The organism is Kineococcus xinjiangensis (assembly GCF_002934625.1).
Classification (GTDB): domain Bacteria; phylum Actinomycetota; class Actinomycetes; order Actinomycetales; family Kineococcaceae; genus Kineococcus_A; species Kineococcus_A xinjiangensis.
Window position 1 is genome coordinate 115344 of sequence record NZ_PTJD01000004.1, and the last position, 115343, is coordinate 230686.

Consider the following 115343-nt stretch of genomic DNA (forward strand, 5'->3'; position numbering starts at 1 on the left):
CCTGCTCCCCGAGGCGCGGGCGGAGCAGCACGCCGGGTTCTGGGCGCGCCGGGAGAGGCTGGTCTCGGCCTACCGCACCCTCGCCCGCGCCGCGGCGCCCGAGCGGGCCGGGGCCGCGCTGGACGACCCGGTGGCCGCCGCGGTACCGATGGCGGTGGTCGAGAGCGTCATCCAGCAGCGCTCCCTGGCCGGGGAGGGCACCCCGCTCGCCTTGGCGGACGCCTGCCTGCGCGCGGTCGGGGTCGCGCCGGAGGACGTCGCGGCCCTGGAGCCCGCCTCCGCGGCGGTCCTGGCGGCCCTGGCCCCGGGGCGGTGACCCGCGCTCGGCGAGCGCGTGTCGGAGGCCCGTCGTAGCGTCACGGCCATGACCGACGCGAACACCCGCGACGACCAGGACACCGCCGACGACCAGGACAGCACCACGACGACGGCCGACACCACGACGGCCGCCAAGGACCCCGACGACTGGGCCACCGGCGACGAGCCGATGACCGGCCCGCAGCGCAGCTACCTGGAGACGCTGGCCCGCGAGGCCGGGCGCGAGGTCCCCGAGGACCTCACCAAGGCCGACGCCTCCAAGCTGATCGACGAACTGCAGCAGCAGACCGGCCGCGGAGCCTGAGGAGCGGGCGTGCGCGGCGGGGCCTCGTCCTGCCTGCGGCAGGTGGTCGTCGACGCCGCCGACCCGCGGGGCCTGGCGGCGTGGTGGGCCTCCGCCCTGCAGTGGCGCAGCGTCGCCGCGCACGACGAGGAAGCGGAGATCGCACCCCCCGAGGGGCTTCCCGGCCTGCCACTGGTGTTCGTGCGGGTCCGCGACCCGAAGACGGGCCCCAACCGGCTCCACCTCGACCTCGACAGCGACTCCCCCGCCGCCCAGCGGGGGACGGTGGAGTTCCTGCTGCACGCGGGGGCCCGCCGCGTCGACGTCGGGCAGGGCAGCGCCCCCTGGGTGGTGCTGGCCGACCCCGAGGGCAATGAGTTCTGCGTGCTCGACGCCCGCCCCGAGTACGAGGGCACCGGTGCGGTGGCGGCGGTGGTGGTGCAGGCGCACGACCCCCGCCGCCTCGCCCGGTTCTGGTCGCTGGCCAGCGGGTGGGACGTCGTGCGCGACGACCGCCGTGCCGCCGCCCTGCGCTGCGGCCGCAGCGGCCCTTACCTGGAGTTCGTGCACTCCCCGGCGCAGCGCACGGGCAAGAACCGCTGGCACCTCGACGTCGCACCGTCCCCCGTGCCCGGCGCCCGCGAGGGCACCGGGCAGCACGCGGTGGTGACCACCCTGCTGGACGCGGGTGCGCGTCGTCGCGACGTCGGGCAGGGCCGGCGGCCGTGGGTGGTGCTGGCCGACCCCGAGGGCAACGAGTTCTGCGTGCTCGCCGAACCGCGCCCCGACCCGGCCGGCGGGGGCGCGCCGGACTGAACCACGGCGGGCGGTCTCCTTCGCGCAGGGCCGCGGCGGCGCGGTTCTCGCGGTCGCCGCCCACTACGCCGCGATCACCGCGGCCCGACTGGAGCCGCGACCCGTCCGAAGACGGCAGAGAAGCCGTGACGCTTCCGAGGCGGACGACGTGCCACGCGGAGCCGTCGAGGCAGTGGTGGACGGCGTGGGCCCGGCCGGTCCGCAGCAGGCGCAGGTGCACCGGCCGCCCTCGACGACCAGGGCGTCGGCGTCGTCGGAGATGCCTCGGGTGACCGCCGAGAAGACCATCGCCTCGCGCTGCGGGGAGTGCTCGAAGCAGAGCCCGGCCCACTGCTCCCGGCCCTGGCGCCGGGGTCACTGGTAGGAGATGAACACCGGCGAGGGATCCACCGCGACGGTCTCGCCCGGCGAGAGCGTCGGGTCGTCCTCGTCGAGGAAGTTCTTCCACCCCCACACCAGGCCGGGCGGACCGCCGGCGGTCAGGGCGCGGTAGGTGGCGTGCTTCATGGCCGGTGTCCCGTGACCGTCGGCGTGGACCACGGTGACCAGCTCGTCGCGGGCAGTGTTCACGAGGTCCCGGTCGGGCACCATGGACGTGCGGAACTGGTGGAGGAGGAAGACCTTCTGGGGCAGGTCGTTCTCGCGGACGAGCTGTGCCAGCCAGTCGCCGACGCCGTTCACCTCCGCCGCGCTCACCGCACCGATCTGCCGCAACGGTCTCTGGTCCGGCCGCAGCTTCCACTCGGGGTCCAGTGCGAGACCCACGTGCGGGCGCGCCAGCAGCGACTCGTACCGCTTCGCCTGGGCGAGGAAGTCGCTGCGGCCGGGCTGCAGGTCCAGGATGACGGCGATGCCCGCCTGCTCGGCCGCGTCCACCCAGGGCTTCAGCTCGGCCGGGTCCGCCTCGTTGGAGTAGTCGCCGTCCGCACCCGGCGAGTCCGACGCCACCGTCGTGATGATCTCCAGCGTGGGCACCGCCGGCAGCCCACCCAGACCGTCGTAGCGGCCGGCGAACTCCCGGGCGCGCGCGAGCGCGGCCTGCAGCGGCTGCTCGCCCAGCACACCCAGGCTCGGAGTTCCCGGATGCCCGTACAGGGCGATCAGCCGCCGCTGCGCCAGCGGCAGCTGGCCGCCGCCGGGTACCTGCACCCCGGTGAGCGCCACCTCGACACGCTCGGCGAAGAGCTCCGGCGCGGCGAAGGCGGATCCCAGCCCCACCACGTGCTGCGGACCGGCGGCGTGCAGGGCGTCGACGACGGCGGCGTGGGCGCGCGGGTCGCCCGTCGGCACGGTCAGCACCTGCGCTCCGACGGCTCGGGCCGTGGCCGCGGCCGCGCTCTCCCACGCCGCGCCCGTGAGGAGGACGACCGTGTCGCTCGCCCGCCTCGCCGAGGCGGGGCGAGGGTCTCCCGCCTCCCGCACCCGTGGGCCGTCGCCGTCGGGGAACGTCTCGCGCGCCCACCGTGCGGCTGCCTGACCGACGGTCAGGACCTCCTGAGCGCCCAGCCGCTGGACCTCCGCGGCCGTCGCCGGCGCCGGCAGCAGCAGCGGAGCCGCGAGGCCGGCGGCCACCGCGGCGCCGCGCTCCAGCGCCGCCGGTTCGTCGGCGGCCACGACGACGCGGTGGCTGCTGCTGAGCAGGTGTGCGCTGAGCGCGACGGCCGCCTCGGGAGCGGTGGTCACACCCAGCACCGCACTGCGTCCGTCAGGCCGGCTGTGCTGGGCCGCGGACACCGCTGCCTGCGCGGAGGACGTGGCGGGCCGCTGCCCCACGTCGGGTGCTGCAGGATCCCCGACCCCCGCAGCAGTGCACGCGGACGTGGTGAGGGACAGGCACAGCACGACGGCGATCAGCCCGTTGCTCGTTGAAAGGCGGATGACGTGCTCCCGGGGGTCGCAGGCGGATCGGGCACCGCCAGGTCGCTCCTCCCAGCCTGCCAGCTCACCAGCCTCCCCGCCGGGCACCCGGTTGTCGGACCCCGGCCGTGATCCTCCGGACGGGCGCCCGGACGCGCACGGCGCCCCGGTCGCAGAACCGCGACCGGGGCGCCGTCACGACGCGGCTCCCGGAGGAGCCGGCAGCGTCAGTGCGCGTCCGCGCCCTCCGCCAGCGAGCCGCGCACGGCGCGCGTGGCGGCGAGGAGGTTGCGCAGCGACGCCTCGGTCTCGGCGTAGCCGCGGGTCTTCAGGCCGCAGTCGGGGTTCACCCAGAGGTGGCGCGGGGAGATGGACCCGACCGCGATGTTCAGCAGCTCCTCGATCTCCTCGGCGCTCGGCACGCGCGGGGAGTGGATGTCGTACACGCCCGGGCCGATGCCGCGGGAGAAGCCTGCCTGCGCGATCTGCGGGACGACCTCCATCCGCGAGCGGGCCGCCTCGATGCTCGTCACGTCCGCGTCGAGCCCGTCGATCGCCCCGATGACCTCACCGAACTCCGAGTAGCAGAGGTGGGTGTGGATCTGGGTGGCGTCGGCGGCGCCGGCGGTGGCGAGGCGGAAGGACTCCACCGACCAGTCCAGGTACGCCTTCTGGTCGACGGCCTTCAGCGGCAGCAGCTCCCGCAGGGCGGGCTCGTCGACCTGCACGACGCCGATGCCCGCGGCCTCGAGGTCGGCGATCTCGTCGCGCAGCGCCAGCGCGACCTGGCGGGCGGTGTCGCCGAGGGGCTGGTCGTCGCGCACGAACGACCAGGCGAGGATCGTCACCGGGCCGGTGAGCATGCCCTTGACGGGCTTGGCGCTGCGGGAGGCGGCGTAGGTGGCCCACTCCACCGTCATCGGCGCCGGGCGGGTCACGTCGCCCCACAGGATCGGCGGGCGCACGCAGCGGGAGCCGTAGGACTGCACCCAGCCGTTCTGCGTGACGGCGAAGCCGTCCAGCAGCTCCGCGAAGTACTGCACCATGTCGTTGCGCTCCGGCTCGCCGTGCACGAGCACGTCGAGGCCGAGCTCCTCCTGCAGCGCGACGACGCGGTCGATCTCGGCGCGCATGGCCGCCACGTAGTCGGCGTCGGACAGCTCGCCCTTGGCCCAGGCGGCGCGGGCGCGGCGGATCTCCCCCGTCTGCGGGAACGACCCGATGGTCGTCGTCGGCAGCGGCGGCAGGGCGAGCACCGCGTCCTGCGCGGCGCGACGCACGTCGTAGTCGCTGCGGCGGGCGTCGGCCGGGGTGAGGCCGGCGAGCCGCTCGCGGACCTCCGGGCGCACGACGCCGGGGGCCTCCAGCCGCTCGCGGCGGGCCCGGGCGGACGCCTCCAGCGCGTCGGCGGCGGTGGCGGGGTCCTCCAGCGCGGCGGCGAGGGTGACGACCTCGGCGACCTTCTGGTCCGCGAACGCCAGCCAGCCCTTCAGCTGCGCGGGCAGGTTCGGCTCGTCCTCGACGTCGTGCGGGACGTGGAGGAGGGAGGTGGAGGTGCCGGCCGCGACGGACGCGGCCAGCGGGCGCAGCGCCTCGAGCTTGCCGAGCGCCTGGACCAGGTCGGTGCGCCAGATGTTGTGGCCGTCGATGACGCCGCCGAGGACGGCCTTGGTCTCCAGGCCGGCGACCGGCGCGGAGGGCACGGCGCCCTTGACGAGGTCGAGGGCGAGCGCCTCGACGTCGGTGGCGGCCAGCGTCGGCAGGAACTCGCCCAGGTCGCCGTAGGGCGCCGCGACGAGCAGGGCCGGACGGCCCTCCACGGCGGTCAGCGCGGCGTAGGTCTCCTGCACCGCGGCGTGGATCGCCTTGGCGTCGGCGGCGGTGAGGGTGTCGGACACCAGGCCCGGCTCGTCGAGCTGGACCCAGGTGGCGCCGGCCTCGGCGAGCGCGCGCAGGATCTGCGCGTAGACGGGGACGAGGTCGGCGAGGCGCTGCAGCGGGGAGAAGCCCTCGGGGCTGCCGTCGGCGGGCTTGCTCAGCAGCAGGAACGTCACCGGGCCGACGAGCACCGGGCGGGTGAGGAAGCCGTCCTCCAGCGCCTCGCGGAACTCCCGCACGGCGCGGTCGTCGGCGAAGCGGAACTGCGTGTCCGGGCCGATCTCGGGGACGAGGTAGTGGTAGTTCGTGTCGAACCACTTCGTCATCTCCAGCGGCGCGTCCTCGCCGCGGCCGCGGGCGATCGTGGAGTAGCCCACGAGGTCCACGCGCCCGTCCTGGCCGACCACGTCGGCGAAGCGCGGCGGCACGGCACCGACGGCCACGGCCGCGTCGAGGACCTGGTCGTAGTAGGAGGCGGCCGACGGGATGGAGGCGTCGTGGGCGCGCAGGCCGAGGGCGTTGAGGCGGCGGCGGGTGCGGGCGCGCAGCTCGACGGCCGCGGCCTCGGTCTCCTCCTGGGTGGCGCGGCCCGCCCACAGCGCCTCCAGGGCCTTCTTCAGCTCCCGGCGCGGGCCGATGCGGGGGTAGCCCAGGATCGTGGTGGGCAGTTGCGTCGCGTCGTGCGTCATGGTCGTCCCCTTCAGTGCTGCGCGGAGCGCAGCATGTCGTGGTGAGGAGCCGAGACCCACGGCCGGCTGGCCAGGTCGGGAGCCGTCGGGGCCCCGCCGCCGAGGTGTACGCCCTCGAGCAGGTCAAGTGCTGCGTGGTGCTTGTTGAACGTGTAGACGTGCAGGCCCGGAGCGCCGGCGTCGAGGATCCGGCGGGCGAGCTCGACGCTGGCGCGGATGCCCTCGGCGTGCACGGCCCGCTCCCCGCCGTCGGCCGCGGACTCCAGGCGGGCCAGCAGCTCCCGGGGCACCGGCACCCCGGTGAGGCCCTGCAGGCGCAGCAGCCTCCCCGGGTCGGTCAGGGGGATGATCCCCGGCAGCAGGGGGATGGTGACCCCCGCGGCGCGGGCGCGGTCGGCGAAGCGGACGTAGTCGCGGGCGTCGTAGAAGACCTGCGTGATCGCGAAGTCCGCGCCCGCACGCTGCTTCGCCAGCAGCACCTCGACGTCGTCGGGTCCCGACGGCGCCGGCGCGGCCGCGGGGAACGCGGCCACGGCGATGCTCAGCGGGCCGTCGTCGACGGGGCGGCCGGGGCGGCGCTGCGCGCGGTGGCGGCGCTCGACGACCTGCAGCAGCTCCACGAGGTCGCAGGCGCGGGCGACGCCGTCCGGGTGCGGCTGCCAGTCGGGGCGGCCGGCCGGCGGGTCGCCGCGCAGCGCGAGGAAGCTGCGCACGCCCACGTCGAGGAACTCCGTGGCCGTCTCGATGACCTGGGCCCGGGAGGCGCCCACGCACGTCAGGTGCGCGACCACGGGAACGGGGGTGGTGGACAGGACGTGGCGCACGAGGTCGCGGCTCGTCTCGCGGGTCGAGCCGGAGGCCCCGTAGGTGACGGAGAGGAAGTCCGGGCCGATGCCGCTCAGCGCCTCGACGGTCCGGTGCAGCGACTCGGTCGCGGCGGGGGTGCGGGGCGGGAAGAGCTCGAAGGAGACCGTGGGCCGCCCGCCGGCGGTCAGCAGGCGCGCGACGCTCACGGCCGGACCTCGCGCGGGCAGGCGCGGCCGGCGGCGGGGCAGGTGCAGTTCATCTCAGCTCCATCGCACCTGGCGGTAGCACCCTCACCCGATTCCTCGGGGGGTTGCTGCGGCGTCGTCGAGCCAGGACTCTCGGCCGCTCTGGATGGTGGATGCACAGTAACCGGCCGCGGGGACGCGGTTCAACTTCGCCCGTCGGCGCGGTCCCCCGTCCGGAGCAACCGCCGAAGCGGCCCGGAAAGCGGTGCTCGGTCGACGATCCTCCGGTGAGCGCGGTGACAGCCACTTCCCAGCGGGAAGTCCTCCGGCGACACGCCACCAGCCGTGGAAGTCCTGTGAAGAGGGTACAAAGGAGAGCAGTGGCTACTGTGTGGCCAGCCACTTGATCGCGGCCGCGTCCCGAGCGGCCGGCGAGCGGACGAGGAGGTCTGCGATGACCACGCACGGCACGCCTCCCCCAGCGGGGGAGCCCAACGCGCACGGGAGCACGGCAGCTGCCGGCTCCGCGGTGCGAACGCCCTACCAGCAGGTGCAGGACAGTCCCGACTTCGCGGAGCTGCGCACCCGGTTCCGCCGCTTCGTCTTCCCCATGGCCGCCCTGTTCCTGGTCTGGTACTTCACGTACGTCCTGCTGGCCGCCTACGCCTCTGACTTCATGAGCACGAAGGTGTTCGGCAACATCACCGTCGGCCTGCTCATGGGCCTCGGCCAGTTCCTGTCGACCTTCATCATCACCACGCTCTACGTGAGCTGGGCGAACAAGAAGTTCGACCCCGCCGCCACCGCGCTCCGCGAGCGCGTCGAGAGCCACGGCCCCCTCAGCGGCCACGTCGGCGAAGGAGGCCACAAGTGATCGCAGGGCTCGGCGCGGCAGCCGCCCCCGCCGCCGACATCGGCAACCCGGTCGTCAACATCGCCATCTTCGGCGCCTTCGTGGCCGTCACGATGGCCATCGTCATCAAGGCCAGCCGCAACAACACCAGCGCCGCCGACTTCTACGCGGGCGGTCGCTCCTTCACCGGCGGCCAGAACGGCACGGCCATCGCCGGCGACTACCTCTCGGCCGCGAGCTTCCTCGGCATCGCCGGGGCCATCGCGATCTACGGCTACGACGGCTTCCTGTACTCCATCGGCTTCCTCGTGGCGTGGCTCGTGGCGCTGCTGCTGGTGGCGGAGCTGCTGCGCAACACCGGCCGCTTCACCATGGCCGACGTCCTCAGCTTCCGGCTGCAGGAGCGCCCGGTGCGCATGGCCGCGGCCTGCTCCACGCTCATCGTCTGCTTCTTCTACCTGCTCGCGCAGATGGCGGGCGCCGGCGGCCTCGTCGCGCTGCTGCTCGGCGTGACGAGCACCGCCGGCCAGAACATCACGATCACCGTCGTGGGCGCCCTGATGATCATGTACGTGCTCATCGGCGGCATGAAGGGCACCACCTGGGTCCAGATCATCAAGGCGATCCTGCTCGTCGCCGGCGCCGGCCTCATGACGGTGCTGGTGCTCGCGCAGTACGGCTTCAACCTGTCCGAGCTGCTCGGCGCCGCCGTGGCCCGCGAGGGCAACGCCGGCGAGGCCATGCTCGGCCCGGGCGCGCAGTACGGCGCCTCGGCACTGACGAAGCTGAACTTCATCTCCCTCTCGCTCGCCCTCGTGCTGGGCACCGCGGGCCTGCCCCACGTGCTCATGCGCTTCTACACGGTGCCGACCTCGCGCGAGGCCCGCACCAGCGTCGTCTGGGCCATCTGGATCATCGGGTTCTTCTACCTGTTCACCCTGGTGCTGGGCTACGGCGCCGGCGCCCTCGTGGGCCGGGAGACGATCCTCGCGGCGCCGGGCAAGGCGAACTCCGCGGCGCCGCTGCTGGCCTACCAGCTCGGCGGCGAGGTCCTGCTCGGGATCATCGCGGCGGTGGCCTTCGCGACGATCCTCGCGGTCGTCGCCGGTCTCGCGATCACCGCCAGCGCGTCCTTCGCCCACGACATCTACGCCAGCGTGATCAAGCGCGGTCAGGTGAACCCCGACGCCGAGGTGCGGGTCGCCCGCATCACCGTCGTCGTCATCGGCGCCGTGGCCATCGTCGGCGGCATCTTCGCCAAGGGGCAGAACATCGCCTTCCTGGTGGCCCTGGCGTTCGCGGTGGCGGCCAGCGCCAACCTGCCGACGATCCTCTACTCGCTCTTCTGGCCCCGCTTCACCACCCGCGGGGCGCTGTGGAGCATCTACGGCGGGCTCATCTCCTGCATCACGCTGATCGCCTTCTCCCCGGTCGTCTCCGGGAAGACCGACCCGGCCACCGGGGCGAGCCTGTCGATGATCACCGACACGAACGTCGACTTCTCCTGGTTCCCCCTGGAGAACCCGGGCATCATCAGCATCCCGCTCGGCTTCTTCCTGGGCTGGCTCGGCTCGGTCACCTCCAAGGAGCGCGGCGCGGAGCTGCGCGCCGCCGAGATGGAGGTCCGCTCCCTCACCGGGGCCGGCGCCGAGAAGGCCGTCGACCACTGACACCCCCACGCTGACAGCGGGCACGCCCCGCGGTCACAGCACACGACAGCCCCCGGCGGACCACCCGCCGGGGGCTGTTCGCTGCCCGGCCCCGGGTCGCGCCGGCCCGCGGGACGGGGCCGGCGACGGGGCCTCGGTCAGCGGCGGGCCGACCCGCCCCGGGCCTTCGCCGCGGCCTCGTACAGCTCCCGCTTCACCACACCGGTCGCGTCCGCCACCGCGGCCACCGCGTCCTTCAGCCGGCTGCCGTCGGCGACCAGGGCCAGCACCTGCCCCACGAGGTCCTGCACCGGCGGCGCCTCCCCGGCCGGGGCCGGTGCCACCACCAGGCACACCTCGCCCCGCACCTCCCCCGCCGCGGCCCACGCGGCCAGCTCCCCCAGCGGCAGCCGCACGACCTCCTCGTACGTCTTGGTCAGCTCCCGGCACACCGCCGCCGGACGGTCCGCGCCGAACGCGGCGGCCATCGCCTCCAGCGTGGCGGCCGTGCGGTGCGGCGCCTCGAAGAAGACCAGCGTGCGCTGCTCCCGCGCCAGCGCCGCCAGCGCCCGGGACCGCTCCCCCGGCTTGCGGGGGCAGAAGCCCTCGAAGGCGAAGCGGTCCACCGGCAGCCCCGAGACGGCCAGCGCGGTCAGCACCGCCGAGGGCCCCGGAACGGCCGTCACCGGCAGCCCCGCGTCCACGCAGGCGCGGGTCAGCCGGTAGCCGGGATCGGACACCGACGGCATCCCCGCATCGGTCACGAGGGCCACCACGGCGCCCTCGGCGACCGCGGCGACCAGCTCGGGCGTGCGGGCCGACTCGTTGTGCTCGTGGTAGCTCAGCATCCGGCCCCTGGGCTCGACGCCGAGGTCCGCGCACAGCCGTCGCGTGCGCCGCGTGTCCTCCGCGGCCACGACGTCCGCCTCGGCGAGCAGCCGCGCCAGCCGCGGCGAGGCGTCGAGGGCGTTGCCGATGGGCGTGGCGGCCAGCACGAGCCGGCCGCCGCCCGCCGCCGCGCTCCCCGCACCCGCACCCGCACCGTCCGTCGTCGCTGCCACGGTGCGATCCTGCCACCGCCGCGGTACGGCGCCTGCGCCGGCGCCGGAGGCCCTGCCTAGCATGACGCCCATGGCCAGGGACGCAGGGTGAGAACCGACGCACCGACCCGCACGTCGCGTCCGAGCGGTGCAGCCGCCGACCGGGCCGCCCTGCGCACCCGGCTGCTGGGAGGCCCCTCGGAGATCGACGGGGAGTCCTGGCGCCGCGCCTGGCTGCCGCTGCTGCTGATCACCGCGATCGGCGGGTTCCTGCGCTTCTGGCAGCTCGGCCGCCCCCACCAGCTCGTCTTCGACGAGACGTACTACGTCAAGCAGGCGTACTCGCTGCTGCTGCGGGGCTTCGAGCTGCGCAACGATCCCGGGCTGGAGACGCCGGACGCCTCTTTCACCGCCGGCACTCCCTACGTCTTCACCGAGACCGCCGACTTCGTGGTCCACCCACCGGTGGGCAAGTGGATGATCGCCCTCGGCGAGTGGATCTTCGGGATCGACAGCGCCTTCGGCTGGCGCTTCACCGCCGCCGTCTGCGGCACGTTGTCGATCCTCCTCCTGGGGCGCGTCGCGCGACGGCTGCTGCGCTCGACCCTGCTGGGCGCCACCGCGGCCCTGCTGCTCGCCGCGGACGGGCTGCACCTGGTCATGAGCCGCACGAGCCTGCTCGACGTCTTCCTCATGTTCTGGGTGCTGTGCGCCTTCGCCTGCCTGCTCCTCGACCGCGACACCACCCGCGCCCGCCTGGCCGACCTCGCCGCAGCCGGGCCCCTCGGCCGCTTCGGACCGGGGCTGGGGCTGCGCCCCTGGCGCCTCGCGGCCGGCCTGTGCCTGGGCCTGGCGTGCGGGGTGAAGTGGTCCGGCCTGTACTTCGTGGCGGTCTTCGGGCTCATGACGGTGCTGTGGGACGCCGGGGCGCGCAGGACCGTCGGGGTGCGGCCCTGGCTGCAGGCGGCCGCGCTGCGCGACGGGCTCCCCGCCTTCGCCTCCCTCGTCCTCGTCGCGGTCGCCACCTACGTCGCCTCGTGGGTGGGCTGGTTCCGCAGCGACGACGGGTACCTGCGGCAGTGGGGGGCGCAGAACCCGGCCGAAGGGGCTGCGGGGCTCGTCCCCGACGCGCTGCGCAGCCTGTGGCGCTACCACTCCGACGCGTACGCCTTCCACATCGGGCTGAGCTCACCGCACCCCTACTCGGCGAACCCGTGGTCGTGGCTGGTGCAGGGCCGGCCGACGTCGTTCTTCTACGAGGGTCCCGTGCAGGGCGCCGACGGCTGCGCCGTGGCGCAGTGCTCCAAGGCCATCACCTCGCTCGGCAACCCGGTGCTGTGGTGGGCCGCGACCGTGGCCGTCGTCGTCGTGCTCGCCGCCTGGGCGCTGCGCCGGGACTGGCGGGCCGGGGCGGTCCTCGCCGGCTTCGCCGCGGGCTACCTGCCGTGGTTCCAGTACCAGCACCGGACGATCTTCACGTTCTACGCGGTGGTGTTCACCCCGTGGGTGGTGCTCGCCGTCGTCTACGTGATCGGGCTGCTGCTCGGGCCCGCGCTCGCGGCCGGCGCCGGCGAGCCCGGTGCGCGGCGGCGCCGGCGGATCGGCGGCGCCGTCGCCGGGGCGCTCGTCGTCGCGTGCGTGGCGACCTTCGCCTTCTTCTGGCCCGTCTGGACCGCCCAGGTCATCCCCTACGAGGCGTGGCAGGCGCGGATCTGGCTCCCGAGCTGGGTCTGACGGAGACGGGGAGGGCCCGTCACGCAGGAGGGCCCCGCCGTTGCCGGCGGGGCCCTCCTGTCGTGCTGCGGTTCCTTCCGGAACCCTCCTCGGGTGGAGCTGAGGGGACTCGAACCCCTGACCCCCTCGTTGCGAACGAGGTGCGCTACCAGCTGCGCCACAGCCCCGAAGTGCTCCAAACCCTACCAGGTCGGTCACGGCGCCCCGACCCGGTGGGTCCCGCCCTCAGCCGTTGGCGACGCGGCGTTCCTCGCGCAGGTCGAGCACCACGTCGCCGGCCGCGGCGCGCGAGCGGGCGGGGAACGCGGAGTCCTGGTCGAAGGGCCGCACGTCCACGACGACCCGGCGGCGCGCCGGCGCGGGGATGGTGACCGACGGGGCCTTCGGCTTCAGCAGGTAGGTCGGCAGGGGCACCGGAACCGGCTCCCACGTGCCGTCCTCCACGCGGCGCGCAGCCGCGGCCGGCACCGCCTCGCCCGAGCCGAGCACCTCACCCGCGACGACGGGCAGCGGCACGGCCGCGAGTGCCTCCACCCGGGCGGCCGGGGCGGGCGCCGGGCGGACGGCGGCACCGGCGTGACGCGCCAGCGCGGCCAGCACGAGCAGCAGGAGGAGCGTCGGCACCGCCGCGGCGAACCACGGCAGGACCGACAGGCCCGCGGCCGTCCAGCCCGCCGCGCTCAGCGCGACCAGCGCGCCCACGAGGCGGCGGCGACGGCGCACGACGCGCGAGGAGCGGACCCGGGCCGGGTGGGCACCGGAGCGCCGGGGGGCGGCGGGAACGCGCCCGGCCCGAGCGCCCTCGGCGGTCCGCACCGCCGCACCCGCCTCCACCGGAACCCGCGGGACGGGAACCTCCGCGGGAGCCGCCTCCAGCGCGGGCGCCGACCCCGCACCGAGTTCCTGCACGGTCGGCCCCGCCGGGAGAGCGGCCGGAACAGCCTGCGCCGCAACGTCCTCGGGGCTCCGCCGAACCAGGACGCGCATCTGGGTCGAGTCGCGGTCCGTGGTCCGGGCCGACTCCAGCCGCCGGCGGCGACGCAACTGGTCAGGCAGGAGGTACGCGGCCCAGATGGCGATGATGACCACGAAGACGAGGCTGCTGGCGTGCACGAGGGACAACGCTAGGGGTCAGGCACCCCGGCGGCGGGGATCCCGGCCGTCACGCGGTGTGTCGCCACCGTCAGGTGCGCCGACCCCCGGTCCGCAGCCGCGCCACGAGACCCTCCGGAACCTCCTCCGCCGTCACCGCGAACGTGCGGTGGTCGCGCCAGGAGCCGTCGATGTGCAGGAACCGCTCGCGCAGCCCCTCGTCGCGCATCCCGAGCTTCTCGGCGACGCGCAGGCTCGCGGTGTTCTCTGGCCGGATGTTCACCTCCAGCCGGTGCAGGCCCATCACGCGGAAGCAGTGGTCGCCGACGAGCGCGACGGCCAGCGGCATCAACCCCCGCCCGGCCAGCCGCCGGTCGATCCAGTACCCCACGTGGGCCGAGCGCAGGGACCCCCACGTCACGCCGCTGACCGTCACCTGCCCTGCGAGGGCGCCGTCGACCTCCACCACGAGCGGGAGCATGCGCCCCGCCCGCGCCTCCCGGGAGAAGGCGCGGACCATCTGCCCGAACGTCGGCGGCGGGTCGGCGCCCTCGGGGCTCGTCGCCTCCCAGGGACGCAGCCACGCCGCGTTGGCGGCCCGCACGGCGCGCCACTGCCGCGCGTCACGGCGCTGCAGCGGCCGCAGCAGCACCGGCCTCCCGCCCAACCGCACGGGCCACCCGAGGGGCGCCTGCACCACGGTCAGCGGCCGCCGGCGGTGCCCTGCGGGCCGCCTGCCCCACCCCGCGCGTGGTCTCCGCCGTGGATCTGGTCGACGGCGTGGGCCAGCAGCCCCGTCAGCACCTCCACCCCGTCGCGGGCCCCGCCCGGCGAGCCCGGCAGGTTCACCACGAAGGTCCGGCCGGCCACTCCCGCCAGCCCGCGCGAGAGCGCCGCGGTGGGCACGCCCTTGGCGATCCCCGCCGCCCGCACCGCCTCCTGCACGCCCGGCACCTCGTAGTCCAGGACCCGGCGGGTCATCTCCGGCGTGAGGTCCAGCGGCGTCAGGCCCGTGCCGCCGTTGGTCACGACGACGTCGTAGCCGGCCGCCACCGCGGTCCGCAGCGCCTCCTCCACGGCGTCGCCGTCGGGCACCACCTGCGGCCCGTCGACCGCGAAGCCCGCGGAGGTCAGGCCCGCCACCACCAGGGGCCCCGAGGTGTCCTCGTAGACCCCGGAGGAGGCGCGGTTGGACACCGTCACCACCAGGGCGGAACGGCCACCGGCCCCCGCCTCACGCCTGCCGGTCGTCGTCGGCGACCCAGTCACCGGACCTCCCCCCGCTCTTGGCCACGACGCGCACGTCCGTGATGCGGGTGTGCTTGTCCACGGCCTTGACCATGTCCACGAACGTCAGCGCCGCCGCGACCACGCACGTCAGCGCCTCCATCTCCACCCCGGTGCGGTCCGCCGTGCGCACCGCGGCGCCGATGCGCACGCCGTCGTCGGCGACCACGAGGTCCACGACGACGCCGTGCACCGCCACCGGGTGCGCCAACGGCACCAGCTCCGGGGTGCGCTTGGCGGCCTGCAGCCCCGCGATGCGCGCCACCGCCAGGGCGTCGCCCTTCGGCAGCCCGCCCGAGGTCAGGAGCGCCAGGACCTCCGGTGAGCACAGCACCCGCCCCTCGGCCCGCGCCTCGCGGACGGTGACGGGCTTGGCGGAGACGTCGACCATGCGGGCCCGGCCGGCGTCGTCCAGGTGCGTCAGCCGCGGCGGGTGCCCGGCACCGCCCGGAGCACCGGCCCCGTCCGCCCCGCCGCTCACGCCGCCGGCCCCAGGAGGACGCACTCCACCTCGTCGCCCACCTCGACGCCGTCGACGCCCACGGGCACGACCGCCAGGCAGTCGGCCCGGGCCAGCGCCGTCACCAGGTGCGAGCCCGCACCGCTGACGGGCTCCACGCGCAGGGCGCCGTCCCCGTCGCGCCACCAGCGGGCGCGCACGTACTGCTCCTTGCCCGCCGGGGAGCGCCAGGCGGCGGCGGCGAGGGCGCGCACGCGGGGCCGCTGCGGGTCCGGCGCCTCCGGGTCCTCCCCCAGCAGCCGCCGCAGCACGGGCCGCACGAACACCTCGAAGGAGACGAAGGCGCTCACGGGGTTGCCGGGCAGGGCCAGCAGCGGCGTGCGGTCCTCCCCCAGCGTCCCGGCGCCCTGCGGCATGCCCGGCTGCATCGCCACGCCGCAGAAGCCCACCGAGCCCGTGCGGTGCAGCACCTCCTTGACCACGTCGTAGGCCCCGGCGCTGACCCCGCCGCTGGTGACGATGACGTCGGCGCGCACGAGCTGGTCCTCGAGCGTGCGCCGCAGCTCCGCCGGGTCGTCCCGCACGACACCCACCCGGTAGGCCTGCGCCCCCAGGTCGAGGGCGGCGGCGGTGAGGCCGAAGCCGTTCGCGTCGTGCAGCTGCCCCGGCCCCAGGGACTGCCCCGGCTCGACGACCTCGCTCCCCGTGGAGATCACGACGACGCGCGGGCGGGGCCGCACGCGCACCCGGGCCCGGCCCACCGCCGCCAGCACGGCGACGTGCCGCGGCTGGAGCCGGGTGCCGGCCTCCACGACGACGACGCCCGCCGCGGCGTCCTCCCCGGCGCGGCGGATGTGCTGCCCCTCGGCGGGGCAGTGCCGCACCTCGACCGAGGCCACGCCCCCGTCGGTCCACTCCACGGGCACGACGGCACCCGTGTTGGGGGGCACCGGCGCCCCGGTCATGATCCGCACGGCGGAGCCGGGGGCGAGCCGCATCGACTCGGCGCTGCCCGCGGCGAGGTCGGCCACGACGGGCAGCCGGACGGGAGACGCGGGCGTCGCCTCGGCCACGTCGGCCACCCGCACCGCGTAGCCGTCCATCGCGGAGTTGTCGAAGGCGGGCAGCGGCCGGGTCGCCACGACGTCCTCGGCCAGCACGCAGCCGAGCGCGTCGAGCAGGGACGCCTCCAGCGGCGCGAGCGGCTGCACCAGGTCCAGGCACGCCCGGCGGTGCTCCGCGACGGTCACCAGCTCGGCGGGACCGTGCCGCGGGGGCGTCCCCGCGGCGGCCTCAGTCCCGCTCACCGGCACCGGCGACGAACTCGCTCAGCCACGCGCGCAGGTCGGCGCCGATGTCGTCGCGCTCGGAGGCCAGGCGCACGACGGCCTTGATGTAGTCGAGCTTGTCGCCGGTGTCGTAGCGGCGGCCGCGGAAGACGACGCCGCGCACCCCGGCCCCCGGCGCGTCCGACGCCGCCAGCGTCTGCAGCGCGTCGGTGAGCTGGATCTCCCCGCCCTTGCCCGGCGGGGTCTCGTGCAGCACCGCGAAGACGGACGGGTCGAGCAGGTAGCGGCCGATGACGGCGAGGTTGCTCGGGGCCTCCTCGCGCTTGGGCTTCTCCACCAGCCCGGAGACGAGGACGACGTCGGGGTCGTCGGTCGGCGCGGAGACCGCGCAGCCGTAGAGGTGGATCTGGTCCTCCGGGACCTCCATGAAGGCCACGACGCTGCCGCCGAACTGCTCGCGGACCTCGATCATCTTCTCCAGCAGCGGGTCGCGCTCGTCGACCATGTCGTCGCCGAGGAGGACGACGAAGGGCTCGTCGCCGACGTGCTGCTCCGCCACCAGGACGGCGTGACCGAGGCCCTTGGGGTCGCCCTGGCGCACGTAGTGGATGCTCGCGAGGTCCGTGGACTCCCGCACGCGGGCCAGCTTGGCGTCGTCGCCCTTGGCCTCCAGGCTCGCCTCGAGCTCGACGTTGCGGTCGAAGTGGTCCTCCAGCGGCCGCTTGTTGCGGCCGGTCACCATCAGGACGTCCGTGAGCCCCGCGCGCACCGCCTCCTCGACGATGTACTGGATGGCCGGGGTGTCGACCACCGGCAGCATCTCCTTGGGCACCGCCTTCGTCGCGGGCAGGAAGCGGGTGCCCTGCCCCGCCGCGGGGATGACCGCCTTGCGGACCGGCTTGCGCACGTTCGGCTCGCTCATGTCGCCGGAGGTTACCGGGCGTGCCGTGGTGCGCGCCCCAGCACCGCCCGGTCCGGAGCGGCGCGGGACCGTTCCACCGGCTGCCGCAGGCGGCCGGGACCTGCTCCGCAGGCCTCTGACCTGGCGCGATGGCCCTTCCAGGGCGCAGACTGCACGTGACGGCCCGACTGCGGACCGCACATGCGAGGGGGAGCCCGGATGACGTCAGGATCACCCGCCGCCGGTACCGGCTCGCCGGCGCCCGGCGGGCGCAGTGCGCCGGCGCGGGCGGGGCTCAGCGTGCACCAGGAGCTGCACGTCCACCACCAGGGCGAGCACCCCCGCCCCGGCACCGGGCACGCCGCCGTGCTCGACCTGGACGACGGGCCCGAGCTGGCCACCGTCCCGCACCGGCTGGAGATCGTGCTCGGCCCGCCGAGCGCCGCGCGCAGCGACGTGGAGGCCCGCAAGGCCGCCCTGCGCCGCAGCATCCGGGCCCGCCGCCGCAGCCGCGACGCCGTGGAGGCCGACGCCGTCGACCGCGACCTCGGGCGCAGCCTCACCACCTGCCCGCTGCTGCGCGCCGTGCGCACGGTGGCCTGCTACACCTCCCTGCCGGGCGAGCCGGGCACGCGCTCGGCGCTGGACGCCCTGCAGCGCGACGGCGTCGAGGTGATCCTCCCGGTCCTGCTGCCGGACGCCGACCTCGACTGGACCATGCGCTCGGACCCCGCCCCCCGCACCGTCGGGGAGCCCCCGCAGCTGCTGGGCCCGGGCGCGGTGGCCGAGGTGGACCTGCTGATCGTGCCCGCCCTCGCGGTGGACACCGACGGCCACCGCCTCGGCCAGGGCGGCGGCAGCTACGACCGGGCGCTGCGCAGGGTGCCGCCGAGGGTGCCGGTGGTGGCCCTGGTCCACGACGACGAGCTGCTGGACGCGGCGGTCTCGGCGGTGCCGACCCTGCCCCACGACCGGCGCGTGGATGCGGTGGTCACCCCGACCCGCTGGCTGTGGCTGCGGAGCTGAGCCCCGCCCTCCGGCCCGCCCGGCACCCGGACCGACCACCCCGTCGGCGACGGTGGGTAGCGGCCCGCTCGGTACGGTGACGCATGACCTTGGCGGAGCTGAGCGCCGTGCTGCTCGTGGGCACCGCCGTCCTGCTGCTCGCCGTCGTCGCCGTGCGGCTCTCGGCCCGCACCGGCCTGCCCTCCCTGCTCCTCTACCTCGGCTTCGGCCTGCTGCTCGGTGAGAGCGGCGCCGGCATCCTCTTCGACGACGCCGAGCTGGCCCAGGTCCTCGGCTACAGCGCACTCATCCTCATCCTCGCCGAGGGCGGCCTCACGACCCGCTGGTCGGCGGTGCGCCCGGTCCTCGCACCGGCGGCGGTCCTCGCCACGCTCGGCACCGCGGTGTCGATCGCGGTCACCGCCGTCGCCGTGCACTTCATCCTCGGCGTGGACTGGGCGATGGCCTTCCTCGTCGGCGCGGTCGTCTCCTCCACCGACGCGGCGGCGGTCTTCTCCGTGCTGCGCGCCGTGCCGCTGCCGCGGCGGCTGGTGGGGATGCTGGAGGCCGAGTCCGGCCTCAACGACGCTCCCGTGGTCATCGCCGTGGTCGCGCTGACCTCCGTGCTCTCCGGCGGGGAGCCGCACCCCTGGTGGTGGTTCCTCGGGGAGGCGGTGTTCGAGCTCGGCGCGGGCGCCGCCCTGGGTCTCGGGCTCGGGGCGCTGGGGGCCGCGGGCCTGCGCCGCACCGCGCTGCCCTCCCCCGGCCTCTATCCGATCGCGGTGCTCGGGCTGGCGGTGGGCGCCTACGCGCTGGCCGACATCGCCCACGCCTCCGGCTTCCTCGCCACCTACGTGTGCGCGCTGCACCTGGGCAACGCGCGCCTGCCCCACCGGGCGGCGACGCGCGGTGTCGCCGAGGCCTTCGGCTGGCTCGCCCAGATCGGCCTGTTCGTGCTGCTCGGGCTGCTCGCCAGCCCGGCCCGGCTGCCGGAGCAGATCCTGCCGGCTCTCGCGGTGGGGCTGGCGCTGACGCTGCTGGCCCGGCCGGCGTCGGTGCTCGTGAGCCTCCTGCCGTTCCGGCTGCGGGCCGCCGAGTGCGCGTTCCTGTCCTGGGCGGGGCTGCGCGGTGCGGTGCCCATCGTGCTGGCCACCGTGCCGATGGTGGCCGGGGTGCCGGGCAGCGCCCGCATCTTCGACCTCGTGGTGGTTCTCGTGACGGTGCAGACGCTGGTGCAGGGGCCGACGCTGCCGTGGGTGGCGAGGCTGCTGCGGCTCAGCTCGGGGGCCGCGACGGAGGAGCTGGACGTGGAGGTCTCCCCGCTGGGCACCCTGGCCGCCGACGTGGTCCGGGTGCGGGTGGGGCCGCGCTCCCGGCTGCACGGGGTGGAGGTCTTCGAGCTGCGCCTTCCGGCGGGGGCGAACGTGACCCTCGTCGCCCGGGAGGGCACCACCTTCGTGCCCGGTCCGCGCACCGCCCTGCAGCACGGCGACGAGGTGCTCGTGGTCACCTCGGCGGCCGAGCGGGAGGAGGTCGAGCGGCGCCTGCAGGCGATCAGCGGCACGGGCAAACTGGCGGACTGGCACTCCTGAGCGCCCCGCGGAACGGAGCCGGCGGGTTGCGCCACGCGGGTGGAGGACGCCGCGGACCCGCGGGGCGCGTCGCCGAGCGCGTATCATTGGCACTCGAGACTGCGGAGTGCCAGTCCAGGCGCCGGCACGGGCGCCGGGGACGGCGCCCGTGCAGAGCGCGAGCAGAGGAGCCACCGTGCCCACGTACGCCTACGCGTGCAGCCAGTGCCAGCACCGCCTCGAGGTGCACCAGTCCTTCACCGACGACGCGCTGACCGACTGCCCCGAGTGCGGCGGCCGGCTGCGCAAGCAGTTCGGCTCCGTCGGCGTGGTCTTCAAGGGTTCCGGCTTCTACCGCACCGACTCCCGCGACACCAAGAAGTCCACCGGCGCGGCGGCCCCCACCAAGGCGTCCGGCGACTCCGCGTCCTCCTCGGCCGGTTCCTCGGCCGGTTCCTCGGCCGGTTCCTCGGCCGGTTCCTCGGCCGGCGCGTCCACCGGCTCCACCGGCGGCTCCTCCAGCAGCTCCTCCAGCCCGGCCGCCTGAACCGGGCGGCCCGCGACCGCGACCGGGGACGCCCCCGGCCGCGGCGTCCACAGGCGGGCGCGGCGGCGCTGCCCTCCACAGGGCCCGCTGCTCGCGGCTGCGGGGCGCGGGCGCCCGCCTAGCGTCGCGGCGTGCCCGCGTCCACCGCCCCCGTCCGCTCCCCCGCCCGGCGCCGGGTGCTGCGCCGTCGCCTCCGCCGGATCGGGGCGGCCCTGCTCGCCGGTGCGGCGGCGGCGAGCCTGGCGGCTGCGGTCGCGCCCCCGCCTCCCCCGACGGAGGCGGTCGTCGTCGCGGTGCACGACCTGCCCGCCGGCGCCGTGGTCACGGCGGCCGACGTCGCCGTGGCGCCCTGGCCCCGCGGCGCCCGCCCCGACGGTGCGGCCACGGCGCCCGCCGAGGCCGTCGGCGCCGTCCTGTCCGGGGCCCTGCGCCGGGGCGAGCCGCTCACCGACGCCCGCCGCCTCGGGCCGGGCCTGCTCGCGGGCCAGCCGCCGGGCACGGTGCTCGTGGCCCTGGCGCTCAGCGACGCCGGAGCCCTGCCGAGCCTGTCACCGGGGCGGCGCATCGACGTCCTCGCGCGCGCCGGGGACCCCGTGACGGGAGCCGCCGGCCCGGCCGAGCGCGTCGCCACGGACGTCGTGGTGCTGGCGCTGCCCGCGCCGCCCGCCGCCTCCGGGTTCCTCCCGGGCTCCGGCACGGCCCCCGCGACGCTGCTCCTCGGCGTCGACGAGGAGACCGCCCGTCGCCTCGCGAGCACGGCGGGCGGCTGGACGGGTGTCGTGCTGCGGTCCTGACCCGCGTCGGCCCGGTCCCGACCCGCGGCGCGTGTCGGCCTACCCCCAGTGGGGGGGCACGTCCCGCAGGAACCGCTCGTCGTCGTGCCCGCTCCCCGCGCCGGGCTCGTCACCCCAGCCGCGGTCGCTGTCGTCGGCGCTGCGCTCGTCCTCGAGGAGGACCTCCCGCTCGTCGTCGAGGCCCCCCGAGCGCTCGCGCCCCTCCGGAGCGCTCACCGGCCCGCCTCCCAGACCCCGCCCTCGACCTGCTCCCGCCACAGCGACGCCAGTCGCCGCGCCTCGGCGTCCACGTCGGCCAGCGCGTCGGCACCCAGGCACCGCACGTAGCGCCACCCCGCCCGCTCCAGCTCCTCGGGGCGGCCGCGCTCCCGCTCGCGCAGGCTCGGCGCCGCCGCCCAGCGAGGCCCGTCCAGCTCCACCGCCAGCACTCCGCGGTGCCAGAGCGGAGCCCCCGCGGGCCCCGCCCCCTCGGCACCGGCGCCCCCGCCCGCGGGAGCGGGCTCCCCGACGAGCAGGTCCACGGGATGCCCGTGCCCGGCGCCCGTCACCACCGGCAGGCCCAGCCCGGCGCAGGCCGCGGCCAGCCTGCGGACCAGGGCACCCACCTCCGCACCCCCGGCCGGCGCCGGGTCCCCGGCGCAGCGGCCCCACTGCTCCACGGCACCGCGCAGCAGGCGCTCCCCCGGCGCGGCGGCGAGCGCCGTCGGCGGCAGCTCCTCCGCGACGACCGTGGTGCGCACCCGGCACCGGCTCAGCGCCAGCGCCACCCGCTGCCGGCCGACGGCGGTCGACGCGAGCGGGGACGCGGCCGCCGCCTCCGCACCGGCGGCACCGGCGGGCACGACGAGCACCACCGCGTCGCGGCGGGTCGCGCGCCAGCGCTCCACCTCGGCCACGTGCAGCGGGTCCATCCCCGGCAGCGGCCAGGGCGGCGGGACCTCCTGCCCCGCGGCCGTGCGGGTGGGCACCCCCAGCGCCTCCGCCAGGCCCCTGCGGACGACCTCGTCGAGCTCCCGCGCGAGGTCCGCGTCCGGCGCGACGACCCCGAGGGACTCGTGCGGCCAGCGGCGCACGTGCTCGACCACCGCCGCGACCACGGCCTCCACCAGGGTGGGCTCCGCCCGGCGGCCGGTGCCGCGCGCGGCGACCTGCACCACCCGCACCACCTCGGCGCCGGCCGCGCCGGGCAGGACCACCTGGTCCGGGCCGGCCGGGCGGTCCGCCGCCGCGAGCAGGGGGCGCAGCAGCCGCTCGTCCCGGCAGGCGTGCTGGGTGCGCAGCCGCACCGTGGGCAGGACCGCGTCGGCGACGGCGGACAGGGACGGCGCCGCCCCCTCGGCGGGCAGTGCCTCCAGGGCCGCCGGCACCCGCGGCGGCGCCAGCGCCGGCACGGCCCGGCCGCGCCCCGGGCCCCGCCCGCCCTGGACCGGCACGACATCCGGTGGGGCGGCCGCGACGGTGGAGAACGGCAGCGGGGGCAGCGACTCGCGGTCGCCGATCACCACGAGCTGCCGCGCGCGGGCCAGCCCGGGCAGCACCGCCGACAGGCCCGTGCGCTCACCGCCGAGGACCACGAGCACGTCGAAGACCTCGTCGGCGGGCACTGCCTCGGCCACGGCGAGCGGACCCATCGCCCAGCACGGCAGCAGGGCGCGGGCCCGCTCCCCGGCCGCCCGCAGCACGTCCACCACCGGCCGGGGCTGCACGGTCCGGGCGCCGCGTCCCGCGGGCTCCGGCCAGGGCCCCAGGGCGCGCAGGGCCTCCGCGGCCAGGGCGTCCACGGCCAGGCGCACCCCTGCTGCCGCGGCCGCGGCGGCGGCGCGGTCGGCGAGGGCGTAGTCGGCGCGGACCTGCCGCAGGTGCGCGGCGTCGACCGCCCCCACGTGCGGGTCCTCCAGCGAGACGGCCTCCAGGACGCCCGCCCACCACGCGGTCTCCACCTCGGCGAGCAGGTCGACGCTGCCCGGGCCGCTCCAACGTGCGCCCACGTCCTCCAGCAGCGGCTGCCAGCCGCCCTCGGCCAGCTCGGCCAGCAGCACGGTGCGGCGCGGCAGGGGGTCCAGCGCGGCGGCGTCGGCGCGCAGGGACCGCAGCAGCGCCGCGAGCTCGGGCAGCGGCAGCCGGCGCAGGCCCTCGACGCCCCCGCAGCGCTCCGGGAGCACCTCGGCGAGCGCGTCGAGCTCGGCGACGAGGGCGTCGACGGCGGACTCCGCGTCGGCCAGCTCGGCCGGCACGTGCGGGGAGCCGCCGCACCCGCTGGCGCGCTGCCACTCCAGCCGCTGCGCGCGGGCGGACTGCAGCCACTCGTGGAGCTCGTCCATGCCCGTGGGGGTCACCCCCTCCACGAGCAGGGCGCGCGCCTGCCTGCGCAGTCGCCAGCGCCGCCACCAGCCCATCCGCACGCCCTGCTCGCGGCGCTGCTGCGGCCCCGCGGTGGCGGCGGCGACGTCCGCGAGGGAGCGGCGGTAGAGGTCCGGGCCGAAGCGCTCGACGCTGCTGCGGACGCCGCGCAGGAGCCTCAGCTGCTCCAGCCACCCCGCGACGGTGTCGGCGCCGCGCAGGCCTGCCTGCTCGTCGAGCACGGCCATCCGGGCGCGCGCCGCGGGCAGCAGCTCCTCCACGATGCGCTGCAGGGAGCCGGCGACGGCGCGGGCGCCCTCGTCGGTGGTGAGCCGCGCACCCGCCCAGGGCGTGGTGGCGGGGGTGACGGTGAAGGCGCCCAGCTCGGCGGCCTCGGCGAGCTTCGCCGCCCAGACCGGCAGGTCCTCGCGGCGGCAGGACGTCAGCGACTCCCCGCGCAGGCGGCGGGTGGTCCGGGGACCCAGCGGCCGCTCGGCGAGCTCGGCCAGCGCCTCGCGGGCCTCGGCGGCGCTGACGCCCCAGGGCGCGCGCACCCGGTGCTCGGCGGTGGCGTGCTCGGCGAGGGAGCGGGCGTGCTCCTCGGCGCCGGCGGCTCCCCCGGCGAGCGGCGGGAGGACCTCCCCGTCGGCGAGGACGGCGCGTGCGGCGGCGGTGAGCTGCTCGTCCACGGCCTCCGCGCCGCCGCCCGCGTCGCGCACGTGCAGGAGGAGCCGCCCCGCACCTGCCGCGGCGATGCGCTCGTTGACCGCCCGCAGCTCCGAGGCCGCCTCGGCGAGCAGCAGGGTGCGCCGGCCCCGGCCGGCCAGGGTGGCCACGAGCGCGGCGGCGACCTGGGTCGCGCCGGTCCCGGCGGGGGCGTCGACGCTGAGGTCCTCACCGGCGAGGGCGCGCTCGACGGCCTCGCGCTGCTGCGGGTCGAGGTCCAGCAGGAGCGCGGGCCCGTCGGTGGGCGTCTCGGTGGTCTCGGGCGCCTCGGCGCTCGCCGCGGGCCCGTCGTCGGTGCGCTCCCCGGCGCCCGGCCGTGCCGCGCCGGCCAGCCGGGTGAGGACGGGGTGCTCGCGCAGCCGGGAGGAGAGTTCGGCGACGTCGCGGGCGGCGGCCGCGCCGGGGTCGGCGAAGGTGCCGAGGAGCAGGCGGCGCTCGATGCGGAAGCCGGGCACGCGCTGCAGCCGGCCACCGAGGGTGCTGTACGCCGGCACGGGGTCGAAGCCGCGCCCGCCGACCGCGGAGGCGGCGATGGCGGCGGCGTCGAGGGCGATGCCGTGCTCCGCGGCGAGGCGGCGCAGGACGGGGTTGAGGGTGATCCCCGCGGTGAGCTGGATCTCGTAGTCGTCGCGGGCGGTCCCCACCGGGCGCAGGCCGCAGCGGCGCAGCAGCACCGGGGCGCGCACGGGCAGGCCGGGTGCGGTGCCGGGCGGGGTCCAGGTCGCGAGCCCGACGGCCAGGCAGGCGCTCTCGAGGCCGTGCTGCTCGCGCAGCTCCTCCGCCCGCACGTGGACCTCGCGCGCCCGCCGGCGGGCCTCGGCGAAGGCGCCGGTCTCGCGCACGAGGCTGGACAGCCGGGCCGGGCGTCCCGCGAGGAGCTGCGCGAGGCCGGACGGGTGGGCGGTGGTCAGCTCCAGGGCCCCGGCGCCGGCGTCGGGGCAGTGCAGGAGGCCGGTGGGCCCGCCCGCGGCGGCCAGCTCATCCAGCCACCCCGGCAGCACCCCGCCCAGGTGGTCGGCTGCGGAAGCGTCGACGGCGGTCACCGGGACACCCTAGGGGCTGGCTTGAGGCTGAGGGACCACCCGCGGCCGGTCCGCCGCGGCGAATCCCTCGACGTCCAGCTGAGGCTCAGGGTCCCTCCGTCGGCGCCGCCCGGACCTCCCGCGCGCGGGGCCCGCCGTCCTGGTCCGCCCGCGGCACGGGAGCCACCGGCCGCGGGGTGGAGGCGGCGCTGCGACTGCCCTGCACCGCCCGCGCGAGCGCCACGAGCGTGACGTCGTCGCGCACCCGCCCGCCGCTGCGGCGCCTCGCCGCCTCCAGCGCGACCTCGACCACCCGGGCGGGGTCCAGGTCCGGCACCTGCGCCAACGCCTCCACGACCCCCTCGACGCCGAGCTCCTCGCCGCCGGAGCCGGGCCGCGCCTCGATGAGGCCGTCGGTGAACGCGAGGAGGGCCGCGCCGGGGGCCAGGGTCAGCGTGCGCGCCCGCCAGGCCCCGGGCTCGTCGACGTGCAGCCACGAGAGCAGGGGGCCGGTGACGTCGAGCTGGTCCACCACCCGCACGCTGCGGCCACCGCCGCCGGGCAGCAGCACCAGGGGCGGGGGGTGCCCGGCGTTGGCGTACCGCAGGACACCGGTGGCCGGCTCCAGCACGGCGACGAGGCAGGAGGCGAACCGCTCCGCCTCGTCGGCGAAGACGCGGGCCGCCAGGGCGAGCGCGGCGTCCGGGCGCGGGTCGAGGTGCAGGCTGCTCTCGAGGACGCGCTTGACCTGCATCGCGACGATGCCCGCGCGGGCACCGTGCCCGGACACGTCGGTGACGAGCACGGCGACGTCGCCGTCGGGCAGGTTCACGACGTCGTACCAGTCGCCGGCGAGCACGCCCTCCGCCGCCCGCAGGGCCGCCGCCGCCGACCAGCCGGGCACCTCCGGCAGGGCGTGCGGCTCCAGCTGCGCGCGCACCTCCATCACGAGGGGCTGGCCCTGCTCCAGCGCCTCCCGGGCGGCGACGGACGCGGCGAGCTCGTCCAGGATGCGCCGGCGCATCGCCTCGGCGGCGGAGGCGACGTCGGCCAGCTCCGGCGGCGCCTGGACCTCCACGGGCACGTTGAGGTCGCCGCCGCTGACCGCGAGGAGCCGCTCCCGGATGCGCGCCAGCGGCTGGAGGATCCAGCGGCGCACCAGCAGCAGGACGGTGGGCACGAGCAGCAGCGCGAGGATGCCCACGACGGCCTGCTGCAGCTGGAGGGCGTCGGCGGCCCTGCGGCTGGTCTCCTCCGCGGCGACGCGCTGCGCCTCCGTGAGCGCCTTGACGCTGTCCGCCGCCTCCAGCGTCCGGTCGAGGCCGGGGGCGTCGAAGCGCCGCTCCACGAGGCTGCTGGCCGCGACGGGGTCACCGCGGCGGCGCGCCTGGACCTCGGGTGCGGTGGTCGCCTCCAGCGCGAGGATCTCGGCGATGAGGTGCCCGGTGGCGCGGCGGACGTGGGGGTCCTGCGGGGGCATGGCGGCGCTGAGCTCCCGCAGCGCCTCCTCCATCTCGGCGTGGTGGCGCTCGCTGTCGCTGAGGCGGCGCTGGTTGCCGGTCAGGACGTAGTCGCGCTGCGCGTGGTACCAGCGCACGAGGGAGTCGGTGACGGCGTCCTCCTGCTGCAGGAGGGTCCGCCAGTAGTCGAGGCGCTCGGTGAGGCGCTCGTCGCGGGACTGACCGGAGATCAGCACGCCGAGCAGGAGGGCCACCATGGCGAGGACCGCGGCGGCCAGCAGGCCGACGCGCACCTGCAGCGTCATGCGCTGCGGAACCCCTCGCACCGTGCTCACCACCCTCCCGCCGTGCCTTCCGCGCCCCGCGCTGTCGCGCTCGGGTGGAGCGGGTCAGCGTGCCGCCGATCCCGCCGGGGGTCCAGTGTCCTCGACGGTCACCTCCCCGTCACGCGTGGTGGGCAGGGGCGCCGCGGCGGGGTGCACGCGACCTCCCGGTGCAGTAGGAACGGGAGGTGACCGCACCGCCTCTCGCCGATCCCGACCTCCCGCCGACGCCCCGCTCCGGGGAGCCCTCCGCGGCTGCCGGTCCGGGCTGGCCGGCGAGCCTGACCCTCCTGCGCCACGGGGAGAGCGCCGGCAACCTCGCCGACCGCGCCGCCCGGGACGCGGGGGCGGAGGCGCTCGACCTGTCCGAGCGCGACGCCGACGTGCCGCTGTCGGCGCTGGGGCGGCGGCAGGCGGTGGCCGTCGGTCGCTGGCTGGCCGCCGAGGTGGCGGCGGGGCGCCGTCCCGAGCCCGGGCTCGTCCTCAGCTCGCCGTTCGCCCGGGCCGCCGACACCGCGGCCGAGGTGGTGGCGGCGGCCGGCCTGCAGGTGCCGGTGCGCTTCGACGAGCGGCTGCGCGAGCGCGACCTCGGCTGGTGGGACGGCCTGACCGGGCACGGTGTGCGCACCCGGTACCCGGAGGAGTCGGCGCGCCGCAAGCGGCTGGGCAAGCTCTACTACCGCCCGCCCGGCGGGGAGAGCTGGTGCGACGTCGCGCTGCGGGTGCGCAGCCTCGTGCGGGACCTGCGCCTGGAGCACGCCGGCCGGCACGTCCTGCTGGTCAGCCACCAGGCCGTGATCGCCAACTTCCGGTTCGTGCTGGAGGCACTCGACGAGCGGGCCCTGATGGCCGTGGACCGGGACGAGCCGGCGCCGAACTGCTCCCTCACCCGCTACGGGCGCTCCACCGGGGGGCCCGACGGCCTGCGCCTGCTGGAGGCCGGCGACACCGCGGCGCTCGAACGGCTGCACGAGCCGGTCACCGACGACCCCGTGGACGACGAGCCGCAGAGCGCCGCCGGGGCCGTCCGGTGAGCGCGGCTGCGGAGGCGGTGCCGGTCACGTCGGCCCTGCTGCGGGACTGGCCGCTGCCGGGGCCGCACGCCAGCAGCGGCAGCGGGAAGGAGCAGCGCGGCCGGGTGCTGGTGGTGGGGGGCAGCGCCCGCACCCCGGGGGCGGTGCTGCTGGCGGCGGAGGCCTCGATCCGCTGCGGGGCGGGGAAGCTGCAGGTGGCGACGGTGCGCAGCACGAGCGCGGCGCTGGGGGTGGCGCTGCCGGAGGCGCTGGTGCTGCCGCTGGCGGAGACCCCGGACGGCGTCCTGACGGCGGAGGGGGACTGCCGCGGCGAGCTGCTGGAGCTGGCCGGCTCGGCCGACGCGGTCCTCGCCGGTCCGGGGATGCTGGACGAGGAGCGCACCCGGGAGCTGGTCGCGGCCCTCGTCCCGGCGGTCGGCGGTGCGCTGGTGCTGGACGCACTGGGGCTGGCGCTGCTGAGCCGGGACCCGGGCGCCCTGGGCGAGGCCCCGCGGGCGGTGCTCACGCCGAACCTGAAGGAGATCGCGCTGACGCTCGGGGTGGAGGAGCTGGAGGCGGAGGCGGACCTCGCGGGCGCGGCGCTCGAGCTGGCCCGCCGCACGGGTGCCGTGGTGGCCGCCGGCGGGGCGGACTCGTGGATCGCTGCGCCCGACGGGCGGCTGTGGGTGGACACCACCGGCGGTGAGGGCCTGGGGGTGTCCGGTTCCGGGGACGTCCTCGCCGGGCTGGTGGCGGGACTGTGCGCGCGGGGTGCGGAGCCGGCGCAGGCCGCGGTCTGGGGGGCGCACCTGCACGGGCGGGCCGGCGACCGGCTCGCGGCGGAGGTGGGCCGGCTGGGGTTCCTGGCGCGGGAGCTGCCGGGCCGGGTGCCGGGCGTGCTGGCCGAGCTGGAGGTCTGAGCCGTGAGCCGCAGGTCCCGGACACCCGGGACCTGCGGCTCACGGGGGCCGTCCCCTGCGGGGGGCGGCCCGGGGTTCCTCAGACGAGCAGCGAGGTGGCCACGACCGCGAGGTCGTCACCGGGGATGGTCAGCTTCCACGCCGTGTGCGAGCGCGTCGCGGCCTGGCGGGGGTCGCCGTCCTCCCCGCGCCAGCTCTGCGGCCCGGCGGTGACGCGCCAGGCGTCGGCGCCGGTCTGCGCGGCCCGGGAGGCGAGCGCGTCCTCTCCGATGGCACGGGCGGCGCCCGCCATGACGTCGAGGGCGCGGCTGAGGGAACGCGCGTCGTAGAACTCCACGACGCAGCCGCTGTCGGAAACCGTGGTGCTGATGACGATGCAGCCGGAGTCGGAGATCGCCGCGGCGATGGCCGCGCCGGCTGCGTGGTGGCGGCGGGCCGTGGTGCGGGGCGAGGGGATGATCGCGCGGGTGGTGCCCCGCGTGGCGACGGTGCTGACGGACATGACCTCGGTGCTTCCTGTGCGATGACGCCGGCGTGCACCGGCAGCGTCCTTCGATGCGCCGGCACCTGACGACGTCATCGGTGGTGGTGAACTGGCTCTTGAGTGTAGGAACCGCCATCCGGGTGGAGCGCGGGCCCCCTCCTGCCTCCCGGCGGGGCTGAACGGGGCGGTTCGTCGCACGCCGGGCCGCGCTGCCCCTACCCTTCGGCTCGGCCGCCCACCGGGGCGCGGTCGCGCCGGGGAGGGCAGAGATGACGACAGCACCCGACGGCAGGCGCGCCCGGCTGGTGGCGCTCGCGGGGTGCCTCGCGCTGGCCGGTGGCGCGTCGGCGGGGTGCTCGCTGGTCGAGCCGTACGACGCCGGGAGGCTCGAGGCGCAGCACGGCGCCGGCGCCCCGCGGCTCGCTCCCGCCCCGCAGCCGCCCGCCACGGCGCCCCCTGCCGCGGTGCCGGTGCAGGCCCCGCCGCCCCCCTCCCCCGAGGAGCTCGCCGGGCAGGGCGTCGCGCGTGTGGCGGTGGCGACGTGCACGGGTCCGCGGTCCGGCTCGGGCTTCCACGTCGCCCCGGGACTGGTGCTGACGGCGGCCCGGCTCCTGGAGGGTGCGTCGTCGGTGTCGGTGCGGGTCGGCTCCGAGGTCCGCAGCGCGGCGGTCGTGGCGGTCGACGACGGGAGCGGCCTGGCGGCGGTGCGCGTGCTGGGCGACCCGCCGGCCGCCCCGGTCCTGCCGCTGGCCGGGGCTCCCGCACCCGCCGGGGCGGAGGTGCGGCTGCCGGGCTTCCCGCAGGGCGGGGCGCTGCGCTGGGCGCGGGGGGTGTTGACGGGCGCCGACGTGGTCGCCGCCGTCGCGGGCCGCGAGCGCGGGGGCCTGCTGGCCGTGACGCCGGAGCCGGGTGCCGCGGTGGACGGCGGCGCGCCGCTGCTGACCCCGGAGGGGCAGGTCGTGGGCGCCCTGCTGGACGCCGGGCCGGGCGGGGTCCACGCGGTGCCCCTGGAGGCGGTGGGGCACGCGACGGCCGTGTGGCGGGACCAGCCCGCGCGCGAGGCGGGCCCCTGCCTGGAGCGGGGTCGCGGGGGCGGCGAGCCCGGGGTGGCCGTCGCCGTCAGCAGCACCGCCGCCGAGACGGCCGCCGCGGCGCAGGCGCTGCAGCTGTACGCCTCGGCGGTCAGCGCGGGCCGCTACGACGTGGCGTGGAACCTCATGACCCCGCCGATGCGGGCCCAGCAGGTGGACTACGAGACCTTCGCGGGCGACCTGGCGACCTCGACCTGGCACGAGCTGGACGTGGTGGACGCCGATGCGGTGGGCGCCGGTGCCGTGGAGGCGCTGGTGCAGTACCGCACGACGCAGGACGCGGAGTTCGGCCCGGACGCCCAGACGTGCTCGCTGTGGACGGTCGCCGTCACGCTGGTGCTGCAGGACGGGGAGTGGTGGATCGGCGGCTCCCGCAACCAGACGGGGTCGCCGGAGCCGTGCGGGGGTGCGGGCACCCCCCTGGCGGGCGACGTCCCCGACGGGGCGCTGGACGTCCCCGAGGCGACCCCGGAGGTGCTGGCCGCGGAGGACGCCGCCCTCGCGGAGGTGCTCCTCGCGGAGACCGCCCGCTGAGGCGGCGCCCGCCCTCCGCGGGGGTCACCAGCGGAAGGCCTGCACCCCCCGCTGCGGCGTCCACACGAGGTAGCCGTGCTCGAAGTCGATGCGGCGGTGCTCCCCGGACTGGTACTCCCCCGACTGCGGGAAGCCGAGCCAGGAGTTCTCGTGGCCCAGGCGCGCCCACTCCACGCCGATCGCCCCGCCGACGGCGTGCGCGCCCTTCTGGGGGGACCAGTAGATGGAGCCGCCCTCGAAGTGGCTGAAGGCGCCGCGGCGGGCGGGGGTGGGCTGCTCGCTCGTCACGGGCAGGCCGAGCCAGGAGCGCTCCCAGCCCATCGCGGCGTAGCGGCGGTTGATCTCCCCCAGCACGGCGTGCGCCCCGGTCCGCGGGGACCAGTAGATGTTCCCGCGCTCGAAGTTCTGGTAGTAGCCGTAGCGGGGTGCGGGCAGGCCGAACTCGCTGCCCAGCGGCAGCCCGAGCGGCCCGGCGGTGGCGTCCATGGTCCAGTACCGGTGGTTGATCGCGCCGCCGACGGCGTGCAGGCCCCGGGGGGTGCCGTACAGCTCCCCGGTGTCGCCGAACCACACCTGCCCGCCGACCACCGGGTACGACTGCGAGGCGTCGACGACGCCGATGGGCCGGTTGGAGGTGGCGTTGTAGTCGGCCGGGTCGCGCCACATGTCGCAGGTGCCGACACGGACGGGCACGTCGACGGAGCCGCCGCCCTCCGCGCGCACCCGCAGGGTCTGCTCCCCGGTCGGGAGGGCGCCGGTCTGCACCCCGGCCCGCCCGTCGCCGCTGCGGCGGACCTCACCGACCACCTGCCCGTTGCGCTCGACGACGAAGCGGGTGCCCGAGCCGGCGCCGCGGTGGTCGAACCAGACGAAGGCGCCGGGCGTGCCGACCACGCAGGTCGGGTCGGCCTTCGCCCCGGAGACCGTCGCGGCGGCGGCCGAGGCGGGGGCGGCGGTGGCGAGGGGCAGGAGCACGGCGAGGCCTGCGACGGCGGCGAGGGGTCGCTTCATGCCCGCACCGTAACCCGCCGCGGGCGCGTCGCCGACCGACCGGGTCGCCGGCCGGCCGGTCCCGCGGCCTCGCTCCCCCGCCCTCCGGCCCCCCGGCGCTCAGCCCTGCGGAGCGGGCCGGACGGGGCCGTCGCTGCCGGCCGGGTAGTCGAGGAGGGGCACCACGCCGTCGCCCCAGGCGGCGAGGACGGGCTCGACGATGCGCCACCCCTCCTCGGCCTCCGCGGCGTGCGCGGACAGTCGCGTGTCGCCGTCGAGGACGGCCAGCAGGAGCTGCCCGTAGGGGCCCGGCTCCTGCTTCGCGAGGTCGGTGTCGAGGTCCACCGGCTCCAGCTCGAACGGGTCGCCCTGGCCGTTCACGTTGACCCGCAGCGACATCCGGTCCGGGTCGAGCTGCAGCCGCAGCACGTTGCGCTGCGGCGGTGCGCCGGCGAAGACGACGTGCGGGACCTCCGCGAAGTGGATGACGACCTCGCGGCGACGCGCCCCCAGGGCCTTGCCGGTGCGCAGCCGGAACGGCACCCCCGACCACCGCCAGTTGTCGACGGACAGGACCACCTCGGCGTACGTCTCCGTCTCCCGGGCCGGGTCGATCCCGGGGGCGTCCACGTAGGAGTCGACGGTGCGGGCCCCCTCCCCGTCGGGGACCTCCCCGCGGGTGTAGCGGCCGCGGAGGCTGGTGGCGGCCAGCGCCTCCCGGGAGGGCGTGCGGACCGCCCGCAGCACGTCGGCCTTGCGGGCGGACAGGTCGGCGGGGGCGGTGGAGACCGGCGGTTCCATGGCCACGTAGGCCAGCACCTGCAGGAGGTGGTTCTGGACCATGTCCCGCAGCGCGCCGGAGCGGTCGTAGTAGCTGGCGCGCGCCTGCGCGTCGACGGTCTCGTCGAAGACGATGTCGACGCCGGTGATGTGGGCGCTGCTCCACAGGGGCTCGAAGACCCGGTTGGCGAAGCGCAGCCCGAGGATGTTGAGGACGGTCTGCTTGGCGAGGAAGTGGTCGACGCGGAAGGTCCGGTCCTCCGGCAGGACGGCGGCCAGCGCGGCGTTGAGCCGGCGGGCCCCCTCCAGGTCCTCCCCGAACGGCTTCTCCACGACGACGCGCAGCCCCTCGGGGAGCCGGCAGGCGCCGAGGGCGTGGACGACGCCCTCGAAGAGGACGTGCGGCAGGGCCAGGTAGACGACGACGGGGTCGCGGCCCGTGCCGTGGCGCCCGGCGAGGTCCAGGGCCGCCTGCAGGGTGGCGGCGTCGGTGACGTCCCCGCGCACGTACTCGGCGGAGCCGGCGAGCCGCTCGTGGACGTCCCGGCCGCCGTCGCCCGTGACCTGCCCCAGCCGCTCGTCGACCTGCCGGCGGAAGGCCCCGGTGTCCAGGTCGTCCTGCGCGACGCCGACCAGCTGCAGCCCGCCCTCGATCTGCGGGAGGACCTGGGCCAGGGCGGGCAGCAGGTAGCGGCCCGTGAGGTCGCCGGTGGCGCCGAGGATGACGAGGGATGCGCTCAACGGCCCGACTCCCGGGTGTGGTGGGAGGCCCGCGCGGGGCTCCCGGGGAGCGTGCGGGGCTCCGGGGACGGGCGGCGATCGTGGTCGGTCTCGATCCGGGCTGCCATGGGGATCATGCTCCCCCGCAGGGGAGGGGTCCGCGACCGGAGAGACGGGCCGGGAGGGGCGGCGCCCCGCCCGCTAGACTTGCCGCCGCCGGTGGCCGCGCAGGATCCGACCTGTGCTCTCACCGGCTGTGCGCCCCCGTAGCTCAGGGGATAGAGCATCGGTTTCCTAAACCGTGTGTCGCAGGTTCGAATCCTGCCGGGGGCACCCAGCATCACCGCAGGTCGAGCGCCCTGCGAGGGCCGCCGCAAGGCGTCGGGCCGGAGACCTTCTGACTCGCCAGCCCACGAGGACTTCATGAGAGCAGCCTCAGCCGCTCGGTCCGTGCGCTCGGCCACCGCATCCAACTCGCTGAACCGTCACGGCTTTGATGCCGCTTCCTGGTGAGTCAGAATGACGATCATTTCGCATGAGGTACCGCCGGAGGTCGAGGACCGTGCGGTGCGGATGGTGCTGGAGCGTGAGAAGGACTACACGTCCTTGCGGGTGGCGTGCGTGGCGATCGGTGACCAGCTCGGCACTCCCCCGCACGCGGGAGGTACCCCCAGCCCTGAGCGCCTGCGCCGCTGGGTGGAGCAGGCCCGCGTCGACGCCCAGCCCGGTGTGACCTCAGCCGAGGCTGAGGAGATGAAGAACCTGCGGGCGCAGACCAAGCGGCTGCGCGAGGCCAAGGAGATCCCGCGATCGGCCTCGTTCTTCTTCGCGCGGGAGTTCGTCCCCCGCGAGCGGGAGGTACTCCTACCGCGCCAGCACTGATCTGCCGCTTCGTCGATCAGATGCGCCAGCGAGGCTTCGCGGTCGCGTCGATCTGTCAGGTCCTGCATGAGAAGGGCCACCCGGTTGCCGCGAGGACCTATCGCGCCTGAAATGCAGGGATTGCACCGGCTGCCCAGACGGTCTCCGACGCCCGCCTGCACTCCGCGCTGGGCTACCGCCCACCCGCAGAAGCAGAAGCCGCCCACCACGCTGCGATCACCGCGGCCGAAGCGGAGTTGCGACCCGTCCGGAGACGGCAGAGAAGCCGTGACGCCTCAGCTCTTCCAGCGGGCCCTCCGTCCATGGGCGGAGCATGCATGGGAGCACTACCCCGGTCGCCCTCTCGCCGGCATCGGCTTTCCCGGCGAGGCTCAGGACGCCATCATGGATTGTCATCATGGAACTACGCAGCGCAAGCATGTCACGGTAGGCGACGACCGGGGAGCATGATGATCCAGCAGCGTGCCCCACGTCCTCTGTCGGTGGTGACGGGGATCGCCCTCGCCCTGACCCTTGCCTACGCGATCTCTCTGTTCCCCGGGGCGCGCGGAGCACCGGGCTACCGGCCGGTCGTCGACGGGTGGCTCAACTCCATCGCTGACGCCGCGATCATCGCCGTGCTGGTGGTGCGTGGATGGGTGGAGCGTCGTGAACGGGCAGCGTGGTGGTGTCTCGCGACGGGGTTGACGGCCGCGCTGGCGGGAAGCGTGGCCTACTACGCCTACTACCAACATCAGGTCCCCGTTTCTTCGCCATCGCTGGCCGACGTGGGATGGCTGGCGTTCTACCCCCTGCTCTACAGCGGCCTGCTGCTCCTTCTGCGTGAGCGCTCACGAGACCTGCCGCCCAGCCTGTGGTTGGACGGCCTGGGCGCCGGACTGACTGCCACCGCTCTTGCCAGCGCCTACCTCGACGGGGCCGCCGTACATCCTGCCGCCGGCACCGTCGTCGGGGTCGCGGTGACCACGGCCTACCCACTCGCCGATCTCATCCTGCTCGCCGTGGGCGTGGCGGGCTTGAGCATGCTGCGTGGCAGCGCGGGCAGTTCGTGGTGGCTGCTCTGCGCCGGTTTCATGACCTTCGCGGTCACCGACGCCCTCTACGCCGCGCAGGCCGCGACGGGCTCCTACGTCAGCGGAGGGCCGCTGGACCTGGGCTGGGTCCTGGCCCGCGCCTGTCTGGCCGTGGCCGCGTGGACCTCCGTACGCGACGCTCACCGCTGCGGCTCCACGAGGGTCACCGGGCTGCCCGTCCTGGCCCTTCCCACCCTGTGCGCCCTGGCGGTCCTCGGCCTGCTCTTCCACGGCACGCACGCAGCACTCCCCCCTGGCACCGCCGCGCTGGCCCTCATCGCCGGAGTCCTCCTCAGCGTGCGGATCGCCATGACCTTCCGCGAGGTTCAGCGCTCAGCGGAGCTGCAACGTCAGGCCCTCACCGACGAGCTCACCGGCTTGGCGAATCGCCGGCACTTCTACCAAGCCCTCAGCACCGCCAGTCAGGCCCTGCCACGGCACCGCTTCGCAGTGCTGCTCATCGACCTGGACCGCTTCAAAGAGGTCAACGACTCCCTCGGACACCACGCCGGGGACCAACTGCTGAGGGTGATCTCCGCCCGGCTGCGCCCGCTGGTGCGCCCCGGTGACCTCCTCGCCCGCGTCGGCGGTGATGAGTACGCCTTCCTCGTCCGCGACGTCAGCCAGGACGAGGCCCTGGTCCTGGCGTGGGCGGTACAAGCGGAGGTGCAGGCACCTGCTTCGCTCGGTGCCGCGACCGTCAGCCTCGATGCCAGCATCGGAGTGGCTCTAGCTCCGCAGCACGCCGGCGACAGCAGCGAACTGCTGCAGATGAGCGACTTGGCCATGTACGCCGCGAAAGCCCGAGGCGGCGGGGTGCTGGTCTACGACGAGGCCCGAGACGGCTCGGGTCGACACCGCCTGGAGCTGATCACCCAGCTGCGCGAAGGCCTCCACGAGCACCAACTGGTGCTGCACTACCAACCTCAGGTGGACCTGCGCACCGGGCGGGCCGGCAGCGTCGAAGCCCTCGTGCGATGGCAGCACCCCAGGCGAGGACTGCTGCCGCCGGTGGAGTTCATCCCGCTGGCAGAGTCTGCAGGCCTCATGGGCAAGCTGACCGCGCAGGTGCTGGAGGAGGCGCTGATCCAGTGCAGCCGGTGGCGAACCGAGGGGTCGCATCTGCAGGTCGCCGTCAACGTCAGCCCATCGGTCCTCATCGACCACGACTTCCCCACCCAGGTGGAGTACCTGCTCAGCACCCATCACCTCCCGCCTTCAGCCCTCGTGCTCGAGGTGACGGAGGATCTGCTCATGGCCCACCGCGACAGGGCTGTGAGCGCGCTCACCCGTCTCCGCAAGAAGGGGGTGCAGGTGTCCATCGACGACTACGGAACGGGCTACTCCAGCCTCGCCTACCTCATGGACCTCCCTGTCACCGAATTGAAGCTCGACCGTGCCTTCGTGGCGACGATGACGTCCAGCGCCCGCAGCGTCGCCATCGTGAAATCCACCACCCACCTCGCCCACGCCCTCGGACTGCATCTGGTCGCCGAGGGCGTGGAGGACGCCGAGACGCTGCACTCCCTGCGCGCCGTCGGCTGCGACCTGGTGCAGGGCTACCACCTCGCACGTCCCGTCCCGGCCCACGACGTGCCACGGGCCCTGGTGAGCGCAACGAGCGCCTTGAACACGCACCGGGGATGACGACCCGACCTCACCCACGGGAGTCGAGCCCGCCGCTCGGAGTTGGATCGCTGCCCTGGGCGCACGACCGCACCGGCAGCGCGGCGCGGGCGGGGGTGATCGCGGTGGCGCGCGCGACCCACGAGGGCCTGCCACCGCGTGGCAGGGTCGCGCTGTGGCCGCGGGTGTTCTCCGAGGCGTTCTTCGGCTACTACAACCACGAGCACCGCCACTGCGGGACGGGCTGCACACCCCAGCCTCAGTCCACCACGGCGCCGCGACCGAGGTCCGCGCCCAGCGGGCCGCGACCCTGAACGCTGCCTACGCCGCCCATCCAGAGCGGTTCGGCCACCGCCGCCCCCAGCCCCCGCACCTGCCCGAACAGGCCTGGACCAACCCACCCCTGACGGAGGCCGCCCGCAGACCAGCTGACGCGATCTTGTCTCACCCTGCTTGACACGTTCCGCAGGGGCGGGGTCCCTCCGGCAACCGGGGCTCTCACGCCCGACCGCACCGTGGCTCCCGCTCTCCCCACCCCCGGGAAGGGGTGGGGAGAGCGGGAGTGGTCGTCGGAGCCAGCAGACCTGCGCTGAGGAACATGCGAGGCGCTGCGCCACTGCGGCTTCCGCACCTCGGCGCGTCCCTGCCGGGAGGCTCGTCAGCCGACGTACGACTCGACCTTCACCGAGTCGACGAAGATGCGGACCTGGCGGGGGGTGCTCGCCTCGATCGAGTGGATCCAGTTGGTGCCCTTGACCCACGCCTCCGTCTGGATGCCGAGGCGCATGTCCTCGTCGGGGACCCGGGTGTCGGCGACGGTGGCCCACACCTTCCCGTCGATCAGGTACTTGATCTGGCCGGGGGTCCACTCGACGGCGTAGTCGTGCCACTGGGTGGAGTCGATCGCCGTCTCGGAGTGCTTGCGGGTGCGGTCCTCGAAGTGCGTGGTGACCGACATCATGTCGCGGTCGCCGCCGTTGTCCTCGGCGAAGTCGATCTCCGGCGGCCGACCGCCGGCACTCGGCCAGAGCAGCGCCACCATGGTGATCCCGCGGCCCTTCTCGGCACGGGCCCGCACCGTCCAGCGCCCGTAGGTCTGGTTCACGCGGTGACCGACACCGGCGCCGCGCCACACCCCGTCGGCGCCCTTGCGGGAGGTCAGCACCAGGTTGCCGCCACTGACGCTGACCCCGGAGGAGGCGTAGGGGGAACGGGACGCGGAGGCCACACCGCCGTAGCGCCACCACAGCTCGTCGTCGAGGGTGGTGTCGAACCCCTCGAAGGACTGCGGTTCGAACGCCGACGGCGCGGGGCTGGGAGCAGACGGCGGCGGCTGCGCACCGGCGCCGTCCCGGCAGGTCAGCCTGGCGTCCGCCCAGTCGGCGTGGTCGTGGTGCGGGTCGTCGCCGGCGTCGGTGACGACCAGCCGCAGGACCTCGCCCGCGGCGAGTTCGGCGGTGACGGCCTTCGTGCCGCGCCCGGTGATCCGGCCCGAGTTCCAGACCTCCTCCTCGCCGTTGAAGACCTGGAAGACGACGCTGCCGCGACCCTTCACCTCCCCGTCCAGCCCGACGGTGGAGGCGAAGGTGCACTCCCCCGGGCTGGTGACCCGGACCTCACTGCCGGGGTGGACGCCCAGGCCCCGTGCGTAGCTCTTCCCGCCCACCGTCAGCTGACGGCCGTCGCCGGCGCCCCGCTCCCCGTTGGAGCGGTCCCTCTCCACCGGACCCCAGCCGTTGGCGACCTCCTCGAAGTCCAGGGCGCTGACGTAGCGCACCGTGCCGGCGGGGCCCTGCGGGGAGGCCGTGGCGAGCGCGGGGGCGCCCGCCCAGCCGAGTAAGCCTGCGGTGAGGAGCGAGCACGTCGCTGTGGTCCTGCGGGTTCGGAACATGGAGAGTCCTTCTCAGTGGGGGGGGTGGCCGCGATCGGGGGGACGGCACCTGAGCCCCGCCACTATGCCCGTGCGGTGAGTAGCGGCTTCCGCGCGGGGGGGCTGGTCGTCTCGAACAGAGACGTCGGCCAGGGCTGCCCCGCCCGGGGTGAACCGGTGAACCTGGGCCACCCTCCCGTCGGTTCCTGCGGCGAGCACGAGCGGCCCCGCTTCGATTGGCTCCCGATCGGACGGCGGCCCGGGGGAAACCCCACGCAGCGTCCGCGCCAGTCGTTGCGCGGTCGCGGGCGATGTCGGGCGGCCTGCCCAGGGTCCTCTGGCCAACGCAGGAGCCGGTGGCCCGCATCATGCGGCTCCTCGCGGGAGCCCCCCTGGCCATCAGTGCCGCGCTCTTCACGTTGAGCTTCCTCTCGCCCGAACACGGACCGGGGCGGTGGCTCTTCGAGGGAGAGGACGATCCCGCCGTCCTGGGAGCGCCTGCCCTCGCCCTGTGGATCCTCGGCACCGTGACACTCGGAATCGCCTGGCTGACGGGACGGGCTGAGCGGAAGGCGTGGTGGTCTCGCCCCGGAACTCCGGAACCTCCGCATTCCTCGCCCGCCTCGTCCTCCGCTGAGACCGGGCAGGTCTGAGGGCTCAGGCATCGCCGCCGGATGCGGAACTGCACGCGGGCCTCGCGCGCGTCATCGCAGCGGCGGGCCCCGGGTGGGCGGGACGACCGCACCACCCGGGGCCCGCCCCCACCTCAGCCGGCCTTCCGCAGCCCGAGGTCTGCGACGGAGGCGGTGCCGTCGGACTTCACCGCCAGCGCGAAGGCCACCCGGGTGGTGCCGGCAGGCAGCGCCGGCAGGGACCGGGACACCGACGTCCACGACGAGGCCGCCGGCAGCGAGGACAGCGTCGTCCAGTACTTCCAGCCGCTGCCGGTGTGGGTGTAGGCGATCAGCGAGTTCTTCGCGCTGGTCGCCTTGTACGACAGGCCCACGGTGTAGGACGTGCCCGCCTGCACCGTGGCACCGCACCCGGTGGCCGGGGACGGCAGCAGCTTGGCGTCGCCGCTGCTGTAGCCGCTGACCGTGATCGCGTAGGAGCGGCCCGTCGCACCGGCGGGAACGTCGTTCGACAGCGTTCCCGAGGCGGTGAGCGTGCCCCACCTGTTGAACGTGAAGCACGTCGGCAGCGGCGAGCCCGTCGCCAGGTTCCCGTTGGCCAGCAGGTTCTCGGCCGGCGGCGGGGGCGGCGGGGCAGGCGCGCCCAGGGTGAGGCCGGCGACGCTGGTGCTGCCGTTGGCCTCCGTGGCCATGGCGAAGGCCACCCGGGTCACCCCGGTGGGGACCGGCGGCAGCGCCCGGGAGACCTGGGTCCACGACGAGGCCGCCGGGAACGAGTCCAGCTTCGTCCAGTACACCCACCGGGTGCCGTTGAACGTGTAGGCGATCAGCGAGTTGCGCGTGCTGGTCGCCTTGTAGGACAGCCCCACCGAGTACGACCCGCCCGGCTGGACCGTGGCGCCGCAGCCGCTGGACGTCGACGGCAGCAGCTTGGCGTCGCCGTTGCTGTAGCCGCTGACCTTGACGGTGTAGGAGCGCCCGGTCGCCCCGGCGGGCAGGTCGCTGGACAGCTCCCCGCTGGCGGTGTTGGTCCCCCACCTGCTCAGCGTGAAGCAGGTGGGCAGCGGCGAGCCCGTCGCCAGGTTCCCGTTCGTCAGCAGGTTCGCGGTGCCGCCCGCCGACTCGAACGTCGCGGTGAGCGTGGTCGCGGACTTCGGGCCGGTGAGGGTGTGTGTGGCGGCCCCGCCGTCGGACCAGGAGCGGAAGCGCCAGGTGCCCGTGGACGTCGACTGCTCCGCCGCGGAGACGGTGTGCTGGGACCCGACGATGACGGTGCGGGTGAACGGGGTCTTGGCGACCTCCGCGTCGAAGGCCACCTGCAGGCCGGAGGGGTTCGACGCCAGGGTCAGCGCCACCGTCTCCGGGTCGGCCCGCAGCGTGGTCGTCCCGGTGACACCGCGGGAGTCGGTGGCGGTGAGGGTCACGTCGATGTAGGCGGGCGCCGAGTGGTCGGGACCGGTGAAGGACAGCGACGAGCCGGTGCCCCCGCTCAGCGGGTGGGGGTGGCAGCCGCCGCTGCTCTCGCAGTGGAACAGCGTCGAGGACCACTTCAGGGCCGACGCCGGCAGCGTCGCGCCGGTGCTGTCCTTCGCCGTGCCGTTGAACACGAGCGGCTCCCCCGTCGCCCACGTCTGCGAGCCCGCGGCCGCGGTGATGACCGGGGTCGGGGCGGCGCCGCCGATGAGCACCGACGTGCTGGCCCGTGCGGTGGCGCCGGAGGGGTCGCGCGCCTCCACCGTGACGGTGGTGCTCCCGGCGGTGTTGTACGTCCGCGAGGCCGTCACCCCGGTGGCGTCGTCGAGGGCGCCGTCACCGTCGAGGTCCCACGCATAGGTCAGCGTGGAGCCCTCGGGGTCGCGGGAGCCGGAGGCGTCGAAGCGCACGGTGGTGCCGACCGGCCCGCTGGTCGGCGAGGCGGTCACCGCGGCGGTCGGCGGCTTGTTGCTGGAGGAGTAGCGGATGCGGTGCAGGTCACCGCTGTAGATGTCGAGGTAGTACAGGTCCCCACCGGGGCCGACCTCGAGGTCCACCGCCCACGGGGTGGTGGTGCTGAACTCGGTCAGCGTCGAGGGCTGCGGTCGCCCGTCGCTGCCGGGCTTCATCACCATCAGGCAGCCGCGGGAGAAGTCGACGAAGAAGAGGGCGCCGTCGTAGCTGTCCGGGAAGGATCCACCGGGGTAGAAGCGCAGGCCACCGATGGTCCCCGCGTCCTTGTCCGGGCAGGCGCCGGTGGAGAGGAACTTGTCGTTGTGCGGGTAGGCGTAGAGCGGCGACACGGCCGAGCCCTCGGAGTACAGCTTCTCGCAGATGTTGTTGTTCAGGGCGTCCCAGCTGCCCTGCCGGTTCGCCCCCTCGTAGCAGGGCCAGCCGAAGTTCTCCACGACGCCGTCGTCGACGTCGGCCACCCGGTCGATCTCCTCGTAGTTGTTCCAGCCGACGTCGCCGATGTAGACGTCCTGCGAGCCGGGGCGGAACGCGAACCGGAACGGGTTGCGCAGGCCGTGGGCGATGATGCGGCGGGCGTTGGGATCGGCGTGCGACAGCAGCGGGTTGCCGGTCGCGGGGGCACCGGTGTCGGGGTGGATCCGCACGATGGTCCCGTTGAGCCCGACGGGGTCACCACTGGTCCGCAGGTCCTGCGAGCGCAGGGACCCGGCCTCGGAGGTGGAGGCCTGCGGGACCGAACCGGCGGGCACGGGCGGGTCCGCGCACTTGTTCCCCTTCTGGCCGTAGTCGGCGAAGGTCCCGCCGGCGGCGTCGCCGGTGGTGACGTAGAGCATGCCGTCCGGGCCGAACTGCACCTCGTTGATGGAGTGCGAGGAGAACGGGTGGCAGGAGGCCTGGAGCAGGACGTTCTGGGCGACGACGCGGTTGCCGCTGAGCGTCAGGCGGACGACCCTCCCCTGGGTGACGCAGTGCTCGACACCGCTGACGCTGCAGTCGTCGTCGTCGGCGCCGGCCGTCCCCCAGGTCGGCGCCTTCCCTCCCGGTGGCGCGTCGTAGGCGTAGCTGACGTAGACGTAGGGGCGGGTGGGGAACTGCGGGTCCACGGCGAGTCCGTTGAGCCCGGAGTCGGAGTGGTTCCAGACGTCAGTCCGCAGGTCGGCGACGACCTCGGCGGTCGTGTCGGTGGGGCTGTCGTAGACCTTCAGCAGGCCGCGCTTCTCGGTGACGAACATCCGCCCGTCGGGCGCGAAGGCGAGGTTGGTCGGCAGCCTGAGGTCGCCGATGAGCACGGTGTCGGTGAAGCCCGCCGGCACCGCGGCGGCCGCGGGTGGCGGCAGGGCCACGGTCAGGGCGGCGCAGGTCGCCAGCAGCGCCATGGCCACGAGCGGCGCGGGCCGCCGGCGGAGCCCTTCCAGGATGATCGGTCGATGTTCGGTCACGTCGAGCCTCCCCCTCATCACGGAGCGTGCGCCTCGCAGTCTGCTCCCATGACGCGGCCCGCGAGGCGGGTTCGGGCGAACCCGCGGCGGGTCGGGGCCGGATCGCGTGCCCGCGCTACCCGGCGGGGTGCTTGACCGGCCCGGCCTCGGGCGGGCGCGGGCGGTCCTCCGGGTGCGCCCGCACGGCCAGGAGGGCGACGTCGTCCTCCGCCGCGGGGGCGAGGTCGGCGATGAGCGCGTCGCAGAGCGCCTGCAGCGGTAGCCGTTCGAGCCGGCCCGCCGCCTCCACCAGCCGTCGCAGGCCCGTGTCGAGGGCCTCGCCGCGGCGCTCCACCAGCCCGTCGGTGTAGAGCACCACCGTCGCGCCCGGGTGCAGCACCTCCGTGTGGTCGCTGCGCGGGACGTGCGGCGCCAGGCCGAGCATCACGTCCTCGGGGCGGGTCAGCAGCCGGGCGGGCTCACCGGGCTGGAGCAGCAGCGGCGGCGGGTGCCCGGCGTTGGACCAGCGCAGGGTGCGCAGGCCCGCCGCCGCCTCCGCCGGGGTCTGCTCGACGCGCGCCAGCAGCGCCGTGGCCAGCGTCGTGGAGCCCAGGTCGGCCAGGGCGGTGTCGAGGGCGGTGAGGACCCCCGCCGGGGGGCGGTCGAGGGCGTGCGCGATGCCCCGCAGCATGTTGCGCAACTGCCCCATGGCCGCGGCGGCGAAGCGGTCGTGTCCGGTGACGTCGCCGATGACGAGGTGGGTCGCCCCGTCGCGGGAGGGGAAGGCGTCGTACCAGTCGCCGCCGACGTGAGCCTCCTGCGCGGCGGGCGCGTAGCGCACCACGATGTGGAGGTGGTCAGGCTGTGGCGGGTCGGTCAGCAGGGAGCGCTGCAGGGTCTCGGCGAGGGTGCGGGTGGCACTGGCGCGCTGCCGCTCCTCCTCCAGCCTCCGCAGGCGCTCCAGCGCCTGGGCGCACTGCGCGGCAACGGCCTCCAGCAGCTCGGTCTCGTCCGTGTCGAACGCCTGAGGCTGCTCCCACCCGAAGGCGACGGCACCCAGCAGGCGACCCGACGCGCGCAGCGGCAGGGCTGCCCAGGCCCGGAGCGCGGCCTCCTCGACCACCTGCTCCGCCTCCGCGGGGACGGGCGGCGCCTGCGCGATGTCGGGCACGAGCACCCGCTCACCCCGGGCGGCCACGGCGACGGCCAGGCTGGAGTCCGCGGGCAGCAACCGGCCGTGCAGGGGTGACCTGTCCCCCAGGCTGTCGACCAGTTCCAGCCGGCCCTCCTCGCGAGCGATCCCGGCGAGGACCGCTGCGGCGCCGGTGGCCGGACGGGTGTGCCGGAAGAGGGCCCCGAGCAGCCCCTCGGTCGTCTCGGTCTCGGCCAGCTCGGAGGCCAGGGCGGCCAGCCCGGCGAGCCGTCGGGCGGTGCGGCGCTGCCGCTCCCCCGCCTCGCGCAGCCGGACGTTGGCGCTCTCCAGGTCCCGGGTCCGGGCGAAGAGGTCGGACTCGACCTGCGTCACCCGTTCCCGCAGCCGGCTGCCCCGGGCCGCCTCCAGCCGGGCCTCGTCGCGGTCGCGCACGTACTCCGTGATGTCGTCCGCCCGGTGCAGAAGCAGCACGACGCGCCCCCGCTCGTCGAGGATCGGGACGTTGCGGGGGCTCCAGTACCGCTCGACGTAGCCGCCGTCCGGCATCGCGATGTCGTACTTCGTGATGGGCATGACGTCGGGCAGGCCGCTGTCGCGGGCGCGCTCCAGGGACGCGCGCAGCGCCCGCATCCCCTCGCTGGCGGGATCGCCGGGTCGCCCGGGGAAGGCGTCGAAGAGGTTGCGCCCGACGGTGCCCTCGAGGGTGGTGGCGGTCGCCTCCAGCCGCGCCCGGTTGGCGTGGACGATGACGAAGTCGGGGGTCAGGAGCAGGAACGGGGCCGGTGCCTCGTCGAAGACCGTCGCGAAGTCCACGTCCGGCAGTTCGCCGGCCACCTCGTCGGCCACCTCGCCGCACTCCCGTCGTCGGGTTCGCGTCCTCCGGCCGCGGGTCCCGGCCAGTGTCCAGCCAACCAGCCGCGGGAACGGCGGGCGAGCCGGAGCGGGACCGGACCGGGACCGGACCGGGACCGGACCGGGACCGGACCGGGACCGGACCGGGCCGCCGTCCCGGCGACGACCACGCCGGAGCGGGTCGTGGCGCGGGGACGGCGGCCGCAGGGCGCGTCAGCTCCGCAGCTCCGCGGGGAGGCGGAAGCGGGCCACGACGGTCTGCAGCTGCGCGGCCATGCCGGCCAGCTCGGCGGTGGCCTGCTGGGACTGCCCGACGCCCTCGGTGGTGGTGCGGGCGGCGTCGGCGACACCGCCGATGCGGGAGGCGATCTGGTCCGCGCCGGTGGCGACGTCGTTGACGTTGCGGTTCATCTCACCGGTGGTGGCGGTCTGCTCCTCCACCGCCGCGGCGATGGTGACCTGGAACGAGTTGATCCGCTCGATGGTCTCGGAGATGTGCCCGATGGCGGTGGCGGCGTTGGCGGAGTCGGCCTGGATGACCCCGACGCGGCGGGTGATGTCCTCCGTGGCGCGGGCGGTCTGCTGCGCCAGCTCCTTCACCTCACCGGCCACCACCGCGAAGCCCTTGCCCATCTCCCCGGCCCGGGCCGCCTCGATGGTGGCGTTGAGCGCGAGCAGGTTGGTCTGCTCGGCGATGGCGGTGATGGCCTTGACGACGTCGCCGATCTCGGCGGAGGACTGCCCCAGGCGCGCGACGGTGGCGTTGGTGGCCTGCGCCTCGCCGACGGCTGCCGCGGCGACCTCGGCGGCCTGTCCGGCGTTGTGGGCGATCTCCGCGATGGAGGTGCCCATCTCCTCGCTGCCGGCGGCCACGGTCTGCACGTTGGCGGAGATCTGCCCGGCGGCTGCGGCGACGGCCTGGGCCTGGGTGGAGGCCACGTCGGCGGAGGCGGCGATCTGGGTGGAGGTGCTGCTGAGCTCCTCCGACGCCGCGGCCAGCGCGGTGGAGGAGTCGGCGATGGCGCGCACGGCCTCCCCGACGCCGCGCTGGGCGGCGCGCAGCGCGTCGGCCATCGCGCCGAGCTCGCAGGTGGTGTGGACGTCGATGGTGCGGGTGAGGTCGCCCTCGGCCATCCCCTCGACGGCATGCGCGACGCGCCGCAGGCCGATGACGATCATCTGGGAGACGAGGAAGCCGAGGAGGAGGGCCACGGCGAGCCCGGCCACCAGCACCACGAGCATGCTCGTGCGGGCGTCGGCGTAGGTCTCGTGCCCCTCGGCGACGACGGCGGCGGCCTCGGCCTGCTCGAACTGCTCGACGCGGTCGAGGGCGTCGGCCATCCGGGAGATGACGGGCTGGGCGGCCTCGTCGCGCACCCGCTGGTACTCGGCGAGGTCGTTGGCGCGACTGAGCGGGATCAGCTGCTCGTCGCGGACGCTGCGGAACTCGGCCAGGGCGGCGCGGAACTCCTCCCAGTCCGCGCGCTGGCCCTCGAGGCCGAGGGCCTCGTAGGCGGCGGCGGCGGTGTCGAGGTCGGCGTCGGTGGCGGCGATCTTCTCCTCGTAGTCGTCCATGCCCGCGTCGTCCTGGGAGACGGCGTGGTTGGCGATGAGCATCCGGGACTTGATCTGCTCCTGGTGCACGCGCCCGCGCTCGACGAGCCCCTGGACGTTCTCCTGGTAGAGCCGCTCGGTGCCCGCGCTCGTGCTGGCGAGGGAGCGCAGGCCCACGACACCGACGGCCACGGCCACCAGGGCGAGCACGGCCACGACGCCGAGGATCCTCGTGCCCACCTTGCGGTTGGTCAGCCACCGGATCACCGGCAGCGTCTCCATCCAGCGGACCACCGACGGCGGTGCCACTGCAGTCATCGTCTCCACGCTCCCCGAGAGTTTGGTTCGTCGGGGCGTTCATCGACACCCGAACGGCGCAACTTGACCCGTTCAGCTGGCCATGGACGGGTTCCCTCGATCACGTCCCGGCTCCTCGATCGCGCCCCGGCCCTTGAGGAGGGCCCCGCGGCGGTCGATGAGGAGGGAGGTCGGCATCGACGGCCGCAGGGCGCGGACACCGGCGCCGGGAGGAGGGGGGGCGGATGGGTCTCGCACAGCAGTGGCAGGCCCTGGCCTCCGTGCTCGCGGACGAGGTCGCCGACCACGTCTTCCCCCGGCGCACGCTCGCAGGCGTCCTCGGGATGCAGTACCTCGTCGGCGGTGTGCTGGCCGTGGCGTGGGGCGTCGTCGCGGCCATGCCGGCGCAGGCGCGGCCCGCCTACCTGGCCTGCGCCTCCGCCGCCCTCCTCGGGGCCGCGCTGATGGGGATGGTCTGGGCGAGCAGGATGTCCGGCAGGTCCCTCACCCTCGTCGCGCACGCGTGCATCGCCTCGGCACTCGTGCTCGTCACCGCGGGCCACCTGCTGGCCGGCGACCCGGGCGGGCCCGCCCTGCTGTTCGTGCTGTGGACGGCGCCGTACGCGGGGATCTTCTCCCGCCGGGCGCGCTGGCTGCACGTCGCCGCCTCGTCCGCCGTGTTCGTCGTCTCCGCGTGGTGGCTGCCGGCGCCGACGCTGGCGCAGACGCTCGTGGAGACCGCGATCCGCATCGCCACGGTGCTGTGCAGCGTGCTGCTGGTGTCCCGGATGACCGCGCGCCTGCGGCGCAGCGCCACCCAGGACCCCCTCACCGGGCTGCCCAACCGGCGCGTCCTCGCCGCCGCCACGCGCGCCGCCCTGGCGCGGCAGGCGGGGCGCGAGGGGGCGGTGTCGATGCTGCTGCTCGATCTGGACCGCTTCAAGCACGTCAACGACACCTTCGGCCACGAGGCGGGTGACGAACTGCTGCGGCAGCTCGTCCCGCGCCTGCTGGCGGCCGTCGGGCCCCGCGACGTGGTGGCGCGCCTCGGCGGGGACGAGTTCGCCGTGATGTGCGAGGACTGCGACGGTGACCGCCCGCCCGAGCGGGTGGCCGCCCGACTGGCGCAGGTGTGGGCGCAGCCGCTGACGCTCGCGGGACGCACCCTGCACGTCAGCGGCAGCGTCGGCGTGGCCGTCGCCGGGCCCGGCTCGACGCCGCGGACGCTGCTGCGCGACGCCGACGCCGCCATGTACGAGTCCAAGCGCGGCGGCCCGGGAGGCTTCCGGGTCTTCCACGACGGGCTGGCCGCCCGCTCCAACCGCGTCCTCCAGCTGGAGCAGGGCCTGCAACGGGCGATCGGGCGCGGCGAGGTGTCGGTGCACTACCAGCCCGTCATGGCGCTGACCGGTGACCGGGCCGGGCAGGCGGTCGGGGCGGAGGCGCTGCTGCGCTGGCACAGCGCGGAGCTGGGGCCGGTGCGCCCCGACGAGTTCATCCCCGTCGCGGAGGCCGCCGGGCTGATCGGCGCGCTCGGCGACTGGGTGCTGGACCAGGCACTGACGGACCTGGGCGACTGGATGGCCGCCGGGCACGTCCCGGCCGATTTCCACGTGGCGGTCAACGTCAGCGCCCACCAGCTCTGCGCCGACCTGCCGGACCGGGTGGCCAGGCAGCTCGCGCGCCACCGGATGCCCGCCGCGAACCTGGGGCTGGAGGTGACGGAGAGCGCGGTCCTCAACCGCAGCACCGCCCCCGAGGCGCTTCGCCGCCTGCACGAGCTGGGCGTGACCCTGCTGCTGGACGACTTCGGCACCGGCTACTCGTCGCTGTCGCAGCTGCAGGAGCTGCCCTTCGACGTGGTGAAGGTGGATCGGTCCTTCGTCGCCGGGATGAACCGGCACCCGCGCAGCCGCGCCCTGGTGCTCGCCGTGCTGTCCCTGGCGGAGTCGTTCGGGATGTCGGTGGTCGCGGAGGGTGTGGAGGACGAGGAGCAGGCGGAGAGCCTGCGTGCGGCGGGCTGCCCCCGGGTGCAGGGCTACTTCTTCGCCCGGCCCGCGCCGGTGGCGGAGTTCCTCGCGAACCTGCCCGGGACGGCCGCCGTCCCCGCGCCGGTGCCGGTGCGCTGACCCGGCCACCCGTGCCCCGCCACGTCCGGGGCGCGGCGCGCCCGCAGGCCCGGCGGGGTGCGTGCCCGCGCGGCGACCGCAGCCCGTAACCTGCGCGCACCGCGGCGGGAACCCCCTGCCGCCAGCGCGGCCGAGCGGCCGGTCCGGAGGAGGGCGCGTGGCCGTCGACATCAGGGAGGTCGCCCGCCGCAGCGGCGTCTCGCCCGCCACGGCCTCCCGCGCCCTCAACGCCCACCCCAACGTGGCCGACGCGACGCGGGCGCGGGTGCTGGCCACGGCCCGGGAGCTGGGCTACCAGCCCAACCAGCAGGCGCGCGCCCTGGTGCGGCAGCGCTCGGACACGGTGGGGCTGATCTGGGACACCGGCTACGTGCGCACCCACGGCCGGCAGTCCTTCCTGCAGGACCTGCTCGTGGCGCTGAAGATGGCGCTGGCCGAGACGGGCTACCACCTGATGCTGCTGTCCCCGAGCAGCACCGCCGCCTCACCCAGCGACTTCGTGAGCATCGCCGCGCAGCACAGCCTGGAGGGCGTGGCGCTGATGGCGGTCAACGCCCACCTGCCCGCGGTGGACGCCCTCATCGCCTCGCGGCGGCCCTGCGTGGGCCTCGACCTGCCGGTGCGGGGGGCGCGGGCCTCCTACGTCAGCGCCGACAACCAGCAGGGCACGGCGCTGGCGGTGGAGCACCTGGCGGGGCTGGGACACCGGCGGATCGCCACGATCACGGGCGGGGCGGGGATGATGCCCGGGGTGGAGCGCCGCGAGGGCTTCTCGGCGGCGATGGCGGCCGCGGGCCTGGACGTGCCGCCGGAGTACGTCGCCGAGGGTGACTTCTTCCTGGAATCCGGCCTTGCCGCGATGCGGCGCCTGCTGGCGCTGCCCTCCCCCCCGACCGCGGTGTTCGCGGCGGGCGACCTGATGGCGATCGGGGCGGTGCGCGCGGCGGAGGAGGCGGGGCTGTCCGTGCCCCGCGACGTGTCGGTGGTCGGCTTCGACGACATCGAGCCCGCGTCGCTGGTGCACCCGGGGCTGACGACGGTGGGCCAGGACTACCTGGCGATGGGCCGGGCGGCGGTCGAGCTGCTGGTGCAGATCATCGCCGACCCGCGGGTCACGGGCCCCCGCGGCGGCGCGCGCCGCGGGCCCGCCCCGCGGCTGCTGCCCGGGCGGCTCGTCGTGCGCGGCACGACGGCACCGCCCGCCTGACCCTGCGCCACACCCCGGCCCGGCCCGGGCCTCCACCTCCGCCGAACCCCGCCGAGCTGTAGACGCCGTCTCGGTGCGGGGTTACGATCCGTCGTATTGGAAACGTTTCCATGACCCCGCGTTCGATGGCGAAAGGGTTCCCCCCGCATGCTCCCCTCCACCTCCCGCCGCCACGCCGCCCGCGCACTGGCCCTCGGCCTCACCCTCAGCGCGGCGACGATCACGGCCCCCGCGATCTCCGCCTCGGCGGTCCCCGCATCGGCGCCCGCAGCCGCCGCGGTCGGCGCGAGTGCCGTGCAGTCCCCCTTCGGGACCAACGTCTTCGTCTTCGACCCCACCACGCCGGTCGCCGAGATCCAGGCGATCGCCGACCGGATCCACGCCGAGCAGGTGGACAACGAGATGGGCACGCAGCGCTACGCGCTGCTGTTCAAGCCGGGCACCTACGGCACGGACGCGAACCCCCTGCAGATCAAGGTCGGCTACTACACCGAGGTCTCCGGCCTCGGCGCCTCCCCCGAGGACGTCGTCATCAACGGCAAGGTGGAGGTCTACAACCGCTGCCTCACCGACGGCGGCACCAGCAACTGCATCGCCCTGAACACCTTCTGGCGGACGCTGTCCAACCTCACCATCGACGTCAACGGCGCCGGCCAGGACGGCTGCCGACAGAGCGCCAACTTCTACGCCGTCTCCCAGGCGGCGCCCGTCCGCCGCCTCAACGTCCTCGGCGGGGAGCAGAAGACCCCGCTGTCCCTGATGGACTACTGCACCGCGGGCCCGCACTTCGCCAGCGGAGGTTTCCTCGCCGACTCCCGGGTGGACAACGTGGCCGGCGACGGGGTCGTGGACGGCACCGTCATCAACGGCTCGCAGCAGCAGTGGCTCACCCGCAACAGCACCCTCGGCACGTGGACCAACGGCGTGTGGAACCAGGTGTTCTCCGGTGTCGTGGGCGCACCCGACGACTCGGGGTTCCCGAACCCGCCCTACACCACGCTGGAGCGCACGCCCCTCAGCCGCGAGAAGCCGTACCTGTTCGTCGACGCCCAGGGCCGGTACAACGTGCGGGTCCCCGCGGCGCAGCGCGACACCCGCGGCATCAGCTGGGAGGACGGGCAGGCACCCGGGCGCACGATCTCCCTCGACGAGTTCTTCGTCGCCACCCCGGAGCACTCCGTCCGCGAGATCAACACCCAGCTCGCCCGGGGCCGGCACCTCCTGCTCACCCCCGGCGTCTACGACGTCGCGCGCAGCATCGCCGTCAAGCGGGCGAACACCGTGGTGCTCGGCATGGGCCACGCCACCCTGACCGCCGTCGACGGCGCCACACCGCTGACCGTCGCCGACGTCCCCGGCGTGATCATCGCCGGCGTCACTGTCGACGCCGGCACCGAGACGTCCGAGACGCTGCTGCGGGTCGGCACGAAGAACGGCAACAACGGCCGTCCGCACACCGTCCCGTCGAACCCCACCACGCTCTCCGACGTGTTCTTCCGCGTCGGCGGCCCCCACATCGGGCGCACCAAGGTCGCCCTGGAGGTCAACAGCGACCACGTGCTCATCGACCACACGTGGGTGTGGCGCGCGGACCACGGCGTCGAGGGCTTCACCGAGGGCGTCAACGGCGACACCGACCGCTGGCGGACCAACATCGGCCTCAACGGCGCGGTGGTCAACGGCGACAACGTCACCGCCACCGGGCTGTTCGTCGAGCACTTCCAGCAGTACAACACCATCTGGAACGGCGAGCGCGGCACCGTCGTCCTCTACCAGAACGAGCTGCCGTACGACCCGCCCTCCCAGGCGGACTGGATGAACGGCGACGTCGAGGGCTGGGCCGGGTACAAGGTGGGCGACCACGTCCGCACCCACCAGCTGCACGGTGGCGGCGTCTACGTGTTCAACCAGAACGACCCGTCGATCCACACCGAGAACGGCTTCGAGGTGCCGCAGACGCCCGGAGTGCGCCTGCGCCACATCATGACCGTCAACCTCACCGCCGGGACGATCGACCACGTCGTCAACGGGATCGGGGACGCGGCGGGCATGGACCGGGTCGGCCAGCCGGTGTGGATCACCGAGTACCCGTGACGCACCCCCCGTGACGCAGGACCTCTGACCGGTTCCGCGCCCGGGGCCGCCGCGATCGGCTCCGGGCGCGGAACCCGAGGACGGGGTGGGCCGCACGGGGCGCTGCGGCCCACCCGCCGCCGTCCCGGTGCACCGGCTCGCACCGGGCGGGGCCCGCCCGCCGGGCCCCGCGGGCGGGTCCCGTCACCCGTTCGGGTGAGCGGGCCGCGGTTCCGGTGGCGGGAAACGGCCATCGCACGAGGATCGACGCGGCAGGGCCGCCCCGATCCGCGGAGTGCGGTCCCCTCGACTCCGGGAGGACGCACGATGCGCAGGGCGGGACGACGGCCGACCGACGGGCCGAAGCCCCCGATGTCCCCCGGCGCCCGCCGTGCCCTCGCCGTGCCGTACCTGCTCGCGGTCGCCGTCTGCGCCGCGGTGGCGGCCCAGGCCGCGCTCACCGGCCGGACCCTCGTGGCGGCCGCCGCGCTGCTCGTGGCAGCGGTGTGCTCCGAACTGCTCGCCATGCTCCTGCTCCGCGACCGCGACCGCCGCCGCGCCGCGAACTCGCAGGGTCGGGCCGGCACCGGGGCGCTGCCCGCCCTCGGCTGAGCACTGCCCGTCGCGGCTCCGGCCCGGGGCGCCCCGCCCGTCCCGGGACGCCGGTGCTCCGCCGCCCATACTGGGAGCCGTGAGCAGCGAGGAACCGATGCCCGTCCGCACCGCCGCGGAGCTCGACGCCATGCGCGAGGCCGGGCGCATCGTGGCGCGGACCCTGCAGGCGGTGCGCGCCGCCGCGGTACCGGGTGCCCGGCTGCGCGACCTCGACGAGATCGCCCAGACCTGCATCCGCGAAGCCGGCGCCCTCCCCTCGTTCCTCGGCTACGCGCCGTCCTGGGCGCCGACCCCCTTCAACGGCGTGCTGTGCCTGTCGGTCAACGAGGTCGTCGTGCACGGCCGCCCCACCGGCCGGCGCCTCGACGACGGGGACCTGCTCAGCATCGACTGCGGCGCCGTCGCCGACGGCTGGCACGGCGACTCCGCGCTGACCGTCCACGTCGGGGAGCGGGCCGGGCACGTCTGGGAGGCCGACGACCGGCTGGTGCGCGCCACGGAGGAGGCCCTCGCCGCGGGCATCGCCGCCGCCCGGCCCGGCGCCACCCTGCTGGACGTGGCCCGGGCGGTGGACGAGGTCGCCGTCCGCCACGGCTACGCCCACCTGCCCGACCACGGCGGGCACGGCATCGGCCGCAGCATGCACGAGGCGCCCTTCGTGCCGAACCGCCCCACCCCGAACGCCGCGCAGCACCGCCTCCGGGTGGGCAACACGCTCGCCATCGAGCCGATGCTGCTGTCCGGGGAGGGCCGCTACCGCACCGCGAAGGACGGCTGGTCCGTCGTGGCGCTGGACAAGAAGCGCGCCGCGCACGCCGAGCACACCGTCGCCGTGACCGCCGACGGCCCGGTGGTGCTGACGGCCCCCTGACCGGGCGCCGGCGGCGTCAGCCTGCGTTGCGGAGCAGGAAGTCCTGGTCCGGGTCGCGCCCCATGGTCGGATCGGGAGCCGGCAGCGGATCGTGGCGCTCCACCACGTCGGCGATGCGCGCGGGATCCGGCAGGGTGCGGTAGCGGCTCCTCGGATCGGACGTGCCCTCGACCCCCGGCGGTCCTGCTGCGCGGTCTTCGCCCACGACGCCCACCCCTCTCGCTGCGAGGCACGCGGAGCGCCCCTCTGCTGCAGCCTCCTCCCGGAGAGCGGCGCGGGCCAGCGGACACTCCTGCTGCAGCGAGAGCCCGGCACCCGGATCCGCCGTGGGTCCGGAGCGGCGTGTCACCGTCTCGATGCAGCGGGAGTGTCAGCACCGGGCGAGACGGCGGCTGCGACGACGTCCTCCACCTGGACCACCCGGTGGCCTCGATGAGCTTCCGCAAGCCCTCCGGAGCCGGGGTCCTGCTCGCCCTCTGCGCCGCAGCACCCCACACCGGCCCGGTCGTCGCGTACTGCCCCGAGACGGAGAGCGTCGCCGTCGTCCACCCCGGTCGGCAACCGGCCGAGCTGCGACGGCGATGGCCGTGGTGACGACCACCCGCGCCGTGGAGGTCACCGGCGCACGGGAAGGCTCCCCGACGTGACGACGGGCACGCGCTCCGCCGATGCGCCGGAGGTGGTGGTGCGACGAGCGGGCGCCGCCGACGTGCAGGACGTGCTCGACGTCGCCGTGGCTCCTGCCCACCAGGGCCGAGGTGTCGGGCGGCGGTTGTTGCGACTGGCGGAGGAGCAGGCGGGAACGATGGGCATCGCGCAGGTCCGGCTCTCCACCCACGAGGCGATGAGCGAGAACGCCTCCTGCTACCCGCGTCGGGGTTGCCGCCAGAGCCACCGAGCCGTTCAGGACGGCTACCGGCGCGTCTTCTTCGCCAAGGGCCCCGGTGCGGGGAGCGCAGGTGCCGACCGCGGCTGACCGCCCGCGTCCACAGCACCCGCGCCCGGAGCAGCCCTCAGAGGTCGGCGTCGAAGTGGCAGCCCGCGTGGGAGCCGAAGAACGACTCGGCGGCGCGGGTCCTCGCCTCCGCGGAGCTGCGAGGCAGCCGCCGCAGCGTGGCCAGTGCGGCGTCGAGGGCGGCGATGCGGTCGCGTGCCGCCGGGCGCGTGCCGCCGGGCAGTGCCCGCCCGTCGACCACGGCGCCGCGCACGAACCGCTCCCCGCGACCGTCCGCCAGGTCGATCGCCGCGGCGTAGTAGGTCACCTGCATGAGGCTCTGGGAGGTGTGCTCCCACACGCCGTCGGGCGGGATGGCCCCGGTGACGCGGCCGCCGGCCGCGGTGATGCCCGCGGCGTCCGGGGAGCCGTGGGGGCCCAGGGGGAATCCGAGCTCCGCGGGGGTCTCCTCCACGGCCCGCACCGTGCCGTCGGCCGCTGCGGTGAGGGACAGCCGCCCCGTCCCCGCCAGGAACCCCAGGACCACCTCGGGCGTGGTGTCGAGCGCGTCGACGAGGCCGTCGACGAGCGCCGCGGAGGCCCGCCGGGACCGCTGCCGCTCCGGGCCGCCGTCGGGGCCCTGCTCCCAGAGGGGGATCCAGCGCGTGCGGTGGATCGGGTCCACGCCCGTCACGACGGGCGAGCCGGTCCGGGTGGGCTCCACGACGCCTCCCACCGGCATCGCGGGCGCCGCCGGCGGGGCGCCCTCTTGCGCAGGGGGTCGGCGAGCCGGGCCCGCGGCTTGAGCGCACCGCTGCTCACGCAGGGCCGCCCGGGTGACGCCGGCACCTGACCGGCCCCGTGGGGCTCAGCCCGCGAGCTGCAGCGCCTCCGTGGTGCGCGCCACCGTGGCCGACAGCAGATCCTCGTCCTCGGACAGCTTGCGCCCGTAGGAGGGCACCACCTCCCGCAGGCGCGGCTCCCACGCCTCGATGCGGGACGGGAAGCACTTCCGCAGCAGGTTGAGCATCACGTCCACCGCCGTGGAGGCCCCGGGCGAGGCGCCCAGCAGCGCCGCGATGGAGCCGTCACCGGCGTGGACGAGCTCGGTGCCGAACTGCAGCACCCCGCCGCGCGGGCCCTTCTTGATGACCTGGACGCGCTGGCCGGCGGTGATGAGCTCCCAGTCCTGCTCCGCCGCGTCGGGGTAGAACACCCGCAGCGCCTCGAGGCGCTGCTCGCGCGACTGCAGCACCTGCTTCACGAGGTAGGTCGTCAGCGGCACGTTGTCGCGCGCGACGGCCAGCATCGGCAGCAGGTTGTCGGGCCTGATCGAGAAGGGCAGGTCCGTGAGGGCGCCCTGCTTCAGGAAGCGCGGCGAGAAGCCCGCGTAGGGGCCGAAGAGCAGCGCCCGCTCCCCCGCCACGATGCGGGTGTCCAGGTGCGGCACCGACATGGGCGGGGCGCCGACCTCCGCCTGGCCGTAGACCTTCGCGCTGTGCCGCTGGGCCACCTCGGGGCGGCGGCAGCGGAGGAACTGCCCGCTGACGGGGAATCCGCCGAAGCCGCGCCCCTCGGGGATCCCGGAGCGCTGCAGCAGGTGCAGGGCCCCACCGCCGGAGCCGACGAAGACGAAGGGGGCGCGCAGGGTGGCGGAGCCTCCCCCGGCCTCGCGGACGGAGACCTCCCAGCCTGTCCCGGAGCGCTTGACGTCCTTGACGGTGCGCCCGGTGTGCACCTGGACACCGCGCTGCTGGGCCAGTCCCAGCAGCGCGCGGGTCAGCTCGCCGAAGTCGACGTCGGTACCGGCCGCGGAGCGCGTCGCGGCGATGCGCTCGGACGGGTCGCGCCCGTCGGTGAGCAGCGGTGCCCACTCCCCGATCCGCCCACGCTCGGTCGACCACTCCATGCCGCGGAAGAGGGGGTGGTCGCTGAGGGCGTCGTAGCGGGCCCGCAGGTAGGCGGTGTTCGCGTCGCCGCGCACGAAGCTCATGTGCGGCACCGGGTTGATGAACCGCGTCGGGTCGGGGATGGCGCCCGACTCCACCAGGTGGGCCCAGAACTGCCGGGACACCTGCCACGACTCGTTGACGGAGACGGCCTTGCTGATCTCGACGCCCCCGTCGGAGCGGGCGGGCGTGTAGTTCAGCTCGCACAGCGCGGCGTGCCCGGTGCCGGCGTTGTGCCACGGCGCGGAGCTCTCCTGCCCCAGGGCGGAGAGCTTCTCCAGGACGACGACGGACCAGTCCGGCTGCACCTCGGTGAGCAGCGCGGCGAGGGTGGCGCTCATGATGCCGCCGCCGATGAGGACGGCGTCGTACCTCTGCGGTCCGGCGGCGGGGCCCGGGACGGCCCTCGGAGTCGGCCCCGGAGTGGGCCCGGGAGTGGGCGCGGGCTGGGTTGCGGACACGGTGGCTGCCTCGCAGGTCGGAGGTCGCGGTGCGGGGCGCGGACGCTCCGCTGAGGACGTACGAACGCTACGGCCCGGCACGCCCGGACGCGCGATCGGGGCGGCCCGACACGGTGCGACTCCGCTCACACCCGTCGCCCGCAGCGCGCTCACACCCGTCGGGCGCAGTCCTCGCCCTCGCCCCGCCGGGGTCGTCGCGAGGGCGCTCAGACCAGGCGCAGGCGCTCCCCGGCCACCTCGACGACGTCGCCCCGCTTCAGCTGCCGGCCCCGGCGCTCCTCGACCTCGCCGTTGACGCGCACCTCGCCGGAGGTGAGCAGCGCCCGGGCGTCCGCACCGGTCTCGGCCACGTCACCGAGCTTGAGCAGCTGCCCCAGCCGGATGACGGCGGAGGCGGGGTCCTCCCCGGGCCGGGCGGAGATCTCGATGTCGCGCACCGGCGCATCCTGCCAGCCGGGCGGGGAGCCGCGCGGGCCGGGAGAGGGCGCGGCGCCGGGTCAGGTGGCGTGCGGTGCGGCGCCGGGGTCCTCGTCGAGGGCGAGGGCGTGCAGCACGGAGCTGACGCGCGCCGCGTCCGCCTCGTCGAAGCGCGCAGGCAGGACCAGCTCGGCGCGCCGGCCCCCGCGCAGGACCACGGGGATCCGGACGGTGTCCGCGCCGGGGGCGACGCCGCCGGTGGGGGCGCCCTCGTCCACTGCCGCCTCCTCGAGGGGAGCGGCCTCCTGCGCGGCGGGCACCGGGGGTTCCTCGACGGCTACGACCTCGGCGTCCTCGACGCCCCCGGCGGGCTCGGCGGGAGACGGGGCCGCGCCGGCGCCCCTGCCCTCGCTGCCGGCGGTGGTGAGGAACGTGCGCAGGCGGTCCACACCGCTGCGCGCGGCGAGCCCGGCCATCGGGTCGAGGTAGCCCTGCTTCACCGCGCGCTGCAGCAGGTCGTCCAGCGCCGATGCGGCGCGGTCGTCCTCGGTGCCCATCTCGTCCTCCGTCGTCCCGTCGGCGATTCCCGGGCGTCCTCCAGCCGGCGGTCGCCGGGTACGTCGCAGCATCTGCGCGCGGCGGCGGCACGGTCAATCCGGGAGGACCCCCAGGTCACCCCGAGGAGCCCCGGCCGACCGTGCCGCCGCAGCGTCCGCGCGGGCGCTCAGCGACCCGCCTTGAGGGCGGCGGCGATGCGCACCACCCGCTGGGCCTGGACCCGCGCGGCGGCGCGCGTCACGTCGTCGACGGGGTTCTCGCCGTTGCCGTCGACGTGGGAGGTGCCGTAGGGGTTGCCGTCGGCGAACTTGGCGGGGTCGGTGTAGCCGGGGGCCACGACGATGCCGCCGAAGTGGTGGATGGTGGTGTAGAGGGCCAGCAGCGTGGACTCCTGCCCGCCGTGGCGGGTGCTGGTGGAGGTGAAGCCGCTGTAGACCTTGTCCGCCAGCAGGCCCTGCGCCCAGAGCCCGCCGAGGGTGTCGAGGAACTGCTTGAGCTGGGCGGCGACGTTGCCGAAGCGGGTGGGCGAGCCGAAGATCACGGCGTCGGCCCAGGTCATGTCGTCCTTGTCGGCCTCGATCACGTCCTGGGTGGCGGCCGCGTGCTGGGCCCAGCCCTGGTTGCTCGCGATGGCCTCCTCGGGGGCCAGCTCGTGGACCTTGCGCAGGCGGACCTCGGCGCCCGCCTTCTCGGCGGCCTCGGCGATGGTGCGGGCGATCTCGTAGTTGGTGCCGGTGGAGGAGTAGTAGATGACGCTGAGTCGGACGGGCTCGGTCACGTCGGATCCGGTCACGGTGCTGCTCCAGTGCTCGTCGGCGGTGCGATGGGTCGTCGAGCTGATGGTCAAACACTCAACGTTCCCTCGACGCTAGACACGGCCTCCCGCGCGCGCCACTCGAGGGGCCTTGCGGCACCGGCCGGCGGACGCCCTAGGTTCGGGGCATGACGAACACCCCTGACAAGATCGTCTACACCGCCGGCGCCACCGTGACCGGGGGCCGCCGCGGCGGACGCGCCGTGAGCGACGACGGCATCCTCGACCTGGAGCTGCAGGCCCCCAAGGAGACCGGCGGCCCCGGCGGCGCCACCAACCCCGAGCAGCTCTTCGCCGCCGGGTACGGCGCCTGCTTCCAGGGCGCCATGGGCCTCGCCGCCAAGGAGCTCGGCGTGGACGCCGGCGGCTCCACGCTGCGCGCCGAGGTCGGCCTGGGCCCGGAGGGCGAGAGCTTCGCCATCGCCGTCACCCTGCGCGTCACCGTGCCCGGCCTGACGCAGGAGCAGACGCAGGAGCTCATCGAGCGCACCCACCAGCTCTGCCCCTACTCCAAGGCCGTCCGCGGCAACGTCCCGGTGACCCTGGTCGCCGAGACCGCCTGACCCCGTCCCCTCGCGGGCCCCGTCCCCGGCGGGGACGGGGCCCGCGGCACGAGGGGCTCCCGCCGCGGGCCCCGCGCTGGCACGCTGTGCCGGTGCACTCCCCCACCGCGGACCACCCCGTCGCCGTCCCCGTGCTGCGGATGACCGCGTTCCCCGCCGGACCGGGCGGCGGCAACCCGGCGGGTGTGGTGCTCGACGCAACCGGCCTGCCCGACGCGCTCATGCAGGAGGTCGCGGCCCGGGTCGGCTACTCCGAGACGGCCTTCCTGACGGCCCCGCCGACCTCGCTGCGACCGGACCGGGCCGGGATCCGCTACTTCTCCCCCGTCGCGGAGGTGCCCTTCTGCGGCCACGCCACCATCGCCACCGCCGTCGCCCTCGCCCAGCGCGACGGCCCCGGCACCACCGTCTTCGAGACACCGGTCGGCGAGGTGGAGATCCGCACGGTCGCCGGTCCGGACGGGCCCACCGCCTCCTTCACCAGCCGCGAGCCGCGCGTCGACGACCTGGACGACGCGGTCCTCCAGCGCCTCCTGGGGCTGCTCGGCCTCACCGCCGCCGACCTGCACCCCGACCTGCCCCCGCGGCTGGCGTTCGCGGGCAACGTCCACCCCGTCGTGGTCCTGGCCCACCGCGAGGCGTTCGACGCGTTCTCGTTCGACCCCACCGCCGTCCGCGCGCTCATGGACGAGCAGGGCTGGCGCGCGACCGTCACCGTCGTCCTGCCGCTCGACGAGCGGGACTTCGAGGCGCGCAACCTCTTCCCCGTCGGCACCCTCAGCGAGGACCCCGCGACGGGCTCGGCGGCAGCCTCCCTCGGCGGCTACCTGCGCACGCTGCGCCCGGGCAGCGCCCCGTTCCGGTTCACCGTGCACCAGGGCCGGCACGTGGGGCGGCCGAGTCTCATCGCCGTCGACGTGCCCGCCCGCGGGGGGATCGTCGTCTCCGGGACCGCCACGCTCCTCGCCCACGACGGCTGAGCGGCCCCGCCCACCGGACCGGCTCAGGCAGCGGCCAGGAACTCCTCCCAGCGCGGGTCCGCCTGCTCCGCCCCCCGCACCGCCCACGACGCCCCCCGCGGCGGGCCCGGGACGAAGGGCAGCGTCCACCCCATCTCCTCCGGGGTGCGGTTGCCCTTGGCGTTGTTGCAGCGCACGCAGCAGGCGACGAGGTTGCCCCAGGAGTCCGGCCCGCGACGGCTGCGGGGCAGGACGTGGTCGACGGTGCTCGCCGGGCCGCGGCAGTAGGCGCAGCGGTGGTGGTCGCGGCGCAGGACCCCCCGCCGGCTGACGGGGACCACCCTGCCGTGGGGCACCCGCACGTACCGGCCCAGCAGGATCACGGACGGGCGGGCGAGCGTGAGCGTGGCGCCGATGACGGGTTCGCCGTCCTCCAGCACCACCGTCGCCTTGCCCGCCAGGACGAGCACGAGCGCCCTGCGGAACGTGACCACGGCCAGCGGTTCGTATCCGGCGTTCAGCACGAGGGTGCGCACATCCACCTCCACCGACGAGAAGAGGCGCCCTCCCGGGTCGGGAGTGCGCCTCTGACGGGGACGGCGTGCACCTGCACGCGCACCTGATGGTGGTGCCTCTGGATCGCTCCGGCCACACCCCTGCGCCGCCGTGGGCGGGCGCACGCGCCCGCGAGCCGGTGGTGCCGGGTGTCGTGCAGCACGGTTGCCTCCGCGGTGCCGTCGTCGTGGTTCGCACTGTACGTCCGGCTGCGGGCGGAGTCACGCGGGTTCGCCGCTGCTCACGCAGACGTCACCCGGATGTCGTCACCGGGGACCGTCGGGGAGCCCCTCCTGCCGCACGCGACGGCGGCCCGCACGGCCCCTGCGAGGGGGCTGCGCGGGCCGCCGTCCGCGGTTCAGGACAGGCTCAGAGGACGCGTCCGAAGAACGCGGACGCGGTCCAGATCTTGCGCTTGCTGACGCTCTTGCCGGCCCGCGGGGAGTCGAACATCATGCCGTCGCCGGCGTAGATGCCCACGTGGTAGACCCGCCCGCTGCCGTTGGCCATGAAGACCAGGTCGCCGGGGAGCGCCTCGTGCGGGGCGATCCGGTGGGAGGCGAGCATCTGGTCGTGGGAGATGCGCGGGAGGTGCACGCCGATCTCGCGGAAGACGTGGCCGGTGTAGCCGGAGCAGTCGAAGCCGTCCGGCGTCGTCCCCCCGAAGCGGTACGGCGTGCCGGTGTAGCGAGCGGCGATCTCCAGGACCTGCGCCCGGACGTCGACCGCCGGCGGGGGCGGCGGCGGCGCGGGGGCCGGCTCGGGAGCCGGGGCCGGGGCCGCGGCGGGCACCGGCACGGGAGCGGGGGCGGGCGGGGCGAGGACGGCCGGGGCCACGTCTCCCTGCGCGCCGGGGGCGGGACGGGCGGCGCTGCGGGAGGCGCGCTCCAGCGTCCTGTCGGCCTCCAGCGCCACCGGGGCCGCGGGGGCGGGCTGGACGTGCGCCTCGGCGGGCATCGCCAGCGACAGGACGAGCCCCGAGGACGCGGCCAGCACGGCGGTGCCGCGGCCCAGCGCGCCGGCGTTGCGGCGCAGGCCGTCGGCGGCGCCGTCCAGGGGCGTGAGGGGGCGACCGGGGGCGCGATGGCGCGCCGGAAGACGAGTCGTCACAGCGTGAACCTCTCCGACGCCTGCGAGGTGAGCTGTCGGGTTCGGGCGGGAAGGTCGCCCGGCCGGTTCGCACCGGCTTCACCCCGAGGACCACCGCCCCGATCTGCGATCGGAGGCGGGCGGCCCGGAAGTGGTTCCCCCACCCCTGCCATGAGTTGTCGCGGGACCTCGTCAGCGGTGGCAGGGCTCGGCGTCCGCTCGAGGGCTTCCCACCGCACGATGGGAAGCGGCGCGACAGTAACTCACACCGGTGTGAGATGTCACGTCCCCGTCACAGTCGTGTGGACGCGCGGTGTGAGGGGTTTCACATCTCCCACGCCGGGGAAGGCGCGCTCAGGCGCGCGGGACCTCCACGAACACGTGCGACGCCTGGGCCGGGGTCAGGTCGATCGTCGCCCCGCCCAGCGCCACGGAGATGCCCCCGGCGGCCCGGCTCGCCGTGACGGACGCCCCCGGGCGCAGGCCGAGGACGGCGAAGCGGCCCATCAGCTCCACGTCGGTCTGCAGCGGCTCCCCGAGGCGGCGCACCACCGTGGGAGCGGAGGCGTCGACCGTGGTCAGGGGCGCGACACCCGCCCGGAAGTCCTCCGCCTCCCCGGCCTCCCCCAGCTCGGACAGGCCCGGGATGGGGTTGCCGTACGGGGAGAAGTGCGGGTGGTCGAGGATCTCCACCAGCCGCCGCTCGACGTGCTCGGAGATGACGTGCTCCCAGCGGCACGCCTCCTCGTGGACGAGCTCCCAGTCCAGGCCGATGACGTCGGTGAGCAGCCGCTCCGCGAGGCGGTGCTTGCGCATGACCCGCATCGCCTTCGTGCGCCCCTCGTCGGTCAGCTCGAGGTGACGCTCGGCACTGACGTGCAGCAGGCCGTCGCGCTCCATCCGGGCCACCGTCTGCGACACCGTCGGGCCGCTGTGGTGCAGCCGCTCCGCGATCCGCGCCCGCATCGGCACGATGCCCTCCTCCTCGAGCTCGAAGATCGTCCGGAGGTACATCTCGGTGGTGTCGATGAGGTCGCTCACGCGCGCATTCTCCGGCATGGGCCTGCACGGTGCACGCACCGCGGCCGCTCCACCCGGGACCGCGTGGCGCCGCGGGCGCACCGCGGGCACGGGGGCATGGGAAGGCCCCCGGGTGCTTCCTCCTGGCGGAGGGCCGACTGGACTGGCCGGCACCCGGGGGCCTCGGTGACTGCCTGGGATTCGCCGCGCTGCGCGGGGCGACCAGACCGGTCAGCGTCCTGCACGCAGCTGCTAGCTGGCAGCCACCTCACGCGTCCGAGAGTTCTGCATGCTCTGGACCACCTCCTTCCCGTGTAGGAAAACGGTACGTCGGGATGCGCGCACCTGTCACGCCGAACAAGAGGGAACTTCCGCGGGGGTGGCGCGATGCCCTCGGGGGCCGGCCGCCTCAGTGCGCCACGGTGAACCTGGCCCGCCGGTGGGCGGGCTCCTCGAGCTCGTCGAGCAGGGCGACGGCGAGGTCCTCGACGCTGATGCGGGAGCTGCCGTCCTCGCCGACCAGGAGTTCGTCCAGACCGCGGCGGTAGCGGCCGGTGCGGACTCCCGGCTCCAGCACCGCGGGCGGGCTCAGGTAGGTCCAGTCGACGTCGCGGGCGGCCCGGCAGGCGGCGAGCTGGGCTGCGGAGGCCCGGGCCACCGGGCGCCACTGCGCGGGCACGTAGCGGGGATCCTCCCCCGCGGTGCGCCCGCCCGCTCCGGGCACGCGCAGGGTCGCGGCGCCCCCGACGACCAGGAGGCGGGCGCCGCTGCCGGCCGAGCCGGCGAGGGCGGCGGCGGTGGTGCGCAGGTGCTCGTCCTCGCGACCGGGCGGTGGGCGGGTCGCGAGGACGACGACGTCGTGGCCGGCGGCGAGCGCGGTGACGGCGGCGGCGTCCGCGGCGTCGGCGACGAGGGCGGTCGCGGCTGCGGGCAGGGAGGCGAGCTGGTCGTGGCGGCGGACGGCGGCGGTGACGACGTGGCGGCGGGCGAGGGCCTCGGCCACGACCCGGCTGCCGACGCTGCCCGCGGCTCCCAGGACTGCGATGCGCATGCGGTTCCCTCCTGGTGGTGCTCGGCCGATGACCGGGCAAGTTTGCTCAGTACTGAGATTCTTAGCACTTAGGCACCGCCGTCCGCCAGCGAGTTGCCCGCGGAGTTCGGGTGCGGCTAACCTGATGCCGTCGAGGTTCAGGTAGCTGACACCTTTAGTACGTCCCCCGCGCGGCCGATGAAGAGGCCGTCACCCCCTCCCGAGGAGTGGAACCGCCCGTGTGCCAGCCGGCCGAGCAGCAGGAGATCTCCGTCGCGGTGTCGACGGTGATCCTCGCCCTGCTCCCGGGGGGCGACGGCACCCCGCGCGTCCACCTCCCCCTCGTCCGGCGCACCCGCGACCCCTACCGGGACGAGTGGGCGCTGCCCGGCGGCTGGGTCTGCAAGGACGAGAGCCTGCGCGACGCCGCGCGACGCACGCTCGCCGAGACCACCGGCCTGCGCCCCAGCTACCTCGAGCAGCTCTACACCTTCGGCCGGCCCGACCGCTCCCCCACCGGGCGGGTGCTCTCCGTCGTCTACTCCGCCCTCGTGCGCACCCACGAGGCCACCGTGGCCGAGGAGGGCGAGAACGTGCGCTGGTGCGCCGCCGACGACGCCACCGGCCTCGCCTTCGACCACGACGAGATCGTCCGCTACGCCCTCTGGCGGCTGCGGACTAAGGTCGAGTACGCCCACATCGCCCTGCACTTCCTGGACGAGACGTTCTCCATGGCCCAGCTGCGCGAGGTCTACGAGGCCGTGCTGCAGCGCCCCCTGGACCCCGCGAACTTCCGCCGCCACGTCGAGGCGTCCGGAACGATCGTCCCCACCGGCGAGCGCCTCACCGGCACCCGGCACCGGCCGCCGCGGCTGTACCGGGCGCTCGTCCCCGAGGGCAGCCCCGGCCCCCTCGCCACCGCGGGCCCCCTCTCGTGAGGACCCCGGCCGCGGCGTCCCCGCAGACCCCCGACCTGGCGGCACCAGGACCTCGCGCGGACGCGCACCTGCCCGCACCAGCCCCCCGCGGACCCCGCGGCCCCGGAAGGAACGCCATGACCTCCGTGACCATCCAGGTCGAGCAGCTCCTGCGCACCCCGCGCCCCCGCACCGGCGAGACGGCCACGGCCGCGGGCGGCGTCTGCGACCCGAAGCTCGCGGACGGGCCCTGGGCCCTCGACGCGGTGCCCGGCGCGCCCCTGCCGATGCCCGAGTACGGGCCGGGTTCCTCCAACGCCGACGTCGCCCCGGCGAGCACCCCGGTGCAGCAGCAGATCCCCGCCGAGTACCGGCGCACCCCCGTGCCGGAGCTGGAGGCGCGCATCCGCGCCGCCCGCGCCACCCTCGGCGACCGCCTCGTGATCCTCGGCCACTACTACCAGCGCGACGAGGTCGTGCAGTTCGCGGACTTCGTGGGCGACTCCTTCCAGCTCGCGCAGCAGTCCACCACCCGCACCGACGCCGAGTTCGTCGTGTTCTGCGGCGTGCACTTCATGGCCGAGACCGCCGACCTGCTGGCCTCCCCCGGCCAGAGCGTGATCCTGCCCAACCTCGCCGCCGGCTGCTCCATGGCCGACATGGCCGACATCGACTCGGTCTCCGCCTGCTGGGACCAGCTCACCGCCCTCTACGGCACCGAGCCCGACGAGCAGGGCCGCGTGCCCGTCATCCCCGTCACCTACATGAACTCCTCCGCGGCGCTGAAGGCGTTCTGCGGCGACCGCGGCGGCATCGTCTGCACCTCCTCCAACGCGGCCGCCGTCCTGGAGTGGGCGTTCCAGCGCGGGCAGCGGGTGCTGTTCTTCCCCGACCAGCACCTCGGCCGCAACACCGCCAAGGCGATGGGGGTCGGCCTCGACGAGATGCCCCTGTGGGACCCCCGCAAGCCCCTGGGCGGCAACGACTCCCAGGCGCTGACCGACGCCCGGGTGGTGCTGTGGCGGGGCTGGTGCTCCGTGCACCAGCGGTTCACGCCGGAGCAGATCGCCGGTGCCCGCGCCGCGAACCCGGACGTCCGCGTCATCGTGCACCCGGAGTGCCCGGTGGAGGTCGTCGACGCCGCCGACGAGGCGGGCTCGACCCAGTACATCAAGCGCGCCGTCGAGACCGCCCCGCCCGGCACGGCGTTCGCGATCGGCACCGAGATCAACATGGTGCGCCGCCTGGCCGAGCAGCACCCCGAGCACACCATCACCTGCCTCGACCCGGTGATCTGCCCCTGCTCCACGATGTACCGGATCCACCCCGCCTACCTCGCCTGGGTGCTGGAGTCGCTGGTGCGCGGGGAGGTCGTCAACCAGGTGCGGGTCCCCGCCGACGTCGCCGACTCCGCCCGCACCGCGCTGCAGCGGATGCTGGCCGTCCGTCCGTGACCCCCGCGCCGCGACCGCGGGAGCTGCCCGCCGTCGACGTGCTCGTGGTCGGCAGCGGCATCGCGGGGCTCACCGCGGCGCTGGACTGCGCGCGGGGTTCCTCCGTCGCGCTGGTGACGAAGGCCGACCTCGGCGCGGGCAGCACCCGCTGGGCCCAGGGGGGCATCGCCGTCGTCAGCTCCGGCGACGACTCCCCCGCGCTGCACGCGTCGGACACCGTCGCGGCGGGCGCGGGCCTCTGCGACGAGGCGGCGGTGCGGGCGCTGTGCGAGAACGGCCCGGCGGCCGTCGCCGGCCTCGCCGCGCGCGGCGTCGCCTGGGACCTCGGCCGCGACGGCCTGCCCGCCCGGGGCCTGGAGGCCGCGCACAGCCGGCACCGCATCCTGCACGCCGGCGGCGACGTCACCGGGGCGCGGATCAGCGACGCCCTCGTCGCGGCGGTGCGCGCCAGCGGGGTGCGCCTGCACGAGGGGACCGCGCTGGCGGACCTGCTCGTGGAGGGCGGCCGCGTCACCGGGGCGGACCTGCTGACCGCCGGCGGGGAGCGGCTGCGGATCCGGGCGGCGGCGGTGGTGCTGGCCAGCGGCGGCGCCGGGCAGCTGTTCCGGCACACGACGAACCCGGCCGTCGCCACCGGGGACGGCCTGGCGGCGGCCTGGCGCGCCGGGGCGCTGCTGGCGGACCTGGAGTTCTTCCAGTTCCACCCGACCGCCGCGGCGCTGCCGGAGGCGTTCCTCGTCTCCGAGGCCGTGCGCGGTGAGGGCGCCGTCCTGCGCGACGAGCGCGGCGAGCGGTACATGTGCGCCGTGGACCCGCGGGCGGAGCTCGCGCCCCGCGACGTCGTGGCCCGCGCGACCGCGGCGGTCATGGCCCGGCAGGACGGGCGCCCCGCACTGCTCGACGCCACCGGGGTGGCCGCCCGCCTGGGGGTCCCCTTCGCGCGGCGCTTCCCCGGGATCGACGCCCTCTGCCGCGGGCAGGGCCTCGACCCGGAGCGCGACCTCGTCCCCGTCACCCCCGCCGCGCACTACTGGATGGGCGGGGTGCGCACGGACGCGCTGGGGCGCACCAGCCTGCCGGGGCTGTGGGCCGTCGGGGAGGTCGCCTGCACGGGCGTGCACGGCGCGAACCGGCTGGCGTCGAACTCCCTGCTGGAGGCCGTGGTCCTGGCCGGGCGCGCCGCGGCCGACGTCTGCGCGGGCGGCGGCGGGGCCCTCGGGGTGGGCGATGACGAGGACGTCCTCGACGTCGCCGACGCGGGCCGCGCCCGCCGCAGCGACCTGCCGCGGGAGGACCTGCAGCGGCTGATGTGGGAGCACGCCGGGGTGGTGCGCGACGCCGCGGGGCTCGACGTGGCCGCGAAGCAGCTCGCCCCCTCCCCCGACGAGACCCGGGCGCCGGCGGACGTGGCGGAGCTGGAGGACGCGAACCTGCGCACCGCGGGGCGCCTCCTCGTCCTCGCCGCCGCGGCGCGGCAGGAGAGCCGCGGCGCGCACTGGCGCGGTGACCACCCGGCTCCCGCCGCCACCGCCCGGCGCACCGTCCTGAGGAGGATCCCGTGCTGACGCCCACCGCCCCCCTGACCGCGCTGGGCGAGGTGGTCGCCGCCGCCCTGGCGGAGGACGCCCCCTGGGGGGACGTGACCACCGAGGCCCTGCTGCCCGCCGACGCGCGCGCCACGGCGGTCCTGCGCGCCCGCGTCGACGGCGTCCTCGCCGGCGTCGACGCGGTGCGCCTCGCCGCGGAGCAGGCGGCCACCGCGACCGGCGGCACCGCCCGGGTCGAGGTCCTGCTCGCCGACGGGGCGCGGTTCTGCGCCGGTGACGTCCTCGCCCGCATCGACGGCACCGCCCGCGCGGTCCTGCGCGCGGAGCGGGTCGCCCTCAACCTCGTGCAGCGGCTGTCGGGCATCGCCACCCTCACCGCCCGCTACGTGGCCGCGGTGGAGGGCAGCGGCACCCGCATCGCCGACACCCGCAAGACCACCCCGGGCCTGCGGGTGCTGGAGAAGCACGCCGTGCGCTGCGGCGGCGGCTCCAACCACCGCTGGTCCCTGTCCGACGCGGTGATGGTCAAGGACAACCACCTCGCCGTCCTCACCGCCTCCGGCATCGACGTGACCAGCGGCCTGCGCGCGCTGCGGCAGCGGATCGGCCACACCACGACCGTCGTGGTCGAGGTGGACCGCCTCGACCAGCTCGACGCCGTGCTCGCCGCCGACGTCGACGTCGTGCTGCTGGACAACTTCTCCCTCGCGGACCTGCGCACCGGCGTCCAGCGCGTCGCGGGCCGCGCCACCGTGGAGGCCAGCGGCGGCATCACGCTGGACACCGTGGCGGCCGTGGCCGCGACCGGGGTGGACGTCGTCTCGGTGGGGGCGCTCACCCAGGCCGCCGCCGCGCTCGACCTCGGCCTCGACGTGGAGGTCCGCCCCGACGACCGCACCGGCACGGGAGCCTGAGGGCCGTGATCTACCTCGACCACGCCGCCACCGCACCGCCGGTGCGGGAGGTGCTGGAGGCGACCTGGCCGTACCTGACGCAGGTGTTCGGCAACCCGTCCAGCGCCCACGAGGTCGGGCGGGCCGCGAGGGCCGGCCTCGACGCCGCCCGCGCCGGCGTGGCCGGGGTGCTGGGCTGCCGCCCCGGCGAGGTCGTCTTCACCGGCGGCGGCACCGAGGCGGACAACCTCGCGGTCACCGGCATCGCCACGGCGAGCGGGCGGGGCCGGCACGTGGTGACCACGGCGATCGAGCACCCCGCCGTGCTGGAGACGTGCCGGGCCCTGCAGCGGCAGGGCTTCGACGTCGACGTGGTCGGCGTGGACGGTGACGGGCTCGTCGACCTCGACGCGCTGGCCGCGGCCCTGCGCCCGGACACGGCGCTGTGCTCGGTGATGTACGCGAACAACGAGGTGGGCACCGTGCAGCCGATCGCCGAGATCGGGGCGCTGTGCCGCGAGCGCGGCGTGCCCCTGCACACCGACGCCGTGCAGGCCGCGGCGCACCTGACCCTCGACGTGGACGCCCTCGGGGTGGACGCGCTGACGCTGTCGGCGCACAAGCTCGGCGGCCCCCGGGGTGCGGGGGCGCTGTTCGTGCGCGGCGCGGTCGCCCTGGAGCCCGTCCTGCACGGCGGCGGGCAGGAGCGCGGCCGCCGCTCCGGCACCGTGGACGTCGCGGGCGCCGTGGGCACCGCCACCGCCCTGCGGCGCGCGCAGGCGGCGCTGCCCGCCGAGGCGGAGCGGCTGACGGCGCTGCGCGAGCTGCTGGTCGACGGCGTCCTGGCCGCGGTGCCGCGCGCCCGGCTGACCGGGCACCGCACCCGCCGGCTGCCCGGGCACGCCTCGTTCTGCTTCGCCGGCGTCGGCGGGGAGACGGTGCTGCAGGAGCTGGAGGCGCGCGGGGTGGTCTGCTCCAGCGGTTCCGCCTGCGCCGCGGACTCCGAGGACGCCTCGCACGTGCTGCTGGCGATGGGCCTGGACGCGGACCTGGCCCGCACCGCCGTCCGCTTCACGATGGGCGAGCGCACCACCGCGGCGGAGGTCGAGACCCTGCTGGAGCTGCTGCCCGACGCGGTGGAGGCGGCGGGGAGCTGACGGCGGCGCCTACGCTGGCGGGATGGACCGTGCAGGCGAGGCGCCGCTGGAGCTGCCCGGCGAGGAGCTGGCGGACTTCCTGCTCTTCGCCCTCGATCACGCCACCGACTGCGTCGTCCCCCGCGGTGGGCCGCTGGTCCCCTTCGTGATGCTCGTGCAGCCGGGAGGGCGGGCGCTGCATCGATTCGCCGGCGAGATGGCGCAGGCCCAGGAGTTCGCGCGGGCGTGGATCCGGCAGCAGGAGGCGGTCCGGATGGCCTGCGTGGCCTGGGACGGGTACCTCACCCTCGACGGCGTGCGCACCGATGCCGTCTTCGTCGACGGCTGCGACGACAGCGGTGATCTGGGCTACCTCTTCGTCCAGCGCTACGGCCGGGTCGGCCGCATCCGCCGGACGATGGCGACGATCGGCAACCCCGGGTTGTCCGGGCGCTCGGAGCGGCTGTTCGACGTGTGACCCGACGGGGCGGTCGGGTGCCGGGCACCGGCTGTCGCACCGGCCGGGTGAGCGGCGCGGCCCCCGTCAGCGCCGCCGGGCGCGCAGCACGAGGTCGTCGACGTGGTGGGCGCCCGCCCCGCCGCTGATGCTGCGCGGGCGGCGCTCGTCGACCTCGACGTGCCAGCCGTCGCCGAGGACGGCGGCGACGTCCGCGGGCAGCGCGTACAGCGCGGGGTCGAAACCGCCCTCGTGGCCGTGGCGGGTTCCGAGGTCGTGGTGCACCACGAGCAGCGTCCCGCCCGGTGCGACGAGGTCGGCGAGGGTGCGCTCGGCCACCGCGCCGGGGACCTTGCGCAGGACGGGGTACTGCGCCGAGACGAGGTCGAAGCCCCCTGCCGGCAGGTCCGCCTCCACCAGCCCGGCGTGCACCCACGTCACCCGGACCCCGGCCTCCTCGGCCTGGCGCTGCGCGCGCTGCAGCGCGACGGCCGAGACGTCCAGGGCGGTGACCCGCCAGCCGTGGCGCGCGAGCCACACGGCGTCGGCGCCCTCCCCGCAGCCCACGTCGAGGGCGCGCCCGGGCGCCAGCCCACCGGTCTCGGCGACGAGTGCGCCGTTCGGCTCCCCGCTCCAGGTGCGCTCGGAGGTGCTGTAGCGCTCGTCCCACTCCGCGGCGCCGGGGGTGCGGTCCCTCTCCTCGATCATGCGAGGAGCCTGACCCGGCTCGGGGTGCGGCGCCAAGCGGCGTTGCCGGATCGGCAAGCCGCTGCCCTACCGTGAGGAGCGTGACCTCCCGCACACGCAGCGTGGTTCTGGTGGGGGCCGTGCTCGGCGCCTCGCTGCTCCCCCTGGTGGTGCTGCTCGTCGACGTCGCCTCCGTGCTCGGCGGCGCCTACGACGACGCCCTCCCGCCGTCCGACGAGGGGTCGCTGCTGGCCGGGCGGATCGGCACCGCCCTGCTCACCGTCTCCGTCGTCCCCACGCTGCTGGTCGCCGCGGTCGGAGTGGCGGTCCCGGCCGCCGCCGTCCTGGCGGGAGGACGCTCCACCCCCGGCCGGCTCCTGCGCGCCGTCGCGGCGGCGACCGCGACGCTGCTCGTCCTGGTCGCGCTGGCCACGGCGCTCGCCACCGTGCTCGGGTTCGGATGGGGCGGGTACCGGGGACTGGGACCCTCCTACGCCGCCGTCCACGCCCCGACCCTCGGGCCCCTCGTGTTCGTCGCCGTCTTCGCCGCCGCCGAGCTCGTGGTCCTCGTCCGGGGTGCCCGGTGGTGAGCACCGCGGACCGGGGCGGGCGGGTGGTGCCCTGGCTGCTGCTGGCCGCCGCCGCGGTTCCACTGCTCCTCGCGCTCGTCGCCGGCGATCGGGTGCTGGCGGGCGGGATCGACGGCGACAGCTACCCCTCGTTCCGCGGAGGAGCGTCGCTGACGGTGGCGCCGAACCTGGTCGACCGCCTCGGCGGGATGCTCTCGACGGTCGACTTCGCGACGGCGCTGTCGGCCACCGCGATCGGGGTGCTCGCGCTCACCGGCCTGTCCGCGCTCCCGGGCGCCCACCCCGCCGCACCGTCGCGCCCGGCCCGCGCGGCGGCGCAGCTCCTCGCGGCCGCCGGGACGGGGACGGCGCTGCTCGTGACGTCGGCCTCGTTGTGGACGACGTACGGCCCGCTGACCCCGCTGCAGCGGGAACTCAACCGCCCGGCGCCCGACGAGGCCACCGCGACCATCGCGTACGTCGTGAGCTTCCCGCTGGGTCAGGCGGCCGGCTCGCTGGCCGCGGCAGTGCTCATGGCTGCGGGCTGGTTCCTCCTCCGCAGGGGGCCGGTGGCCCGTCGGGAACCGGAGCCTCGGCGCGACGGCGAGCCCACGGGCTGAGCCCGGCCGGCGGCCCGCCGCCACCCGCCCTCGCCGTCGGGCCCGCCCCGCCGGCTCACCCTCGGCCGCCCCGAGGTCCCCCCGTCAGTCGCCCCGCAGCGGAGATGCCGCCACGGCCTCCCAGGGGCCGCCGAGGTAGCGCCACACCGCCACCCCCGTGGCGGTGGCGTCCGGCAGCGGCGGGGCGGCCGCCAGCTCCGCGTGCAGGGCGCGGGCCCGCTCCGGATCCACCTTGTTCTGCACCGTGACGTGCGCCGCGAAGCGCCGGGAGTCCTGGGGCGTCAGCCACGGCGCCCAGGCCGCGGCCAGCTCGGCCCGCAGCGCGTCGAGCTCGGGGGCGGCGAGGTCGTAGGCCACCCCCCGCCCGAGGAAGCGCACCCTCGTGACCGCCACCGGGAAGGGGGCGCGTGCGGTGGCGCGGGAGACGTCGCGGAGCACCTCGGCGCTGCGCTCGCTGGGCAGGGCGTGGAACAGGGTCACGTGGGCGGCGAGGTGGTTGCGCTCCGGCGGGAAGTGCCGCCGCCGCAGGTCGTCGAAGCGCGCCTGCGCCGCCTCGTCGAGCAGCAGCGTCACGACGAGCGGGGCGGCGGTCACGGCGGCGCGGGCCCTCAGCGGGTGAGCAGGAAGGCGATGCCCGAGACGAGGGCGAGGCCCCCCACCCCGACGGCGATGAGAGCCTGCGCGCGGCTGCCGTCGCCCAGCCGCAGGGCGCGGAGCGCGACGACGACCGCCACGGCGCCGAGCAGCAGGCTCAGGGGGATGAGGACGAGCGAGGACAGCAGCGCCACGACGGCGAGGAACACGGCGACCGACGCGGTGGCGACGCGCTGCGGGTCGCCGGCCGCCGGCGGCGGGGCGGGTGCGGGCTGCTGCGCCCGGGGAGGACGGGGGGTGGGACGGCTGCCCGGCTTGCGGGTGCTGCGACGAGCCATGCGGCCAGCCTGCCACGGGCGCGGCACCGCTCCGACGGGCTCCCCGCCCGGCACCTCCAGCGGGAGCCGGGCGGGACGCGGACCGCCCCGCCCCCGGCAGGCGGGGACGGGACGGTCGGGCGGGCGGGGGCGTCAGCCGACGGCGACCACGGTCGGCGGGAGCGGGATCTCGGAGTCCTCGAGGACGTAGTCGACGATGCCGAGGTAGCGCTGCTCCGGATCCAGGCCGGACCAGGACGCCTCGTACGTCGAGACGCGCCCGGAGGTGAGGGCCAGCGGGTTCGGCTCCACCTCGAGGCTGCCCTCGACACTCGCCGAGTTCACCAGGAACGTCGCCTGCTCGAAGCCGTTGCTCGACTGGCCCGGCGGGTTGGCGAAGTTCATCACCAGCACCATGTACGTCCCCGGCTCCGGGGCGACCAGGTCGATGCGCTCGTCGGCGGAGGCGCTGGCGGAGATGCGCACCAGCTCCTCCTCGCCGTCGTCCCCGAGGCGGAACAGGGCGAGGTCGAAGTCGCCGCGCTGGTCCTCGGCGAGGACCTCGAACCGGGCGAACTCGGTGCCGGGCTCGATGTCGACGTCCCAGAACCTCGTGCCGTTGCGCTCCAGGCGTCCCCGCTCGACGTCACCCGGGACCATGCCGAGGGGGTCGAGCTCGACCTCGCCGGTCGTGCCCGCGGCGACCGGCACGGTCACGGACCCCTCGGCGCCGCTGCCGCGGACCTCCTCGGGCGCGTCCAGCGGGAGGGGGCGCACCGCGATGGGGCTGCGCACCGTGGTGCCGGCGCCCCGCCAGGTGAGGAACCCGCCGGCGTACTCGGCGAGCTCCGCCTTGCGCGTCGTGGTGAACGTGACCTTGAAGGTCTTGGTCTCCCCGGGCGCGTTGAAGTGCAGGACGCTCGGGGACACCCTGACCCTCATGCCGGGCACGCTGGCCCGGGCGAAGTAGAGGCCCGGGCTCACGGCCGTGACCCGCCGCGTCACCGTCTGCGTGCCGACGAGCTCGCCGATCGCGATGGACGGCTGGTTCAGGTCGCTGGGGTCGATGGCGCCGAGACCGGTGCCGGTGTCGATCCCGGAGCCCTCCATGAAGGCAATCCACTCCTCCGGGCCGGAGTCGTAGACGAGGCCGGGGTCGAGGAAGCGCCGCGGGGCGACGAACCCGGCGCCGCCCGCGAAGGCGTCGCGCTCGGGGGTGCCGTCCGCCCGGACGAGGTCGCGGGCGGTGGTCATCATGGCCGACTTCACGGCCATCGGGGACCAGTTCGGGTACCGGTGGAAGATCAGCGCCGCGAGGCCGGCGATGTGCGGCGACGCCATCGAGGTGCCGGACATGCCCCCGAAGTCGTTCTCGCCGTTGCCGGGCTGGGGGGCCACGGCCGCGAGGATGCCGACGCCGGGGGCGGCGATGTCCGGCTTGAGGACGTCGCCGTCGCTGGCCAGGGTCGGCCCGCGCGAGGAGAACCCGGCGATCTGCGGGGTGGGCGTCACGATCCCCGTGGTGTTGCCGCCCTCGAAGGCGACGGTCGCGCCCGGCTGCTCGGCGTAGGCGACGACCTCCTTCCCGGCGGCGGCGTCCAGGTGGACCGTCGGGACCAGGTGCACGTCGGCGTCGACGCTGCTGGGGGTCGGGTTGACGAGGACCATGCCGACGCCGCCGGCGCGCGCGACCTCGGCGGACTTCTCCACGCGGGGGTTCTCGCCGCGGTAGCAGAGGACCACCTTCCCGCGGGCCTCGGCGGGGTCGAGCGTGCCGGGCTTGCAGAGCCTCGCGTCGGCCTCCTTCGCCTTCTCCGTCTTCACGTCCGTCGACAGCACCAGCGGTGCCGCCGGCATCGGTCGCCCGCTGAGGCGGCCGCCGACGAACCTGCGGCCGTCCCCGAGCAGGACCGTGCCCTCGCGCGGCACCGCCGTCGCGGCCGCGACGGTGGTGAGCCAGGGGCTCGCGTGGTCCAGCGTGGAGGCTTCGGGACCGGCGTTGCCGGCGGAGGTGGCGACGAAGATGCCGGCGGAGGCCGCGGAGAGGAAGGCCAGCTCCACCGGGTCGGCGACGGTGGTCGCCGCGCCGCCGCCGATGGAGTAGTTGATGACGTCGACGCCGTCCTCGACGGCGGCGTCGATGGCGGCCACCGAGTCGGACGTGGCGCAGCCGGAGGCGGCGGTCGCCGTCCAGCAGACCTTGTACACGGCCAGGGAGGCGCCCGGGGCCATGCCCGACGTCGACCCGAAGTCCTCTCCCTCCAGCACGACCGGGATGTTGTCCTTGCCGGCGGCGGTGGCCGCGGTGTGCGAGCCGTGACCGTGGCCGTCGCGCGGGGAGAGGTACTCGACCTCGACGAGGTCCTCCTCGTCGACGTTCCTGAGGAAGCCCTCGGCGAAGTAGCGGGCGCCGATGACCTTGGTGCTGCAGGTCGTCTCGGACCAGCGCTCGCCCTCCTCGCAGACGCCGGTGAACGTGCCGCCGTCCCGCTTCTGCTGGACGATGCGGCCGTCCTCGCCGCGATGGGCCAGGAACGGCTTGCCGGGGGTCGGGCCCTCCGGGAGCTCCGCGCCGGCGAAGGCGGGGTTCTCCGGCCACAGGCCGGTGTCGAGGATGCCGACGACGACGCCCTCCCCCGCCCTGGCCTGGCCGCCGAGCTCCGCCCACACGCCGGCCGAGCCGGTGAGTCCGAGGTACTCGGGGGTGGTGGTCGTCTGGACCTGGCGCAGGGTGTCCGGGACGACGGAGAGGACGCCGGGGTGGCCGGCGAGCTTCTGCGCCTGCACCGCGCTCAGCTCGGCCGCGAAGCCGTTGAGGGCGACGGTGTAGCGCTGGTCGGGGCTGGCGCCGACGCTGGCGGCGACGTCGCTCTGCCGGCGCTCCAGGTGGCGGCGGTACTGCCGGGCCACCGGGCCCTTCATGTTCGGGCGGCCGTCGGGGGCGGCCTTCGGCACGGGGATGCCCGCGACCCCGCCCTGGTACTCCGCGAGGGGAGCGCCGGTCAGGGTCACGACGTAGTGGCCGTCCTCGAAGCTGGAGAGGACGGGCACCTCGCGCGGGGCCGGGTCGGCCGGGGAGGCTGCCGCGGAGGTGAGCGGGGCGGCGGCGAGGAGGGCACCGGCCCCCCAGGCGATCGCGACCACCCCCCTCCGGCGCCGGGCGCGCTGTTCGCCGGGAACGGGCCCGGGACCTGCAGGGGCGTGGTCGTGGACCAACGTCGTGCCTCCTCAGCGGACGACGGAGCGGGTACCGCTGCATCCGCCGGGGCGGAGAGACAGCCCTGGGCAGCCAACCGGGTGACGTCCGTTGCGTCAAGCATCCATTCGATTACAGACCTGGACTCCCTCCGGCGTGGCGCCGCCCACGGCCGGAAAAGCTCCGGTCGCGGGCGGTGACCTCGCGGCGACGGCGGACGATCCCCCCGGAGCGACGGCCCGCGCGACGCGCTCGGCACCCGCGGACGGGACGAGCCGGGGCCCCGTCCCTCCACGACGGGAGGGACGGGGCCCCGGCTCAGCAGCGCACCCCGAGGGCGGCCGTCAGTCCCAGCTCAGGCCGCTGCCCGTCTGGTACTCGATCACCCGGGTCTCGAAGAAGTTCTTCTCCTTGCCCAGGTCCATGACCTCGCTCATCCACGGGAACGGGTTCTCCGCCTCCGGCATGACCGGCTGCAGGCCGAGCTGGACGCAGCGGCGGTTGGTGATGAAGTGCATGTACTGCTCGCACAGCTCGGCGTTGAGGCCGAGGATGCCGCGCGGCATGGTCTCCCGGCCGTAGGCCACCTCCAGCTCGCAGGCCTCGCGGAGCATGCCGCGGACCTCCTCCTGGAAGGCGGGCGTCCACAGGTGCGGGTTCTCGATCTTGATCTGGTTGATCGCGTCGATGCCGAAGTTCAGGTGGATCGACTCGTCGCGCAGGATGTACTGGTACTGCTCCGCGATCCCGACCATCTTGTTGCGCCGGCCGAGGGAGAGGATCTGGGCGAAGCCCGTGTAGAACCACATCCCCTCGAAGATCACGTAGAAGGCCACCAGGTCGCGCAGGAAGTCCTGATCCGCCTCCGGGGTGCCGGTGCGGAAGTCCGGGTCCTCCAGGTGCTTGGTGTACTTCAGCGCCCAGGAGTCCTTCGCCGTGATGGAGGGCACCTCCCGGTACATGTTGAACAGCTCGCCCTCGTCGAGGCCGAGGCTGGTGCAGATGTACTGGAAGGTGTGCGTGTGCACGGCCTCCTCGAAGGCCTGCCGCAGCAGGTACTGCCGGCACTCCGGGTTGGACAGCTGCCGGTAGACGGCGAGCACGATGTTGTTCGCGACCAGGGACTCCGCCGTGGCGAAGAAGCCGAGGTTGCGCTTGAGCATCAGCCGCTCGTCGTCGCTCAGGCCGTCCTTGGAGTTCCACAGGGCGATGTCGGCCTGCATGGAGACCTCGGTGGGCATCCAGTGGTTGTTGCAGCCCGAGAGGTACTTCTGCCACGCCCACTCGTACTTCAGCGGCAGGAGCTGGTTGACGTCGGCGCGGGCGTTGATCATCGCCTTCTCGCTGACGCTCACCCGGTGCGCGGTGGTGTCGATCTCCCCGAGGCCGGTGACGCTGGCCCCCGGGTCGGTGGTGGTGACGGCCGCGGCCGCCGCCACCGTCTCCGCGGTGGGCTGGGCCGGGACCGACGTCGAGGTCGGACCGTCGCCGGCGGCAGCCGCGCCGGACGTCAGCGGGGTGTCGTCGAAGGTGGTCACTGGCAGGCCTCGCAATCGGGGTCGGTGATGGAGCAGGCGGCGGCGTCGGTGACGTCGACCACGGTCTTGTTCTCGGCGGCCCTCGCCTCAGGGCCGCGGGCCGGGGCGGGGACGCCCTGGGCCGCGCCCTGCCCGGAGCCCACCACGACGGGCGAGACGGCGTTGAGCTGACCGTCGGTGCCGCGCAGCGTGCTCTTCTCGACGTGCGTCGCGCTCTGCGAGCGCAGGTAGTACGTCGTCTTCAGGCCGCTGTGCCAGGCGTTGCGGTACATCTGGTCCAGCACCCGGCCGCTGGGGCGGTTGACGTAGAGGTTGAGCGACTGCGCCTGGTCGATCCACTTCTGCCGGCGGGCGGCCGCGGCGATGATCCAGGAGTGGTCCACCTCGAAGGCGGTGGCGTACAGCTCCTTGAGGTCGGCCGGCACCCGGTCGATGGGCGCCAGCACCCCGTCGAAGTGCTTGAGGTCGGCGATCATGACCTGGTCCCACAGGCCGCGGGCCTTCAGGTCCCGGACGAGGTGGGCGTTCACCACGGTGAAGTCGCCGGACATGTTCGCCTTGACGAACAGGTTCCGGTACAGCGGCTCGATGGACTGCCCGACCCCGCAGATGTTGGAGATCGTCGCGGTGGGCGCGATCGCCATCACGTTGGAGTTGCGCATGCCCGTGGCGACGACCCGCTCGCGCAGGGAGTCCCAGTCGAGGCGCTGCGTCAGGTCCACGTCGAACGCCATGCCGCGGTCGGCCGACTGCCGCGCCGCGGAGTCGATGGGCAGGATGCCCTGGCTCCACAGCGACCCCGGGAAGCTCTCGTAAGCGCCGCGCTCCTCCGCCAGGTCCACCGAGGCGGAGATGGCGTGGTAGCTGATGGCCTCCATGCTCACGTCCGCGAACTCCACGGCCGCGTCGCTGCTGTACGGGATGCGCTGGGCGAACAGCGCGTCGGAGAAGCCCATGAGGCCGAGGCCGACGGGGCGGTGCTTGAGGTTGGAGCGCTCCGCCTGCGGGATCGTGTAGAGGTTCGTGTCGATCACGTCGTCGAGCATCCGGACCGCGGTGCGGACCGTGCGCTCGAGCTTCTCGTGGTCGATGCCGTCGGGGCCGACGTGCTTGGCCAGGTTGATGGAGGCCAGGTTGCAGACCGCGACCTCGTCATTGGACGTGTTCAGCGTGATCTCGGTGCACAGGTTGGAGGAGTGCACCACGCCGACGTGCCGCTGCGGGGAGCGGACGTTGGCGGCGTCCTTGAAGGTGATCCACGGGTGGCCGGTCTCGAAGAGCACCGTCAGCATCCGGCGCCACAGGTCGAGAGCGCGGACCCGGCGGAAGGTGCGGATCTCACCCCGGTCGGCGGCGGCCTCGTACTCGGCGTAGCGCTCGGCGAACGCGGTGCCGTAGAGGTCGTGCAGGTCGGCGACCTCGTCAGGGGAGAACAGCGTCCACTGCCCGTCCTCCTCCACCCGCTGGAGGAAGAGGTCCGGCACCCAGTTCGCGGTGTTCATGTCGTGGGTGCGCCGGCGGTCGTCACCGGTGTTCTTGCGCAGGTCCAGGAACTGCTCGATGTCGATGTGCCAGGTCTCCAGGTACGCGCAGACCGCGCCCTTGCGCTTGCCGCCCTGGTTCACCGCGACCGCCGTGTCGTTGGCGATCTTCAGGAAGGGCACGACGCCCTGCGAGACGCCGTTGGTGCCGCGGATGTGGGCGCCGAGGCCGCGCACCGGGGTCCAGTCGTTGCCGAGGCCGCCGGAGTACTTGGCCAGCAGTGCGTTGTCGCGAACCGCGGAGAAGATGCCGTCCAGGTCGTCCGGCACCGTGGTGAGGAAGCACGACGACATCTGCGGGCGGGTGGTGCCCGAGTTGAACAGCGTCGGGGTGGACGCCATCACGTCGAAGGAGGACATCGCGTCGTAGAACTGCTGCGCGCGCTCGTCGCGGTGCTCCTCCGCCAGCGCCAGGCCCATCGCCACGCGCAGGAAGAAGGCCTGCGGCAGCTCGTAGCGCACCCCGTCGGTGTGCAGCAGGTAGCGGTCGAAGAGGGTCTGCAGGCCCAGGAAGGTGAAGTCGAGGTCCCGCTCCGGGCGGATCGACGCGCCGAGGCGGTCCAGGTCGAACTCGGCCAGCCGAGGGTCGAGCGCCCCCGTCTTCACACCGTGGTCGATGTACGCCCTGAAGTACTGCGGGTAGAGCTCCGCGACGCGCTGGCGGTCGAGGCCGGTCTCGGCCATGCCCAGACCCTCGAAGACCTCCCGCTGGAGGGTGTCCAGCAGCAGCCGTGAGGCGACGTAGGTGTAGTTCGGCTCGGTCTCCACCAGCGTGCGCGCCGCCATGACGGGCGCGGAGTCCAGCTCGGCGAGGCTCATGCCGTCGTAGAGGCTGCGCGCGGTCTCGGTGAGGACGGCGTCGGGGGCGACGCCCTCCAGGCCCTGGCAGGCGTCGACGACGACGCGCTGGAGGCGCTCGACGTCCAGCGCCTCGCGGCTGCCGTCGGGCAGCTTCACCGTGGTGCGCGCGGCGCGCTCCAGGGCGGCCGGCGGCGGGGGCAGCTCGCCCCGGCTGGCGCGGGCCCGGGCGTGCTCCTCGCGGTAGAGGATGTAGGAGCGGGCGATCTCGCGGTGCCCGCCGCGCATGAGGGCGAGCTCGACCTGGTCCTGGATGACCTCGACGTCGACGTGGCGGTCGGCCACGGCGCGGCGGCGGATGACGTCCACGACCTGCGCGGTGAGGGTGCTCACCAGGTCGCGCACGCGGGCGGAGGCGCCGGACGCCTCGCCCTCGACGGCGATGAACGCCTTGTGCAGGGCGGTCGCGATGCGGGACTGGTCGAAGGCGACGGGGGTGCCGTCGCGGCGGAGGACGGTGAGCGGGAGGGAGGTCTGGTCCCCGCCGTCGTTCGCCGACCGGCGCTGGTTGGGGGCGCCGCTCACGCTCAGGCCCTCGCGGGCCTCGGTCGAAAGGTCTGTCACTGCGCTCTCCTCGCCACGTCTGCGGATCGACCGGGTGCCGGTCGGGGGCAGGCTGATCGGCGGCAGGGCGCAGCGGTGTGCTGCACCTGCCTGCAGAGGGCGTGGCAGGACTGCACGGAGGCGCGCTGCGCCCCTCGGGCGGCCACCGTCTTCCCCGCTTCCCCACGGGACGCCGACTGCCGCCGAAACCCTCTGCCGAGGAGGTTCCCCCCGGTCTGCGGGAACCTTCCCCACCGGTCCGCCGGGGCCTCTCCAGCCCCGTCCGTCCCAGTGGTCAACCAGTGCCCCGACACTACATCTAGGGATCGATCCGCGGCACGCTCCGACATCTTGTGTCGCGCGTGTCGTCGCGCCACCTGTCCGGAGCACATGTGGACGAGCCTGCGGACACCTGTGGACGAGCGGGCGGAACCGCACGTCAGGGGCTGTGCACGACCGGGGCCACCGTCCTGCACCGGTTGTGGAGGACGCGGTCGACCTCGTCGCGGACCCGCCGCGCGCTTCGGCGTGTCGCGGCGCGCCGTGACCGCCGCCCGCAGTGCCCGGACCACGCCACCACCCCGCTCCACCCGCTCGACGCCACCGCCTCCACGGTCCCACCGGGGTCCGACACCCACCCTCCGGAACGCCCCTGCGGAGCAGCCGGGCGCCCCGCCCGGACGCACGACGGGCGCCACCGGGGATCCGGTGGCGCCCGTCGCAGGCGCGGCCGGCGCTCGGGCGCCGGGGCGGGAGGTCAGGCGGGGACGATGAGCCCCGCGGTCTGGGTGCGGGCGCGGGTGAAGCGCTCGGCGGCGTCGGCCCAGTTGACGACGTTCCACCACGCCTTGACGTAGTCGGCGCGCACGTTCTTGTAGTCCAGGTAGTAGGCGTGCTCCCAGCAGTCCAGGAGCACCACCGGCACCAGGCCCAGGGCGATGTTCGACTGCTGGTCGTAGAGCTGGACGATGATCAGCCGCTGGCCGACGGAGTCCCAGGCCAGGATCGCCCAGCCGGAGCCCTGCACCCCGGCCGCGACGGCCGAGAAGTGGGCGCGGAACTTGTCGAAGGAGCCGAAGTGCTCGTCGATGGCCGCGGCCAGCTCGCCCTCGGGCTTGTCACCGCCGTTCGGGGACAGGTTCGTCCAGAACGCGGCGTGGTTGACGTGCCCGCCGAGGTTGAAGGCGAGGTTCTTCTCGTGCAGGTTCACGGCCGCGAGGTCGTCGGCGTCGCGGGCGGCGGCCAGCTTCTCCAGCGCCGTGTTGGCACCGGTGACGTAGGCCTGGTGGTGCTTGTCGTGGTGCAGCTGCATGATCGCGCCCGAGATGTGGGGCTCCAGCGCCGCGTAGTCGTAGGGCAGGTCCGGCAGCGTGTAGTCGGCCACGGTCTCCTCTTCCGGTCGGTGGATCGGTCAGTGGATCGGTCTGCGCGTCGGGATCGGCGCGGGTGCCGGTGCAGTGCTCGTTCGTGCTCGTCCGTGCTCGCCGCGACCCTTGCGCAGGCCGCGGCCCGCCGCAAGGTGCGGCAGGGCCATGATCGGTCAGCCCCTCCCGCGGCGCGCGGGCACCCCCGGCCCGCCGCCTACCCTGGGCGCCGTGGCCTCCCCCGGCGCGACGCGCTCCCCCGCCCTGCACCCCGTGGTCGGCTTCGACCTCGACATGACGCTCGTGGACTCCAGCGCGGGCATCGCCGCCACCCTGCGCGCCACCCTCGCCGAGCACGGCGTGCACGTCGGCGCCGCCGACGTCGACCTCTACGCGGGCCTGCCCCTGGACCTCATCATCGCGGGCCTCGCCCCCGGCACCCCGCCCGCCGCCGTCGACGCCCTGGTCGCGCGCTACCGGCAGCTCTACCCCTCCCTCGGGGTCGACTCCGTCACCGCCTACCCGGGTGCGGCCGCGGCGCTGGCGGCTCCCCGCGCCCACGGCGGGCGCAGCCTCGTCGTCAGCGCCAAGCACACCCCCAACGTCCACCGCGTCCTGGCCGCCGCCGGCCTGGACGCGGCGGTGGCCGCGGCCGACGTCGCCGGCGACCTCTTCGCCGACGCGAAGGGGCCCTTCGTCGCCGCCGCGGGCGGCACCGCCTACGTCGGCGACCACCCCGGCGACGTCGCCGCGGCGCGCGCGGCGGGAGCGGTCGCCGTCGCGGTCACGACCGGCGCCCACGACGGCGACGCGCTGCGCAGGGCCGGCGCCGACGTGGTCCTGGCCGGCGTCGCGCAGGTGCCCGCCTGGCTGGAGGAGCACGTCCTCGACCTGCGCACCGCCGCCCTGCGGCACCGCCTCGCCGCGCTGGGCTCCGTGCTCGTCGTCCTGACGGGCACGCCAGGCTCGGCCCTGCTGCTGGCCGAGGCCGCCGCCGTCCTCGGCCCGGACCGGGTGGCCGCGGCGGTCCCCTCCCCGGCGCCGGGCACGGCGAGGGCGCGCGCCCTGGCCGCCGGCCTCGGGATCCGGGTCCACGAGCTCCCCGCCGGCACGGCCCCGGGCCCGCTCGCCGCGAGGCTCGGCCTGGCGCACGTGGCCGGCGGCCAGGACGCCGACGAGGTGCTGCCCCGCCCCGGCTCCCGCTCCGGGCCGGCCGGGGGCGACGTCGCGACCCCGCTGCGCGACGCCGCGCTCACCGGGGAGCAGGTGCGGGCCGCGTCGCGGCGACTCGCCCTGCCGGGCCCGTCCGGCGAGCCCGTCGCGGCTGCGGACGTGCCCGCGGCCGCACGGGACTAACCTGGACACCGCGAGTCGCGCCGCGCAGTGCCCGCAACGGACGCAGGGCACCGCGCGCGCAGCACCCGCACCGCAGACGCAGCGACGCAGGCCGCCCCGGCGGCCCTCCGACTCCGGAAGGTTCCCGTGCCGACTGGCAAGGTCAAGTGGTTCGACGCCGAGAAGGGTTTCGGCTTCCTCGCCGCCGAGGACGGCTCCGAGGTGTTCGTGCACGCCTCCGTGCTGCCCGCGGGGGCGACGACGCTGAAGCCCGGCAGCCGGGTGGAGTTCGGCATCGTGGAGGGCAAGCGCGGTGCCCAGGCGCTGTCCGTCCGCACCCTGGAGCCGCTGCCGTCGGTGGCGCGCGCCACCCGCAAGCCCGCCGACGAGATGGTCGTCATCGTCGAGGACCTCATCAAGCTCCTCGACGGCGTCTCCGCCTCCCTCCGCCGCGGCCGCTACCCCGAGAAGGGCGCCGCGGGCAAGGTCGCGACCGTCCTGCGGGCCGTGGCCGACGACCTCGAGGCATGAGCGCCGTGACACCACCGGCAGTCGACGACACCGCCACCGCTGCGGGCGCCCGACCCCGCCGCGCGCGCAAGCCCGTCCTCGACGCCGCCGCGGCAGCGGCCGTCGACCTGGCCCGCGCCGCCGCCGAGGAGGTCGCGGAGCCCGGCTCCGTCGGCGAGCACCTGGGCGCGAGCGTGGAGGGCGACCGCATCGTCGGCCACTCCTTCGCGTGCCTGCTGCGCGGCTACCGCGACTGGCAGTGGGTCGTCACCGTCACCCGCGCCTCCCGCGCCCGCACCGTCACCGTGAGCGAGGTGTGCCTGCTCCCCGGCGAGGGGTCGCTGCGCGCTCCCGAGTGGCTGCCCTGGTCGCAGCGCCTGCGGCCCGGCGACGTCGGCCCGCAGGACGTGCTGCCCCGCCGCGAGGACGACCCGCTGCTGGACCAGGGCTACGAGGACGCCTCCGACGAGGACGCCGACCGCCTCGCGATCTGGGAGCTCGGCCTCGGGCGCCCCCGGGTGCTCTCCCGCCTGGGCCGGGACGAAGCCGCCACGCGCTGGTACGAGGGCGACCGCGGCCCCCGCACGGAGATCGCCGAGAACGCCGGCGCCCCCTGCTCCACGTGCGGTTACTTCCTGCTGATGGCGGGGTCGATGCGGCAGGTCTTCGGCGTCTGCGCCAACGAGTGGTCCCCCGAGGACGGCCGCGTGGTGAGCGTGGACCACGGCTGCGGCGCGCACAGCGAGACCGACGTCGAGCCGCACGCCACGGACGTGGCCCCGCCGGTGGTCGACGACCTGGCGCCGGAGGTCCTCGAACTGGTCCCGACGGCGGAGCTTCGAGCAGGCGCGGAACCGGACGCGGAGCCGGCCGAGCCCGTCGAGCCGGCCGAGGCCACCGCAGAGCCGGCCGAGCCCGTGGAGCCCGTCGAGCCGGCCGAGCCCGTCGAGCCCGTCGAGCCCGCCGAGGTGGACCCCGTCGACCCCGTCGAGCCCGCCGAGGTGGAGCCGGTCGAGCCCGAGCCGGTCGAGCCCGAGGCCGGCGCCTGACCGCGGAGGAGCACGCCGACCCGTTCGGCACGGCCGCCCTGCGCGGGCGCGTCCTCGAGGCGTGGGCTGCCTCCCCGGCCCGGCTGCGGGAGGACGCCAACGCGGAGGAGGACGCCGCGCTCGGCGGCTACCGCGACCGCCTCGTCGTGGAGCTGGCGCAGAACGCGGCCGACGCGGCGGCGCGCGCGGGCGTGGAGGGCCGGCTGCTGCTGCGCCTCGTCCCGGGCACCGACGGCGGCCCCGCGACGCTGCTCGCGGCGAACACCGGCGCCCCGCTGGACGCCGCGGGGGTGGAGGGCCTGGCGACGCTGCGGGCCTCCGCCAAGCGCGACGACGGCACGGCCGTGGTGGGCCGCTTCGGGGTGGGCTTCTCCGCGGTGCTGGCCGTCAGCGACGAGCCCGCCGTCGCGGGGCGCGGCGGCGGGGTCCGCTTCAGCCGCACCGGCACCCTGGCGCTCCTGGAGGAGCGCTGCCGCACCGCCCCCGGCCTCGCCGCGGAGGTCGCCCGGCGCGGCGCGGACGTGCCGGTGCTGCGGCTGCCCTTCCCCGTGCCGGCCTCGGACCCGCGGGCCGCCGTCCCCGAGGGCTACGACACGCTCGTCACCCTCCCCCTGCGCGACGCCGCGGCGGCCGGCCTGGCGCAGGAGCTGCTGGCGGGCGCCGACGACGTGCTGCTGCTCGCGCTGCCTGCGCTGCGGGAGGTCGTCGTGGAGCTGCCCGGCAGGCCGGCGCGGCGGCTGGCGGACGTGGAGCGGCGCTGGCGGACGCTGCGCCGCTCCGGCAGGCACTCCGCCGAGGAGCTGGCCGGGCGCGGGTCGGAGGACCGCTCCCGCCCGGCGTGGGAGCTGACGTGGGCCGTGCCGCGGGCCGGGGAGGTCGCGGGGCCGGGGGTGCTGTGCGCGCCGACCCCGACGGACGAGCCGCTGCCCTGGCCCGCGGTCCTGCTCGCCACGCTGCCCCTGCAGCCGGACCGCAGGCACGTGCTGCCCGGTCCCGCGACGGAGGTGGTGCTGGACGCCGCGGCCCGCGCGTACGTGGACCTGCTCGTCGAGAGCGCCGCCGATGCGGACGACGCGGCGGGCGACGGCGCGGACGCCGATCCGCTGGACCTGCTCCCCCCGGGGGTCGCCGCCTCGGCGCTGGACGCGTCCCTGCGGGAGCGGGTGCTGGCGCTGCTGCCGGACGCGCCGGTCCTGCGGGCGGTCGCCGCCGTGGAGGGGGTGCGCCTGCGGGTGCGGCCGCGGGACGCCGTGGTGCTCGACGGTGCTGCGGGCGACGACCCGGCGGTGCTCGCCGCCCTCGCGCCGGTGCTGCCGACCCTCGTCGCCGCGCCCCGCCGGCACCTGCCGCTGCTGCGGATGCTGGACGTCGCGCGGACCTCCCTCGCCGACGTGGTGGAGGAGCTGCCCACGGCCGGCACCGCCCCGGCGCAGTGGCGGCGGCTGTACGCGGCGCTGCGGCACCTCGGCGCCGACCCGTCGGCGCGGGAGGCGCTGGCCGCGCTGCCGGTGCCGCTGGCCGACGGCCGGGTGGTGCGCGGGCCCCGGGGCCTGGTGCAGCTCGCACCGGGCAGCGGGGTGGGCGAGGACGCGCTCGCGGTGCTGGCCCCCTACGGCCTGCGCGTGGTGCACCCCGAGGCCGCCGACGAGCTGCTGGAGCGGCTCGGTGCGCGCGCGGGCGGTCCGTGGATGCTGCTGACCGACGAGGCGGTGCGCACCGCGGTGGCGGACTCCCCCGACGCCGACGACCCCGACGTGCTGGCCGAGGCGGTGCTGGAGCTCGTCGCCGCGCACCTGCCGGACACGGGCGCGGCGTCGGACGCGGCGCGGGAGGTGGCGCAGCGGCTGCCGTGGCTGGGCGACCTCGCGCTGCCGGACGCCGACGACGAGCTCGCCCCCGCCTCGGCGCTCGTGCTGCCCGGTTCGGTGGCCGCCAGGGTGCTGGACCCGGCCGAGGTCGCGGAGGTGCACCCGGACCTGCTCGCGGACTGGGGGCCGGCGCCGCTGCTCGCCGTCGGGGTGCTGGCGGACCTGGGCACGGCCCGCCTGCCCGAGGTCGCCGTCGACGCCGAGGCGCCGGAGGGAGCGGATCCCGAGGTGGAGCTGCCGGCGTGGGAGGAGTACCTGGAGCACCTGTGCTCGGCCGGTGCGGCCCTGGCCGAGGAGGCCGGAGCCGCGGGCGGGCTGCTGGTGGCCACCGACGTCGTGGCGGTGCGGGACCTGGACCTCGTCCGCCGGGGGGCGTGGGCGGAGGTGGTGCCCGCCCTGTGCGCGCAGCCGGCCGGGCGCCAGGCGCTGCTGGCCCGCTGGCCGGTGACGAGCGGTACCGGTGCGGCGGGCGGGCCGGGGGCGGGCGGGCAGCCGGTGGGGACCGTGCTGGGCCACGCCGCCTGGTGGCTGCGGCACCGCGGGCCGCTGCCGCCGGTCAGCCGCGCACCGGGGGCCTCGCCCCTGCTGGGCTGGCTGGACCCCGCGCCGGAGTGGGCCGCCGCCCTGGACCCGCAGGTGCGCGTCGCCCTCGGGGTCCTCGACGAGTTGCCGCACGTGGACCGGGGGGCAGATCCGGAGGCGGTCGCGGCGCTGGTGGTGGCCGCGGCGGATCCCGCCCGCCGGGTGTCCGCTGCGGCCCTGCTGGCCCTGTGGCGGCTGCTGGCCCGGCACGCCCGCCACCTGGTGTGGGACACGGGATCGGACACCGGATCGAGCACGGGGTCGGCCGGGGCGTCGGACGGTGGGCCACCGCACCGCCTGCGGGTGCTGGACGGTGCCGGCACGACGGTGGCCGCCGCCGCCGACGTGCTGGTGGCCGACTCCCCGGCGTGGGCGCAGCGCCACGACCTCGGCCCCTGCGTGCTGGTGCCCGCCGCGGACGCCGAGGCGGTGGCGGACGTGCTCGACGTGGACCTGGCCTCCGAGCGGGCCGCCGGGACCGTCGACCGCGCCCCGGCGGTGGCGACGGCGGTGCCCGCGGAGGTGGAGGTGCTGCTGCCGGGGGCGCCGCGGCAGTGGTGGCGGACGGAGGAGCTGCGGGTGGACGGCGCGCCCGTCGGGTGGTGGAGCGCGCCGACAGGCCCCGGGGAGGCCGCGCTGGTGCACGCCCGCACACCGGCGGGTGCGGCGTGCGGCCTCGCCCTGGCCGCGGGCCGGTGGGAGCTGCGGCACGACGTCGCGGCGCTGCTCACGGCCCCCGACGCCGCGGCGCGCGCCGCCGTCCTGGCGGGAGCCCTGCCCGGCTGAGCGCCCGCGGGCGGCACCGGGAGGGTCAGCGGTCAGCGGCGGGAGGGTCAGCGGCGGCGGTCGCGGCGGCGCAGGTAGTGCAGGGCGACGAGCCCGAGGAGGAGTCCCGCGATGCAGGAGCCGAGCCAGCGCCCCTGCCCGCTCTGCCGCGCCTCCGGCACGAGCAGCCCGATGACGAAGAGACCCGTCCAGATCCCCATGCCCACGAGCACGGCGGCCCGGTCGTCGGTGCGCAGCGGCTCGGGAGGCGGTTTCGCCTCCGACGGACGCAGGAACAGGCGCACGGGCCCAGGGTAGGCGGGTGCGGGCGCTGCGGCACCCGCCTGCGCGCCGCTACGGCTGCGCGCCGAACAGGTCCGCCGCCGCGACGGGGCGGCCGAAGAGCCAGCCCTGGGCCCGGTCGCAGCCCATCTGCAGCAGCCGCTGCGCCTGCAGCTCCGTCTCCACCCCCTCGGCGGTGACGAGCATGCCGTGGGCGTGGGCGAGGGCGATGAGCGCCTCCACGACCGCGTCGGCGCGCCGGCTCGTGCCGAGCGGCGTGACGAACGAGCGGTCGATCTTCAGGAAGCTCAGCGGGAACCGCTGCAGGTAGGCCAGCGACGAGTAGCCGGTGCCGAAGTCGTCCAGGCCGACGCGGACGCCGGCGCTGCGCAGCTCGTGGAGGCTGGCCCGGGTGGGTGCGCTGAGGTCGATGAGGGTGCGCTCGGTGACCTCGGCGAGCAGGTGGCTGCCGGCTCCGCTGTTGCGCTGCACGCTGTGGGCGAGCCGGTGCGAGAACGCGGGGTGCTCGAGGGTGCGCCCGGAGACGTTGACCGAGACCTGCAGGTCGGTGCCGGCGCTGCGCCACTCCTGGAGCTGGTCCAGCGCGGCGTCGAGCACCCAGGAGTCCACGTCCACGATCAGGCCGGTGTCCTCGGCCGTGTCGACGAAGGTGGCGGGGCCGAACAGCCCCTCGACGGGGTCCTGCAGCCGCACCAGGCACTCGGCGGCGACGAGGTGGCGGTCGCGCAGGTCGACGATGGGCTGCCACACCAGGCGCAGGCCGCCGTCGCGCAGCGCCCGGCGCAGGCGCCGCTCGGAGTCGTGGCGGGTCCGGGCGTCCTCGCGCATCGCCAGGTCGTAGAGGGCGCACCGGTCCCGGCCGGCGGCCTTGGCGCGGTAGAGGGCCATGTCGGCGGAGCGGAGCAGGTCCTCGGCGCTGCCGCCGGCGGCGACGGCCACCCCGGCGCTCGCGGTGCACACGAGGGGCTCGGGGAGACCCGGGAGCTGGTGGGGGGCGCGGAGGCGGCGGACGAGGTCGTGCGCGAGCACCTGGGCGAAGTCGGGCCGGTCCACTCCGGGGAGGCAGAGGACGAACTCGTCGCCGCCGAGGCGCGCCAGGGTGGAGCCGGCCGGCGCGGCCGCGCGCAGCCGCTCGGCGACCCGGCGCAGCAGGGCGTCCCCGGCCTGGTGGCCGAGGCTGTCGTTGACGAGCTTGAAGTTGTCGAGGTCCAGGAGGACGAGGACGACCGCGCGGGCGGGCCCGGCCTGCTGCAGCGCCTCGGCGAGCCGGGCGTCGAGCAGGGTGCGGTTGGGCAGGCCCGTGAGGCTGTCGCTGTGGGCGAGCCGGACGAGCTCGCGGGTGTGCGCGTCGTCGTCGGACAGGTCGAGGGCCATCCCCCGCATGGGACCGCGTGCGGGGTCGTGCGCGGGGTCGTGCGCGGGGTCGTGCCCCGCAGAGGCGTCGCTCCAGCCGAGGAGGGTCCGGACCTCGCCCCCGGCGGTGGTGACGCGGAAGGGGTAGGTGGCGGATTCGCGGCCGGGGACGGTGAGGGGGCCGCGGTCGTCGGCGTGGATTGTTTCGGACCAGGTGTCGGCGTCGAGGGCCGCGGTACCGGCGGGCAGGCCGAGCATCTCCCGCATGGTCTCGTCGAGGCGCACGCGCCCGTCGGGCTGCAGCTCCCAGCTGCCCAGGCCGCCCAGGGAACGGGCGCCGCCGAGGAGCGCGCGGGTGGCGGTGAGGTCCTGCTCGACGCCGTGGCGGGCCCGGGCCTCGGCGACACGGGCGAGGGCCAGGGTGGCGGCACCGGCGAGCGCCCCGACGAGGGGGCGGGCGGCCTGGGCGGGCTCGGCCAGCAGCCGGGGGCCGTCCTCGGTGGCGGCGGGGTGGGTCAGGGGCACGACGGCGGTGGCTGCGGGCGCCTCCCGCAGGAGGGTGCCGGGGGCGGGGGCGCCGGGCCCGGTGGCGGCGAGGACGGCGCAGGTGCCGTCGCGGTCGGGTGCGGCGAGCACGAGCGCGGTCCCGGCGCCGGCTGCGGAGAGGGCGGCGGCGAGCTCGCGGGCGACGGCGCCCTCGTCGGTGCAGGCGGCGAGGTGGCGCTGCGTGCGCTGCAGGAGGGACCAGGGGTCCGCGGGCGGGGGCTCGTGCCGGGTGGCGCGCCCGGGCGCCGCGCCGGTGGGCGGGGCCGGCACCAGGGGCGTCCGCCAGTCGGCGCGGCTGTCGCCGCGTTCCGCCCCCGCTCGTGCTCCGTCGCTCACCGGACCCCCTCGTCTCTCACCGTACGTGAGGGACAGTAACCAGTCAGTGAGATGGGTCGATTCGAGCTCCCCGTTCGGCGCAGTCGACACCTCCGCGGCCTGCCCGGTGGGTGCCGCGCGCTCTGCAAGGATGCGGGCACGCGCAGGCGCGTTCCCGATCCGCCTGCGCCCCGGCGCGGCCGGGACCGGTGCGCACCCGCCGCCCCCTCCCCCCGTTCCTGGAGGTACCGCCGTGCCCGCGACGACCGACGCCGCGCAGCCCACAGCCAGCCGCTCCACCCTCGACCGCTTCTTCCGCATCTCCGAACGCGGCTCCACGCTGGGCCGGGAGGTCCGCGGCGGCGTCGTCACCTTCTTCGCGATGGCCTACATCGTGGTGCTCAACCCGCTGATCCTCGGCCTCAGCCCGGACAGCACCGGGGCCTTCCTCGCCGGGGGCAGCGCACCGGACCTGCCGGCGATCGCCGCCGCGACGGCCCTGGTCGCCGGGGTGCTGACGATCCTGATGGGCGCCGTCGCCAACTACCCCCTCGCCCTGGCCACCGGCCTCGGCCTCAACGCCTTCGTCGCCTTCGGGATCGCCACGCTGCCCGGGATGACGTGGGCTGACGCGATGGGCCTGGTGGTGCTGGAGGGCCTCATCATCCTCGTGCTGGTGCTCACCGGCTTCCGCCGCGCGGTCTTCCACGCCATCCCCGCACAGCTCAAGATCGCCATCAGCGTCGGCATCGGCCTGTTCATCACGATCATCGGCCTCGTCGACGCCGGCATCGTCCGCACCCCGGAGGGGGCCGCGGTCCCGCTGGAGCTCGGCGTGGGCGGCTCCCTGGCCGGCTGGCCGGTCGTGGTGTTCGTCGCGGGCCTGGCGCTGATGACGGCGCTGTTCGTGCGGAAGGTGCGCGGCGCGCTGCTCATCGGCATCGTCGCGGCGACCGCGTTCGCCGTCGTCCTCGAGGCCGTCGCGGACATCGGCCCGAAGATCGGCGCCGACGGGGCGAGGAACCCCGTCGGCTGGGGCCTCAACGTGCCGGCGCTGCCCGAGAGCATCGCCGCCGTCCCCGACCTGAGCCTGCTCGGCGAGTTCGACCTGCTGGGGTCCTTCTCCGCGATCGGCGTGACCAGCGTCGTGCTGCTCGTCTTCACGCTCCTGCTGGCGGACTTCTTCGACACGATGGGCACGATGGTGGCGATCGGTGCGGAGGCGGAGCTGCTCGACGAGGAGGGCAACCCGCCCGGCTCGCAGCGGATCCTCGTGGTCGACTCCGTGGCGGCCATCGCCGGTGGTGCGGCCGGGATCTCCAGCAACACCTCCTACATCGAGTCCGCGGCGGGCGTCGGCGAGGGCGCGCGCACGGGCCTGGCCTCGATCGTGACGGGCGTGCTGTTCCTGGCCGCGATGTTCCTGGCGCCGCTGGTGGCGGTCGTCCCCTACGAGGCCGCGACGCCGGCGCTGGTGATCGTCGGGTTCCTGATGATGCAGCAGGTCGGGGGCATCGACTGGAAGGACGTGGAGATCGCCCTGCCGGCGTTCCTGACGATCGTGATGATGCCGTTCTCGTACTCGATCAGCGCGGGCATCGGTGCGGGCTTCGTGTCCTTCGTGCTCATCAAGGTGGTGCGGGGCAGGGCCCGCCAGGTGCACCCGCTCCTGTGGGTGGTCGCGCTGCTCTTCGTCGCGTACTTCGCGGTCAACCCGATCCGCCAGCTCCTCGGCGGCTGAGGCCCTCGCCGCGGCCGGTCGAGGTGGGCTCCGTCCTCCCCCGGCCGGCCGCCGCCGGGTAGTGGTTAGCCTCGCTAACTATTACCCTGAGCAGGTGATCGCGGACCTGCCGGCAACCCCGTCCGCACCAGCCCCCGGCGAGGCCCCCGTCCCCCGCGACCCGGCCCACCTCGCGGGCGAGCTGCGCGTCGCGCTCATGCGCAGCACCCGCCGGTTGCGGACCATGAAGAGCGACGACGAGCTCTCCGACGCCCAGTACTCCGTCCTCGCGCTGCTCGACCGCACCGGCCCGCGCACCCCCGGGGAGCTCGCCGAGGCCGAGCACGTCCAGCCGCCCTCGATGACCCGCACGATCGGCTGCCTCGTCGAGCGCGGCCTCGTCGAGCGCAACGCGCACCCCGGCGACCGGCGCCAGCTCCTCGTCGGCCTCACCCCCGCCGGGACCGCGGCCGTCGCCGAGACCCGCCGGCAGCGCGACGCCTGGCTCGCGACCCGCCTGGCCACCCTCGACCCCGCCGAGCGCGACGCCCTCGCCCGCGCCACCGAGATCCTGCGGCGGGTGGTCGCCCCGTGAGCTCCACCTTCAGCTCCCTGCAGCACCGGCCCTACCGGCTGTGGGCGAGCGGCGCGATCGTCTCCAACGTCGGCACCTGGATGCAGCGCGTCGCCCAGGACTGGCTCGTCCTCACCGAGCTCACCGACGAGTCCGGCACCGCCGTCGGCATCACCACCGGCCTGCAGTTCGGGCCGATCCTGCTGCTCGCGCCCGTCGCCGGCACCCTCGCCGACCGCTTCTCCCGCCGCCGCGTGCTGCTGTGCACCCAGACGGCGATGGCCCTGCTCGGCCTCGGCCTCGGCGCGCTCGTCCTCTCCGGAGCCGCCCAGCTCTGGCACGTCTACGGCTTCGCCCTGCTGCTCGGCGTCGCCACCGCCATCGACGGGCCGGCGCGCCAGACGTTCGTCGCCGACCTCGTCCCGCGCGAGGACCTGCCCAACGCGGTCGGCCTCAACAGCGCCTCCTTCAACGCCGCCCGCCTCATCGGGCCCGGGGTGGCGGGGCTGCTCATCGCCCTGTGGGGCACCGGCCCGGTCTTCCTGCTCAACGCGCTCACCTTCGCCGCGCCCGTCGCGGTGCTGCTGCGGATCCGCCCCCCGCTGGAGCCGGAACGGCCCGCGCGCGCCACCGGCGAGCCGCCCCCTCCCGGCAGCGGCGGCACGCGGGAGGCGCTGCGCTACCTGCGCACCCGCCCCGACCTCCTCGCCGTCCTGACGATCATCGGCGTGGTCGGCACGCTGGGACTGAACTACCAGCTCACCACCGCGCTGATGGCCCGCATCGCCTTCGGGGAGGGCCCCGAGAAGTACGGCCTGCTGGGCTCGATCATGGCGATCGGCTCGCTGGCCGGGGCGCTGCTCGCCGCCCGCCGCGACCGCCCCCGCCTGCGGCTCGTCGTGGGCGCCGCCGTGGCCTTCGGCATCAGCGCCACGGTGGCGGCGGTGATGCCGACGTACACGCTGTTCGCCGTGGCCCTGGTGCCCGTCGGGCTGTCCGCACTGACCCTCATGACGGCCGCCAACGCCACCATCCAGCTCGGCACGGAGCCGGCGATGCGCGGGCGGGTGATGGGTGTCTACATGGCCCTCTTCCAGGGCGGCACCGTCGTCGGCGGCCCGCTCGTGGGGTGGATCGGGGAGGTGGTCGGGCCCCGCTGGTCGATCCTCGTGGGCTCGCTGTCCGCGCTGGCCGTCGCGGCGTTCGCCTCGGCGCTGCTCATCCGCAGGCAGCGCCTCACGGTGCGCTACCGGCTGCGGGACTCCCCGCACCTGCTCGTGGTGCCCGCCGCCGGCCGCGACGAGCGGGACACCGCCGCGGCCTGAGGCTGCTGGGAGGATGGGGCCGTGCCCCACCCCCTCACCACCGCCCTGGAAGAGCTGCGCCCGCTGCTGCTGGACCCCGACCGGCTCGTCCGCGCGGTGGCCGCCGGGCGCCGCCGCGGGCAGGAACCGCCGGAGCACGAGCGGGTGGAGCTGCGCCCCGTCGCGCTGCGCTCCGGGCCGCACCTGCAGGCCGTGGCCCGCTCCGGCCCGCGCGTCAGCACCCGCAACGCCGCGGTGGGCGAGGACGCCGAGCGCCTGGTCGAGGAGCTGCTCGCGCTGCCCTTCGGGAACTGGCACGTGGAGACGGCCGCGGAGGTCGTGCAGCTGCGCGTCACCAAGCGCGGCGAGGCGCAGCTGCACCGGGCGGCGACGTCGAAGCGGCAGGTGGCGGCGGGGCCGGCGGCCCACGACCGGGCCAAGCAGCGGCTCGTCGACCCCGCCGACCCGCTCTTCACGGTGCTGGGGGCCGGGGCCGACAAGCGCCGGCAGGTGGACGCGTTCGTGCGGCTGCTCGCTCCCCTGGCGCCGAAGCTGCTGGACGGCGCCGCAGGCCGCGAGCTGCGGATGACGGACCTGGGCTGCGGCAACGCCTACCTGACGTTCGCCGCGCACCGCTGGCTGGGCGAGCGAGCCGCGGAGGCCGGTACGGCGCTGCGCACGGTGGGCGTGGACGTGCGCGAGGACGTCGTCGCCCGCAGCCGGGAGCTGGCGGGCAGCGCGGGGCTGGCGGGGCTGGACTTCGCCACGGGCACGATCGCGGGGGCGGTGCCGTTCGGGGAGGAGGCGCCGGACGTGGTGCTGGCGCTGCACGCCTGCGACACGGCGACCGACGAGGCCCTGGCCCGGGCGGTGCGGTGGGGGGCGCCGGTGGTGCTGGCGGCGCCGTGCTGCCACCACGACGTGCAGCGGCAGCTGCAGGGGTCCTTCGACGCGGTGGACGAGTCCCCGGCCCCGCCGCTGGTGCGCCACCCGATCCTGCGCGAGCGCTTCGCGGACGTGCTGACGGACTCCCTGCGCGCGCTGCTGCTGCGGCTGCTGGGCTACCGCACGGACGTCGTGGAGTTCGTGGACTCGCGGCACACGCCGCGCAACGCGCTGCTGCGGGCGGTGCGCACGGGCGCGCCGGCGCGGCCGGAGCTGGTGGCGGAGTACCGGCAGCTCACGGCCGCGTGGCGGGTGGAGCCCGCGCTGGCGCGGATGCTGCGCCCGGAGGTCGACGCCGTCCTCGGGGCGTGAGGCGGGTGCGTCAGGCGGCGGCGTAGGTCAGGCAGCGGGAGCCGTCGTCCTCGGAGGCGACCTCGATGGACTCCGCGTGGCAGGTGAGCTCCTCGTTGTGCCGGCAGTCGGCGAGCTGGCAGGCGCCGACGTGGCCGCCGGGCTTGCCGGCGCGCGCCTTGGACGGCATCCCGAGGAAGGTGCCGCAGTGGTTCTGCCCGTGGTCGCCGACGGTGATCGCCGGGGCGTGGCAGTGGACGTCCTCGTTGAAGGCGCATCCGGTGGCGGAGCAGCTGTGCACGGGCGTGAGGTCGAGGTTCACCGTGGCCATGACCTGTTCTCCTCTTCGAGATCTGCGGTCCCCGGGTCGGGGCGGTCGCCGCGGCGCCCGAGGGCACCGCACCGCCCCGACCATAGCCACTCGGGGAATATCCCCGCTACATGGGGAAACCTTTCCGGAGCAATTCCCGGAAACCAAGGTTCGCCTATCCTGAGCCCATTCCGGGAAAGCGAGGCTAGCCTTTCCGAAGCTGCTCGGCGATGACGTCGACGCAGCGGGTGAGGGCCTCGACGTCGTCCGGGTCCACGGCGGGGAACATGCCGACGCGCAGCTGGTTGCGCCCGAGGCTGCGGTAGGGGTCCACGTCCACGACGCCGTGGCGGCGCAGCACCGCCGAGACGGCGGTGGCGTCGACGGAGGCGTCGAGGTCCACCGTGCCCACGACCGTGCTGCGCGCGGCGGGGTCGGCCACGAACGGGGTGGCCCAGTCGCGCTCCCCCGCCCAGCCGTACAGCCGCGCCGCGGACTCCGCGGTGCGCCGCGCCGCCCAGTCCAGGCCCCCCTGCGCCAGCAGCCACTCCACCTGCTCCGCGAGCATGACCAGCGTCGCGAGCGCCGGGGTGTTGTACGTCTGGTCCTTGCGGGAGTTCGCCAGCGCCGTGACGAGGTTCAGCGACTCCGGGATCCAGCGGCCCGAGCCGGCGATCTCACCGGCCCGCTCCACGGCCGCCGGGGACAGCAGCGCCAGCCACAGGCCCCCGTCGGAGGCGAAGGACTTCTGCGGGGCGAAGTAGTAGGCGTCGGTCTGGGCCACGTCCACCGGCAGCCCGCCCGCGCCGGAGGTCGCGTCGACGAGGACGAGGGGGCCGCCCCCGGCCGGGCCGGGCACCCCCGCCGGGCGCCGCACGGGGGCCATGACGCCCGTGGAGGTCTCGTTGTGGGGCCAGGCGACGACGTCCACGTCCGCGGCGACCTCCCCCAGTTCCGGCAGCGTGCCGGGCTCCCCGCGCACGACGACGGGGTCGTCGAGGAAGGGCGCCGCGGTGGTGGCCGCGGCGAACTTGGCGGAGAACTCCCCCAGCACCAGGTGCTGGGCCCGCCGGCGCACCAGCCCGCACACGGCGACGTCCCAGAAGGCGGTGGCCCCGCCGTTGCCGAGGGCGACCTCGTAGCCGTCGGGCAGGGCGAAGAGGGCACCCAGGCCCTCCCGCACGCGGCGGACGAGGTCCTTCACCGGCGGCTGGCGGTGGGAGGTCCCCAGCAGGGTGCGCGCGCCGCGGGCGACGGCCTCGACCTGCTCGGGCCGGACCTTGCTCGGCCCGGAGCCGAAGCGGCCGTCGGCGGGGAGCAGCGATGCGGGCAGGGACACGTCGGCCGGGGACACACCGGCGGCGGGGGTGCTCACCCCGGCATCGTCCCAGTTCCGCGCGGGCGGGCGGGCCCGGCCGCCGCGGCGGGGCGCGGCTCCTCCCGCCGCTGCCCCAGGGCGGCCAGCGCCAGCAGCAGCACGGCGCCCTCCCGCGGCACCGTGAGGTCCAGGCCGCTGACCTCCTGCAGGCGGCGCAGCCGGTTGAGGACGGTGTTGCGGTGGCAGTAGGCGGCCGCGGCGGCGCCGGCGACGGTGCCGGTGGCCGCGTAGGCGTCGGCGACCTCCAGGATGCGCATCCGCTCCGGCGCGGGCAGGGCCAGCAGTCCCCCGAGCGCCTCCCGCACGAGCGGCTCGCGCACGTCCCCGAGCCGGGCGGCGGCGACGTCGAGGGCGGCGGAGGTGAGGGCGCACGGGCCGCGGGCCCCGCGCGGCAGGGTGGCGGCGACCTCGGCGGCGACGTGCGCGGCGCGCGGGACCTGCGCGAGGCCGCGTGCCAGGGGCACGAGCGCGCACGGCACCTCCCGCAGCAGCGGCGGCAGCGGGGGCCGGGGGCGCGCACCCACCTCCCGCGAGGCGCGCAGCAGGACCACCGTGCCGCCGCGCCACTCGTGGACGTGGGCGCCGCTGCCGCCGCGGCGCGCCCGCAGGGCGGCGGCCAGCGCCTGCTGGGCCGCGGCGGGGACGAAGGCGACGACGAGGTCGTCGTCGCGGTCGACGCCGAGGACGGCCGCGGCCTGCCCGACGAGGGCCTCGTCGCCGCCGTCGCCGTCGAGCAGGGTCTCCACGATCCGGCGCCGGTCGCGGTCGCGCTCGTGGGCGAGGGCGGCGGCGGCCTCGGAGAACCCGGCGTGCACGTCGCCGGAGTGCTCCTCGACCGCCTCCCACAGCAGCAGCGGGACGTCCTGCCAGGAGGACCGCGGGTCGGGCGGGCAGTGGTGGGCCAGGCGCTGCCAGACGACACGGAAGTGCAGCCGCGTGCCGCGGGTGATGGCGGCCAGCGGGATGTCCAGGGCGGCGCGGCGGCGGCCGATCTCCCGGGACAGCTCGGTGAGACGGATGGGGACGGGCATCCCGAGCATGCGGCGCAGGATCCGCTCGTAGGTGCCGACCGCGTCGGCGATGAGGGTTCCGCGGTCGACGACGCCGTCGCGGTAGGGGGCCAGCTCCGTCAGCTCGGCGACGAAGTGCTCGGCCAGGGCGTCGACCTCGCCGAGCAGCTCCAGCAGCGCGGTCCGCACCGCGCCCCGGTCCGCTTCCGGGGAGGGCTGCTGCCCGGCCCCGCCACCGACCTCCGTCTCCACGCCGCCCTCCCGATGTCCGGCCGTCCCGCCGTGGTGCGACCGCGTCGCGGATTGTGCAGATGCCCACGGGCGGAGGCCGAAACGGTACAGCCAGCGCCTTGCCGCGGTCCGTCGATCGGGAGAAGGCTTCCGGTCACGCCGGAGCGGTCGACCACCGGCCGGCGCCCAGTGACGTGCGACCGAAGGAGCAACCTCATGAGGACCGTGCGCGCCGCGCTCGTCCAGGCCGCCTGGACGGGCGACAAGGAGAGCATGATCAAGGCCCACGAGGAGTACGCGCGGCAGGCGGCCGAGCAGGGCGCCCAGGTCATCTGCTTCCAGGAGCTCTTCTACGGCCCCTACTTCTGCCAGGTGCAGGACTCGGAGTTCTACTCCTACGCGGAGTCCGTCCCCGGCCCCACCACGGAGCGGTTCCAGGCGATCGCCCGGGAGACCGGCATGGTGATGGTGCTGCCGATGTACGAGAAGGAGGAGGGCACGGGCATCCTCTACAACACCGCCGCGGTCGTCGACTCCGACGGCAGCTACCTCGGCAAGTACCGCAAGACCCAGATCCCGCACGTCAGCGGCTTCTGGGAGAAGTTCTACTTCCGCCCCGGCAACCTCGGCTTCCCCGTCTTCGACACCGCGGTCGGCAAGGTCGGGGTCTACATCTGCTACGACCGGCACTTCCCCGAGGGCTGGCGCGCCCTCGGCCTCAACGGCGCGGAGATCGTGTTCAACCCCTCGGCCACCAGCGCGGGGCTGTCGGAGTACCTGTGGAACCTCGAGCAGCGCGCGGCCGCCGTGGCGAACGAGTACTACGTCGGCACCATCAACCGCATCGGCATCGAGGACCTCGGCGACGACGACTTCTACGGCCAGTCCTACTTCGCCGACCCGGAGGGCAAGACCGTCGGGGAACCCGGCTCCCGGCACTCCGACGAGGTGATCGTCCGCGACCTCGACATGGAGCTCATGGAGACCGTCCGCACCCGCTGGCAGTTCTACCGCGACCGCCGCCCGGACGCCTACGGCGACCTGGTGAAGCCGTGAGCCTGGCGTCGCGGCGCACGCTCGTCACGGGCGGCACCGTCGTCTCCACCACGGGCGCGACGCCGATGGACGTCCTCGTCGAGGGCGAGCGCATCGCCGCGCTGCTGGCGCCGGGCGCGGGCGAGGGCTTCACCGTGGACGCCACGATCGACGCGGCGGGGATGTACGTCCTGCCCGGCGGGGTGGACGTGCACACCCACATGCAGCTCCCGTTCGGCGGGACGGAGGCGTCGGACACGTTCGAGACGGGGACGCGGGCCGCCGTCTGGGGCGGCACGACGACGATCGTGGACTTCGCGGTGCAGCGAGCCGGGGAGGTCGTGCAGGAGTCGCTGGCGGCGTGGCACGAGAAGGCGGCCGGCAACTGCGCGATCGACTACGGGTTCCACATGATCCTGGGCGGGGTCGACGACGACGCGCTGAAGGCGATGGACCACCTCGCCGAGCACGAGGGCATCTCCAGCTTCAAGCTCTTCATGGCCTACCCGGGGGTGTTCCTCTCCGACGACGGGCAGATCCTGCGGGCGATGCAGCAGGCCAGCGGCAACGGCTCGACGATCATGATGCACGCGGAGAACGGCTCGGCGATCGACGTGCTCGTCTCCCAGGCGCTGGCCCGCGGCGACGTCGACCCCGTGCACCACGGGCTGACGCGGCCCTCCGCCATGGAGGGCGAGGCGGTGAACCGGGCGATCGCGCTGGCCGAGGTGGCCGGCGACACCCCCCTCTACATCGTCCACGTCTCCGCCTCGCAGGCGGTGGAGCGCATCGCGGAGGCGAGGTCGCAGGGGCGCAACGTCTTCGCCGAGACCTGCCCGCAGTACCTGTACCTCACGTTGGAGGACCACCTGGGCGCACCGGGCTTCGAGGGCGCGAAGTACGTGTGCTCCACCCCGCTGCGCAGCCGGCACGAGAGCCACGCCGCGGACCTGTGGAAGGGGCTGCGCACCGACGACCTCGCCGTCGTCTCCACCGACCACTGCCCGTTCTGCTTCAAGGACCAGAAGGAGCTGGGCCGCGGGAACTTCGCGAAGATCCCCAACGGCATGGGCGGGGTGGAGCACCGGATGGACCTCATCCACCAGGGGGTCGTCGACGGCGAGCTGTCGCTGCAGCGGTGGGTGGAGACGTGCTCGACCACCCCGGCCCGGATGTTCGGCATGTACCCGCGCAAGGGCGTGCTGGCCCCCGGCTCGGACGCAGACATCGTGGTGTACGACCCGAAGGGGACGACGCGCATCAGCGCCGAGACCCACCACATGGCGATCGACTACTCCGCGTTCGAGGGCTTCGAGCTGACCGGGGCGGTGCGCACGGTGATGTCGCGCGGCACCGTCGTCCTGGACCGGGGCGTCTACTCCGGCCGGCCCGGCCACGGGCGGTTTCTCAAGCGCGGCCCGTCGCAGTACCTGCGCTGACCGGATCGGCTGCGCCGCACCGATCCCCTTCCCGTCGAGAACCGAGCAGCGAGGAGGTACGCCCGTGGACTTCGGTGCCGTCCTGCAGTGCGTGGCGCCGGCCGCCCGTGTCGTGGAACTGGCGCGGCAGGCGGAGCTGTACGGCTTCAGCCACGTGTGGACGTTCGACTCCCACGTCCTGTGGGAGGAGCCCTACGTCATCCACTCCGCGATCCTGGGCGCCACCCGCAAGGTGGTGGTGGGCCCGATGGTGACGAACCCGGCCACCCGCGAGTGGTCGGTGACGGCGTCGACGTACGCGACGCTGAACGAGATGTACGGACCCCGCACGATCTGCGGCATCGGGCGCGGTGACTCGGCCGTGCGCACGCTGGCGGGGAAGCCGACGACGCTGGCGACGCTGCGGGAGAGCGTCCACGTCATCCGGGAGCTCGCCAACGGCCGGCCGGTGGAGCACCGCGGGCAGACCCTGCGCTTCCCCTGGGCACCGAGGACGCACGACGGCAACCGCACCGAGGTGTGGGTGGCGGCGTACGGGCCGAAGGCGCTGCAGCTCACCGGTGAGGTCGCCGACGGGTTCATCCTCCAGCTCGCCGACCCGGACATCGCCGCCTGGACCATCAAGGCGGTGCGGGAGGCGGCCGAGCGCGCCGGGCGCGACCCCGCCGAGGTGAAGATCTGCGTCGCCGCGCCGGCGTACGTGGCCCCGGATGCGGAGCTGGAGCACATGCGGGACCAGTGCCGCTGGTTCGGCGGGATGGTGGGCAACCACGTCGCCGACCTCGTCTCCCGCTACGGCACGTCCGGGGACGTGCCGGCGGCGCTGACCGACTACATCGCCGACCGGCAGGGCTACGACTACAACGAGCACGGGCGGGCGGGGAACACCCACGCGTCCTTCGTCCCCGACTCCATCGTGGACCGGTTCTGCCTCCTCGGTCCCGCGCAGCGGCACGTCGAGCGGCTGCGGGACCTGCAGGCCCTGGGCGTCGACCAGTTCGCGCTGTACCTGCAGCACGACGCCAAGGAGCAGACGATGCGGGCCTACGCCGACGCGGTGATGCCAGCCCTGGCGGAACCGGTGCTCGCCGTCTCCGCCCTCCCGGCCACCGGAGCCACCGGAGCCGCCGACGCCCCGGCTCCCGCCGCGCTGCCGCTGAGCCCCTGAGGGGCGCCGGGTGAGCGACCCGCCGCGCGGTACGTTCCCGGCCGGACGCAGCGCCGGTGCCGTCCGCATCCCCGCCCGCACTCGCCGAACGGAGCCGCAGCCATGAACCTCGGATTCGGGTGGACCCTGCACGGGGACGGCGGCACGCCGCCCCCCGGGGAGTCCGTCGCCCCCCACGAACGCCTCAGCTGGGGCCGCACCGTCGGCATCGGGGCCCAGCACGTGGTCGCCATGTTCGGCGCCACGTTCGTCTTCCCCGTCATCATGGGCCTCGACCCGAACCTCGCCATCCTGATGTCCGGTGTGGCGACGGTCCTGTTCCTGCTCATCGTCCAGGGCAAGGTCCCCAGCTACCTGGGGACGAGCGCCTCGTTCGTGGGGGCCGTCGCGACGATCCGCCTCGCCGGTGGTGACAGCTCCACCGTGACCGGCGCGATCCTCGTGGCGGGCCTCGCGCTGGCCGCGACGGGCGTCCTCATCCACGTCGTCGGCGGCAACGCCCTCAACCGGGTGCTGCCGCCCGTGGTCACGGGCGCGGTCGTCGCGCTCATCGGCCTGAACCTGGCGCCGGTGGTGTCGGGCATCTACTGGCCGCAGGACCAGTGGGTCGCGTTCGTCACGATGCTCGTCGTCATCGCCGGCTCGGTGCTGCTGCGCGGCTTCCTCGCCCGCATCGCCATCTTCGTGGGCCTGGTGTTCGGCTTCGTCCTGTCGTGGGTGCTGGACCGGATCGCCGGGCCCATCACCTCCCCCACCGGCGCCGGGGAGGTGGTCGCGCACGACCGGGTGGACCTGTCGGCGGTCGCGGAGGCCGCCTGGATCGGCCTGCCGGACCTGCACGCGCCGTCGTTCGAGGGCGCCGCGATCCTGGTGGCCCTGCCCGCGGTGATCGCCCTCATCGCGGAGAACGCCGGCCACGTCAAGGCGGTCGGGGCGATGACCCGCACCGACCTGGACCCGTACCTGGGCCGGGCCGTGTTCGCCGACGGCATCGGCACGGCGCTGGCGTCGTCGGTGGGCGGCTCCCCCACGACCACGTACGCGGAGAACATCGGCGTCATGGCCGCCACCCGCGTCTACTCCACCGCCGCCTACTACGTGGCGGCGGCGGTGGCCCTCCTGCTGGGGTTCTGCCCGAAGTTCGGCGCGCTCATCGCCGCCACGCCCGGCGGTGTCCTCGGCGGCATCACCGTCGTGCTGTACGGCATGGTGGCGCTGCTCGGCGTGAAGATCTGGGTCGAGAACCGGGTCGACTTCTCCAACCCGCTCAACCTGGTGCCGGCTGCGGCGGGCGTCATCGTCGGCGCGGGCAACGTGCCGCTGCGGATCACCGAGAACTTCGAGATCACCGGCATCGCCCTGGGAACGCTCATCGTCCTCGTCGGCTACCACCTGATGCGCGCGTTCGCGCCGGCGCACCTGCGCGCCGCCGGGCGGGCGCCCGACGCCGACAGCCCCGTCGACGCCGTGGACGCGACGGCCGGCGCACCCCGGCCGGTCGCCCGGAGCTGAGGCGCCGCACCCGCGGCCCGACGGCCACCGGCGGGGACGTTGCGCTGCACGACACCGGCGTGTCGTGCGCGGAACGTCCCCGCCGCGACGTCCTGCGCGGGAACGCCCCGCCACGTCCGGTGCGGGTGGCAGGCTGGGCCGGTGCCCGACACCACGCCAGCCTCCGAGCGCGACGAGCGGACCAGCACCATCATCGACGTCCTCACCGACGCCTTCGCGGACCTGATGGCCGCCGACCCGGCCGCGTTCCGCCACAAGTTCCGCAAGATGGCGGCGGACCCGTTCGCCTTCTACCGCGGCACCGCCTGCCTGTTCTTCGCCGACGTCGCGGACCGGGAGGACCGGTGGGCGGACGAGCGGACGAGCCGGGTCTGGATCCAGGGCGACCTGCACGCGGAGAACTTCGGCACCGCCATGGACGGCACCGGTCGCCTCGTCTTCGACGTCAACGACTTCGACGACTTCGACGAGGCGTACCTGGGCCACTTCACGTGGGACCTGCAGCGCCTCGCCGCCAGCATCGCGCTCCTCGGCTGGACGAAGGCGCTCTCCGACGACGACATCAGCTCCCTCGTGGAGGTGTACGTGCGCGCCTACCTGGACCAGGTGCGCTGGTTCGCGCGCTGCGAGGGCGACGAGGAGTGGTCCCTGCGCCTCGGCACGGCCACGGGCGCGGTGCGCGCCGCGCTGCTGGAGGCGCAGCAGTCGACGCGGGTGTCCCTGCTGGACCGGGTGAGCGTCGTGGCGGAGGTGCAGGACGGCTACGACCGCCGGTTCCGCCACGGTCCGACCGTGCGCGTCCTGGAGGCGGAGGAGCGCGCCGTCGTGGAGTCCGCCTACCGCCGCTACCTGGACACCATCCCGCCCGCGAAGCGGTTCCGCAGCGGCACGTACGCGATCAAAGACGTGGTGGGCAAGAGCGGCTTCGGCATCGGCAGCGCGGGCCTGCCCGCGTACAGCCTGCTCGTGGAGGGCACGTCCGAGGCCCTGGAGAACGACGTGGTGCTCACCGTGAAGCAGGGCGGCGTGCCCGCCGCGAGCCGGGTGGTGGACGACCCCCGCGCCCGGGAGTGCTTCGAGCACCAGGGGCACCGCACGACGGTGTCGCGCCGGGCGCTGCAGGCGCACGCCGACCCGTGGTCGGGGTGGTGCCGGATGGAGGGCGGCCCCTACGACGGGATCGGCTTCGTCGTGTCGGAGTACTCCCCCCACGAGACGGACCTGGACTGGTCGCAGCTGACGGAGGTGGACGACCTGGCCGAGACGCTGGCGCAGCTGGGCCGGGCCACCGCCAAGGCCCACTGCGTCTCCGACGTCGACGACGCGACGACGCCGCTGGTGGAGTTCCAGGTGGAGGATGCGATCGCCGCGGTGGTGGGTGAGCGCGACGACGAGCTGGTGGCCGACGTCGTGCGGTTCGCGCACGAGTACGGCGCCCGGGTCCGCGCCGACCACGCCCTGTTCGTGGACGCGTTCCGCGGCGGCCTGATCCCCGGGCTCGGCGCGCGGTAGGCCGAACGCGGGTCATCCGGAGGGCCTAGCCAGCTGCGTCCGCACCCTGCCGAAGCCCAGGTGGCGAGGAGCCCCGGGACGACCCGGGGCGTCGGAAGCAACCTGAGCAGGGAGCACCATGGACCCCCGGAACCCGCGCACCGGTCGGCCTGCGACCGCGGCCCGCGGCCGCAGGCTGTCTGCGGCATCGCTCGTCGCCTGCACCCTGCTGCCGGTCGCCCCCGCCCACGCCGCCCCGTCCGGCGACGTCGCCTCGCTGCCGGCGGAGGTGCGGGCGGAGCTGTCCTCCGCCGAGGTCCGCGCCCTCTCGGACCTCACGCAGGGCACCTCGGTGGTGGTCAACGCCTTCGTCGAGACCGCCTCGGGGCCCCGGGTGGTGACGGTCACGTCCGACGCGGCCGGGGCGGCTGCGACGGCGGACCTGCTCGAGGCCCAGCCGAGCGTGCGGGCGGCGGACCGGGCGCAGACCGCCCGCCTCGCCACGCAGCCGGACTACACGCCCCTCCAGTGGGGAGACGTCCGGGTGCGGTCGGGGGCGGTGGCGTCGGAGCTGGCCTCCGGCCTGCGCTTCCTCAAGGTCGCGGTCCTCGACACCGGCACGGCCGTGCACCCGGACCTGCCGCACGTCGTCGCCGGCGCCGACTTCACCGACGACGACGGCGACGAGCGGGCGGACCTGCACGGCCACGGCACGCACGTCGCGGGCACGATCGGCGCGGCGCTGGGCAACGGAGGCGTCAACGGCATCGCCGCGGGCGTGGACATCCAGCCCGTCAAGGTCCTGAGCAACACCGGCTCGGGCAGCTCGACGTGGATCGCGGAGGGGATCCTGTGGGCGGTGGCGAACGGCGCGAAGGTCATCAACATGTCGCTGACGATGGGCGGCGAGGACCGTGCGGTGACCGAGGCGATCGACCACGCCCGCCAGCAGGGCGTGGTCGTCGTCGCCGCCGCGGGCAACTCCGCCGAGCAGGGCAACCCGCTCCTGCACCCGGCGGCGCTCCCCCAGGTGATCGCCGTCGGCGCCACGACCAGCAGCGACACGCGTGCCGGCTTCAGCCAGTACGGCCCGCAGGTCGACATCGCCGCTCCCGGTGACGACATCGTCTCCACCTTCAAGGACGCCTCCTACGCGATCATGAGCGGCACGTCCATGGCCACGCCGCACGTCGCCGCGGGTGCGGCGCTCGTGCTGGCGGCTGCGCCGACGCTCACACCGGACCAGGTGGCCGCGGCGCTGACGACGAGCGCCCACGACCTCGGGGCCGCAGGACGCGACGACCACTTCGGCGCGGGCCTGCTGCAGGCGGACGCCGCCGTGCAGGCGGGCCGGCTCCTGGCCGCCCCGCCGAACGCGGTGCCCACGGCCACCGGGGACGCGCTGACGGTGGCGGCCGGCGCTTCGCGCACCAGGGTCGAGGTCCTCGCCAACGACTCCGACCCCGATGGCCACCCGCTGAGCGTCCTGTCCGTGGGCTCCGCCGCCCACGGCACCACCGCCCTCGACGGCGGCAGCGTCTACTACACCCCCGGCGCGGGGCACTCCGGCACGGACTCCTTCACCTACACCGTCACCGACGGCCACGGCGGCACCGCCAGCGCGAGCGTGAGCGTGAGCGTCACCGCACCGGCTCCCGCACCCGCGCCGGCTCCCGCACCCGCGCCGGCTCCCGCGCCCGCTCCGGCTCCCGCACCGGCACCGGCACCGGCTCCCGCGCCCGCTCCGGCTCCCGCGCCCGCTCCGGCTCCCGCTCCGGCTCCCGCGCCCGCGCCGGCTCCCGCGCCGGCTCCCGCTCCGCTGCCCGGCAGCGGCCCCATCAGCGACCTCGCCCGGCGCACCCCGGCCCTGGGGACGCCGACCGGCGGCCCCTACCGCCTCGCCAGGGGCGGCACCGGGCAGTCCTTCGCCAACGGCCAGATCCTCGCCCGCGACGGCGGAGCCCCCCACGCGGTGCAGGGCGCCATCTTCGAGCGCTTCCGCGCCACGGGGCACGAGAACGGCGCCCTCGGGTTCCCGACGACCGACGAGCTCTCCACCCCGACGAAGCCGGGCCGCTTCACCCACTTCGAGGGCGGCAGCGTGTACTGGTCGCCGGCCACCGGAGCCCATGTCGTCCGCGGCGCCATCCGCGACGCCTGGGCCCGGCAGGGCTGGGAGAACTCGTCCCTCGGCTTCCCCACCACCGACGAGGTGGCCCTGCGCGGCGGTGCGTTCACCCACTTCGAGAACGGGTCCGTCTACTGGTCGCCGGCCACCGGGGCGCAGGTCGTCAAGGGAGCCATCCGCGACACCTGGTCCCGGCAGGGCTGGGAGACCGGACGCCTCGGGTACCCGCGCACCGGTGAGTACCCCGTCCGCGGCGGCGTCCGCCAGGACTTCACCGGGGGCTCCCTGACCTTCCTGTTCGCGACCGGGCAGGTGCGCTGACGCACCGCGCGGCGCTCCGCGCGGGGAAGTCGGGGACTCCCCCGAGCCGCGGCACTCCCACGGGCTCCCCGCGGGCTATCGTCCTGCGGTGTCCGCAGCCCCTCCGCCCAGCGCCACGGCCGCGCCGCGCGTGGCCGTCGTCGTCCCCTGCCTGAACGAGGCGGCGGCCGTCGGCAAGGTCGTCGACGACCTGCGCCGCGCACTGCCCGGGGCCGACGTGGTCGTGTACGACAACGGCAGCACCGACGGCACGGCCGAGGTCGCGGCCCGCCACGGCGCGCAGGTGCGCCACGAGGAGCGCCCAGGCAAGGGCACCGTGGTGCGGCGGGCCTTCGCGGACCTGGAGGCGGACGTCTACGTCCTCATCGACGGCGACGACACCTACGACGCGAGCGTGGCGGGCGATCTGGTGCGGGTCCTGCTCACCGGCGGCTACGACCACGTCGTCGGGGTGCGGCAGGCCGGCACCGCGACGGCGTACCGCCCGGGGCACGCCACCGGCAACCGGGCGCTCAACGAGGTCGTGAGCCGCGTCTTCGGCACCCCCGTCGCGGACATGCTCAGCGGGTACCGGGTGGTCTCCCGCCGCTTCGCGAAGTCGTTCCCGGCGATCTCGCGCGGCTTCGAGATCGAGACGGAGCTGACCGTGCACGCGGTGAGCCTGCGGGTGCCGCAGCGGGAGGTGCCGGTGGGCTTCCGCGACCGCGCCGAGGGCAGCGAGAGCAAGCTGCGCACGTACCGCGACGGGTGGCGGATCCTGCGCCTGATCCTGCGCCTGGCGCGCTACCGGCGGCCCATGGCGGTGCACTGCCTGCTGGGCGGGCTGATCGGTGCGGTGTCGCTGGTCCTGGGCATCCCGCTGGTCGTCGAGTTCGCCGAGACGGGCCTGGTGCCGCGCTTCCCCACCGCGATCCTCGCCTCCGGGCTCGCGATGATCGCTGCCCTGGTGGTGGCCGTGGGGATCGTGCTGGACGCGGTGCACCGCGCCGCCGACGAGACGATGCGCCTGACCTACCTGCGCCACCCCGCCCCGCCGCGGCCGCCGTCGGTGGTGCCCGCCCCGGCCGCCCCGCAGGGCCGGTTCCGGGGATGAGGCCGCTGCTGCGCTTCGCCGCGAAGGCGCTGGCGGGGCTGCTGGCCCTCCAGGTGGTGCTCCTGCTCCTGCTCGTCGCGGCGCAGGCGGTGCCGAACCGGCCGATCGTCGCGCACCTGGCGACGGCCGTGCAGACGGGCGACTACGGGACGCCGTACGCGCCGGACGGCTTCGGCGGCCAGGCGGACCGGTTCACCGAGTGCGTGGTCCTCGGCTACGGCGTCAGCTCCCCCGGCGACCCCCGCGGCCTCTGGTACCGGGCGACGGGCGGCCCGCGCCTGAGCTCCTGCGAGGACGGCGCCGGGGAGATCCGCCACCTCGCCGCGGGCGGGACGCTGCTGACCCCGGCCACCTACTTCCGCTACTGGAACGGCTACTCGGTGCTCACCCGACCCGCGCTGGCGGCCCTCGGCGTGCCGGGGGTGCGGCTGGTGACGGCGGGGCTGCTGGCGGCCGCCACGGTCGCGGCGTTCGCGGCCGTGGCGCGGCGCGCGGGCCGCGGTCCCGCGCTGGCGCTGCTCGTGCCGCTGGCCGCGGCGACGAACGCGGCCGCGATGCCCTCGACGGCGTTCAGCCACGGCATCGCGCTGGCCGCCGTGGCCGCGGGGGTGGCGCTGACCGCGGTGGCGGCGCGCAGGGGCTGGCGCGGCGCCGCCGTCGGCACCGGGGCGTCGGGGGCGCTGTTCTGCTACGTGGACCTGCTCACGGTGCCGCCGATGGCGTGGGCGCTGTGCGCCGCGGTCGCCGGGGCCGTGGCGTTCACCGCGCGCCCGCTGTGGTGGCCGACGGCGCGGGTGGTGCTCGCCGCGGGGATCGCCTGGCCCGCGGCGTTCGCGCTGACGTGGATCTCGCGCTGGGTCGTCGCCGCGCTCGTGCACGGCCCGGAGGTGTTCTCCCGGGTCGCGGAGGTGGGCCGCTTCCGCGTCAACGGCGACAACGGCGCGATGGTCTCCCAGGCCCTGGGCGCGGGCCTGCGCGCGAACTGGCAGCACTGGCTGGACACGACCGCGACGGCGCGGCCGCTGCTGGTGGTGGCGGCGGTCGTGGCCCTGGCCGCCGTGGCGGTGGCCGTGGCGCGGCGGGGCCCGGCGGCGCTCGCCACGGCCGCGGTGCTCGCCGCCCCCGCGCTCGTCGTGCCGGTCTGGTACGAGGTGATGAGCAACCACTCCCAGATCCACGCCTTCTTCACGTACCGCAGCCTCGCCGCGGCGGTGGGGGTGGTCGTCATGGCCTGCCTGGTCGTGGCGCGCCGCTCCGAGGCGACCGCGCTGCCCGCCCAGGGGGACGGGCACGCGGCAGGATGGCGCCCGTGGAGGACCCCGCCGCGCGCCGTGTCGCCTACGCCGACGTCCCGCTGAGGGTCGAGGACCTCGCGCCCTCGCCGCTGGCGCAGTTCGACCGCTGGTACTCGGCGGCGGTGGACGCGCGGATCGCCGAGCCGAACGCGATGGTGCTGGCCACGGGCGGGCCGGACGGGCCGAGCGCGCGCACGGTGCTGCTCAAGGGCGCCGACGCGCGCGGTTTCTCCCTCTACACCAACCGCACGTCGCGCAAGGCGCGGGCGATGGCGGCGGAGCCGCGGGTGGGGCTGGTGTTCCCGTGGGTCGGGATGCAGCGGCAGGTGGCCGTGGTCGGGGACGTGGTGGAGCTGTCCCGGGAGGAGTCGTGGGCGTACTTCTCCTCGCGGCCGTACGGCTCCCGCATCGGGGCGTGGGCGAGCGCGCAGTCGGCACCGGCGGCCTCCGCCGACGAGGTGCGCGGGCGCTGGGCGGAGCTGACCGCGCGGTGGCCGGACACGGGTTGCGCCGACGACGTGCCGCTGCCGGAGCACTGGGGCGGGTACCTGGTGCGGGCGCGGGAGGTGGAGTTCTGGCAGGGCCGCCCGTCGCGGCTGCACGACCGGCTGGTGTTCGTGGCGGTGCGGGAGCACCCGGCGCTGGACGACCCCGGCGGCTGGCGGGTGGAGCGCCGCCAGCCCTGAGGCGCCCGCGGACCCCGTCTGCTCAGGCGTTCGCCGCCTCGCGGGCGTCGTAGGCCTCGCGGGCGGTGAGGACGTCCTCGATGTGCGTCTCCGACCACGCCTTGAGGGCCTGGAGGACGGGCAGGAGGCTGCGGCCCAGCGCGGTGAGCTCGTAGTCGACGCGCACGGGCACCGACGGGGTGACCGTGCGGGTGACGAGGCCGTCGCGCTCCAGCGCGCGCAGGGTCTGGGTGAGCATCTTCTGGCTGGCCCCGGCGATCCTCGTGCGCAGCTCGCCGTGGCGGCGGGGGCCGTCGGCGAGGGCGTTGACGACGAGGCCGGCCCACTTGTCCCCGACGGTGGCCATCACCTGCCGGGTGGGGCACAGGGCCATGTAGGCGTCGTAGACGACCTTCGCGTCGGTCCGGCGCTGCTCCGCGGTCCTCGTCACGGGTTCCCCCACCTCTCCTAGGCACTTCCAGGTGCCTGCTTACTCGCAGAGACCTGGGAACCACAGGATACCGACGCAGCCCCTCACCGGGAGGGGCCGGACGGACGGAGGTGGCGACGTGCGCGTCGTCGAGGTGCAGCAGTACGGCGGAGTCGAGGTCCTGCAGGTGGTCCGGCGGGCCGAACCGCGCAGCGCGGAGGGGACCGCGCGGGTGGCGGTGCGGGCCGCCACGGTGAACCCCGTGGACGCCTTCACCCGCAGCGGCGGCTTCCAGCAGGTCGTCCCCGGCATCACCCCGCCGCTCGTCCTGGGCTGGGACTTCACCGGAACCCTGCTCGAGCCCCTGGGCGACCTGCCCGCCGGGCAGGAGGTGGCGGGCATGCTGCCCTGGCCGGAGGCGGGCGGTGCCGGCGCCTACGCCGAGCAGCTCTCCGCCCGGCGCGACTGGGTGGCGCCCGTTCCCGCGGGGCTGCCGCCGACGCTGGCGGCGACCGTGCCGCTCAACGCGCTCACCGCCGACCAGGCGCTGACCGCGCTCGACCTGCGTCCCGGCGCAACCCTGCTCGTCACCGGCGCCAGCGGGGCCGTCGGCGGCTTCGCCGTGCAGCTCGCCGCGGCGGCGGGGCTGCACGTCCTGGCCGTCGCCTCCACCGGCGACGAGGAGCACGTGGCCTCCCTCGGCGCGAAGGAGGTCCTCGCCCGCGGGGACGGCTCCGCGGTGGCCGACGCGGTCCGCGACCTGCTGCCGGGCGGGGTGGACGCCGTCCTCGACGCCGCGGCCCTCGGGCAGCCCCTGCTGAGCGCCGTGCGCGAGGCGGGGACGTTCCTCGCCCTCGTGACCCCGCTGGCACCGGCACCGGAGCGCGGCGTGCGGGTGGCGACGATGATGGTCCGCCCCGACGCGACCCGCCTGCGGGAACTGCTGCTCGCCGTCGCCGGTGGCGGCCTCACCTCCCGCGTCGCGGAGGCGCTGCCGCTGGAGCGGGTGGCCGAGGCGCACGAGCGCACCGAGCGCGGCGGGCTGCGCGGCAAGCTCGTGCTGACCCTCGCCTAGCGCGGGACCCGCTGCGCGGCACTGGACGCGCGCACGACGAGGCGGGGCGGCAGCAGCGTGGCGTCCGCGCCGCCGCCCTCCTCGCCGGCGGCCGCCCTCAGCAGGAGCTGCACCCCCAGGCCCCCCAGCGCCGCGGAGGGGCGGACGAGGGCGGTCAGCGGCACGGCGGCGGAGGCCGCGGACCCGGTGTCGTCGCAGGCCACCACGGCCAGGTCCGCGGGGACGCGGACCCCGAGGCGGGCGCACTCCTGCAGCACGCGCAGGGCGGTGCGGTCGTCGGCGCAGGCCAGCGCCGTGGGCCGGCGGCGGGGCGGGCGGCGCAGGAGCTCCGCGACGACCCCGCCCCCCGCGGCCTCCAGCGGATGCGCTGCGACCACCTCGAGCTCGCGGTCGCCGAGCTCCGCCCGCACGCCCCGCAGGCGGCGCTGCACGGGCACGGCGGGGAACGGGCCGGGGACGGCCGCGACGAAGGCGACCAGCCGGTGCCCCGCCTCCCGCAGGTGCCGGCCGACGCACCGCCCGCCGTGCTCGTCGTCGACGGACACGGAGGGGGTTCCGGCGGGCGGGTCGGTCTCGTCGAGCAGCACCACGGCGACGCCGTGGCGGCGCAGCAGCGCGAGCGCCTCCTGCACGGGGGACGCGGTGGGTCCGAGCAGGACCCCGGAGACGCCCTGCCCGGCGAGGACGCGGAGGATGCGCCGCTCGCGCTCGGCGTCACCGCCGCTGGTGCACAGGTTCACGAGGAACCCGGCGGACTGGGCGGCGGACTCCGCACCCCGCAGCACTCCCGCGGAGGCCGAGGTGCCGAGGCCGCCCACCACGACGGCGAGGACGCGGCTGCTGCCGGCGCGCAACCGACGGGCGGGCTCGTGGCGGACGTAGCCGAGGTCGGCGATGGCCGCGGCGATCCTGCTGCGCCGCTCGGGCGCCATGTTCGGCGCCTGGTTGAGGTAGTTGCTCACCGTGCTGACGGAGACCCCCGCACGGGCGGCGACGTCCCGGATGTCACCGCCCGATCGCGCGGTGCGCCCGCTCCCCGAGGCGGTGCGGGGCAGCGGGAACGGGTCGGCAGGAGCCACCGGGACCTCCTCGTCGCGACGGTCGACCCGGCCCGCGGACCGGCCTTGAAGCGGTTCAAGCGCGTCTGCGCGAGGCTACCCGGACCATCCCCCCGGCCATCGGCCCCTCTCGGCCACCGAGAGCGGCGGGCGCGGAGACCGGCCGGTTCCGGCCGGTCCCCCGCGCGGGTCACCAGCCCTCGAGGCCCAGCTTCCCGGCCTGCGCGCGCACGTCGGCGTCGTAGAGCGCGGCGGCGTCGGCGCCGGAGCGGACACCCGAACCGGCCTCGGTCGCGAACCGCTCGAGGTCGGGGCCCTTCACCGGGGAGAGGAACTCCAGCGCGGGGCTGTGCGCACCGGAGTCGAAGTAGGCCTGGACGTCGCGGGTGACCTGGGGAACGTCGGAGGGCAGCTCGCAGGTCTCGACGAGGTACGGGCCGGCGGGGGTGGCGGCCTTGCTGATGGACTCGCAGCCCTCGGCACTGGCGACGTAGGCGAGGAACCTCTGCGCCGCCTCCAGCTCCGCGCCCTTCGTCGCCTTGGGGATGAAGAGGCCCGGCGGGTACCAGGCCGTGGCGCCGTTGGCGGCGGCGTCGTCACCCGGCAGGGCGAAGAAGCCGATGTCGCCCATCCTCTCCGGGGCGATGCCCATGATGGCCGTGGCCACCGCGGACAGCATGGGGTAGTGGGCGCCCTCGCCGAGGGCGAGCATGCGCAGCCCGTCGCCCAGCTGGGCCGTGGCGTGGTCGTCGTTGTGCAGCCCGAGGCGGTGGATCTGCTCCAGGTGCTGGAACCCCTTGCCCGCCGCGGCGTGGGTGGCGAACTTCCCCGTGCCGCGGCTGTAGGCGTCGGCGAAACCGGGGTCGGCAGCCGCGACGTTGTGGAAGTCGCCGAGGACGAGCAGCTGCGACGTCCACGGGTCGCCGTAGGTCTGGATGACCGGGGTGATGCCGGCCTCGCGGATCCGCTGGCTGTTCGCGAGGAACTCCTCCCAGGTCGCGGGGACCTGCAGGTTGAGGCGCTCGTAGACGGCCCGGTTGTAGAGGACGCCGCCGGCGTTGGCGCTGCCCAGCGGGACGCCGTAGAGCTGCCCGCCCACGGAGACCTGCGACAGGTAGTCGGCGTCGACCGCCGCGAGGAGCGCCGAGTCCTTCAGCGGCTGCAGGGTCTCGTACGGGTTGATCTGCTGGAACAGCGAGCCCGAGTTGTAGAGCAGGACGTCGGGCGAGTCGGCCTCCAGGCGCGTCCGCACGACCTCGTCGCCCTCGGCGCCGCCCGGGCGCTTCTCCACCACGACCGTGACGTCCGGGTTCTCCGCCTGGAAGTCCTTCGCAAGCTGCTCGGCGGGCGCCACGGTGGACGGGTCGCCGTCCACCAGCATGGTGATGCTCACGGGACCGGCGTCGGTCGCGGCACCTGGGGTGGCGCCGCCGCAGGCGGCCAGGGAGAGCGGCAGGACCGCGAGGGCGATGGCGGCGGCGGAACGGCGCAGGGCGGCACGGGGACTCATGGGTTTCTCCTCCTCGAGACGGCCGGCCCGAGTGGCCCGCCGAGCCCTGGAACTGCTCAGGGCGACATCTCGAAGGTGCGGCCCGGCGCGCCCCGGCGACCAGCGCATTCTCACTCACCGAAAAAGCCCCGCACAACAACACTCTGTTGCAGTAAAGCTACACACCGTCACCGAGACCGGTTGCCGGAACCGACCTCAAGCGGGCGGGAACGGGCGCCGATGCCCCACCCATGACGACCACCGATGCGGGCGAGGTCCCCGACACGGGCCTGCAGCGCATGCGGCGGTTCGTGCTCGGCGCCGGGCTGATGGGCTTCACCCTGCTCATCCCCGCCATCCTCGGCGCCCCCTACTCGGGGCAGCGCCGCCTCGTGGGCGTCGCCGCGCTGCTGAGCCTCATGGCGATCGCCGTCGTGACGTACCGGCGCTCGCGCCCGCTGCCGCTGGACGCGCTCCTCGTGCCGGTCCTGATGGTCGTCGCGGGCGTCAACCTCGTC

Annotated in this window: 96 protein-coding genes, 2 tRNA genes and 2 riboswitches (2 of these 100 cut by a window edge); of the genes, 52 read left to right on the forward strand and 46 right to left on the reverse strand. The window is 75.6% G+C overall.

What is annotated here, in order from left to right; translation table 11 throughout:
• The 3 genes in view from CLV92_RS07040 to CLV92_RS07050 are tightly spaced (at most 48 nt apart) and all read left to right on the forward strand, a layout consistent with a single transcriptional unit that may run on beyond the window.
• Window positions 1-316 carry the final stretch of a TetR/AcrR family transcriptional regulator gene (locus CLV92_RS07040; RefSeq protein WP_104432110.1) on the forward strand. It extends 416 nt beyond the left edge of the window, so 316 of the gene's 732 nt are visible here — the last part of the coding sequence; its start codon lies off the left edge, out of view; its stop codon occupies window positions 314-316.
• 48 nt (window positions 317-364) lie between these two features.
• Complete coding sequence (locus tag CLV92_RS07045; RefSeq protein ID WP_104432111.1) at window positions 365-622, forward strand: DUF3072 domain-containing protein; 258 nt, start codon at window positions 365-367, stop codon at window positions 620-622.
• Window positions 623-631: 9 nt separating this feature from the next.
• Window positions 632-1417: a VOC family protein gene (locus CLV92_RS07050; RefSeq protein ID WP_158257161.1), complete on the forward strand. Its 786-nt coding sequence runs from the start codon at window positions 632-634 to the stop codon at window positions 1415-1417.
• A gap of 354 nt (window positions 1418-1771) precedes the next feature.
• On the opposite strand, the gene CLV92_RS07060 is transcribed toward CLV92_RS07050, so the two are convergent.
• The 3 genes from CLV92_RS07060 to CLV92_RS07070 all read right to left on the reverse strand — a co-directional run bounded on the left by CLV92_RS07060 (window position 1772) and on the right by CLV92_RS07070 (window position 6854).
• The gene (locus CLV92_RS07060; RefSeq protein ID WP_104432113.1) at window positions 1772-3100 is read right to left on the reverse strand and encodes a hypothetical protein; all 1329 of its coding nucleotides are present in this window, start codon (window positions 3098-3100) and stop codon (window positions 1772-1774) included.
• Between the two features lie 401 nt (window positions 3101-3501).
• A complete protein-coding gene (gene metE, locus CLV92_RS07065; protein ID WP_104432114.1) occupies window positions 3502-5841 on the reverse strand; it encodes a 5-methyltetrahydropteroyltriglutamate--homocysteine S-methyltransferase in 2340 nt (779 codons plus the stop codon).
• A gap of 11 nt (window positions 5842-5852) precedes the next feature.
• A complete protein-coding gene (locus CLV92_RS07070) occupies window positions 5853-6854 on the reverse strand; it encodes a methylenetetrahydrofolate reductase (protein WP_211290940.1) in 1002 nt (333 codons plus the stop codon).
• Window positions 6855-6911: 57 nt separating this feature from the next.
• Window positions 6912-7006, reverse strand: a riboswitch (SAM riboswitch).
• 281 nt (window positions 7007-7287) lie between these two features.
• Between CLV92_RS07070 and CLV92_RS07075 the strand changes: the two genes are divergently transcribed.
• Complete coding sequence (locus CLV92_RS07075) at window positions 7288-7707, forward strand: DUF485 domain-containing protein (protein ID WP_104432116.1); 420 nt, start codon at window positions 7288-7290, stop codon at window positions 7705-7707.
• A 92-nt stretch (window positions 7708-7799) separates the two neighbouring features.
• A complete protein-coding gene (locus tag CLV92_RS07080; RefSeq protein WP_211290969.1) occupies window positions 7800-9356 on the forward strand; it encodes a solute symporter family protein in 1557 nt (518 codons plus the stop codon).
• A 137-nt stretch (window positions 9357-9493) separates the two neighbouring features.
• On the opposite strand, the gene rsmI is transcribed toward CLV92_RS07080, so the two are convergent.
• Window positions 9494-10396 carry a 16S rRNA (cytidine(1402)-2'-O)-methyltransferase gene (rsmI, locus tag CLV92_RS07085; protein WP_245886525.1) on the reverse strand — a complete coding sequence of 301 codons (903 nt, stop codon included), beginning with the start codon at window positions 10394-10396 and terminating at the stop codon, window positions 9494-9496.
• A gap of 87 nt (window positions 10397-10483) precedes the next feature.
• Between rsmI and CLV92_RS07090 the strand changes: the two genes are divergently transcribed.
• Window positions 10484-12109, forward strand: coding sequence for a dolichyl-phosphate-mannose--protein mannosyltransferase (locus CLV92_RS07090; protein ID WP_245886527.1), 1626 nt, complete (start codon window positions 10484-10486; stop codon window positions 12107-12109).
• Window positions 12110-12203: 94 nt separating this feature from the next.
• On the opposite strand, the gene CLV92_RS07095 is transcribed toward CLV92_RS07090, so the two are convergent.
• The 7 genes from CLV92_RS07095 to galU form a co-directional block, all read right to left on the reverse strand.
• Window positions 12204-12276, reverse strand: a tRNA-Ala gene (locus tag CLV92_RS07095).
• 58 nt (window positions 12277-12334) lie between these two features.
• A complete protein-coding gene (locus CLV92_RS07100) occupies window positions 12335-13222 on the reverse strand; it encodes a hypothetical protein (protein ID WP_104432118.1) in 888 nt (295 codons plus the stop codon).
• A 70-nt stretch (window positions 13223-13292) separates the two neighbouring features.
• Window positions 13293-13853 (reverse strand): GNAT family N-acetyltransferase, encoded by a 561-nt coding sequence (locus CLV92_RS07105; protein ID WP_245886528.1) that lies wholly within the window; start codon window positions 13851-13853, stop codon window positions 13293-13295.
• A gap of 50 nt (window positions 13854-13903) precedes the next feature.
• Window positions 13904-14470: a MogA/MoaB family molybdenum cofactor biosynthesis protein gene (locus CLV92_RS07110; RefSeq protein WP_104432119.1), complete on the reverse strand. Its 567-nt coding sequence runs from the start codon at window positions 14468-14470 to the stop codon at window positions 13904-13906.
• On the reverse strand, window positions 14436-14879 hold the full coding sequence (gene moaC, locus CLV92_RS07115) for a cyclic pyranopterin monophosphate synthase MoaC (RefSeq protein ID WP_104432278.1): 444 nt from the start codon (window positions 14877-14879) through the stop codon (window positions 14436-14438). The genes CLV92_RS07110 and moaC overlap by 35 nt, the downstream gene beginning before the upstream one ends.
• An 86-nt stretch (window positions 14880-14965) precedes the next feature.
• Window positions 14966-16255 carry a molybdotransferase-like divisome protein Glp gene (gene glp, locus CLV92_RS07120; RefSeq protein ID WP_245886530.1) on the reverse strand — a complete coding sequence of 430 codons (1290 nt, stop codon included), beginning with the start codon at window positions 16253-16255 and terminating at the stop codon, window positions 14966-14968.
• On the reverse strand, window positions 16242-17159 hold the full coding sequence (gene galU / locus CLV92_RS07125) for a UTP--glucose-1-phosphate uridylyltransferase GalU (protein ID WP_104432120.1): 918 nt from the start codon (window positions 17157-17159) through the stop codon (window positions 16242-16244). The genes glp and galU overlap by 14 nt, the downstream gene beginning before the upstream one ends.
• A 198-nt stretch (window positions 17160-17357) precedes the next feature.
• Between galU and CLV92_RS07130 the strand changes: the two genes are divergently transcribed.
• The 4 genes from CLV92_RS07130 (at window position 17358) to CLV92_RS07145 (ending at window position 21055) form a co-directional block, all read left to right on the forward strand.
• Complete coding sequence (locus CLV92_RS07130) at window positions 17358-18164, forward strand: 5-formyltetrahydrofolate cyclo-ligase (RefSeq protein WP_146099446.1); 807 nt, start codon at window positions 17358-17360, stop codon at window positions 18162-18164.
• An 83-nt stretch (window positions 18165-18247) separates the two neighbouring features.
• Window positions 18248-19735 (forward strand): potassium/proton antiporter, encoded by a 1488-nt coding sequence (locus CLV92_RS07135; protein WP_104432122.1) that lies wholly within the window; start codon window positions 18248-18250, stop codon window positions 19733-19735.
• Between the two features lie 175 nt (window positions 19736-19910).
• Window positions 19911-20261 (forward strand): FmdB family zinc ribbon protein, encoded by a 351-nt coding sequence (locus CLV92_RS07140; RefSeq protein ID WP_104432123.1) that lies wholly within the window; start codon window positions 19911-19913, stop codon window positions 20259-20261.
• A 131-nt stretch (window positions 20262-20392) separates the two neighbouring features.
• A complete protein-coding gene (locus tag CLV92_RS07145) occupies window positions 20393-21055 on the forward strand; it encodes an SAF domain-containing protein (protein WP_104432124.1) in 663 nt (220 codons plus the stop codon).
• Window positions 21056-21094: 39 nt separating this feature from the next.
• On the opposite strand, the gene CLV92_RS21340 is transcribed toward CLV92_RS07145, so the two are convergent.
• The 3 genes from CLV92_RS21340 to CLV92_RS07155 form a co-directional block, all read right to left on the reverse strand.
• The gene (locus tag CLV92_RS21340; protein WP_158257162.1) at window positions 21095-21271 is read right to left on the reverse strand and encodes a hypothetical protein; all 177 of its coding nucleotides are present in this window, start codon (window positions 21269-21271) and stop codon (window positions 21095-21097) included.
• Window positions 21268-25164 (reverse strand): DEAD/DEAH box helicase family protein, encoded by a 3897-nt coding sequence (locus CLV92_RS07150; RefSeq protein ID WP_104432125.1) that lies wholly within the window; start codon window positions 25162-25164, stop codon window positions 21268-21270. The genes CLV92_RS21340 and CLV92_RS07150 overlap by 4 nt, the downstream gene beginning before the upstream one ends.
• An 85-nt stretch (window positions 25165-25249) precedes the next feature.
• Window positions 25250-26938 carry a PP2C family protein-serine/threonine phosphatase gene (locus CLV92_RS07155; RefSeq protein WP_146099447.1) on the reverse strand — a complete coding sequence of 563 codons (1689 nt, stop codon included), beginning with the start codon at window positions 26936-26938 and terminating at the stop codon, window positions 25250-25252.
• Window positions 26939-27114: 176 nt separating this feature from the next.
• On the opposite strand from CLV92_RS07155, the gene CLV92_RS21915 reads away from it, so the two are divergent.
• Complete coding sequence (locus tag CLV92_RS21915) at window positions 27115-27960, forward strand: histidine phosphatase family protein (RefSeq protein ID WP_211290942.1); 846 nt, start codon at window positions 27115-27117, stop codon at window positions 27958-27960.
• Window positions 27957-28859 carry an NAD(P)H-hydrate dehydratase gene (locus CLV92_RS21920; RefSeq protein WP_211290943.1) on the forward strand — a complete coding sequence of 301 codons (903 nt, stop codon included), beginning with the start codon at window positions 27957-27959 and terminating at the stop codon, window positions 28857-28859. Before CLV92_RS21915 ends, CLV92_RS21920 begins: the two co-directional genes overlap by 4 nt.
• A gap of 79 nt (window positions 28860-28938) precedes the next feature.
• Here the strand turns inward: CLV92_RS21920 and CLV92_RS07165 are convergent, their stop codons facing one another.
• On the reverse strand, window positions 28939-29361 hold the full coding sequence (locus CLV92_RS07165) for a hypothetical protein (protein ID WP_104432127.1): 423 nt from the start codon (window positions 29359-29361) through the stop codon (window positions 28939-28941).
• Window positions 29362-29612: 251 nt separating this feature from the next.
• Here CLV92_RS07165 and CLV92_RS07170 point away from each other — a divergent pair, with 251 nt between their 5' ends.
• Window positions 29613-30968 carry a S1 family peptidase gene (locus CLV92_RS07170; RefSeq protein ID WP_104432128.1) on the forward strand — a complete coding sequence of 452 codons (1356 nt, stop codon included), beginning with the start codon at window positions 29613-29615 and terminating at the stop codon, window positions 30966-30968.
• A 24-nt stretch (window positions 30969-30992) separates the two neighbouring features.
• Here the strand turns inward: CLV92_RS07170 and CLV92_RS07175 are convergent, their stop codons facing one another.
• Both CLV92_RS07175 and CLV92_RS07180 read right to left on the reverse strand, forming a co-directional pair.
• Window positions 30993-31979 carry an LGFP repeat-containing protein gene (locus CLV92_RS07175; protein WP_104432129.1) on the reverse strand — a complete coding sequence of 329 codons (987 nt, stop codon included), beginning with the start codon at window positions 31977-31979 and terminating at the stop codon, window positions 30993-30995.
• Window positions 31980-32078: 99 nt separating this feature from the next.
• A complete protein-coding gene (locus CLV92_RS07180; RefSeq protein ID WP_104432130.1) occupies window positions 32079-33479 on the reverse strand; it encodes a glucose-6-phosphate dehydrogenase in 1401 nt (466 codons plus the stop codon).
• A gap of 239 nt (window positions 33480-33718) precedes the next feature.
• Between CLV92_RS07180 and CLV92_RS07185 the strand changes: the two genes are divergently transcribed.
• The 3 genes from CLV92_RS07185 to CLV92_RS07195 all read left to right on the forward strand — a co-directional run bounded on the left by CLV92_RS07185 (window position 33719) and on the right by CLV92_RS07195 (window position 37060).
• Window positions 33719-33791 (forward strand) — tRNA-Arg (locus CLV92_RS07185).
• Window positions 33792-33977: 186 nt separating this feature from the next.
• Window positions 33978-34340: a hypothetical protein gene (locus tag CLV92_RS07190; RefSeq protein WP_104432131.1), complete on the forward strand. Its 363-nt coding sequence runs from the start codon at window positions 33978-33980 to the stop codon at window positions 34338-34340.
• A gap of 485 nt (window positions 34341-34825) precedes the next feature.
• Window positions 34826-37060 (forward strand): putative bifunctional diguanylate cyclase/phosphodiesterase, encoded by a 2235-nt coding sequence (locus CLV92_RS07195; RefSeq protein ID WP_158257163.1) that lies wholly within the window; start codon window positions 34826-34828, stop codon window positions 37058-37060.
• Between the two features lie 637 nt (window positions 37061-37697).
• Here the strand turns inward: CLV92_RS07195 and CLV92_RS07200 are convergent.
• The 4 genes from CLV92_RS07200 to CLV92_RS07220 form a co-directional block, all read right to left on the reverse strand.
• Window positions 37698-38930 carry an NPCBM/NEW2 domain-containing protein gene (locus CLV92_RS07200; protein ID WP_104432133.1) on the reverse strand — a complete coding sequence of 411 codons (1233 nt, stop codon included), beginning with the start codon at window positions 38928-38930 and terminating at the stop codon, window positions 37698-37700.
• A 745-nt stretch (window positions 38931-39675) separates the two neighbouring features.
• Window positions 39676-42927, reverse strand: a complete 3252-nt coding sequence (locus tag CLV92_RS07210; RefSeq protein ID WP_158257164.1) for a PQQ-dependent sugar dehydrogenase — start codon at window positions 42925-42927, stop codon at window positions 39676-39678.
• Between the two features lie 115 nt (window positions 42928-43042).
• A complete protein-coding gene (locus tag CLV92_RS07215) occupies window positions 43043-44905 on the reverse strand; it encodes a SpoIIE family protein phosphatase (protein ID WP_245886532.1) in 1863 nt (620 codons plus the stop codon).
• 219 nt (window positions 44906-45124) lie between these two features.
• Window positions 45125-46783, reverse strand: coding sequence for a methyl-accepting chemotaxis protein (locus CLV92_RS07220; RefSeq protein ID WP_211290944.1), 1659 nt, complete (start codon window positions 46781-46783; stop codon window positions 45125-45127).
• Between the two features lie 224 nt (window positions 46784-47007).
• On the opposite strand from CLV92_RS07220, the gene CLV92_RS07225 reads away from it, so the two are divergent.
• From CLV92_RS07225 to map, 5 genes are all read left to right on the forward strand, one after another.
• Entirely contained in the window at window positions 47008-48891 is a 1884-nt protein-coding gene (locus CLV92_RS07225) for a putative bifunctional diguanylate cyclase/phosphodiesterase (RefSeq protein WP_104432136.1), read from the forward strand.
• Between the two features lie 157 nt (window positions 48892-49048).
• Complete coding sequence (locus CLV92_RS07230; protein WP_104432137.1) at window positions 49049-50098, forward strand: LacI family DNA-binding transcriptional regulator; 1050 nt, start codon at window positions 49049-49051, stop codon at window positions 50096-50098.
• 147 nt (window positions 50099-50245) lie between these two features.
• Window positions 50246-52192 carry an adenylyl cyclase gene (locus CLV92_RS07235; RefSeq protein WP_104432138.1) on the forward strand — a complete coding sequence of 649 codons (1947 nt, stop codon included), beginning with the start codon at window positions 50246-50248 and terminating at the stop codon, window positions 52190-52192.
• A 306-nt stretch (window positions 52193-52498) separates the two neighbouring features.
• Window positions 52499-52783: a hypothetical protein gene (locus tag CLV92_RS07240; RefSeq protein ID WP_146099448.1), complete on the forward strand. Its 285-nt coding sequence runs from the start codon at window positions 52499-52501 to the stop codon at window positions 52781-52783.
• Window positions 52784-52880: 97 nt separating this feature from the next.
• Window positions 52881-53657 (forward strand): type I methionyl aminopeptidase, encoded by a 777-nt coding sequence (map, locus tag CLV92_RS07245; protein ID WP_104432140.1) that lies wholly within the window; start codon window positions 52881-52883, stop codon window positions 53655-53657.
• 16 nt (window positions 53658-53673) lie between these two features.
• On the opposite strand, the gene CLV92_RS07250 is transcribed toward map, so the two are convergent.
• On the reverse strand, window positions 53674-53862 hold the full coding sequence (locus CLV92_RS07250; protein ID WP_104432283.1) for a heme biosynthesis protein HemY: 189 nt from the start codon (window positions 53860-53862) through the stop codon (window positions 53674-53676).
• 218 nt (window positions 53863-54080) lie between these two features.
• On the opposite strand from CLV92_RS07250, the gene CLV92_RS21345 reads away from it, so the two are divergent.
• Entirely contained in the window at window positions 54081-54251 is a 171-nt protein-coding gene (locus CLV92_RS21345) for a hypothetical protein (protein ID WP_158257165.1), read from the forward strand.
• 49 nt (window positions 54252-54300) lie between these two features.
• The gene (locus tag CLV92_RS07255) at window positions 54301-54633 is read left to right on the forward strand and encodes a GNAT family N-acetyltransferase (RefSeq protein ID WP_104432141.1); all 333 of its coding nucleotides are present in this window, start codon (window positions 54301-54303) and stop codon (window positions 54631-54633) included.
• Between the two features lie 37 nt (window positions 54634-54670).
• Here the strand turns inward: CLV92_RS07255 and CLV92_RS07260 are convergent, their stop codons facing one another.
• From CLV92_RS07260 to wrbA, 5 genes are all read right to left on the reverse strand, one after another.
• The gene (locus CLV92_RS07260) at window positions 54671-55315 is read right to left on the reverse strand and encodes a hypothetical protein (RefSeq protein ID WP_104432142.1); all 645 of its coding nucleotides are present in this window, start codon (window positions 55313-55315) and stop codon (window positions 54671-54673) included.
• A 144-nt stretch (window positions 55316-55459) separates the two neighbouring features.
• Window positions 55460-57001 carry a malate:quinone oxidoreductase gene (locus tag CLV92_RS07265; RefSeq protein ID WP_245886535.1) on the reverse strand — a complete coding sequence of 514 codons (1542 nt, stop codon included), beginning with the start codon at window positions 56999-57001 and terminating at the stop codon, window positions 55460-55462.
• 206 nt (window positions 57002-57207) lie between these two features.
• Entirely contained in the window at window positions 57208-57438 is a 231-nt protein-coding gene (locus CLV92_RS07270) for an RNA-binding S4 domain-containing protein (protein WP_104432144.1), read from the reverse strand.
• A gap of 60 nt (window positions 57439-57498) precedes the next feature.
• A complete protein-coding gene (locus CLV92_RS07275; RefSeq protein ID WP_104432145.1) occupies window positions 57499-57975 on the reverse strand; it encodes a hypothetical protein in 477 nt (158 codons plus the stop codon).
• A gap of 167 nt (window positions 57976-58142) precedes the next feature.
• Window positions 58143-58754: an NAD(P)H:quinone oxidoreductase gene (gene wrbA / locus CLV92_RS07280; RefSeq protein WP_104432284.1), complete on the reverse strand. Its 612-nt coding sequence runs from the start codon at window positions 58752-58754 to the stop codon at window positions 58143-58145.
• 164 nt (window positions 58755-58918) lie between these two features.
• Here wrbA and CLV92_RS07285 point away from each other — a divergent pair, with 164 nt between their 5' ends.
• Both CLV92_RS07285 and CLV92_RS07290 read left to right on the forward strand, forming a co-directional pair.
• Window positions 58919-59353, forward strand: a complete 435-nt coding sequence (locus tag CLV92_RS07285) for an organic hydroperoxide resistance protein (RefSeq protein ID WP_104432146.1) — start codon at window positions 58919-58921, stop codon at window positions 59351-59353.
• Window positions 59354-59445: 92 nt separating this feature from the next.
• Entirely contained in the window at window positions 59446-60333 is an 888-nt protein-coding gene (locus CLV92_RS07290) for a PhzF family phenazine biosynthesis protein (protein WP_245886536.1), read from the forward strand.
• A 23-nt stretch (window positions 60334-60356) separates the two neighbouring features.
• On the opposite strand, the gene CLV92_RS07295 is transcribed toward CLV92_RS07290, so the two are convergent.
• From CLV92_RS07295 to CLV92_RS07310, 4 genes are all read right to left on the reverse strand, one after another.
• A complete protein-coding gene (locus tag CLV92_RS07295) occupies window positions 60357-60848 on the reverse strand; it encodes an HNH endonuclease (protein WP_104432147.1) in 492 nt (163 codons plus the stop codon).
• A 388-nt stretch (window positions 60849-61236) separates the two neighbouring features.
• Window positions 61237-61977, reverse strand: coding sequence for a C40 family peptidase (locus tag CLV92_RS07300; protein ID WP_104432148.1), 741 nt, complete (start codon window positions 61975-61977; stop codon window positions 61237-61239).
• A gap of 4 nt (window positions 61978-61981) precedes the next feature.
• A riboswitch (cyclic di-AMP (ydaO/yuaA leader) is annotated at window positions 61982-62109 on the reverse strand.
• Window positions 62110-62310: 201 nt separating this feature from the next.
• Window positions 62311-62997, reverse strand: coding sequence for an iron-dependent transcriptional repressor DtxR (locus CLV92_RS07305; protein WP_104432149.1), 687 nt, complete (start codon window positions 62995-62997; stop codon window positions 62311-62313).
• Window positions 62998-63385: 388 nt separating this feature from the next.
• Window positions 63386-64027 carry an NAD(P)-dependent oxidoreductase gene (locus tag CLV92_RS07310; protein WP_104432150.1) on the reverse strand — a complete coding sequence of 214 codons (642 nt, stop codon included), beginning with the start codon at window positions 64025-64027 and terminating at the stop codon, window positions 63386-63388.
• Between the two features lie 218 nt (window positions 64028-64245).
• On the opposite strand from CLV92_RS07310, the gene CLV92_RS07315 reads away from it, so the two are divergent.
• From CLV92_RS07315 to CLV92_RS07340, 6 genes are all read left to right on the forward strand, one after another.
• Complete coding sequence (locus tag CLV92_RS07315) at window positions 64246-64944, forward strand: NUDIX hydrolase (RefSeq protein ID WP_245886538.1); 699 nt, start codon at window positions 64246-64248, stop codon at window positions 64942-64944.
• A 116-nt stretch (window positions 64945-65060) separates the two neighbouring features.
• Window positions 65061-66377, forward strand: a complete 1317-nt coding sequence (nadA, locus tag CLV92_RS07320; RefSeq protein WP_104432152.1) for a quinolinate synthase NadA — start codon at window positions 65061-65063, stop codon at window positions 66375-66377.
• On the forward strand, window positions 66374-67942 hold the full coding sequence (gene nadB, locus CLV92_RS07325; RefSeq protein ID WP_211290946.1) for an L-aspartate oxidase: 1569 nt from the start codon (window positions 66374-66376) through the stop codon (window positions 67940-67942). The genes nadA and nadB overlap by 4 nt, the downstream gene beginning before the upstream one ends.
• Window positions 67936-68838 (forward strand): carboxylating nicotinate-nucleotide diphosphorylase, encoded by a 903-nt coding sequence (nadC, locus tag CLV92_RS07330; protein WP_104432153.1) that lies wholly within the window; start codon window positions 67936-67938, stop codon window positions 68836-68838. The genes nadB and nadC overlap by 7 nt, the downstream gene beginning before the upstream one ends.
• A 5-nt stretch (window positions 68839-68843) precedes the next feature.
• The gene (locus tag CLV92_RS07335; RefSeq protein WP_104432154.1) at window positions 68844-69974 is read left to right on the forward strand and encodes a cysteine desulfurase family protein; all 1131 of its coding nucleotides are present in this window, start codon (window positions 68844-68846) and stop codon (window positions 69972-69974) included.
• Window positions 69975-69996: 22 nt separating this feature from the next.
• Window positions 69997-70431, forward strand: a complete 435-nt coding sequence (locus CLV92_RS07340) for a hypothetical protein (protein WP_104432155.1) — start codon at window positions 69997-69999, stop codon at window positions 70429-70431.
• Between the two features lie 66 nt (window positions 70432-70497).
• Here the strand turns inward: CLV92_RS07340 and CLV92_RS07345 are convergent, their stop codons facing one another.
• Complete coding sequence (locus tag CLV92_RS07345; protein WP_104432156.1) at window positions 70498-71118, reverse strand: class I SAM-dependent methyltransferase; 621 nt, start codon at window positions 71116-71118, stop codon at window positions 70498-70500.
• A gap of 80 nt (window positions 71119-71198) precedes the next feature.
• On the opposite strand from CLV92_RS07345, the gene CLV92_RS07350 reads away from it, so the two are divergent.
• Together CLV92_RS07350 and CLV92_RS07355 are read left to right on the forward strand one after the other, a co-directional pair.
• Window positions 71199-71687 carry a hypothetical protein gene (locus tag CLV92_RS07350; RefSeq protein ID WP_146099449.1) on the forward strand — a complete coding sequence of 163 codons (489 nt, stop codon included), beginning with the start codon at window positions 71199-71201 and terminating at the stop codon, window positions 71685-71687.
• Window positions 71684-72286: a hypothetical protein gene (locus tag CLV92_RS07355; protein WP_146099450.1), complete on the forward strand. Its 603-nt coding sequence runs from the start codon at window positions 71684-71686 to the stop codon at window positions 72284-72286. The genes CLV92_RS07350 and CLV92_RS07355 overlap by 4 nt, the downstream gene beginning before the upstream one ends.
• 84 nt (window positions 72287-72370) lie before the next feature.
• Here CLV92_RS07355 and CLV92_RS07360 read toward each other — a convergent pair whose 3' ends face one another.
• The 6 genes from CLV92_RS07360 to CLV92_RS07385 form a co-directional block, all read right to left on the reverse strand.
• On the reverse strand, window positions 72371-72880 hold the full coding sequence (locus CLV92_RS07360; RefSeq protein ID WP_104432159.1) for a 2'-5' RNA ligase family protein: 510 nt from the start codon (window positions 72878-72880) through the stop codon (window positions 72371-72373).
• A 14-nt stretch (window positions 72881-72894) separates the two neighbouring features.
• Window positions 72895-73218: a hypothetical protein gene (locus CLV92_RS07365; protein WP_146099451.1), complete on the reverse strand. Its 324-nt coding sequence runs from the start codon at window positions 73216-73218 to the stop codon at window positions 72895-72897.
• Window positions 73219-73350: 132 nt separating this feature from the next.
• On the reverse strand, window positions 73351-76341 hold the full coding sequence (locus CLV92_RS07370) for a S8 family peptidase (protein WP_104432161.1): 2991 nt from the start codon (window positions 76339-76341) through the stop codon (window positions 73351-73353).
• A gap of 396 nt (window positions 76342-76737) precedes the next feature.
• The gene (locus CLV92_RS07375; RefSeq protein WP_104432287.1) at window positions 76738-77832 is read right to left on the reverse strand and encodes a ribonucleotide-diphosphate reductase subunit beta; all 1095 of its coding nucleotides are present in this window, start codon (window positions 77830-77832) and stop codon (window positions 76738-76740) included.
• 95 nt (window positions 77833-77927) lie between these two features.
• Window positions 77928-80894 (reverse strand): ribonucleoside-diphosphate reductase subunit alpha, encoded by a 2967-nt coding sequence (locus tag CLV92_RS07380; RefSeq protein ID WP_211290947.1) that lies wholly within the window; start codon window positions 80892-80894, stop codon window positions 77928-77930.
• A 736-nt stretch (window positions 80895-81630) separates the two neighbouring features.
• Window positions 81631-82257, reverse strand: a complete 627-nt coding sequence (locus CLV92_RS07385; RefSeq protein WP_104432162.1) for a superoxide dismutase — start codon at window positions 82255-82257, stop codon at window positions 81631-81633.
• Between the two features lie 211 nt (window positions 82258-82468).
• Between CLV92_RS07385 and CLV92_RS07390 the strand changes: the two genes are divergently transcribed.
• The 4 genes from CLV92_RS07390 to CLV92_RS07405 all read left to right on the forward strand — a co-directional run bounded on the left by CLV92_RS07390 (window position 82469) and on the right by CLV92_RS07405 (window position 88367).
• On the forward strand, window positions 82469-83593 hold the full coding sequence (locus CLV92_RS07390; RefSeq protein ID WP_211290948.1) for a haloacid dehalogenase-like hydrolase: 1125 nt from the start codon (window positions 82469-82471) through the stop codon (window positions 83591-83593).
• Window positions 83594-83719: 126 nt separating this feature from the next.
• Entirely contained in the window at window positions 83720-84103 is a 384-nt protein-coding gene (locus tag CLV92_RS23045) for a cold-shock protein (RefSeq protein ID WP_104432164.1), read from the forward strand.
• Window positions 84100-85131 (forward strand): DUF3027 domain-containing protein, encoded by a 1032-nt coding sequence (locus CLV92_RS07400; protein WP_104432165.1) that lies wholly within the window; start codon window positions 84100-84102, stop codon window positions 85129-85131. The genes CLV92_RS23045 and CLV92_RS07400 overlap by 4 nt, the downstream gene beginning before the upstream one ends.
• 146 nt (window positions 85132-85277) lie before the next feature.
• Window positions 85278-88367, forward strand: a complete 3090-nt coding sequence (locus CLV92_RS07405) for a sacsin N-terminal ATP-binding-like domain-containing protein (protein ID WP_211290949.1) — start codon at window positions 85278-85280, stop codon at window positions 88365-88367.
• Window positions 88368-88414: 47 nt separating this feature from the next.
• Here CLV92_RS07405 and CLV92_RS07410 read toward each other — a convergent pair whose 3' ends face one another.
• Window positions 88415-88651, reverse strand: coding sequence for a DUF2530 domain-containing protein (locus CLV92_RS07410; protein WP_104432166.1), 237 nt, complete (start codon window positions 88649-88651; stop codon window positions 88415-88417).
• 49 nt (window positions 88652-88700) lie between these two features.
• A complete protein-coding gene (locus tag CLV92_RS22825) occupies window positions 88701-90884 on the reverse strand; it encodes a putative bifunctional diguanylate cyclase/phosphodiesterase (protein ID WP_104432167.1) in 2184 nt (727 codons plus the stop codon).
• Between the two features lie 232 nt (window positions 90885-91116).
• On the opposite strand from CLV92_RS22825, the gene CLV92_RS07420 reads away from it, so the two are divergent.
• From CLV92_RS07420 to CLV92_RS07435, 4 genes are all read left to right on the forward strand, one after another.
• Window positions 91117-92604, forward strand: a complete 1488-nt coding sequence (locus CLV92_RS07420; protein ID WP_245886541.1) for an NCS2 family permease — start codon at window positions 91117-91119, stop codon at window positions 92602-92604.
• Between the two features lie 94 nt (window positions 92605-92698).
• Entirely contained in the window at window positions 92699-93178 is a 480-nt protein-coding gene (locus CLV92_RS07425; RefSeq protein WP_245886542.1) for a MarR family winged helix-turn-helix transcriptional regulator, read from the forward strand.
• A complete protein-coding gene (locus CLV92_RS07430; protein WP_104432169.1) occupies window positions 93175-94482 on the forward strand; it encodes an MFS transporter in 1308 nt (435 codons plus the stop codon). The genes CLV92_RS07425 and CLV92_RS07430 overlap by 4 nt, the downstream gene beginning before the upstream one ends.
• Window positions 94483-94503: 21 nt before the next feature.
• The gene (locus tag CLV92_RS07435; protein WP_104432170.1) at window positions 94504-95718 is read left to right on the forward strand and encodes a class I SAM-dependent methyltransferase; all 1215 of its coding nucleotides are present in this window, start codon (window positions 94504-94506) and stop codon (window positions 95716-95718) included.
• A gap of 10 nt (window positions 95719-95728) precedes the next feature.
• On the opposite strand, the gene CLV92_RS07440 is transcribed toward CLV92_RS07435, so the two are convergent.
• From CLV92_RS07440 to CLV92_RS07450, 3 genes are all read right to left on the reverse strand, one after another.
• Complete coding sequence (locus CLV92_RS07440; RefSeq protein ID WP_104432171.1) at window positions 95729-96028, reverse strand: DUF1540 domain-containing protein; 300 nt, start codon at window positions 96026-96028, stop codon at window positions 95729-95731.
• A 184-nt stretch (window positions 96029-96212) separates the two neighbouring features.
• Window positions 96213-97382, reverse strand: a complete 1170-nt coding sequence (serC, locus tag CLV92_RS07445; RefSeq protein ID WP_245886543.1) for a phosphoserine transaminase — start codon at window positions 97380-97382, stop codon at window positions 96213-96215.
• Window positions 97379-98647: an RsbRD N-terminal domain-containing protein gene (locus tag CLV92_RS07450; protein ID WP_104432172.1), complete on the reverse strand. Its 1269-nt coding sequence runs from the start codon at window positions 98645-98647 to the stop codon at window positions 97379-97381. Before CLV92_RS07450 ends, serC begins: the two co-directional genes overlap by 4 nt.
• 195 nt (window positions 98648-98842) lie before the next feature.
• Here CLV92_RS07450 and CLV92_RS07455 point away from each other — a divergent pair, with 195 nt between their 5' ends.
• The 9 genes from CLV92_RS07455 (at window position 98843) to pdxH (ending at window position 110794) form a co-directional block, all read left to right on the forward strand.
• The gene (locus tag CLV92_RS07455; protein ID WP_104432173.1) at window positions 98843-99682 is read left to right on the forward strand and encodes a nitrilase-related carbon-nitrogen hydrolase; all 840 of its coding nucleotides are present in this window, start codon (window positions 98843-98845) and stop codon (window positions 99680-99682) included.
• Window positions 99679-101100 carry a dihydropyrimidinase gene (gene hydA, locus CLV92_RS07460; RefSeq protein ID WP_245886545.1) on the forward strand — a complete coding sequence of 474 codons (1422 nt, stop codon included), beginning with the start codon at window positions 99679-99681 and terminating at the stop codon, window positions 101098-101100. The genes CLV92_RS07455 and hydA overlap by 4 nt, the downstream gene beginning before the upstream one ends.
• Before the next feature lie 64 nt (window positions 101101-101164).
• Window positions 101165-102268, forward strand: a complete 1104-nt coding sequence (locus CLV92_RS07465; RefSeq protein WP_104432174.1) for a TIGR03842 family LLM class F420-dependent oxidoreductase — start codon at window positions 101165-101167, stop codon at window positions 102266-102268.
• 102 nt (window positions 102269-102370) lie between these two features.
• Entirely contained in the window at window positions 102371-103780 is a 1410-nt protein-coding gene (locus CLV92_RS07470; RefSeq protein ID WP_104432175.1) for a uracil-xanthine permease family protein, read from the forward strand.
• 225 nt (window positions 103781-104005) lie between these two features.
• Window positions 104006-105292 (forward strand): DUF2252 family protein, encoded by a 1287-nt coding sequence (locus CLV92_RS07475; protein WP_104432293.1) that lies wholly within the window; start codon window positions 104006-104008, stop codon window positions 105290-105292.
• A 118-nt stretch (window positions 105293-105410) separates the two neighbouring features.
• Complete coding sequence (locus CLV92_RS07480; protein ID WP_104432176.1) at window positions 105411-107720, forward strand: S8 family serine peptidase; 2310 nt, start codon at window positions 105411-105413, stop codon at window positions 107718-107720.
• A gap of 88 nt (window positions 107721-107808) precedes the next feature.
• The gene (locus tag CLV92_RS07485; RefSeq protein WP_104432177.1) at window positions 107809-108813 is read left to right on the forward strand and encodes a glycosyltransferase; all 1005 of its coding nucleotides are present in this window, start codon (window positions 107809-107811) and stop codon (window positions 108811-108813) included.
• Window positions 108810-110171 carry a hypothetical protein gene (locus tag CLV92_RS21350; RefSeq protein WP_104432178.1) on the forward strand — a complete coding sequence of 454 codons (1362 nt, stop codon included), beginning with the start codon at window positions 108810-108812 and terminating at the stop codon, window positions 110169-110171. The genes CLV92_RS07485 and CLV92_RS21350 overlap by 4 nt, the downstream gene beginning before the upstream one ends.
• Window positions 110114-110794 carry a pyridoxamine 5'-phosphate oxidase gene (gene pdxH / locus CLV92_RS07495; protein WP_245886546.1) on the forward strand — a complete coding sequence of 227 codons (681 nt, stop codon included), beginning with the start codon at window positions 110114-110116 and terminating at the stop codon, window positions 110792-110794. Before CLV92_RS21350 ends, pdxH begins: the two co-directional genes overlap by 58 nt.
• A gap of 22 nt (window positions 110795-110816) precedes the next feature.
• Here pdxH and CLV92_RS07500 read toward each other — a convergent pair whose 3' ends face one another.
• On the reverse strand, window positions 110817-111167 hold the full coding sequence (locus tag CLV92_RS07500; RefSeq protein WP_104432294.1) for a winged helix-turn-helix transcriptional regulator: 351 nt from the start codon (window positions 111165-111167) through the stop codon (window positions 110817-110819).
• Between the two features lie 175 nt (window positions 111168-111342).
• Here CLV92_RS07500 and CLV92_RS07505 point away from each other — a divergent pair, with 175 nt between their 5' ends.
• A complete protein-coding gene (locus tag CLV92_RS07505) occupies window positions 111343-112278 on the forward strand; it encodes an NADP-dependent oxidoreductase (protein WP_104432180.1) in 936 nt (311 codons plus the stop codon).
• On the opposite strand, the gene CLV92_RS07510 is transcribed toward CLV92_RS07505, so the two are convergent.
• Together CLV92_RS07510 and CLV92_RS07515 are read right to left on the reverse strand one after the other, a co-directional pair.
• Window positions 112275-113357, reverse strand: a complete 1083-nt coding sequence (locus CLV92_RS07510) for a LacI family DNA-binding transcriptional regulator (protein ID WP_104432181.1) — start codon at window positions 113355-113357, stop codon at window positions 112275-112277. The two genes, CLV92_RS07505 and CLV92_RS07510, sit on opposite strands and share 4 nt — an antisense overlap.
• 169 nt (window positions 113358-113526) lie before the next feature.
• Window positions 113527-114846, reverse strand: coding sequence for an ABC transporter substrate-binding protein (locus CLV92_RS07515; protein WP_104432182.1), 1320 nt, complete (start codon window positions 114844-114846; stop codon window positions 113527-113529).
• A 230-nt stretch (window positions 114847-115076) separates the two neighbouring features.
• On the opposite strand from CLV92_RS07515, the gene CLV92_RS07520 reads away from it, so the two are divergent.
• On the forward strand, window positions 115077-115343 hold the 5' portion of the coding sequence (locus CLV92_RS07520) for a putative bifunctional diguanylate cyclase/phosphodiesterase (RefSeq protein WP_104432183.1). Its footprint extends 2019 nt past the window's final position; 267 of the gene's 2286 nt are visible here — the first part of the coding sequence; the start codon lies at window positions 115077-115079; the stop codon falls past the right edge of the window.

What these genes read in the sequence shown, in the direction of transcription:
- CLV92_RS07475 (WP_104432293.1), top strand. Translation starts at nt 104,006, where the DNA reads ATGGCCGCCGACCCGGCCGCGTTCCGCCACAAGTTCCGCAAGATGGCG.
- CLV92_RS07515 (WP_104432182.1), bottom strand. Translation starts at nt 114,846, where the DNA reads ATGAGTCCCCGTGCCGCCCTGCGCCGTTCCGCCGCCGCCATCGCCCTC.
- CLV92_RS07135 (WP_104432122.1), top strand. Translation starts at nt 18,248, where the DNA reads ATGACCTTGGCGGAGCTGAGCGCCGTGCTGCTCGTGGGCACCGCCGTC.
- CLV92_RS07310 (WP_104432150.1), bottom strand. Translation starts at nt 64,027, where the DNA reads ATGCGCATCGCAGTCCTGGGAGCCGCGGGCAGCGTCGGCAGCCGGGTC.
- CLV92_RS07080 (WP_211290969.1), top strand. Translation starts at nt 7,800, where the DNA reads ATGGCCATCGTCATCAAGGCCAGCCGCAACAACACCAGCGCCGCCGAC.
- CLV92_RS07345 (WP_104432156.1), bottom strand. Translation starts at nt 71,118, where the DNA reads ATGATCGAGGAGAGGGACCGCACCCCCGGCGCCGCGGAGTGGGACGAG.
- CLV92_RS07165 (WP_104432127.1), bottom strand. Translation starts at nt 29,361, where the DNA reads ATGTCCGTCAGCACCGTCGCCACGCGGGGCACCACCCGCGCGATCATC.
- CLV92_RS07470 (WP_104432175.1), top strand. Translation starts at nt 102,371, where the DNA reads ATGAACCTCGGATTCGGGTGGACCCTGCACGGGGACGGCGGCACGCCG.
- CLV92_RS07225 (WP_104432136.1), top strand. Translation starts at nt 47,008, where the DNA reads ATGGGTCTCGCACAGCAGTGGCAGGCCCTGGCCTCCGTGCTCGCGGAC.
- CLV92_RS07130 (WP_146099446.1), top strand. Translation starts at nt 17,358, where the DNA reads ATGACGTCAGGATCACCCGCCGCCGGTACCGGCTCGCCGGCGCCCGGC.
- CLV92_RS07275 (WP_104432145.1), bottom strand. Translation starts at nt 57,975, where the DNA reads ATGGGCACCGAGGACGACCGCGCCGCATCGGCGCTGGACGACCTGCTG.
- CLV92_RS07365 (WP_146099451.1), bottom strand. Translation starts at nt 73,218, where the DNA reads ATGGCTCGTCGCAGCACCCGCAAGCCGGGCAGCCGTCCCACCCCCCGT.
- CLV92_RS07190 (WP_104432131.1), top strand. Translation starts at nt 33,978, where the DNA reads ATGACGATCATTTCGCATGAGGTACCGCCGGAGGTCGAGGACCGTGCG.
- galU (WP_104432120.1), bottom strand. Translation starts at nt 17,159, where the DNA reads ATGAGCGAGCCGAACGTGCGCAAGCCGGTCCGCAAGGCGGTCATCCCC.
- CLV92_RS07200 (WP_104432133.1), bottom strand. Translation starts at nt 38,930, where the DNA reads ATGTTCCGAACCCGCAGGACCACAGCGACGTGCTCGCTCCTCACCGCA.
- CLV92_RS07400 (WP_104432165.1), top strand. Translation starts at nt 84,100, where the DNA reads ATGAGCGCCGTGACACCACCGGCAGTCGACGACACCGCCACCGCTGCG.
- CLV92_RS07440 (WP_104432171.1), bottom strand. Translation starts at nt 96,028, where the DNA reads ATGGCCACGGTGAACCTCGACCTCACGCCCGTGCACAGCTGCTCCGCC.
- CLV92_RS07480 (WP_104432176.1), top strand. Translation starts at nt 105,411, where the DNA reads ATGGACCCCCGGAACCCGCGCACCGGTCGGCCTGCGACCGCGGCCCGC.
- pdxH (WP_245886546.1), top strand. Translation starts at nt 110,114, where the DNA reads ATGGCGCCCGTGGAGGACCCCGCCGCGCGCCGTGTCGCCTACGCCGAC.
- CLV92_RS07175 (WP_104432129.1), bottom strand. Translation starts at nt 31,979, where the DNA reads ATGAAGCGACCCCTCGCCGCCGTCGCAGGCCTCGCCGTGCTCCTGCCC.
- CLV92_RS07045 (WP_104432111.1), top strand. Translation starts at nt 365, where the DNA reads ATGACCGACGCGAACACCCGCGACGACCAGGACACCGCCGACGACCAG.
- CLV92_RS07500 (WP_104432294.1), bottom strand. Translation starts at nt 111,167, where the DNA reads ATGGCCCTGTGCCCCACCCGGCAGGTGATGGCCACCGTCGGGGACAAG.
- CLV92_RS07220 (WP_211290944.1), bottom strand. Translation starts at nt 46,783, where the DNA reads ATGACTGCAGTGGCACCGCCGTCGGTGGTCCGCTGGATGGAGACGCTG.
- CLV92_RS07285 (WP_104432146.1), top strand. Translation starts at nt 58,919, where the DNA reads ATGACGAACACCCCTGACAAGATCGTCTACACCGCCGGCGCCACCGTG.
- moaC (WP_104432278.1), bottom strand. Translation starts at nt 14,879, where the DNA reads ATGGTCGACGTCTCCGCCAAGCCCGTCACCGTCCGCGAGGCGCGGGCC.
- CLV92_RS07075 (WP_104432116.1), top strand. Translation starts at nt 7,288, where the DNA reads ATGACCACGCACGGCACGCCTCCCCCAGCGGGGGAGCCCAACGCGCAC.
- CLV92_RS07340 (WP_104432155.1), top strand. Translation starts at nt 69,997, where the DNA reads ATGGACCGTGCAGGCGAGGCGCCGCTGGAGCTGCCCGGCGAGGAGCTG.
- metE (WP_104432114.1), bottom strand. Translation starts at nt 5,841, where the DNA reads ATGACGCACGACGCGACGCAACTGCCCACCACGATCCTGGGCTACCCC.
- CLV92_RS21350 (WP_104432178.1), top strand. Translation starts at nt 108,810, where the DNA reads ATGAGGCCGCTGCTGCGCTTCGCCGCGAAGGCGCTGGCGGGGCTGCTG.
- CLV92_RS07235 (WP_104432138.1), top strand. Translation starts at nt 50,246, where the DNA reads ATGCTCCCCTCCACCTCCCGCCGCCACGCCGCCCGCGCACTGGCCCTC.
- CLV92_RS07455 (WP_104432173.1), top strand. Translation starts at nt 98,843, where the DNA reads ATGAGGACCGTGCGCGCCGCGCTCGTCCAGGCCGCCTGGACGGGCGAC.
- CLV92_RS07240 (WP_146099448.1), top strand. Translation starts at nt 52,499, where the DNA reads ATGCGCAGGGCGGGACGACGGCCGACCGACGGGCCGAAGCCCCCGATG.
- CLV92_RS07170 (WP_104432128.1), top strand. Translation starts at nt 29,613, where the DNA reads ATGACGACAGCACCCGACGGCAGGCGCGCCCGGCTGGTGGCGCTCGCG.
- nadA (WP_104432152.1), top strand. Translation starts at nt 65,061, where the DNA reads ATGACCTCCGTGACCATCCAGGTCGAGCAGCTCCTGCGCACCCCGCGC.
- map (WP_104432140.1), top strand. Translation starts at nt 52,881, where the DNA reads ATGCCCGTCCGCACCGCCGCGGAGCTCGACGCCATGCGCGAGGCCGGG.